Origin of the sequence: Curtobacterium sp. ODYSSEY 48 V2 (assembly GCF_023712625.1) — a bacterium.
Classification (GTDB): Bacteria; Actinomycetota; Actinomycetes; order Actinomycetales; family Microbacteriaceae; genus Curtobacterium.
Map to the genome: position 1 here is coordinate 228,498 of NZ_JAMAXX010000006.1, position 90,930 is coordinate 319,427.

Here is a 90,930-nt window from a genome sequence, read left to right on the forward strand (position 1 = left end):
GTGTGCCCGACGTACCCGGTGTCCCCGGTGCGGACGGCGCGCTCGAGTGCCTCGCGCACCGGCTCGGCGGGGACCGAGTCCATCTCGGCGACGAACATCGGCAGGACCTCGGGCGGGTACGCGGTGTACTTCTCGCTCGTGCGGGTGCGCTGCGCATCGAACACCGAGATCATGACGCTCATGCGGCCATCCTGACAGCGCCGGTCGCGGACGTCACGCGACCGACGTGCCGAGCAGCTCCTCGGACAGCTCCCACACGCGTCGGGCGTCCTCAGCACTGCGCAGTGGCTTCCACAGCGGCGTCCGTCCGGGCGCTCCGCCGACACCGCCGGCACCCGTCGGACCCACGAACCCGCCGTCCCGCACGGCCGGGTCGGTGGCTGCGACGAGCGCCGGCAACCCGGCGGTCCTCGGGGTCCCGACGAGCAGGCCCCGAGCGGACAACCAGCGGATCACCCGGACCTGCGGGGTGTCCCCGCTCCGGCCGAGCTCCGGGCGCGCGGCGAGCAGGCTCGTCGGCGCGACGCCCGGGTGCGCGAGGTTGCTCGTGATGCCCCATCCGCGGTCGGCGCTCCGTCGGGCGAGCTCGAGCCCGAACAGGCCGAACGCGATCTTCGACTGCCGGTACGCGCGCATCCCGTCGTAGCTCCGCTCCCAGTTCGGGTCCTCCCAGTGCACGGCGCCGCTGCGCGCGACGATGCTGGTCTGCGACGTGACGTGGCCGCGCGCCGCACGGAGCAGCGGCAGGAGTCCGCGGACGAGTGCGACGTGTCCGAGGTGGTTCGTGCCGAGCTGCAGCTCGAAGCCGTCGGCCGTGGTCTGCCGCTCGGGTGGGGTCATGACGCCGGCGTTGCCCACGAGCAGGTCGACCGGCTGACCGGCTGACCGCATCGACTCCGCGAACGCGTCCACCGAGGCGAGGGACGACAGGTCCATCGCGCCGAGCTGCACGTCGGCGTCCGGGTGCTCGCGGAGCACCCGGATGCGTGCGGCCTCGCCCTTGCTCGGGTTGCGCACGGGGAGCACGACCGTGGCGCCGGCGCCCGCGAGTGCCGTCGCGATGCGCAGGCCGATGCCGTCGCTCGCACCGGTGACGACGGCGCGGGTGCCGTCCAGTCGCGGCAGGGTGATGTCGATGGGTCGTGTCGGCACGGTGGTCTCCTCGGGATCGTCGCCCGTCGTCGGGCTGGTGCCAGCCTGCGTCGGCGGCCGGACCGCAACCAGGACCTGACGGACCGTGGCTGCGGAGGACGCGGACCGGCGAGGATGGGCCCGTGATCGATCGACCGGCGCTCGGCGCCTTCCTCCGCGGACGCCGGGAGGCCCTGCAACCGTCCGACGTCGGCCTCCCGCCGGGACAGCGGCGCCGGACCTCCGGGCTGCGCCGCGAGGAGGTCGCGGCGGTCTGCCACATGTCCCCGGACTACTACGCCCGGCTCGAACGGGGCACCGGTCCGCAGCCCTCCGAGCAGATGGTCGCCGCGATCGCGCAGGGGCTCCACCTGAGCCGGGCGGAACGCGACCACGTCTTCCGCCTCGCCGGGCACCGACCGCCGGACTCCGGCGCGGGCTCGGACCACGTGGGCCCGGGCATGATGCGTATCTTCGACCGCCTGGTGGACACCCCGGCCGAGGTCGTCACGGAACTCGGCGAGACGCTCCTGCAGACGCCGCTCGCCGCCGCACTGTTCGGGGACGCGAGCCAGCGGCAGGGGCCGTCGCGCTCGATCGGCTGGCGCTGGTTCACCGAACCGGGTGCGCGGGACCTCTTCCCGCCGGAGGACCGCGACACCACCGCGCGGCTGTACGTGTCGTCACTGCGTGAGGTCGCGACCCGGCGCGGTCCCGGGTCCCGGGCAGCGCGGCTCGCGGACGAGCTCCTGCAACGCTCCGACGAGTTCCGGACGCTGTGGGACCGGCAGGAGGTCGGCCTCGTCCCGGGGACCGTCAAGCGCTACGACCACCCGGAGGTCGGCCGACTCGAGCTGCACTGCCAGGTGCTCCTCGACCCGGAGCAGGCGCACGTGCTGCTCGTCTACACCGCCGTCCCCGGGACCGAGAGCCACGACCGACTCCGGCTGCTGTCCGTCGTCGCGGCCTGACACCGTCGCCGGATCGAGACCACCCGTCCGCGATCGATCGGTGACGATGGACGCATGCGTCGGGGGACGAGGGGACTCGCCACGGCATCGGCCGTGCTGGTGCTCGTGACGACCGGCTGCGCCGGCATCGGGCCGACGGCGTGCACGGCGATCGGTCGGACCGACACCGTCGCCGTCGAGGTCCCGGGTTCGGCGGACCCGGCGTCCGGCGTCGCGGGCATCGTCGTCTGCCAGGGCCCGGACTGCACGCCCGGGGTGCCGCCCGAACCAGCCGTGCCGACTGCCCCTGGGGAAGCCACACCGGGCGCGCCAACGGTCGGGACACTGCCGGACGGCACGGCGCCGACGGCAGTGCTCCCCATGGTCGAACGCGACGGGGACGTGTGGTCCGTGCCGACCTCGCCGGACACCGCGGGGCGCGGGCACGTGGCGGTCCTCGGCGCGGACGGCCGGGTGCTCGTCGAGCGCGGCGTCCACTTCACGTGGGTGCGGCACGGCGGGTCCGAGCAGTGCGGTGGGCCCTCGACCGCCGAGGTCGTCGTCCGGCTGCCCTGACCGCCGGCAACCGTGACCCACCCGACTCCCGAACTCGACCGGTAGAAGTGGGGGACCGCATCCGACGCACGAAGGAGTGCCCCATGCCGGACCGCCACGGACCGCTCGACCCGGAGTCGCTCCCGGAGCCGGTCGACGTCAGCGACAACACCGAGGCGCTGCGTGCCGTCCACGAGGTCGTCGCCGCCGGACCCTTCGACGCGACGTGGGCGTCCCTGGCGGCCTACGAGCCTCCACGCTGGTACGAGGACGCCAAGTTCGGGGTCTTCCTGCACTGGGGCGTGTACTCCGTCCCGGCGTTCGGCAACGAGTGGTACTCCCGCGAGATGTACCGGCAGGGTACCGACGCGTACGAGCACCACCTCGCGACGCACGGCGAGCACCGCGACTTCGGGTACAAGGACTTCATCCCGTCGTTCACGATGGAGCACTTCGACCCGGCCGCGTGGGCAGCGCTGTTCCGTCGTGCGGGGGCGCAGTTCGTCGTGCCCGTCGCCGAGCACCACGACGGGTTCGCGATGTACGACACGGACCGGTCCCGCTGGAGTGCCGCACGGATGGGGCCACGGCGCGACGTCTTCGGCGACCTCTCCCGAGCGGTCGACGAGGCCTGGATGGTCCGCGGTGCCTCGTCGCACCGTGCCGAGCACTGGTTCTTCATGAACGGCGGTGCCCGGTTCGACTCCGACGTGCTCGACCCGCGGTGGTCGGACTTCTACGGTCCCGCGCAGCGTGAGGAGACGGCTCCGAACGAGCGGTTCCTCGAGGACTGGCTCCTGCGCACCGTCGAGGTCATCGAGAAGTACCGGCCGCAGGTGCTCTGGTTCGACTGGTGGATCGAGCAACCGGCGTTCGCCCCGGTGCTGCAGACCCTCGCCGCGTACTACTACAACCGGGCGGCCGAGTGGGGACGCGAGGTCGTCATCAACTACAAGTGGGGAGCCTTCGCGCCCGGCACCGCGGTCTACGACATCGAGCGCGGAGCCGTGGCGGGCACCGAGCCGACCGTGTGGCAGAACGACACGTCGGTGTCACGGACCTCCTGGTGCTGGGTCGAGGGGCACGAGTACAAGAGCGTGCGCGAACTCGTCGCCGAGCTCGTCGACGTCGTCGCGAAGCGCGGGGTCCTGCTGCTCAACGTCGGCCCGAAGCCGGACGGCACGATCCCGGTCGAGGAGCAGCGCCTGCTCGAGGGCATCGGGCACTGGCTCGGCCTGCACGGCGAGGCGATCTACGGCACCCGGCCCTGGACCGTACCGTCCGAGGGACCGACCGCGGTGACCGCCGGGTCGTTCGTCGACGCTGCCGCTCCGGCGTACACGGCGGAGGACGTCCGGTACACCGTGCGGCACGACGTCACGGGCGACTCCCTCTACGCGGTCCTGCTCGCCCGGCCCGACGACGGCGTCGTACGACTGCGGTCGCTCGGGTCGGCGTCGGCGCTCCTCACCCGCACGATCAGCGATGTCGCGGTGCTCGGCTCCGGGACCGTCACGCGGTGGGACCGGACCCCGGACGCCCTCGAGGTGGAGGTCAGCGGCTCCACGACCGAGGACAGCGGACCCGTGCTGCGGATCCGCTTCGCGCCGGAGCAGGAGCAGCCCCGTCAGGACTTCCTGCACCAGTGACCGTCCGGCGGGAGCGCGCGGACGAGGTCACGCGCCGGCGGTGTCGGGGTGCATCCAGAACGGCGACCAGTGGTACCCGTCCGGGTCGTCGAACTGCCGCTGGTACATGAACGGGTACTCGTCGGTGTCCCCGATCCGCCCGCCGGCAGCGCGGGCCCGCTCGACCAGCTCGTCGACGGCCTGTCGGCTGTCGAGGTCGAACGAGAGCGTGACCTTCGACGGGGTGCCCGGTCCACCCACCAGGTCCTCCGTGCCGCCGACGCTCGCGTAGGCCTCGCGGCTGCTGAGCATCAGGTACTGGTCGGTCCCGAACACGACGCACGCGACGTCGTCCCGCGACATCCGCGGGTCGATGGTCCACCCGAGGGCCCTGTAGAACGCGGTGGCGCGCTCGACGCTCTCGACCGGGCAGGAGACGTAGAGCGCCATGCGGAGATGGTCCCGCCGCGCGCCGCCCGGGTCAAGACCTGGCGGGCACCAGCTCCCGGCCGGCGCCCCACACCCGGTGCACCTCGAGCGCGGGGGAGAGCGCCACGAGGTCCGCTGCGTACCCGGGCGCGACCCGGCCCAGCCGGTCCCCGAGCCCGAGCGCCGATGCCGGCACGCTCGTCAGCGCCGCGACCGCCTCGGGCAGCGACGCTCCAGCGGCCGACACGGCGAGCCGCAGCGCCGCGTCCTGCGTCAGCGTCGAGCCCGCGATCGTGTCCGTCCCGGCGACGCGCGCGACGCCGTCCACCACGTCCACCGTCAGCGACCCGAGCGCGTAGGAGCCGTCGGGCGACCCGGCCGCGGCCATCGCGTCGGTGATCAGTGCGACGCGCCCCGGCGCCGCACGGAGCAGCACGCGGGCGACGGCGGGGTGCACGTGCACACCGTCGAGGATGAGCTCGAGCGTCACGCGGTCGTCCTCGGTCGCCGCGGCGATCGGACCCGGCGCCCGGTGGTGCAACCCCGGCATTGCGTTGCACGCGTGGGTGAGCACGGTGGCACCGGCGTCGAAGGCCGCCCGGGCCTGGTCGTACGAGCAGACGGTGTGTCCGACGGCGACGGCGACCCCGGCGTCGACGAAGCGGCGGACGGCGTCCAGCGCTCCCGGCAGCTCGGGCGCGATCGTGACCTGCCGCAGGACCCCGGCACCCGCGTCGAGCAGGGCGTCCACGGCCGCCGGCGACGGATCGACCAGGTGGGCGGCGTTGTGGGCGCCCCGGTTGTCGGGGGAGAGGAACGGCCCCTCCAGGTGCGCGCCGAGCACGAGCGGGTCCGTCGCGGCGACGGTGCGGATGCGCTCGAGCGACGTCGCGAGCGCTGCCGAGGGGTTCGCGACGAGGGACAGGACCGAGCGGGTCGTCCCGTGCGCCCGGTGCACGGCGAGCGCCGCGTCGAAGGTGTCGTCCTCGTAGGCCGCGCCACCACCACCGTGCCCGTGCAGGTCGATGAACCCGGGCGTCAGGACGGCGTCGCCGAGGTCGACCACGTCCGGGGCGCTGGGCGCGTCGGCGCCGGACCCCACCGCTTCGATCACGTCGCCGGCGAGCAGGACCCACCCGTCGGCCGTGGAGCCGGCCTCGTCGACCAGGCGACCGGCTCGGACCAGCGTGCGCCGCGCCTCCAGACCGGACCCGGAGCCGGAGCCGGACCCGGAGCCGGACCCGGACCCTGACCCGGAGCCGAACCCGGACCCGGAGCCGAGGCCGGACACCGACGCAGGCCCGGAGCTCACGCCGTCTCCCGCCGGAACGCGACCACGCCGGAGAGCGCCGCGACCAGCACGAAGACCAACCCGACCACCGGGTGCCCGAGCGACACCCAGGCGCCGCCGGCCGCGATGACCAGCGCGGTCTCGACGACCACCTTGCCCACCACGTCGGTGTCGATCGGCGAGCGCGGCGAGCGGAAGAGGAACCAGACGACCGCGGCGAACAGCGGTGCCCCGACCATGAACAGCGCGCCGGGGAACGGGAACGGCCACGCGAGGTAGCCCCAGTACGCCAGTGACAGCAGCCCGAACGCGCACACCAGCACGCGCAGCACCGTCCAGCCGGAGACGGAGGCCCGGCGGCGTGCGGGTGCCGGATCGGTGGGCGGCGGGACGTCGCCCCAGTCGACGGGACTCTGCGGTGCGTTCGTCATGCGGTGCCTACCTGAAGATGATCGTGCGGGCGCCGTCGAGGAGGACGCGGTCCTCCGCGATCCAGCGCACCGCCTGCGTCAGCGTCCGGGACTCCTCGTCCTGGCCGATCGAGACCAGCTCGGCGGGCTCCTTCGTGTGGTCGACCCGGACGACGTTCTGCTCGATGATCGGGCCCTCGTCGAGGTCGCTCGTCACGAAGTGCGCCGTCGCACCGATGAGCTTGACGCCGCGCGCGTGCGCCTGCCGGTACGGGTTGGCGCCCTTGAAGCCGGGCAGGAACGAGTGGTGGATGTTGACGGCGCGGCCCTCGAGCGCGGCGCACAGCTCCGGCGACAGGATCTGCATGTAGCGGGCGAGGACGACGAGTTCGATGTCGTGCTCCTCGACGGCCTCGAGGATCCGCTGCTCCATCGCCCGCTTCGCGTCCGCGTCGGTGACCGGTCGGTGCTCGAACGGCACGGAGTAGAACGCCGCCAGCCCGGACAGGTCGGCGTGGTTCGACAGCACGAGGGGGACCTCGATCGGCAGCTGGCCGCCGCGCTGCCGGTAGAGCAGGTCGTTCAGGCAGTGCCCGGCCTTCGACACGAGCACCAGGGTGCGCATCGGACGCCCGACCACGTCGAGCTGGACCCGCATGCCGTAGCGCTCGACGACGGGTGCGAGGGCCTGCTCGAACGTCTCGCGGTCGACCGGCGCCATGACCTGCAGGCGCATGAAGAACGAGTTCGTGTCGGCGCTCGAGAACTGCTGCGACTCGGTGATGTTGCCGTTCGCCGCGACCACGGCTCCGGAGACGGCGTGCACGATCCCGGGCTGGTCGTCGCAGACGAGCGTGAGGGTCCAGTGCGTGGGGTTCGGGGCGGTCACGGAGATCAGGGTACCGGGGCGCTCCGGCGTTCCGGCGGTTCGGCCGGGAGGCCCGTGGCGCGTCCGACGTGCGGCCCACGTCGCCGACAGGCCGGGGCTGACCCCCGGGCGCCGCGTCCACAGGGGCTGGTCCTGTCGTGGGGGGCATCGGTACCCTGGAGAGGGGAGGGTGCGATGACGATCGACTCAGCGGTGCGGGTCCGCACCCAGGCCACGCGCGGCTTCGCCGTGCCCGCCAGCTTGGACGATCTCACGGGCCCGGCCGAGGGCTCGCTCCGGCTCCCCGACACGGTGTACTGGGGGCCCGACCCGGTCGTCGACCTGGCCCACTGGGACGATGTCGCGAAGGCGTACGAAGCAACCCTGCGTGAGGGCACGCTTGCTGACGTCCAGGCCCTGGTCAGTCCGGCGGTCCTCAGGCGATGGTGGTCGCGGCTCTTCCTGCCCGTCCGGATCCGACGTGCGTGGGAGAGCCGGTTCCCCGAACTCGTCTCGTGATCGCGAGCGAGGCGATGCAGCGACGCGTGGCGTCGATCGCCCTCGCCGCGACCGACGACTCCGGGTTCGCACTGGCAGGGTCGGGTGCCATCCGTGAGCACGGGTTCACGGCTCGCCCCACTGCTGATGTGGACCTCTTCACCGACCGACGGGACGCAGGTGGGTTCGAGCGCGCTCTCGGCGATGTCATCGCGCAGCTCGCCTCCGAGGGCTTCGTCGTCACCGTCGCCAGACGCTTCGAGCTCTTCGCCAGGCTGCGGGTCACGCTCGATGGTGAGGTGGTCGAGGTCGACCTGGGAGTCGACTGGCGCGCTCGGCAACCCGTCGTGCTCGCCCTCGGCCCGGTGCTCGACGAGTACGACGCGGTGTCGAACAAGGTTGCAGCCTTGTTCTCGCGTGCGGAAGCGCGAGACTACCTCGACGTCGACGCGATCCGCCGGAGCGGGAGGTTCTCGGACGCCGAGCTCCTCGACGGCGCAGCCGAACACGACGACGGCTTCGATCGACAGCTCTTCGCCGAGGCGCTCCGACAGGTGCGGAGGATCGGTTCGCGGCGTGTGCGTGAGTACGGCGTGACCCCCGCCGAGTTGGCGGGTGTCGAGCGGAGGCTGACCGACTGGGCCGACCAGATCGAAGCGGCGATCGGCGCCGAGCACTGACGCGCCACGTCAGCGCCGGTCCGCCCGCGCCAGCGCCCGGTCTGCGAGCGTCAGCACGCTGAGCAGCACGCCGACGCCGAGCATCACCCACGCGAGCACGTGCAGGTCCGGCGTGGTCGGGGCCTGGCCGAACACCCCGCCGATCAGCGAGGACGCCGCGATCGCGCCGATGTAGATGCTCGTGCGCGACAGTCCGGCGGCGGTACCGATGTACTCCGAGGGCACCACCTTGTACAGCGCCGCCTGGTTCGACACCGACGCCAGCGCCTGGGGCACCCCGAACAGCGCCGGCACGACGAGCAGCAGCACGAGCGGCGACCCGGCGTGCAGCAGGAGCAGGAGCCCGGCGCCGACCAGGGGGACGAGCGCCGCGACGACGAGCGGCCGGCGGACGGCGGTGCGTCGGGCGACCATGAACGACACCACCCCGGCGACGACGGCTGCCGGGAGCTGCAGGTACCCGGCGACGTCGCTCGGGTAGCCCGCGACGTCCTGCACCCACTGCGAGAACCCGTACGTCATCGTGTAGGCGAGCAGGTAGGTCAGGAACAGTCGCGCGTAGGTGCGGGACAGCGCGCCGTTCCGGACGAGCAGGCGGACGTCGACGAAGGGCTTCGTCGCGCGCAGTTCCCAGAGCACGAGCGCCACGAGCAGCACGACGGCGACCGCGAGCAGCCACCAGAGTCCGGCGCCGAGGTCGAGCAGGAACACCAGGAGCGCCGACACCGTGCCGGTCATGAGCACCATGCCGAGCGGGTCGAGCGCGGTCCGGACCGGCAGCTGCTCGGCGTCACGGGGTCGGAGCCGGTCGGACGGCAGCCACATCGCGGCGACGACGAGGCCGAACACGGCGAGCGGGACGTTCACCAGGAAGATCGCGTGCCAGCCGAACGCCGCGATCAGTGCGCCGCCGAGGGGCGGCCCGGCCGCAGCGGAGACCAGCGAGGTGATCGAGAGCGCCCCGAGCACGAGCGGCGGTGTCGGCTTCCCGATCCTGGCGGAGTGCTGCCGCAGGGTGGTGAGGGCGGCCGGGTACGCCGACGACGTCCCGATCCCGATCAGCACCCGTGCGGCGACCGCCCCGCCGAACCCGGTCAGCACCTCGGGCACGACGCCGGCGACGCCGACGATCACGAGTCCGGTGAGGAAGACCTTCTTCGGGCCGAACCGGTCGGCGAGCTTGCCCATCGTCGGCTGCGCGACCGCGCTCGCCAGGTAGAGCGCGGCGACGAGCCAGATCGCCTGCGAGGCACCGATGCCGAGGTCGCGGGAGATCGGCGCGAGGGCGACGGACACCATCGTCGTGTTGATCGGGTTGAGCAGCGGACCGACCAGGACGGGGACGAGGAGCTTCGGGCCGAAGCCGCTGCCGCCGGTGGTGCCGGCGTCGGGGACGGTCGGGACGGGGGAGGTCGACGTGGACGTGGTGGGCTTCTTCCTGGGGTCAGTCGTCGGTGAGCGGCGTGAGGATCACGAGGGCGCGCGCGACCGTCACCCGGTCCTCGTCGGGCAGCGCGGCGAGACGGTCCGCGAGCACCCGGGTCCGGGTGGTCCACGCGTCGGCGCGGGCTCGGGAGCCCGTCTCCGTGGCCCGGACGAGCGTGCGGCGGCCGTCCGTCGGGTCGGGTCGACGCTCGGCGAGCCCGAGGTCGACGAGGGCCTGCACGGTCGCGCCCATCGACTGCGGGCGGACCCCCTCGGCGCGCGCGAGGTCGGCGACGGTGCTCTCGCCGTGGCGCAGGAGCCGACCGAGCGCGGCGGTCTGGGACGCGGTGACCTCGTCGGCCTTCCCGGCGAGCAGCGTGCGGCGGATGCGACCGTGCAGGGTCAGCAGGTCGTCCGCGAGCGTGTCGATCGGTTCCACGGTGGAACAGTACGACTGAACAGGGCACCTTGCAAGGTTGCCTTCTGATCAGATGGTGCCGACCCCTCGTTGCTCGCCCGGATGCGCGACCACCGCGACCACCGCGACCAGCTGACGGGCCGGGGCGGACGAGGCGGAACGTGCGCCGCGCCTCCCGGCCGTCCCGTCAGCGGGTGGTGAGGGTCGTGACGAGGTGTTCCTGCACGTACCCGATCCAGTCGTAGACGTCGCGCAGGCCGAGGCCGGCGTCCCCGGAGGACGAGGCCTCCTCCGACGCGGCGTCGGTGATGCCGAGCCGCTCCGCGATCGTCAGCCGCAGGTCGGTGAGGCACCGCAGCCAGGCCTGCTCGTCCGGCGGGGTCATCGCGCCGTCCCGCGCACCGGTCAGCCAGTCGTGCACGACGTCGGCGTTCGCGGTCTTCTGGGTGAGCAGGTCCGCCTGCGTCCAACGGCGGAACTCGTCGCTCGCCTCGGTGTCCGACGGGTAGGCGTCCGGGAACATCCGCGCGGCGACGGGGTCGGACGCGAGGTCACCGCCGAGCACCTGTTGCAGCTGTTCGGTGAGCGACGTGAGGACGGCGCGCTCACCCTCGGACATCGCGAGGTGCACACCGTCCTGGCGCCGGCTGAAGGGGATCACGCGTCCGGTCCCGCCGCGCGGTCGACGGTGGCCTGCAGGCCGTAGCCGTGCATGGCCTCGACGTGGCGCTCCATGGCCTCGCGGGCGCCGGTCGCGACGATCGCCCGGCCGTCGTCGTGCACCTGGCGCATGAGTCGCTCGGCGCGGGCGTGCGAGAAGCCGAAGTAGCTCTGGAAGACGTAGGTGACGTAGGACATCAGGTTCACCGGGTCGTCCCAGACCACGGTGACCCACGGCACGTCGAGGCGCGCGGCGAGGTCGGTGCGCTCCTCGACGTCGGGGCTGATCAGCGTCATGCGTCGACGGGGATGCTCGGGTGCATGTCCCCAAGGGTGACACGAACGTGCGCGCTCGGTACGATCGACGGGTCGCGACTGGCGTTGGATGGGTCACCATCGGGGAGCGACACCTGACACGGAGCGCGGCCGTACGCCTGGGCCGCGCCCACCCGTCCACCTCGTCGCGTCCGCGCGGCGACTCAGACAACGAGGAGTCCCGTGTCCATCACCGATCTGACGCCTGCCACCGCGCAGTCCACGTTCAACGCCCCGCTCGCCGAGGTCGACCCCGAGATCGCCGCCGTGCTGCAGAACGAGCTCGGCCGCCAGCGCGACACCCTCGAGATGATCGCGTCCGAGAACTTCGTCCCGCGCGCCGTCCTCGAGTCACAGGGCTCCGTTCTGACGAACAAGTACGCCGAGGGCTACCCGGGCAAGCGCTACTACGGCGGCTGCGAGTTCGTCGACGTCGCCGAGCAGCTCGCCATCGACCGGGCGAAGGCCCTGTTCGGTGCCGCCTACGCGAACGTGCAGCCGCACTCCGGCGCGAGCGCGAACGCCGCGGTGCTGCACGCCATCGCCTCCGCCGGGGACACGATCCTCGGTCTCGAGCTCGCCCACGGCGGTCACCTGACGCACGGCATGAAGCTCAACTTCTCCGGCCGCATCTACAACGCGGTGTCCTACGGCGTCGACCCGGAGACGTTCGAGGTCGACTACGACGACATCCGTGCGAAGGCCATCGAGCACCAGCCGAAGGTCCTCATCGCCGGCTGGTCGGCGTACCCCCGCCAGCTCGACTTCGCGAAGTTCCGCGAGATCGCGGACGAGGTCGGCGCGACGCTCTGGGTGGACATGGCGCACTTCGCCGGGCTCGTCGCCGCGGGCCTGCACCCGTCGCCCCTGCCGCACGCCCACGTCGTGTCGTCGACGGTGCACAAGACGCTCGCCGGTCCCCGCTCGGGCATCATCCTGTCCAACGAGGAGTCGCTCTTCAAGAAGCTGAACTCCGCGGTGTTCCCGGGCCAGCAGGGCGGTCCGCTCATGCACGTGATCGCCGCGAAGGCCACCGCGTTCCTGCTCGCCGGCCAGCCGGAGTTCAAGGACCGCCAGGAGCGCACGCTGCGCGGTGCTCGTCTGCTGGCGGACCGGCTCACGCAGCCCGACGCGAAGGCCGCCGGCATCGACGTCCTCACCGGTGGCACCGACGTGCACCTGGTGCTCGTCGACCTCCGTGCGTCCGAGGTCGACGGCAAGCAGGCCGAGGACCTGCTGCACGAGGTCGGCATCACCGTGAACCGCAACTCCGTCCCCTTCGACCCGCGCCCGCCGATGGTCACCTCCGGTGTCCGCATCGGCACCCCGGCGCTGGCGACCCGCGGCTTCGGCGACGCCGAGTTCACCGAGGTGGCCGACATCATCGCGCTGACGCTCATGCCGAACCCGGACATCGCAGCGCTCTCGGCACGGGTGAAGGCCCTGACCGACGCGTTCCCCCTGTACGCGTGAGCGCCGCGCTCCCACGTGAGCGCTGGGCGGGGGAGGGCAGTGCCGTCCGTATCGACGGCACCGCCCTCGCCGCGCGCACGCTCGACGACCTGAAGGTCCGCATCGACCGCCTGCACGACCACGGGTTCCGGCCCGGGCTCGGCACGATCATGGTCGGCGCGAACCCGGGGTCGGTGTCGTACGTCGCCGGCAAGCACAAGGACTCGGCACAGATCGGGCTCGACTCGGTCCGCATCGACCTCCCGGAGACCGCTTCGGCTGCCGACATCCGCGCCGCGATCCTGCAGATGAACGACGACCCCCGGGTCACCGCGTTCATCGTGCAGCTCCCGCTGCCGCAGGGCATCGACCCGATCCCGATGCTCGAGCTGATGAACCCGGCGAAGGACGCCGACGGCCTGCACCCGACGAACCTCGGTGAGCTCGTGCTCGCCGTGCCCGGTGGCGCCGGCACGATCGACGCCCCGCTGCCGTGCACCCCGCGGGGCATCGTCGCGATGCTCGACGCCTACGACGTCCCGATCCGCGGGCAGCACGTGACGATCATCGGGCAGGGCCTGACGGTCGGTCGTCCGCTCGGCCTGCTGCTCACCCGGCTCGAGGCGACCGCCACCCTCACGCACTCGCTGACCGAGGACGTCGCCGCCGAGTGCCGTCGCGCCGACATCATCGTCGCCGCGGCCGGGGTCGCCGGGCTCGTGCAGCCGGACTGGGTCAAGCCGGGTGCCGCGGTCATCGACGTGGGCATCAGCCGCGTCGTCTCCCCGGAGACGGGCAAGGCGAAGCTGCGCGGCGACGTCGACCCCGCCGTGGCGTCCGTCGCCGGGTTCCTGTCGCCCACGCCGGGCGGGGTCGGGCCGATGACCCGCGCGATGCTCATGAAGAACGTCGTCGAGGCCGCCGAGCGCCACCTGCGGTAGCGCGAGCCCTGTCGACCGAGACTCGGCCAGGCGGACACTTCCGTCCCCTGTGCAGGACGAAAGTGTCCGCTCGGCCGAGTCTCGGTGTGCGGCTTCGGACGGGAGGCGCGGATCACCCCCGCCACGCGCCTCCCGCGGTGCTACGGTCACGCCATGGGGGACGAACGACAGCTGACCGAACCGGTGCTGCGCCCGCGGCCCGAGCCGTCGCAGCTCACGAAGGACGCCCGCTGGCTGGTCCTCATCGTGGTGCTCTGCATCCTGTTCCAGCAGCCCGGCTCGAGCTGGAGCACGACCTTCGTCCACGCCGGGCAGGAGTTCGACTTCCGGTCGTCGCCGGCGCTCGGGACGACGCTCCTGACCGTCGGCATCGCCCTCGTCGGGTTCGCCGTCGCGGTCGCCCGCCGAGGCGCGAACCGGTTCGACGAGCACACCGTGATGGGACTCACCCTCGCCGGCGTGCTCGGCGTCACCGTGGCGGTGTGGCTGCTCATGCCCGTGCAGACGGCGTGGGTGCAGTGGGCCGTCGAGCACGGTCGGACGCACCCGTTCGTGCTCGGGAACGTCGTCGAGACGACGCGGTACGCCGACTACGGAGGCTGACCGGCGGGCCGGCGGGCCTGCGGGCCGCTGACCGCTGACCGGCTGACCGGCGAGCCGCTTCTCGTTGTGCGGAAGCGCGAGGCGCCGCGCGAGGCGCCGCGCGCGGCGCGGCGCCTCGCGCTGCCGCGCGTCAGTCGCGCCGGGCGCCCTGCGCGGCGTGCACCGTGAACACGGTGGGCTCGCGGTACCCGGCCGAGGCGAAGGCGGACGTGACGGCGTCCGTGATCGCGCCACGGGCCTCCCGGTCGACCAGCGCGATCGCCGCACCGCCGAAGCCGCCACCGGTCATGCGTGCGCCGACAGCGCCGTGCGCCATCGCCGTCTCGACCGCCAGGTCGAGCTCGGGCACCGAGATCTCGAAGTCGTCGCGCATCGATGCGTGCGAGGCGACGAGCAGTTCGCCGATCGCGCGCGGACCCTGCTCGCGGAGCGTGCGCACCGTGTCGAGGACGCGCTGGTCCTCGGTCACGATGTGCCGGACCCGTCGGAAGGTCTCGTCGTCGAGGAGTTCCTGTGCGCGGGGCAGGTCCTCGACGGCGACGTCGCGGAGTGCCTCGACGCCCATGGCCGCAGCGCCGCGCTCGCACGAGTCGCGCCGGGCCTTGTAGCCGCCTGTCGCGTGGGCGTGCTCGACGCGGGTGTCGATGACGAGGACCTCGAGCCCGTTGGCCTCGAGCGCGAGGTCGACCACGGCGGTGTCGAGCGTGCGGCAGTCGAGGAAGACGACCGCGTCCTGCTCACCGAGCAACGAGGCGGACTGGTCCATGATGCCGGTCGGGGCGCCGACGGCGTGGTTCTCGGAGTACTGACCGACACGAGCGAGGGTCTTGCGGTCGAGGCCGAGGTCCCACAGGTCGGTGAACGCGAGCGCGACGCCGCACTCGATCGCGGCGCTCGACGACAGGCCCGCGCCGACCGGGACGTCCGACTCGATGAAGACGTCGAAGCCGGTCTTGTCGGACAGGTCGGCTCCGGCCTGCTCGCGGAGCGCCCAGGCGATGCCGAACACGTAGGCAGACCAGCCGTCCATGTTCTCCGGCGACAGCGCGTCGAGCGAGAGCTCGTGCACCGCGTCCGGCTCAAAGGCCGACGCGACCCGGATCAGCCGGTCGTCGCGCTGTGCGATCGACGCCACCGTCCGGCGGTCGATCGCGAACGGCAGCACGTAGCCGTCGTTGTAGTCGGTGTGCTCACCGATCAGGTTGACGCGGCCGGGCGCGGAGTACCGCACCGCCGGCTCGTACCCGTAGACCTGCTGGAACGTCATGCGCGTTCGATCCCTCCTCGGATGAACTCGGCCGCCTTCTCGGGCACGAGGTCCCCGATCCAGGCGCCCATGGCGGCCTCGCTGCCGGCCAGGAACTTGAGCTTGTCCGCCGCGCGACGCGGGGACGTGATCTGCAGCATGAGCCGCACGGTGTCCCGCGCGGTGTGCACCGGCGCCTGGTGCCACGCGGCGATGTACGGCGTCGGGGTGTCGTAGAGCGCGTCGAGCCCGCGGGTGAGCCGCAGGTGCATGTGCGCCAGCTCGTCCTTCTCGGCGTCGGTCAGGCCGGCGAAGTCGGGGACGTGCCGGTGCGGCAGCATGTGGATCTCGATCGGCCAGCGTGCTGCGAACGGCACGAAGGCGGTGAAGTGCTCGCCCTGCAGCACCACGCGCTCGGAGGCGCGCTCGTTCGCGAGGTGCTGCTCGAACAGGTCGGGACCGAAGCGCTCGATCGACGCGAGGAGCCGCTGCGTGCGGGGCGTGACGTACGGGTACGAGTAGATCTGCCCGTGCGGGTGGTGCAGCGTGACGCCGATCGCCTCGCCCCGGTTCTCGAACGGGAACACCTGCTGGATGCCGGGCATCGCCGACAGCGCCGCGGTGCGGTCCGCCCAGGCCTCGACCACGGTGCGGGCGCGCGACTCGCTGATGGAGGCGAACGAGCCGCTCGTCTCGGGGGAGAAGCACACGACCTCGCAGCGACCGACGCTCCGGAGCTGGCGGTTGAGCCCGACGTCGGACAGGGACTCGAGGGACTCCGGGCCGTCCTCGGCCTCGAGCAGGGGTCCGAACGAGGGCGAGCGGTTCTCGAACACCGCGACGTCGTAGCGGCTCGGGATCTCCGACGGGTTCGCGGCGGTCTGCGGCGCGAGCGGGTCCTGGTCGGCCGGCGGCAGGAACACGCGGTTCTGCCGGCTCGCCGCGATGGACACCCACTCGCCGGTCAGGACGTCCTGCCGCATCCGAGCCGTCTCCGGTCGGGGGTCGAGGACACGCTGGTCGATGCTGCGTTCGGCGGGCAGCTGCGTGTCGGCGTCGTCGAAGTAGATGAGCTCGCGGCCGTCGGCGAGCGTCGTCACGCGCTTGGTGATCACCGACCCACCCTACCGCGCTCGTGAAGCGTTGCGAAAGGCTCCGTAAGTGCGCGAAACTCGTGCCGTGGACGACGACCTCTCCTTCCTCGCCGGGTCGCTGCCCGCGCCGCTGCGGCAGGACCGCATCGTCTCCATCGTCGAGGGCGCGCCCGGTCTGGTCCGGACCGCCGCCCTCGCGGCGGCGCTGGGCACGAGCGAGGTGACCGTCCGCCAGGACCTCGCCCTGCTCGACCAGGAGGCCCGCATCCGGCGGGTGCGCGGCGGTGCGGTCCGCCTCGGGGTCGGTTCCACCGAGCGCCCCTTCGAGGAGACCGCCGTCGAGCACCAGGTGGCGAAGGCCGCGATCGGCCGCGCTGCGGCCGACCTGGTCCGGTCGGGTCAGTGCGTCGTGCTCGACGTCGGCACCACGCCCGCGGCGGTCGCGGAGGCCCTGGTGGCGCGGTCCGACCTGGTCGACGTCACCGTCGTCACGAACTCGCTCACCACCGCACTCGCGCTCGAGCGGGCGGTCCCGCGCTTCACCGTCGTCGTCACCGGTGGCACCCTCCGGCCGCTGCAGCACTCCCTCGTCGCGCCGTTCATGGGTGCCGTGCTGCCGATGATCGCCGCCGACCTGGTGTTCCTCGGGGGGACGGGACTCGACGTCGGGCACGGCCTGACGAACGTGAACCTGCCCGAGACCGAGGCGAAGCGGATGCTCGCCGCCGCGGCCCGGCGTACCGTCGTGGTGGCGGACGGCTCGAAGTTCGGCCGGGCCCACCTCGGTGTCGTCCGTCCGCTCGAGGACATCGACGTCGTCGTCACCGCCGGGGTCACGGCGGACGCGGTCGCTCCGATCCGGGCGGCCGGCGTCGAGGTGGTCGTGGCGGACGAGGACGGCCGTGCAGCACCAGACGGAAGGAAGTCGCAGCCATGACCGCAGCAGCACCCACCGGAGGGCAGTACCACCTCCGGCACGCAGGACCGGACGGGGTCGTCGAGGCCGTCGTCACCGAGGTCGCCGCGGGGATCCGGGAGCTCCGGGTCGCCGGGTTCGACCTGACCGAGCCGTTCCCGGTGACGTCGCTGCCGCCGGGCGCCGACGGCATCGTGCTCGTGCCGTGGCCGAACCGCGTCGCCGGTGCCGTCTGGGAGCTCGACGGGAAGCGGCAGCAGCTGGACGTCTCCGAGCCCAAGTACGGCAACGCCTCGCACGGGCTGCTGCGGTTCTCGCCGTACCGCGTGGTGTCGCAGACCGAGTCGTCGATCGAACAGCAGGCGACGATCCACCCGCAGCACGGCTGGCCGTTCACGCTCGAGACCCGCGTGCACCACGAGCTCGTCGACGACGGTGTCCGGGTGACCCACACCATCGTCAACCGCTCCGGCGTCCGCGCTCCGTTCGCGGTCGGCGCGCACCCGTACCTCCGTGCGGGCGACACCCCCGCCGAGGACCTCGTCGTCACGCTCGACGCCGCCACGGCGTTCACGGTCGACGAGCACAAGATCCCGGACGGCACGGTGTCCGTCGAGGGCACGCCCTACGACCTGCGGTCGGGACGTCGCGCCGGGGACGCCGACCTCGACACCGCGTACCGGGACGTCGCCGCCGACGAGCACGGCGTCCGGCGCACGACGCTGCACGGTCCGGAGGGCGACGGCGTCGAGCTCTGGCAGGACGAGTCGTTCCCGTACGTGCAGGTCTTCACGTCCCGCGAGTTCCCCCGCGGCGACGGCACCGGGCTCGCCGTGGCGGTGGAGCCGATGACCGCGCCCGCGAACGCCCTGAACTCCGGCGAGGGCCTGCGCTGGCTCGAGCCCGACGAGTCGTGGACCGGCACCTGGGGCATCCGCCGCGTCTGGTCCTGAGCGCCGCGGTCTCGCCTGGGACCGCTCTGCCGGATCCTGACCCGGACCCGGACCCGGACCCGGACCCGGCCGGACTCGGTCGTGGTTCCTGGTCGCGAGACATGCCGCTCAGGTCCTCGGCCAGCGGCACGTCGTGCGACCGGAACGATCTCGGGCGGCGCGTTGTGCGACCAGGACGGCGGGCACGAGACCTGCGAACGCGAGATGCATGCGCAGCACGTGAGCGACCACGAGACCTCCGGACACGACGAAGGCCGCCCCGTCCGGGGCGGCCTTCGTCGTACGTGCTTCCGGTGCGTCAGGCGCGGCGCATGCGCAGCGCCTCGACCGCGAGGGACTCCGTGCCGTAGCGCCCGATCTCCTGTGCCCAGGCCGGGTCGTCGCCGCGCAGGGCCGTGTACTCCTTGCCCTGCCGGCACACGTAGCCGAGGACGGCGGTGGCGGTGGCGACCTCGACGAAGTCGGTGCGGATGTGCCGCGTGGTGACGCGGGCGTTCCGGCGGAGGGTGTCGAGGAGGAGCTGGTTGCTCATCGTGGTGTTCGTCGCTGCGGCGAGCTCGACGATGCGGCGCGCGTCACCGGTGGTGCTGGCCTGCGTGGCGTCGATGGGCTCGGTCACGGTGTACCCCGTTCGTTCTCTGGTGCTGCGGTCCTGTTCGGTCCGTGGATCAGGACCGGGAACGACACTATCGGCGCTGTGCAGGCAAACCGCTGAACAGGGTCTGGACTGTGCACAAGACGCACCATGAACATCCTGTGACGGAGTTGTACCCCGGTAGGCGTCTCACGAAAGAGGAGGTGGGCCCCGTGGGGCTCGAACCCACGACCCTCGGATTAAAAGTCCGGTGCTCTACCAACTGAGCTAGAGGCCCTCACCCGCAAGGCTAGCGGGTGAGGGCCTCCAGACGAGAACCAGTGCTGTCGGTCAGCTGCGGCGCCCGGTGAGCGTCCGCAGGAGCCACATGACCACCGCGATGACGAGCAGCACGATGCCGACCCACAGCAGGAACTTGAGGCTCGCGGTGAAGCCACCGACGAACAGCAGGACGACCGCGATCACGGCCAGGATGACGAGCAGGGCGTTCATGGAGTCTCCTCTTCTCAACGTCCGGGAGGAGTGCCTCCCTGCCGGAGCACGGTACCCGTGCGCGCCCCGTTGCGTTCGTGGCGAACGGGGGACGTGGGCGTCGGCGGCCGCGCCTACACTCGCCGGGTGCCTCGCGATCACCACCGTCCCGTCCACTTCACCGACCAGGAGTTCGCCGCGATCCAGGGCGGCGAGGACCCGGCACTGGTGAACCGTGTCGCGCACGAGACGGCGAACGCGCTGCTCCACCGCGTGCGGCAGGACCCGGACCCGGCGGTGGTCGAGCGTCTCGTGACGTACACGGACGTGCACGGCATCGATGCGATCGCCGAGCTGTGGGCCCGCGTGGGCGCGCACACGCTCCCGGGGGCACTGTGGCGCATCTACCTGGTGCGGGTCGTCATCCGGCAGAACCCGGAGGAGATCGCGTACTTCTTCGAGCGGGGCACGGAGCGGATCGGCACGATCGACGAGGCCGTCGCGGGTGCCGAGCAGCCGACGGGTCCTGCGGAGATCCTGACCCTGGCGGACCACATCCTGCACGGCCTCTACACGGGGGACCTCGCGGTGGCGCTCGACCGCGGCGCGGCGTTCTGCCGGCTGACCGCGGCGGGCGCGACCTCGGTGGCGGACGACGCCGACCTGACCGCGGGGGACCGCGCGAGCGAGCTGACGCGTCGGGCGCTGCGCTTGACGGAGCTCGCGGCCGACCTGACCGAGGCGGCGGCGCTCTGGCGTCGCGACAGCCTGGACTGAGCGAGGGGCGGGGCGGATCGACGCCGCGCCTCCAGACCGGCTACCGCCCACGCCGGATCGCGCCCCCGCTCGGACGTCACACGCATGAGCACACGGGGCGACGTCCGGGCGAGGGCGGGGCGCAGCGACAGACCGCGACGGCGGACGGCGACGAGCAGGGCCTGCGACGGTGGACGGCCTGACCCGACCGCCCCCGGACATGCGAAGACCGGGCCGCAGAAGCGCCTCTCGGCGCGAGGCCGCTCGAAGCGGCGAATTTTGGAGCCCGGGGCTTGCTGCGGCCCGGCGAGATCGATCCTACGAGACACGTCCTGTGCACGTGGCCGTGTTCACTCTCGGTGGACACGTTGCGCGGTCGGGCGCGTCACGGACACACGCAGCCGCAGCGCACGCAGCCGCAGCGCACGCAGCCGCAGCGCACGCAGCCGCAGCGCACGCAGCCGCAGCGCACGCAGCCGCAGCGCGCGCAGCCGCAGCGCGCGCAGCCGCGCAGAGGTCCCGTGCGCACATCCGCACCCTGCACACCGGGCGGGCGGACGCGCAGCAGGCGACCAGCAGACACGAGCCGGACACAGTTCCTGCACCCGGGACGGGCACGTCGCCCAATCCGCTCGGGCGACGGTGCCGAACAGTTGGTGTGACGCTCCTCGCGGACGTCACAGCGAGGGCCCGCTCGACCCGGTCCGGTACCCGCCGGTCAATTCCCTGCGGGTCGTGCGGCCCTCGCCCAGACTCCACCGCCGCGAGGATCCTAACCACCCGAACCCGACCTGCGAAGTGATTGCACATGTCGGAACCGATGCCACCGAGAGGGGGGAAACCTGCAATGCTTGCGCTCGTGGAACACGACACCGAGGCCTGGAGCTCCGCCGAGCCCACCCCCGTGTCGCCTGACGATCTGCTCGCCCGCGTCGCCTCCGGCGACCAGGCAGCCTTCTCCGACCTCTACGACGCCCTGTCGGGTCGTGTGCTCGGTCTGGTGACGCGACTCCTGAAGGACCGCGCCCAGTCCGAGGAGGTCACGCAGGAGGTCTTCCTCGAGGTGTGGCAGCAGGCCACCCGCTTCGACCGTTCGCGCGGCACCGCCGCCAGCTGGGTCCTCACGATGGCCCACCGACGAGCGGTCGACCGGGTCCGGGCATCGCAGGCGTCGCACGACCGGGACACCAAGATCGGCATCCGCGACCTGGAGTCCGGTTTCGACCAGGTCTCCGAGTCGGTCGAGATCCGGATCGAGCACGAACGCGTCAGCCGCGCGCTCGCCAAGCTCACCGAGTTCCAACGCCAGGCGGTGCAGCTCGCGTACTACGGCGGCTACTCGCACAGCGAGATGGCCGAACGGCTCGGTGTCCCGATCGGCACCGTCAAGACCCGTCTCCGTGACGGGATGATCCGACTCCGAGACGAGATGGGGGTGACGTCATGACCGAACGCCACGACGACCCTGCCCTGCTCACCGGGTCGCACGCCCTGGACGCCCTCTCGGACGACGAGCGCGCGCTCCTCGAGCACGCTCTGACGACGTCGCCGGAACTGCAGGCCGAGACGGACTCGCTCCGCGAGACCGCGCTGCAGCTCGCGTACGCCGTCGAACCGATCGACCCTCCGGCGTCGCTCAAGGCGTCGCTGATGGCACAGATCGCACGGACCCCGCAGGCCGCGCCGACGGACCGCACGGCGCCGGTCGCCGGCCTGGAGGCTCCGCTCGCCTCCGCCGCGTCCCCCGCGCCCGTCGTCGGAGCAGCTCCCGCCCCGGCGCCGGTCGCCGAGACCGGGAACGTCATCGGTCTCGGAGCGGCTGACGCCGCCGGGTACGCCGACGGTGCGGCATCCGCGAAGGCCCGCCGCCGCTGGTTCCAGCGTCCGGCAGCCGCCCTGTCCGCCGCAGCCGCCGTCGCCGTGGTGTTCCTCGGTGTCGGGCTCGGCGTCGGCACGAACTTCGGCCAGACCGAGGGGACCAGCCCCGGGACCACGCAGGCCTCCGGCACGCTCGACTCGATCTACGCCGCGTCCGACTTCCAGCGCACGACCGCGAAGGTCCCCGGTGGGGGCTCCGCGACCGTGGTCTGGTCGCACGACGTGGGCAAGTCCGCGGTGATCCTCGACGGCGTCGAGCAGGCGCCGCAGGGCAAGACGTACGAGCTCTGGTACATCGGCTCCGAGGGTGGCGAGATCGTCCCCGCCGGTCTGGTCGACAGCGCCCGCAACGGCGTGCACACGGCGGTCCTCGACGGCAAGCTCACGCCGGGTGCGGCGATCGGCATGACGGTCGAGCCGGAGGGCGGTTCCGACCAGCCGACCTCGACGCCGCTCATGGCCGTCCCCACGACCCAGGCGTAGCACCCGCACGGACGAACGGCGGGCAGCGGATCATCCGCTGCCCGCCGTTCGTCCGTGCGGGGCAGTGGAGCGCACGACGGAGGCCCGGTGCCGTCCGTGGCGGACGTGCACCGGGCCTCCAGGCCGACCGTCAGGAGACGGACCGGGCGCCGATCACCCGAAGCGACCCGAGACGTAGTCCTCGGTCGCCTGCACCGACGGGTTCGAGAAGATCGTCGCGGTGTCGTCGAACTCGATGAGCTTGCCGGGCGCACCGGTCCCCGCGATGTTGAAGAACGCGGTCTTGTCGCTGACGCGCGACGCCTGCTGCATGTTGTGCGTGACGATCACGATCGTGAAGTCCTTCTTGAGCTCCTCGATCAGGTCCTCGATCGCGAGGGTCGAGATCGGGTCGAGCGCCGAGCAGGGCTCGTCCATGAGCAGGACGTCCGGCTGCACGGCGATCGCCCGGGCGATGCAGAGCCGCTGCTGCTGCCCACCGGACAGGCCCATGCCGGGCTTCTCGAGGCGGTCCTTGACCTCGTTCCACAGGTTCGCGCCCTGCAGCGAGCGCTCGACGACGTCGTCGGCCTCGGACTTCGAGACGCGCTTGTTGTTGAGCTTCACGCCGGCGAGCACGTTGTCGCGGATCGACATCGTGGGGAACGGGTTCGGACGCTGGAACACCATGCCGACCTGCCGGCGGACGAGCACGGGGTCGACGCCCTGGCCGTAGAGGTCGTCGCCGTCGATCTTGACGGAGCCCTCGACGTACGCGCCGGGGATGACCTCGTGCATGCGGTTCAGCGTGCGGAGGAAGGTGGACTTGCCGCAGCCCGACGGGCCGATGAAGGCGGTGACGGTGCGGGGCTCGATCGTCATGTCGACGCCCTCGACGGCCTTGAACTTCGAGTAGTAGACGTTGAGGCCGTCGACCTCGATGCGCTTGGACACGTGGTTTCCTCCGGGGTGGGTGGTCGTTGCCGCTCCGCTGACGCGGTGCGCGGGCGGGCCGTGCTGGCCGATGCTGTCGGCCGGAGCGCGGGCGCTCGGTGCTAGCGGGGGAGCTTGGGGGCGAAGAGTCGGGTGATGAAGCGGGCGAGCAGGTTGAGCACCATCACGATGAGGATGAGCACGAGTGCCGCGGTCCAGGCCCGGTCGACGAACGGCACCGGGTTGGCGCCCTGCTGCGAGTACTGCGTGTACGCGAACACCGGCAGCGTCATCATCGGGTCCTTGAACAGGTCGTAGTTCATGCTCGCGGTGAAGCCGGCCGTCACGAGCAGCGGCGCGGTCTCGCCGATGACGCGCGCGATCGACAGCATGACGCCCGTGGTGATGCCGGCGAGGCTCGTCGGCAGCACCACCTTGAGGATCGTCAGGTACTTCGGCACGCCGAGTGCGTAGGACGCCTCGCGGAGCTCCATCGGGACGATCTTCAGGACCTCCTCGGTGGAGCGGACGACCACGGGGATCATCAGCACGCTCAGGGCGATCGAGCCGACGAGACCGAAGCGGGCACCGGGGCCGAGGAACAGCGCGAACAGCGAGTAGGCGAAGAGACCGGCGACGATGGACGGGATGCCCGTCATGACGTCGACGAAGAAGGTGATGCCCTTCGCCAGGGCGCCCTTGCCGTACTCGACCAGGTAGATCGAGGTGAGCAGGCCGATCGGCACGGAGATCAGCGCGGCGAACAGCGTGATCTCGAGCGTGCCGACGAGGGCGTGCAGTGCGCCGCCGCCCTCGGAGATGACGCCGCGCATCGACGAGTTGAAGTACTCGGCGTCGAAGCGGGCCAGGCCGTCGGCCAGGACCGTCCAGAGCAGCGACACCAGCGGCAGCACCGCGATGACGAAGGCCGTGACCACCAGCGAGGTGATCAGCCGGTCGACCGCCTTGCGTCCGCCCTCGACGATGCGCGAGACGACGACGATGAGCACGTCGAACAGGACGGTGCCGAGGAACAGGGCGGCGACGACGTTGAAGTCCTTCACCGCACCGCCCGCGTTCAGCAGGGCGAAGACCGCGACCAGGGCGACCCAGGAGCCGACGAGGAGGAGCCACGGCACGGACTTGTGCAGCTTGCCGTTGGCGTAGACGTTGCCGGCGGTGCCGGTCTGACGGAGGGCGAGGGACATCGGGCGTGACCTCTCAGGAGACCCGCTTGCGCACGATGTAGCGCGCCAGCATGTTGATGACCAGGGTGATGACGAAGAGGATCAGGCCCGACGCGACCAGTGCGTTCAGGGCCGTGCCCGACGCCTCGGCGAACTGCAGGGCGATGTTCGCCGCGATCGTCGAGGGGTTGAGCGACGTCAGCATCTGGAAGGTGACGTTCGTCGAGACCGACAGCACGAGGGCGATCGCCATCGTCTCGCCGAGCGCACGACCGAGGCCGAGCATGATCGCCGAGACGATGCCGGACTTCGCGAACGGCAGGACGGACAGGCGGATCATCTCCCAGCGCGTGGCGCCGAGGGCGAGCGCGGCCTCCTCGTTGAGGGTCGGCGCCTGCAGGAAGATCTCGCGCATCACCGCGGTCATGATCGGGATGGCCATCACCGCGAGGACGATCGATGCGGTCAGGATCGTGCGGCCGGTACCGGACACCTGGCCGGAGAACAGCGGGAACCAGCCGAGGTACTCGTTGAGGAAGCCGTAGAACGGCTTGAGGAGCGGCGCGAGGACCACGATGCCCCAGAGGCCGTAGACGACCGACGGCACCGCGGCCAGCAGGTCGATGACGTACCCGAGCACCGGCGCGATGCGGCGCGGTGCGTAGTGCGAGATGAAGAGCGCGATGCCGAGGGAGAGCGGGACGGCGATCACGAGCGCGATGAGTGCCGAGTAGACGGTGCCGAAGACGAGCGGACCGACGTAGACCCAGAAGTTCGAGGAGTTGTTCGGCAGCTCACCGACCTTCGCCGAGAAGGCCGGGAGGCTCTGCCACACCAGGAAGGCGGCGACGAGCACGAGCACGAAGAGGATCAGGCTGCCGGCGACCACCGAGGCGGTCGAGAACACCCGGTCGCCGACGCGGACGACGGCCTTCGGCTTGGCGGGGGAGACGGTGGCCCCTGGCTGGGCCGGTGCGGTCGTCATGGGACTCCTGTCGGAGGGGAGGCCGGGCTCGTGGAGGAGCGACCGGGGGAGGCGACGGGGTGGTGCTGGTGAGGCCGGGCGTACCCGGTGGTGCTGGTGCTGCGTCCGGGCCGGACGGGCGAGAACCCGGACGCCGGTCAGGGTGGGTGGGACCGGCGTCCGGGTGCTCAGCGGGCCTTACTTGATGGAGGCGACGGCCTTCGCGGCCTTCTCCGACAGGTCGGAGGAGAGGGCGGCCGACTTGGCCTCCTTCGCGGCGGCCTCCTGCGCGTCCTGCGTGACGACGTAGTCGAGGTAGCCCTTCACGAGCGCACCCTTGTCGGCGTCCTTGTACTCCTGGCAGGCGATCGCGTAGGAGACGAGGACCAGCGGCCACGCACCCTCGGCGGTGTCCTTGCGGTTGATGTCGATCGCGAGGTCGTTCTCCTCACGGCCCGAGACCGTCTCGGAGTCCGCGACGACCTTGGCAGCACCCTCGGCCGAGATCTCGGTGGCCTTGTCGCCGACCATGAGCTTCGCCTTGTCGAGGTCACCGGCGCCCGAGTCGTCGATGTAGGTGATGGCGTTCGAGGCGCTGGCCATCGCCGAGGCGACGCCCGAGGTGCCCTTGGCCGAGTCGCCGACCTGGTAGGGGAAGGTCTGGCTGGGCTCTTCGGTCCAGACGTCCGACGCATTCGCCGAGACGTACTCGGAGAAGTTCTGCGTGGTGCCCGAGTCGTCCGAGCGGTGGATCACGGTGATGTTCGAGTCCGGCAGGTCGACGCCCTTGTTCAGGTCGGCGATCTCCGAGGCGTTCCACTTGGTGATCTTGCCCGAGAAGATGCCCGCGATGGTCTTCGCGTCGAGCGTCAGGTCGGAGACGCCGTCCACCTTGTAGGCGATGGCGATCGGGGAGATGTAGACCGGGATGTCGATGGCCTTGTCCGTGCACAGGTCGAACGAGCCCGAGAGCTCCTCGTCCTTCAGTGCAGCGTCGGAGCCGGCGAAGTCCGCGGCACCCGAGATGAAGTTCTTGCGACCGGCGCCGGAGCCGTCCGGCGAGTAGTTGACCGTCACGCCGGAGGCGACGTTCTGGAAGTTCGCAGCCCAGGTGGCCTCAGCGGTCTGCTGCGCCGACGAGCCGGAGCCGGTCAGCGTGCCCGAGAGCTTCGAGTAGTCGGTGCCCGAGCTCGAGGTCGGCGCTGCGGCGTCGCCGCTGCCGCTCTCGTTCGCCGCGCAGGAGGACAGCACGACGGCGCCGGCGATCGCGATCGCTGCGATCGAACCGATTCGCTTGATGTTCAACAGGGGTCCCTTCGGGAATGTCAGTGCAGGCGGGACCGCTGCTGGTCCCTCGGGCCGGTGCTGACCCGGGAGTGACTGTAGGGACGCGAGGTGACGGGGATGACGCTCCTCGGTGAACGGGAGGTGAACGAGGGGTTGTCCCGGCTCGGGTGCCGGACGACCGAGCCGTGGTGGGTGCAGGATCGGGTCACCGTGCGTGGGTGAGACCCATGCAGGTGCATCGGTTCACGCGGCGGCGGCGCGGGTCGGATCGCCGCGCCGAGCGCTGGTCCGAAGGGTCTTCGTCGTGGACTGTCCGGAGGCGCGGCTCACGACCGTCGCGGAGCCCGGCCTGGAGGCGCGGCTCACCACCGCCTCGGTTCTCGGCCTGGTGTTCACCGAGCGGACGGTCGTCTCCGCCCCGGTCGACTCAGGCCGGGACGGTGTTGCGGTGCGTCTCGACGGCGACGAGCTTCTCGCCCGCGATGTGGAGCACGGCGAAGTCCCCCACCGAGAGCATCGCGGCGCGGCGCAGGTCGAAGCGACGACGGTCGTCCGCGGTCGCGGAGGCGATGCGGGCGATGATGTCCGGCAGCACCGGACCGTGGGAGCAGAGCACCGCGGACTTGGCCTTCGCGATCCGCTTCTGCACGACGCCCTTGACGTCTGCGGCTCCGCGGTCGTGGGCGTCCTGGCTGATGTCCGTCGTGCTGGAGACACCGACCTTCGTGCGCGCGGAGAGCGGCTCGACGGTCGCGAGGCACCGCGCCGCCGTACTGCTGACGATCTTCTTCGGACCGAACGCCGCGACGGGTGCTGCGACGGCCTTGGCCTGGGACCGTCCGACCGGCAGCAGCGGGCGGGTGGCGTCGGGGCCGTCCCAGTCCGAACCGGGCACGGTCTTCGCGTGCCGGAGGGCGATCAGCGCGAAGGTCCGGTGCTCACCGGCGGCGACGCGGTCGGCGAACCGGTCGAGGATCGCCACGTCGCGCTCGTACGTGAGCCGTGCCCGTGCCTGGTCGACGGTCACCCACTCGATCGCGGCGACCTCGTCGTTCGGACGGAACTTGCCCGCGCGGTCGTACTCCTTCGAGCCGACGCGGGCGGCCCAGTAGTGCACGACCTTGTCGCGACCGCTCGGGAGCACGTACTCCGCCGTGCCGAGCGGCGCCCCGAGGTGCACGCGGTAGCCGGTCTCCTCGTCGATCTCCCGGACGGCGGTCGTCGGGATGCTCTCGCCGGGGTCGACCTTGCCCTTGGGCAGGGAGACGTCCTGGTGGTGGTCCCGGTGGACGAGGAGCACCAGCGGTACTCCGTCCCGTTCACGCCAGACGACCGCGCCCGCCGCGACGACGGGCCCCGTGGGGCCGCCGCTCACCGAGCCGAACGCTTCCGGGCCGAGATCTTCCGCATGAGCACATTCTGCACGTCGTCGAGCGGGCGGCCGTCCGGGTCGGTGGAGCGGCGCGTCCACTCGCCGTCGGACTCGAGGTGCCACGAGCTCGTCGTCTCCGCCATCGCCAGGTCGAACATCTCCTCGACCTCGGCCACGTGTGCCGGGTCGGTGAGCCGGACCAGGGCCTCGACGCGACGGTCGAGGTTGCGGTGCATCATGTCCGCCGAGCCGATGAACACCAGCGGGTCGCCGTCGTTGTGAAACGTGAAGGCCCGCGAGTGCTCGAGGTACCGGCCGACGACGCTCCGGACACGGATCGTCTCGCTGACGCCTTCGATGCCCGGCTTCAGCGAGCAGATGCCGCGCACCCACACGTCGACGGGCACACCGGCCTGGCTCGCCAGGTAGAGGGCGTCGATGATCTGCTCGTCGACCATCGAGTTGACCTTGATCCGGATGCCGGACGGCTTGCCGGCGCGGGCGTTCGCGGCTTCGGTCTGGATGCGCTTCACGAGCCCCTTGCGCAGGTGCAGCGGCGCGACGAGCAGGCGCTTGAACTTCTTCTCGATCGCGTAGCCCGACAGCTCGTTGAACAGGCGGGTGAGGTCCTTGCCCACTGTGTCGTCCGCGGTGAACAGCCCCATGTCCTCGTAGATGCGGGACGTCTTCGGGTTGTAGTTGCCGGTGCCGATGTGGCTGTAGTGCTTGAGCGTGCCGCCCTCCTGCCGGATGACGAGCACGAGCTTCGAGTGCGTCTTCAGTCCGACCAGGCCGTAGACGACGTGCACGCCGGCCTTCTCGAGCTTGCGCGCCCAGGTGATGTTGTTCTGCTCGTCGAACCGTGCCTTGATCTCGACCAGGGCCAGGACCTGCTTGCCCGCGGCGGCGGCGTCGATCAGGGCCTCGACGATCGGGCTGTCGCCGGAGGTGCGGTAGAGCGTCTGCTTGATCGCCAGGACGTTCGGGTCGGCGGCCGCCTGCTCGAGGAACGCCTGCACGCTCGTCGCGAAGGACTCGTACGGGTGGTGCACGAGGACGTCGCGCGAGGCGATGGCGCGGAACAGGTCGGGCTTCGTGTTCGGCTCGCCGGGCTGGAACTGCACCGGCGTCGTGGGGACGTGGCGCGGGTAGTGGAGGTCCGGGCGGGCGATCTTCGCGATCTCGAACAGCCCGCCGAGGTCGAGCGGCGACGGCAGGCGGTAGACCTCCTGCTCGGTGATGTCGAGCTCGCGCACGAGCAGGTCGAGGGTCACCGGGTCCATGTCCTCGGTGATCTCCAAGCGGATCGGCGGACCGAAGCGCCGCCGGAGCAGCTCGCGCTCGAGCGCCTGGATGAGGTTCTCGGCCTCGTCCTCCTCGATCTCGACGTCCTCGTTGCGGGTGACGCGGAAGACGTGGTGCTCGAGGACCTCCATCCCCGGGAACAGGTCGTCGAGGTGGTTCGCGATGAGGTCCTCGAGCGGGATGAAGCGCATGCGCCCGGATCCGTCGTCGGGCAGCGCGATGAAGCGGGAGAAGTTCTGCGGCACCTTGAGGCGCGCGAACTCCTGCCGCTGGGACTTGGGGTTGCGGACCCGGACGGCGAGGTTCAGCGACAGCCCCGAGATGTAGGGGAAGGGGTGTGCCGGGTCGACCGCGAGCGGCATGAGCACCGGGAAGATCCGCTCGTTGAAGTACTCACGCATGCGCAGGCGGTCGGCCTCGTCGAGGTCGGACCAGTGCTCGACGTGGATGCCCGCGGCGTCCAGGTCGGGCTTCAACGACTCGATGAAGGCGGCGGCGTGCCGGTCCTGCAGCTCGTGGGCCTTCGCCGCGATGTCGCGCAGCACGTCGCTCGGTGCTCGCCCGACGTTGGTCGGGACAGCGATCCCGGTGTCGATGCGACGCTTGAGGCCCGCGACGCGCACCATGAAGAACTCGTCGAGGTTGGACGCGAAGATCGCCAGGAAGTTGGCGCGCTCGAGGAGTGGCTGCGTGCGGTCCTCACCCAGCTCGAGCACGCGCTGGTTGAAGCGGAGCCAGCTCAGCTCGCGGTCGAAGTAGCGGTCCGAGGGCAGCGACTCGTGCTCGATCTCGACGACCTCGTCGAAGTCGTCGAGGTCGGGAGCGACGGATTCGCCGTCGAGCTGCGGTTCGGTGTCCATGCCGACATCCTGCCACCAGCCCCCGCTGCCCGGAGGAGCACAGGTGGCCGCTGTGGAAACCGAGCGTGAACGACCCGCCTGTGCAGGGGCGTCTGCCTGCCGCGCCGGGCGCACCCCTCGAAGTGGGGGAGGAAACGTCACGATATACGGACGGTGACATTGCCGGGCTTCGCGGGTATGGTGGGCGGCGTTCAGGCCTCCGGGGGGATTCCACTGCGCGGGGGTGCAGGTACGAAGAGAATGAGGTTGACCATGTCGCGTGTCCTTTCCACCGAGCAGGCGAAGTCCGCCATCCGACAGATCCAGTCCATCGTGAACGGCGGCTTCACGGACCAGATCTCGCAGCTCGACGCCCAAGGGCGCATCCTGTCCGACTCGAACGTGTGGGACGGCCCGCTCGCCTCGACGTTCCGGGGGTCGACCTGGCCCGAGACCAAGGCTGCCCTCGACAAGGCGAAGACCGAGCTCGAGCAGCTCCGCACGCAGCTCGACAAGATCTCGCAGGACATCTTCACCGCGGGTGGCGGCGCGTAAGCACCCACCCCACGCCCGGTCCGCCGTCTCGGTGGGCCGGGCGTTCGCGGTCGGGGGGCCGACCGCACCACGAGAACGACCAGAACGAGCTGCGACACATCCGGGGGATGCACCATGGCCGACCTGCACGGCAACGAGCCCGTCGAGTTCGACAACGCGACGGCTGATGCGCTGATCCACGCGCTGAACGGTTCTGCTGAGTCCATCGACGGACAGAGCGGGAGCCGCACGTCCTACGTGACCACCGCGGCGCAGGAGTTCCGCGGGCACTTCTCCGACCTGTTCGCGAGCAACTCGGACAAGGCGCACAACGACGGCAGGACCATCGCCGACAACCTGCGGACCGTCGCGACATGGGTGCAGCAGATGAAGGAGGCGGCCGAGCGCGAGAACGCACGCCGCAAGAAGGCCCGCGACTGGTACGAGGAGCACGAGGACCGGAACTTCATCGAGTGGCTCGGCGACAGGTTGCACGGTGCACCCCAGCCGCCGGAGGTCCACCACGAGGCAGCTCCGACGTTCCGTCCCGCAGGCGGCCCGAGCACCGCGCGCGACACACCGACCCCCGGCTCGGGCGGTGGTGGCGGCGGTGGTACCTCGTCAGCGCGCCCGGCTGATCTCCGTGCGTTCGCTACCGGCACGCGTTCTCTCGACCAGGCGCTCGAAGGGAAGCCGGCGCAGCTGCGGGGCAAGCTCGCCGAGTTCGCCGCGCGTTGCTCGTGGGGTCACATCGACGCGGGCGGACTGGTGAACGCGTTCGACAAGTGGCTGCAGGCGAACAGCCAGGACGCCACCTGGGCCGACACCGTCGCGGATGCCTTCACCGCGGCCGGCGGCGAGGGCAACGTCTCGACGGTCGCGGACTCCGCGCTCGCCGCGGCGCTCGCAGCCGCCGGGGTCTCCGAGACCCGCCAGGACCTGCAGTTCGAGCCGCCGTCGGCGTACGGCGCCCAGCCCACGACGGGCTTCTCCATGGACCCGGTCAACACCACGACCGGCAACTTCCTCGAACCGGAGCTCGACCTCGGGTTCAGCGGCGCCTCGGCCTCGCTCGAGGTCACCCGCATGTACAACTCGCTCGACGAGCACGTCGGGATCTTCGGCCCGGGCTGGTCCTCGGTCCTCGAGACGCGCCTGCTCCTCGACGACGAGGGTGCGACGTTCGTCGGCGCCGACGGCCGTCAGATCCGCTTCCCGCGTTCCGGCGAGGGCTGGGACCGCGGGGTCGGCGAGAACCGCTGGCTCGCCGCAGAGGGCGACCTGCTCGTCGTGCGCGACAACGCCGGGGTCCGGATCGACTTCACCCCGTCCGGTCTCTGGACCGGGCAGCGCGGCGGAATCGGAACGGCGGTCCGGGTCGTCCGCGACGCCGACGACCTCGTCGTCCGCCTCGAGCACGAACGCGGCCGCTGGGTCGAGATCGAGCACGTGGACGGGCGCGTCGCGGTCCTCCGGGCGTCCGACAGCCGGCGGGTCGAGTACGGCTACGACGACCACGGGCGGCTCGTCAGCGTGACCGACCCCGTCGGTACCCGCCGCTACGGATGGAACGACGACGACCTCATCGTCACCGTGACATCGGCTGCCGGGGTCGTCGAGGTCGACAACACCTACGACGACCAGCGCCGCGTGGTCGAACAGGTCAGCCCGCAAGGCCGAGCGGTGCGCTTCGCCTACCTGCCCGGTCGCGTCACGGTCGTGTCCGACCACGACGGCTCGCGCGCGAACTCCTACATCGCCGACGCCAAGGGTCGGCTCGTCGGGGTCATCGACTCCGACGACCGACGGCAGTCGATGAGCTACGACCGACACGGCAACCTGGTGTCGACCACTGAGCGTGACGGCTCCGTCACCGTGCACGCCTACGACGACCGCGGTCGGAAGACCCGGACGGTGACCCCCTCCGGCGGTGACGTCACCTACGGCTACGACGACCAGGACCGGGTGACCACCGTCGTCACCGAGGCCGGTGCGGTCGTGTCCTACGAGTACCGCGGCGACGACCGCGACCCGTCCGTCATCGTCGATCCGGTCGGCGGCCGCACCGAGCTCACGTGGACGGACGGGGTCCTCACCCACGTGGTCGACCCGACCGGGGTCGTCCTCGACCTCGCGCACGACGAGTTCGGCGAGCTGGTGGCGACCACGAACGCGGTCGGGGACACCGCCCGGATCGAGCGTGACGCGGCCGGTCGTCCGGTCGCCGCGGTCAGCCCGTCCGGCGCCCGGACCGAGTACCGCTGGGACGCCGCGGGGCTCCTCGTCGAGCGCCGCGACGCCGACGGAGCGGTCTGGCGGTACGAGCACACGGCCGGTGGGCGCGTCGCATCGATCACCGATCCACTCGGTGCCCGCACCACCTTCGAGTACGCGGCGAGCGGCGAGCTGGCGACCACCGTCGACCCCCTGGGTCGGCGGGTAACGCGGACGTTCGACGACCAGGGGAACGTCGCCGCGCTCGCCCTGCCGGGTGACGCGGTCTGGACGTTCGCGCACGACGGGTTGTCGCGCCTCCAGGCCGTCACCGACCCGACGGGCGCGACGTGGCGGCGCGAGTACGACGTCAACGGCGGCCTCGCCGCGACCGTCGACCCGACCGGCGTCCGGCAGGAGGTCGCACGGGACGTCGCGACCGGCGTCGCGACCCTGCGTGATGCGTTCTCCGCGACCACTGTCCGCTTCGATGAGTTCGGGCGACCCGTCGAGCAGACGAGTGACGAGACCGGTTCCGAGCTGGTGACGTACGACGCAGCTGGTCGGCCCGTCGAACTCGTCGACGGCGAAGGCGGCCTGACGCGCATCGAGCGCGACCTGGGCGGGCGGGTGACGGCGATCGTCAGTCCGTCCGGCGCCCGCTCGACCTACGAGTACGACGCTTGCGGGCGCCTGTCCGCGGCCGCGGACGCAACGGGGGCGCGGACGACACTCACGTACGACGCGGACTCCCGCGTCGTCGCCCGCACGTTGCCCACCGGCGAGGTCGAGGAGACCACCTACGACGCGGTCGGCCGCGTGGTCGTGCGGACTACGGCGGGATCCGGTACGAGCCGGTACCGCTACGAACGGGCCGGGAGGCTCGTCTCCAGCCACGACGCACGCTTCGGTCACCGACGGTTCCGCTACGACGCTGCAGGGCAGCTCGTCGAGGCCGTCGACGGGCTCGGGGGCGCCACCCGCTTCGCCTACGACGAGCGGGGCCGGCTCACCGAGGTCACGGACCCCGCCGGCGGTGTCACGCGGCGCCGGTACGACGGAGCAGACCGCGTGGTCGCGGTCGTCGACCCGCTCGGCCGTGAGACGACGGCGCGGTACGACGCGGCCGGTCGCCAGGTGGAGCAGACCGACCCTGAGGGGCGCACCACCAGCTGGACCTTCGACGCTGCCGGCCGCTCGACGAAGGTCCTGGTCGACGGTCAGCTGGTGAGCGAGACCCGACGCGACGCCGTCGACCGCACCGTCGTCGTCACCGACCACACCCGTGGAGCGGGTCGGACGGTCGACCACGAGCTCGAGTACGACCGCCGCGGGCTCCTCGTTCGACGGAGCCGCGGTGGGCGTTCCGTGCGGTGGGAGTACGACGCCGACGGCAACCGGACGGCGCGAACCGATGCCACGGGTACACGGACCGAGTGGCGCCGTGATGCAGCGGGCCGCGCCGTCGCCGTCGAGCGACAGGGGCTCGCCGCGGCGACCTTCGCCTACGACGCAGCCGGGCGGATCGTCCAGGCGTCCACCGGCGACGTCGTCCAGTCGTGGTCGTACGAGCGCGGCGCCCTGGTCGCCCACACGACGACGACGCCCGAGGGTGCGACCGTCACCAGCATCGAGCGCGACGCCCATGGCCGGATCGTCGCGCTCGACGGGCCGGACAGTCGTGTCGAGTACGCGTACGACGACGCCGGGCAGCTCGTCCGCGCGGGCGACTCCGCGTGGGAGTACAGCGACGGCGGGCGGCTGCTCCGCGAGGTCGTCAACGATGCCGAGACGACCTTCGAGTACGACGCGGCCGGGCAGCTCGTCGCGTCCGTCCGGAGCGGGGAGCGGACGGAGTACCTGTACGACGGACTCGGTCGACGGGTACGTCGCACCAACGCCGACGGGTCGACCGCCGAGTACGCGTGGTCCGATCTGGGTTCCCTGACCGCCATCGTGTCGCGCGATCGCTCGTACGGCGAGACCGGCCGGTTCGAGATGTGGACCGACGTGCTCGGCGAGCTCGCTGAGGTCGGCGGAGCCGAGGTGTGGTGGGACTCTGCTGCGCCGCTGCCCGCAATGGTGACGATCGGCGGGGAGAGCGTGCTCGACCTGCCGGGCGGCGCGATCGCCGTGGGTGATGCCTGGTCGATCGCAGGCTGGCGGAGCGCTCGTTCCACGGACGCTTCGGACCCATGGGCGGTGCTCGCTTCGGTCAAGGGGCCGGCCCTGCCCACTGGTGTCGCGCTCACCGCTGCCGGAGGGCTGTCGATCGCCGGGCTGGAGTGGCTCGGGGCGCGCGTGTACGACCCCGTGGCGCGAGGCTTCCTGTCGACGGACCCGCTGGAGCCCGTGCTCGGTGCGGCGTGGGCGGGTAATCCGTACTCGTACGCCGGGAACGACCCGATGCACGCGATCGACCCCCTGGGGCTCCGACCGGCGACGGATGAGGACCTTGCGGCGTACCGGGATGCGAACCAGGGCGTCATCGGCGCAGTCCGGAACTGGGCTGACGAGAACTCCGAGCTGATCTCGAACATTGCCATCGGTGTCGGCGTCGTCCTGGCGGTCGGCGCTATGTTCACCCCTCTGGGACCCGTTGTTGCACTCGCTGTCGCAGCAGGATCTGGAGCAGCGTTGGCCGGAGGATTCTCCATCAAGAAGAACCGAGGACCGGACGGGCGCGTCGACTGGGGCAAGGTCGGTCAGGACACACTCGTCGGCGCAGCGGCCGGTGCCGCCGGTGGCGGCGCGGCGATAGGTCTCGCGAAGGCCGCGCCGGCCGCTTCGCTCGCGCTCGGGTCAGGTGCCAGGGGTGTGGCGTCTCAAGCGTTCTCGTCCGCAGGCCGTGGCGCGATTGCGTCTGGAACCTCAGGCGCTGTCAACAACGTCGGGGACTACTACTTCAACGACGAGATCAAGGACAAGAACCCGCTCGGGTACGCAACGGCAGCCGCGACAGGGTTCGGCACCGGAGCAGCGTCCAGCATCGCTACGGGACGTCTCTCAGGATCATTCGTCAACAGTTTCGGGATCACGTCCACGGTCGGAAGGGAGATAGCAGGCAACGCCGTCTCGAGCGGTGTCGGCGTCGTGTCGTCCGAGGTGAACGAAGCGATCCGGCCTGGCGGCGACCCCTCGCTCGGAAACATCATCCAGACCTTCACGACCGGCGCAGCGCAGGGTGGTGACGGCCCGACGGTCGGGGTCCATCGGAGATGGTGAGAGCCGGAAGGTACGGTGTTCGCATGACCGGGAAGTCGACTACTGCGGCGAGGAAGAAGCGTCCTGTCGTCGGGATCGCCATCGTATTGCTGCTGTTCGTCGTTCCAGGGCTGCTCTTCTTTGTGATACCCGTCGGGATCACGGCGTACGACGACTCGCATCGGATGCCGATCACGTGCACCGTCCGTAGCGCCGTCACCGGAACGGAATCGAGCGGCTCGTTCAAGGGGGGCGGTGCGTCGGGGCCTCAGGTCGTTGTCGTGACCGAGCAGTGTGGCAAGATCCTGCTCCAAGACGGCATCAATTCCTCGAACGCGGATGCCGTCGCGAAGGAACTGTCAGATGCCGACCTCGTGCGTTTCAATGTCGGCGATGCGGCATACCGACTTCGCGCCCAACTTGCACTTTTTGGCGTGTCACCGACTGCCTACAGGTTCGACGTCCTCAACGGCAGCTGATGCGCGCGGGAGCGCATGACGGACCGTGACGAACACGCGGAGCCGACCCAGACGTGACGGTGGCGGCGTCCGGCAGCCTCGGGGTGCTGATCGCTTGCGGAGTGCTCGTCGTTGTCGGCACTCTGATCCCTCTCCTCTTTGCTGGTAGGGCTGCTTCCAAGGTGCTCGCGTACGTGCTGATAGGGCCTCTTGTGGCCATAGCCGTGGCGGCTGGAGGGGGCGCCGCGTTGGCCGGGGGCATGTCGATCCAGTCGAACAAGGGCAAGGACGGCAGAGTCGACTGGGGGCGCGGTGGGAGTTGACACACTCATCGGCGGGGCAGCCGGTGCTCTTGGAGGCGCCACGTCATTCGGACTGTCGAAGGCAGTACCTGCGATGGCTCGATCGAGCGTCAACATTCTCGCTCGAGCGGGCAGCTCGCGAGTTTCGGGCAGGCGGGTCAATCGGGAATCTCGAGTGCTGTCCAAGGAGCGGGATCGAACGCCGCAGACTACGGAGTCAACACTGGCTGGAGCGGTGACGCTGGGGGATACTTTGCTGCGGCTGGGACCGGAGCCGCAACGGGGGCGGGGTTCAGTGCTACCTCAAGCGTTCTCTCGCCGAAACTTGGTTCGGCAATGATCCAAAAAATGGACCTTGCGAAGTACTTCTCCTCGAACGCGGGACTTCACATCGCTTCGTCGGGGCTCAGCGCGGGCACGCAAACCGCCAATGCTTTGGCTACGAACGCCTTCGACTCAGTTGCTGGAGGGCTCAGCAGCATCGTCAATGAGCCAATCCGGCCCGGAGGGGACACCTCGGGGGACAATATCGGCCGGTCGTTCGTCAGTGAATTCATCGGTGGGGCCGAGGGTCCTGACGTGCACTCGCGAACGGGGCGGCACGTAGGATGAGGCCGGATCGATGGCCGCCCTTGGGTCGAAGGAACAAGAATTGGTTGAGCCTCAAAGGAAGTTGAGGGCTCAGGTAGCCCGCAACCGCGTCGTCGGCGTACTGATGCTGCTGGTGTTCATCATTCTCCCGATCGTGACCTTCGTGTTCGGTCCTTCGATAATGAGTAGATATGACCAGCGCCATATGATCATGATTACCTGCTATGTCGCGGCTGCTAAAGGCGAGATTATGTCATCTCGTTCGACGAAAGGTGCAGGAGGATCGCAGGCGCAGGTCTCGTTCGACACGCGGTGTGGCAACCTTCTTTACCAGGATGGCGTGACGCGTCAGAACATGAGATCGATCGCTGCCTCCGTGTCCCCGGGAACGCCGTACCGCTTCCATGTCGGAGAAGGTTCGTTCAAGCTTCGGGCGGTGCTCAGTCTTTTGAAGGTCGCACCCGTGGTGCAGGACTACAGCAAGGCGGATTGATCCTCATCATCTCAGCCCGAGGAGGCTTTGAAGGTGGACCGAGCGCCTCAGCCGAGATGGCGTGTGACTCTCGGCGTCACAATGAGTCAATTGAGTGAAGACCTGATATTCGAATATGGTGGAGGCGGGAGGAGCGGCGTCCGAATGACTGGGAGGTGGCCTGTCGCGGCGAGGGAGAAGCGTCCGGTCATGGGGATCACCATAGTATTGCTGCTGTTCGGAGCGACTCGGCCAAGGGTGACGCAGTCCGTGTAGCGAGGTGGACCCGTGACACACAGTAGGCTGGCGCCTGGAGCTGCGCCGGCGTCGAAGGGAATCAGCCGTCAGGGGCCGAACCATCTTTGCGGTAGCGATCGCGCTCATCCTGGCCGTGGTGGCATTCTTTTTCTTCGGACGAGGATGGATTGCGTCCTACGACAAAGAGCATCCTGTCGCTCTCGACTGCAGGATCTCGAGCGCGAAGGCCTCAGCAGTTTCGACGCACTCGGGTCGAGGTATTGGGTCCTTCACTGATCAGGTCGAAATTCAAACCTCGAATTGTGGTCACCTGGTCCTCCGGGACGGGATCACGAGTGAGAACAGTGACGAGATTGCCGCGAAATTCCAGGTGGGCAATACGTACCGGATTACGCTGGGCGAAGGTTCTTTGATTCTGCGACCGCTGTTATCGATTCTCGGGACGGTCCCCGAGGTTCGAGGGTACAAGCGGATGTAAGGTCCTACCCTGGGTCGTCGAGAACCTGGACATCTAAGGAGTCTGGTCGACCGGGAGGTGGGACGACGGTACTCCAGACATCGAAATTTCCGAGCGCTTTGTTGCCCTCGTTGAGGACGCGCGGAGGCTGAATAGTGCGCTCGAGGCGAGATATTAAGAGCGTTCGGAACGTGCTTAGCAACGGGTATTGGGTCCTTCGCCGATCAGGTTGACATTCAGACCGCGCGAATTGTGATCACCTCGTCCTTCGGGACGGGATCACGAGTGAGAACAGTGACGAAGTTGCCGCGAGATTTCGCTTGGGCAAATCGCAGGTTGGCGGAGCGCTCGTTCCAAGGGCCCTTCGGACCCGATACTGGTCGCAGGTGCCGTGATCGGAGGACCTATGAGCACGAATGACGAGGAGGTGTCCCGGCTTTGCGAAGAGGTCAGCGGTTACCTGCGTGGAGCACGCCATGACGAGGCCGCTCGCTGGTATGAACAACAGGCGCGGGCGCTCAGGAACGACGTGGGGACTGAACGAGCAGCGCTGATCCGGGCAATACACGAGTCGGTCTCGGCTGGGGCTGGAGGTCCACTTGGTGTCGTGTTGACCGATGGCGGAGGGAAGGCTGATGACGAGGCGACAACCAGGTACAAGGGCGCTCTTGATCGTCTGTTCCGCTTGACTACGCAGTCGCGCTGGCGTGATTGGTTGCGAACCTGGACGGGATGACGGCGAGCGATCATCGAGGAGAACCCATTCGTCTACGGCGCGCCCGTCACCTCCTCCGTACGTATCCAGGATCGGTGCCGACGATCACACAGTCGACATCTGGCGGGTCAACGACGTGCTGACGGAAGTGGCTCGTCAATGTGACCGACGCGCAGTTGCGGTACCGCTTCCGCCGACCCGGATTCTCTCGCGGCGACACGCTGTTGAGCAGAGCAGGTTTGACAGGCCTCGGAAGGACCTCGGCGAGCTTTGATCGCGAGGGCCGACTCGTCGTCTTCATGGCAGCAGCCCCGGTCCTACCCGCGGTTGTGGCCTCCTTCGTGACAGAGGAACTGCTGACATGGGCCTGGGCGGCTTGCGTAGGCGATGCGACTCGGTGCGGTGGCGCTGCCGCGATTGACCGTGAGGGACCGGGGGCAGGGTCGGAACCCCAGCCTGATACGTTGGATGCAGGCGCCGGTAGTGCTGGCGCCTGACATCGAGTACCGCGCACAGGGGGCGCCGGCGCTCGAGGGGGCGTGAGAAGCCGGCCGCGTGTCGGCCGGAGCACGGAACTTCGGGGACGTCCGGCGCGCGAGTGCTGACCGCGAAGGACCATCATGACGACGCCGAACAACGGGCAGCCCGGCGACTGGCAGCCGAACAACGGGCAGCCGGACCAGCATGCGCCCGGCTTCCAGCAGCCGAACCAGCAGCAGGCGCCCGGCTTCCAGCAGCCGGGCCAGCAGGCACCCGGGTACCAGCAGCAGCCCTACGCCGGCGCGAGCGGGAGCGTTCCCCCCTGGCAGCCGCCGACCCCGGAGAAGAAGGGGAAGAACGTCGCACTCCGGATCCTCATCCCGGTCGTCGCCGTCATCGCCGCGGTGGGTGCGTCGCTGGGTGTCCGCGCGTTCTTCAACGCCACCGCCGAGCCCTCGCCGTCGGCCCTCGCGACCGAGGCGGCGAAGCAGGTCAACGAGAACTACACCTTCCCGCTCGAGCTCGACGAGGTGACCCGCTGGGACGGCGTGACGGCCGACGGCGCGCAGCTCGAGTACGCCTACACGATCGACTCCTCGGTCGATCCGGCGAGCCTGACCGCGGCGGACCTCAAGTCGTCGGTCGTGTCGAACGTCTGCCAGAAGAAGGAGTCGCGCGACCTGCTGTCGAAGGCGATCGTGATGCGCTACTCGTACGTCTTCGACGGCACGGACCGCACGATCGACTTCTCGGTCACCAGCGCCGACTGCTGACCCCGGGCGGAGGCTGAGGAGGGGTGACTCCTGCACGCCGGGTCTTCCATGCGCTTCTCGCGGCGGTGGCGCTGACCAGCAGCGGGCTCATCGAGCTCGGGCACTTCGGCGTCCCGGGCTGCGCGTTCGCCGTCGTCACCGTCCTCGGACTCGGCTACGGTGCGGCGCTCGTGCGCGTCGGCGCAGCGGGTTGCCTCGTACCGACGGTGCTGTTCCTCGGGAGCTTCGTCGTGCTCGGCGTCCTCGTGGACCACGTGTCGGGCTGGGGGCCGCTGCAGTACGGGTGGCTGCCCGCGGTGCTCGCCGGGGCGCTCCTCGCTCGGGTGCTGTTCCCGGACGTCGGGGCGAGGCGGCGCAAGGAGACGGCGGGCCGCGGGCTGCGCACAGCGGGTGGGCAGTGGCTGCGTGAGCTCGGCCCGTTCATGCTGTGCACGGGTGCGTTCTGCGCCGCCGCGCTGGGGGCGATCCTGCACAGCGAGGGCGACGAGGCACTGCGCTACGACGACGCTCTCCGACGGACCGGTGTGATCGTCACCGGCGAGGTCGTGCACGTCGAGCGTGTGCACGTCACCGGGTACAAGGGGCGAGGACACAGCGAGTACACGCCGGTGACGCGACAACGGTACGAGGGCGTGGAGTACGAGACGATGCTCGACGAGTACACGGTGTCGAGCGATCCAGACTTCTATTGGGTCGGACAGCGCCTGCAGATCATGGTCGACCCGGACGATCCGACGACCGCCGGCGTCCGGTCCGAGGAGCTGCACGGGATGTTCGCGCGGAACGTCGACGACGGTCGCAACTACGCATTCACCGCGCTGCCGCTGCTGGCTGTGGGCGCACCGCTCCTCGCGGTGCAGACGGTCGAGGGCATCATCCGGAGGATCCGCACCAGGCACAGGCGGCGGTGGGCGAGAGCCAGGCGACAGGTGCTCGCCGCTCGACGGCGCGCTCGCCGTCTGGCCGCCGGTGTCGCGTCAGCCCACCGCGCTGGATCGTTCCCGCCACGCACCCCGACCGAGTGACCGCGCGACCGTCACCTGAGCAGCACGCGACAGCAGGAGGCGATCGCCCCGACGGAGCGGCCGTCCGTCGGACCGGCACCGCGCCTCCAGGCCGGGTCGTGCGGGATCAGCCGCCGGCGGTCAGCGCGGGAGCCCGCTCACCCACGCGCGGAACGTGACGGCATCGCTGTCACGGAGGACGACTGCCGGTGCGTCCTGCGCGTCGTACAGGAGCGCGAGGCTCTCCGGCGGCAGACCGGCCAACTGCCGACCCCCGAGCGACGTCGGGGCGACGAGCGCCGGGCTGGCGAGGAACGCGAGGGGCTGCGAGTCGGATTCGACGACCCCTGTCCTGCCGTCGATGAGAGCGCGGACCTCTCCGGGGTGCAGCGCGACGACGTCGCCACCGACGAACAGTCGGATCACCGGACGCAGGGGACCGCCGGGACCGAGCGGGGCGGTGGTCCAGTCGGCGCTGCACGCGATACCGCGCCAGGGTGGGATGGGGACGCCGTTCGGTCGGAGCGCTGCTTGGGCCGTCGCGCGGGGACGGACGACGCGCTCCTGCAGGTACGCCTCGAGCTCTGCGTAGCCGCGGGCCAGGCCCATGACGGAGAAGAGGCGCTTCCCGGTCGCGTCACGTGCCTGCAGGCCGCCGTACTGGTTCGCGATCGGCAACACCGCCGCAATCTCGGCCAGGTCGACGCGACGCTCCTGGTGGAGGCCCTGGCGGACCAGCAGGTGGTCCTCCATCGCGAGCACCCGAGTCCGGCGCATCGAGCGGGAGAGCACGATGCCTCCGATGCCGGCCAGCAGGAGGACGATCGCCATGACGACGAGGCTGGGTTCGACACCGGTCGAGATCGTCGTGGCGGCGCCGAGCGCCAGCAGGGCTCCGACCACCAGGAAGAGGATGGCGACCACGCGGATGAGCACCCACTGGAAGGTCCGCAGGCGCACGGTGACGAGCGCACCGCCCTCGTTCGGCAGCGGCTCCCCACGCTCGCGCCGCCGTCGGTCGCTGTGCTTGGTCGCCGCCGTCACGGATCTCGTGATGACGAACGCCGCCACCATCGCGATCCCCGCGGACGTGATCGTGACCCACATGTGTCGTCCCCCTCGTGCTGCGGCCCCTGGACCGAGTGGCCGACCGCCACGTTCGGGACGGTCGACCACTCGATCATGCATCCCCGACCACCGGATGGTGTTCGGTGATCCCCCCAGGGTGCGTTGTGCAGAGTATCAATTCCAGCAGGCCCCGCAAGTTCGCATGTCGCCGTGCTGTGGCTCGAACGGGGGTGGTCTCCTCCTGTGGAGGACGGAACCTCACGGTATTTCAGCGGCTAGGATCGACCACGCAGTCGATTCTTGAGGGGGACGATCGTGATGTTGACGCGCGCCGGGGGAACCGGGAACCGGCAGGGGAGCCGCATCGCGGGAGTGGTGGCCGTCACGGGCGCACTCGCGCTGGTGCTCGCCGGGTGCACCGCCGACCAGGACCAGGTGACGGATCCGTCACGCGTGCTGCAGACGGTGGACACGACGCTCACGACGAACGGCGCCGTGAACGCGATCTCGGACACGACGATCTCGGTCGCCGGAGAGCGCTCGTCCTCGAAGACCGTCGACCACGACGTGCAGGACGCGGCGGGGGACCTGCCGCTCCGGATCACCACGCAGTACACGACCGACAAGCGCTCCGGGACCGACCTCGCCGACCTCGACGGGTACTCGGGTCGCGTCGAGATCGACGTCACCGTCGAGAACCTCACGGTCCGGTCGCAGAACCTGTCGTACGACGTCGCAGGGGCCTCCCGTTCCACGCCGGCGCTGGTCGGCGCACCGTTCAGCGTCGCCGCGTCGACCGTCCTCGACGGGGTCGCACCGGACCGCATCGTGACCGAGTCCGTCGACGGCGGCGCGTCCACCGACGGCGTCGTGAGCACCAACGCCTCCGGTGACGCAGTCGTGCAGTGGGGCCGGCTGCTGGCGCCGCCGACGTCGGGAGCGAGCAGCACGCTGCACCTCGTCGCCGACGTCCGTGACTTCTCGACGCCCGCCATCGACGTCGCGGCGCAGCCCGGGCTGACGACCGACCTGTCGACCAGCGGCGTGATGAACGGGGCGTTCGGGTCCGAGACGGACTCCGAGCTCGCCCTGCAGCGTCGCACGATCGACCTCATCGCGCAGGTCAACGAGGTCCTCGCCCGTGCCGGCGGGACCATCACCGAGGTCCGCACGAACCTCGAGTCGACGTCCGAGACCCTCGGTGTGCGGACGGCGGAGCGGCTGCAGGAGAGCAGCGCGTCGCTCGCGAGCACGATGCAGTCGCTGTCGGGTGAGCTCGGTTCGCTGAACGGTGACCTCGGCTCGACCGTGCAGGCGACGCAGTCGACGGTGCTGCAGCAGCTGCAGCAGACGACGGGCAGCCTCGACGCGCTGCTCGGGGACACGTCGGCGACGGTACCGAAGGCGGTGCTCGACGGTGAGGGATGCAACGCGGTCCCGCAGACCGGTGCAGCGGGCTCGAGCGTCTACGGGAACCTGCTGCGCGTGTCCGCGCAGCTCGAGGGCTACGCCGACGCGAGCGAGGCGTGCAAGCAGCAGGCGACGAGCGACCTGGCAGCATCGATCGGTCCGGCTGAACCGACGGACGCTACGTGCCCTGCAGAGTCGACTTCGTTCACGTGCGTACTCTTCCTGTCCTCGAAGGACATCACCGCCAGCGCCGTCCGACTCGCGGACACCGGAAAGGCGCTCGCAGATTCGCTCCAGACAGACAAGGCAGATGCTGCCGTCGCCAAGGTCGCAGCGCTGCAGAAAGCGCTCGCGGGCCTCGCTTCCCAGGCTGGTTCCGCATCGGGGTCGCTGAACGGTTCTCTTGGCGAACTCGACAAGAGCATCGGGGCCGTCGAGCAGAGCATCGGTGTCCTCGGCGACGACGTCGATGCGGTGCACGTGAAGGCTGCCGCAGCTCGGGACGTCATCGGAGTTACGGAGGACTCGTTCCCCTCGAGGTCGATGCAGGCGCAGAACGCGGCACTCGCTGATGCCATCTGTGCGCTGGTCACGAAGCGAGAGGACGAGGACGGCCCCGACCTCGACCTCGACCTCGACCTCCCGATCATCGACGGCCCGACTTCTGGTCTCACCGAGGAGCAGGCGGACGATCTTCGGGCGTACTTGACGGCAACCCCCTGTGATGAGTCCGAGGACGGCCCGGGGCCGCAGAAGCCACCGGCCCCCTTCTCCGCGCCCATGGACCAGCGCCTCGCCGAGCAGGCGGCAGCATGGGGCGAGATCGAGCAGTCCACCGACGTGTCCAACCCCGACAGTGCATTCGGTCGAGCCTTCGTCGAACTGCGGAACCGCATCGCCGCAGTGCGCTCGGCTGTGGAGGCCGTTCGACGGGCTGGATCCGACGACGCCGGCGCCGCGGCTCAGCTCGACCAGTTGAAGACCAACATTGAAGCCGCAGTCGCACAGTCGGACGCTGTCGGCGCCGACCTCGGCGCGCTCAAGGAACAGCAGGACAAGGTCAAGGACGAGCTCCGCAAGACGGCGGACGACCAACAGAAGGGCGTCGAATCGAGTGTCCGGGCGCTGCTCGACGAGCGTGTGACGGATGTGTCGAAGTCGGCGTCGTCGAACGCGTCAGAAGTCCGCGACGCGTTCGACAAGTCCATCGCCGGGCTCCGGTCCACGGCTGACGACGTGACGAAGCAGTCGAAGGGCACCATCGACGAGCAGAAGGGCTCGCTGCAGGAGCAGAGCAGCAGCCTCGCCTCGTCCGTGGACGAGCAGACCGCGGCGAGCCTCCAGCGCATCGACGCGAGCACCAGCGCCTCGGTCCGCGACGTCGAGGGCGCCAGCACGCTGCTCACCGGCGACCTCAACCGCGTGATGCTCGACCTCGGCGACCGCGCGGTCAACGGCTCCGGCATCCTCGGCGCGATGGCCACGAGCGCGGCGAAGTCCGACTCCGCCGACTACCAGCTCGCCCTCGCCTCGCAGAACGCCTCGGGATACGCCAACGTCCGTGCCGAGGACGTCGCGGGCATCCTCCTGCAGCAGCAGCAGTTCCGCGCCTCGCTCGACCGCGCGGCGAAGCTCCCCGCCTTCCGTCTCGACGTTCCGTCCAGCGCGACGTCGACGACGCTCTACGCCTTCCGGATCGGAGCCGAGCGATGAGCCACGTGCAGGACCACTCGACCGAGGCGGCCGCAGCGGAGCCCGCGGAGACCGCAGCGCCCGACGCCGCCCGGACCCGGAAGCGCCGCCGCACCGCGATCATCGTCGCGGTGGCCGTCCTCGTGGTCGCCGCCGTCGTCACCGCGCTGCTCGCGGTGCGTGTCTCGGCCTCGACCCCGGCCGAGGCGGTCTCCGCGACGGCACCGGTGCCGATCAGTGTCGCCCACGTCCCCGACGGCACGAAGATCGGCGTCGTGGTCACCCTCGGTGACGGCGAGGGTGCACAGTGGGACGACGCCGCGCAGGGTGCCCTGGTGGCGCAGCGTCGCCTGGAGCTCGGCGGCACGGACGTGCAACTCGTGACGAAGAACGACGGCGGATCGACCGACGGCGCACGGAAGGCTGTCGAGGCCCTCGCGTCCGACGGCGTCTCGGGCATCGTCGTGGCCACGTCCGGCGACCACGTCGGTGGTGCGTTCACCGCGGCGGCCGACGCCGGCATCCCGGTCGTCGCACCGTACGCGGCCGGCGCGGACGACGCCTGGTCGACCGCGCCGTCGACGGAGTCCGTCGCGACGGCGCTGCAGGACGCGCTCGGCGACGCCGCGTCGCCGCTGCTCGTCGACCTGGGTGGCGGAGCGCCGTCCGGTGTTCGGTTCGCCCACGTCCTCGACGCGACGAGCGCGCCCGACCTCGGCGCTCTCGCCACCACCGTCGCGCAGCGCACCGGCGCGGCGGCGGGCTCCACCGACGCCACGACGGCCGACGACCAGGCTGCAGCCGAGCAGGCCGGAGCCGAGCAGGACGGGGACGAGCAGGTGGCACCCGACTCCGACGCCGTGGTCGTCAGCGGTCCGGCCGGACGACAGGGAGCGCTCGTCGCCGCCCTCCAGGAGGCCAACGTCACCGCTCCGGTCGTCCTGACCCCCGAGGCCACCAGCCCCGCCTTCGCGGCTGCGCTCGCCCAGGCGGGCGGCAGCCTCAGCGGCGCCTTCCGCACCGTCGGGGTCGAGACCGACGACGCCCGTGCCCTGTCCTCGGACGCCGAGGGCCGCGCCATGTCGGCGTTCCTCGGCGGCGTGCGGGTCCTCGCCGACGACGCGGACGCGAAGAACCTCACCGGCGACCGGTCGTTCGCCTCGGTGGCGACCGTGGCCGACGCCCGCAGCCACGACGCCGTCGTGGCGCTCGTGACGGCCGTCGGGACGGCCCGGAGCACGGACGCCGCCGCGGTGTCGGACGCGTTGGCCCGGCTCGACCTCGGGGCCGGAGACGGCCTCGCAGGCCCGGCACTCGACTTCGGCTCGCGACAGGCCCTCGGCGATCCCGCCGGCGTGCTCGCCGCCTCCGCGCAGGACCTCGGGCTCCGCCCCGCCGCTGCGACCGAGGACGACGGGGCCACGCCCGCGCTCGTCTGGTTCTCCGACTCGACCGACTGACCCCGTCCCACCTGCACCACCCGCACCGCCGCACCACGCCCAGGGAGGACCGCCCATGCGCCTGCTGATCGAGCTCGACGACCGCCGCGAGACGATCGAGGCCGACGGGTGGGCGGAGTCCTCCACGCTGGGGGACCTCGTCGCGGCGTCGCTCGGCACCCCGCTCGACCCCGGCACACCCCTGGCGGTCGACGGTCACCGGACGAGCTCCGACACCCCGTTGCGCGACCTGGTGCTCCTCGAAGGGTCCCGGGTCGCCCGCACCACCGAGGAGCCACCGCGCGCCGTCGACGGGTGGAGCGTGACCCTGGCGGGCGGCCTCGGGGCGGGCGTCGTCGTCCCGGTGCCGCGCAGCCGTCGGCTCGTCGTCGGACGCGCTCCGCAGGCGGACGTCGTGCTCCCCACCGAGAGCGCGTCCTGGGAGCACTGCACCGTGGAGCGCGAGGACGACGGTGTCCGGGTGCGCGACTCCGGGTCGACGAACGGCACGGTCATCGCGGGGGAGCGCATCGACGACGAGGGCGTCCTGCTGACCGGGACCACGAGCGTCATCGTGGGCGGCGCGGTCCTGCTGCTCCGTCCGGAGCTGCCGGAGACGACCGTGCCGGCAGCGGGCACGTTGCCCAACCTCACGCCGGCCGCCACGGCGCCGTTCAACCGACCGCCCCGGCCGGGACGGCTCACCGACACCGAGCCGGTCTCCCCGCCGACGCGCAGGGACGTCGCCCCGGCGTCGAAGTTCAGCTGGATCACGGTGGCGGCTCCGCTCGTGCTCGCCGGGGCGATGGTGCTCCTGCTCGGGGACGCCCGCTTCGCACTGTTCGCGCTGCTCAGCCCCGTGACCGCGATCGGCATGTGGTTCGAGCAGAAGCACCGCCGGGCGAAGAACCTGAAGGAGGAGGAGACGCGCTTCACCGAGGCGGTCGAGGCCTTCCGCGGCGAGATCGCCGCGGCCGCGGCCGTCGAGGCGGCCCGCCGGCAGGACCTCGTGCCCGACCCGGCGACCGTCGTGCGTCGAGCGCTCGTCCCCACCACCGACCTGTGGCAGCGTCGGTCGGACGACGACGACTTCCTCAGCCTGCACGCCGGCACCGGTGACGCGCCGTGGCGTCCCGAGGTCGACCAGCGGGCGGCGTCGTCGAAGCTCGAGGACGAGGCGAAGGCCGCGATCGCGGACAGCCGGCTCACGGCGGCGCCGGTCGTCGCCGACCTGTCGGACGCCGGCGTCGTCGGCATCGTCGGTGACCGCGACGGTGCGCTCGCCCTGGCCCGCAGCCTGCTGGCGCAGGCGACCGTGCACTGCGGACCCGCGGACCTGACGGTCGGGGTGTTCTGCGACGCGGGCCGCGAGGACGACTGGTCCTGGGCCTCCTGGCTGCCGCACACGCGCGTCGCGGGCAGCAGCACCGGCGCCCGGTGGATGTCGGCGCAGCGCGACCAGAGCGCCGCCGTCCTGCGCGGGCTGCAGGAGTCGCTCGACGAGCTGCCCACGCCGAACCTGCTCGTCGTCGTGGACTCCGACGTCCTCACCGAGGGCCGCGACGCTCCGGCGCGCAGCCTGCTCGGCCAGGGCCGCGCGGTCCCCGGTGTGTCGCTGCGCCCGGGGGAGCGACGCCAGCGGGTGAGCGGCATCGTCATCGCGACGAACGAGCAGCAGCTGCCCGCCGCCTGCACGTCCATCGTCACGGTCGGTGCGGACGCGGCTGCGACGGTCTACCGCCCCGAGGACCGCACGCGGGTCGAGGACGTCGTGCTCGCCGGCCTCACCCCGGACACGGCGGAGCGCGCCGCCCGCGCCGTCGCCCACTTCGACGACCCGGAGCTCACGGTCCCCGGCGCATCGCTGCCGTCGCTCGTCCGCCTGCCCGAACTCCTCGCGCGGAGCGCCGCGGCCCCTGGCGGCACCGCTCGCGCCGCGGCCCCTGGCGCGGGCCACGGGACCGCCGCCGTCGACACGACCACCGCCGAGGGCATCCGGACCCTCTGGCAGACCAGCACCGGTACCTCGACCCCGGTCGGTTCCTCGGAGTCCGGCGTCCTCGAGATCGACCTGGTGCGCGACGGCCCCCACGGCCTGGTCGGTGGGACCACGGGTTCCGGCAAGAGCGAGTTCCTCCGCTCGTTCGTCGCCGGCCTCGCGGCCCGGAACGACCCCACCCGGCTCAACTTCCTCCTCGTCGACTTCAAGGGCGGCGCCGCCTTCGCCGCCTGCGAGCGGCTGCCGCACACCATCGGCACGATCAGCAACCTCGACGAGCAGCTGGCAGACCGAGCCATCCGCGCGCTCGAGGCCGAGCTCGAGCGTCGTCAGCGGGTCTTCGCGACGGCCGGCGCCGACATCGACAACCTCGACGCCTACCTGGCGACACGGCCGACCGAGCCGATGCCGCGCCTGCTCTTCGTCGTCGACGAGTTCGCCATGCTCGCGAAGGAGTTCCCGGACGTCCTGACCTCGCTCGTCGCGATCGCTGCGGTCGGCCGGACGCTCGGCGTGCACATGGTGCTGGCCACCCAGCGGCCGGCCGGCGTCGTGAGCGAGGACATCCTCGCGAACACGAACCTCCGGGTGGCGCTCCGCGTGCAGAGCCGCGAGGACTCGACGAACGTCATCGGCGTGCCCGCCGCGGCGGGCATCGGCCGCCAGCAGACCGGCCGCGCCTACGTGAAGCTCGGGCAGGACGACATCACCCCGGTGCAGACCGCCCTGGTCACCGGCCGCGCGCGCGACGAACGGGTCGAGCAGCCGGTCTCCGTCCGCCCGACCGACGTGTTCGGCGTCCCGGCACCGGCGCCCGCACCCGGGCCGAGTGCGTCGGACGACACCGACCTCGACGTCCTCATCGAGGCGATCCGCGCCGCGAACGACGCCGCCGGGTACGCGGCACCCCGCCCCATCTGGCCCGAGGCGCTGGGAGCCCGGGTCGACCTGGCAGACGTCCCGGAACCGTCCGACGGTGCCCGCCGCTTCGTGCCCGTCGCGCTCGCCGACGACCCCGACCACCAGCGCCAGGTCGCCGGCGGCTGGGACCTCGACGAGGGCAACCTCGTCCTGATGGGCATCCCGGGCAGCGGCACGAGCACCGCCCTGTCCGCCCTGGCCCTGCGTCTCGCGCGGACGACGAGCCCCGACGACCTCGACCTCCTCGTCCTGGACATGGGACCGGGGGACCTGGCACCGCTCGCGCAGCTGCCGCACACGACGGCCTACGTCGGGTCCGGCGCCGGGGCGGGCGAGCTGCAGGCCCGCTTCCTCCGACACCTGCGCGCCGACCTCGAACGCCGTCGTGCGAGCCCCGGCGGACGTCGAGCCGTCGTCCTCATCGATGGCCTCGCCGCACTCCGCGACGAGTACCAGGACTTCGAGGGCCAGCAGCTCCTCGACGCCCTGTACCGCGTCTACGCCGAGGGGCCGGCGCTGGGGATCTCCTTCGCCGTCTCCACGACGCGGGCGAAGGCCGTCCCGTCCGCCATGGACGAGGTCACGACCCAGAAGTGGATGTTCCGCCTGGCCGACCCGTACGACTACGCGTCCATCGGGGTCCGTCCGAAGGACGTCCCGCCGCCCGTGCCGGGTCGGTACATCGACTCGACGACGAAGCTGCAGAGCCACGTCGCGACGCCGTCGGTGCCCCTCGCCGGAGCCGTCGCCGAGGTCGCCGCGGCGTGGCCGGACGCCGCGGCGAAGACGAGCGCCGTCGGACGTCTGCCCGATGCGGTCCGGGTGCAGGACCTCCGGACCCCGGCCCGCTTCGACACGGAGCCGTGGCGCCTGCCGGTCGGCATCGCGGAGGACGACCTCGGCACCGCGGCGCTCGAGGTCTACGACGGCGAGCACGTGCTCGTCGCCGGCCCGGCGCGCTCCGGCAAGTCGACGGTGCTCCTCGCCCTCGCCGACCTGGCACGGTCCGCCGAGGGTGTCCGCCCCGCCGTGTGGGCGGTCTGCGACCGCCGGTCTCCGCTCGCCGACGGCGTGTTCGACCGCCTCGCGGTCGGTGCGGACGAGGTCCCCGCCCTGCTGGCCGGCCTCCGCCTGGAGCGGGGCCCGGTCCTGCTGCTCGTCGACGACGCCGAACGCTTCGACGACGCCGACCAGTCGATCGCCTCGCTGCTGTCCTCCGAACGGCCGGGCCTGTGCGTGGTCGCGGCCGGCCGGTCCGCCGACCTCCGATCGCTCTACAGCCACTGGACGCGATCGGTCCGGAAGTCCCGCTGCGGCGTGCTGCTGCAGCCCGACGTCGACTACGACGGCGAACTGCTCGGTGTCACGCTGCCGAGACGGGCCCCCGTCGCGCTGACCGTCGGCCGCGGCTACGCCGCATCGGGCGGTGCGGTCCGGCTCGTCCAGACCGCCGCTGCCGGCGCCTGACCAACGCGACCACCACCGGACGGGAGGCACATCGCACCGCCGCCACGTGCCTCCCGTCCGGCGGGTCTGCGGACGGGAGGCGCGGCGCACCGCCAGCACGCACCTCCCGTCCGGCGGGTCCGCGACCGGGAGTCGCGGTGCACGCCCGCCGCGCGCCTCCCGGCGTGACCCACGTCACGTCCCGCGACGGCGGACGCCGGTCAGTCGCGGGTGGTGATGCCGAAGGGCGAGCTCTCGAGGTCCGTGAAGTTGCCCACCGTCGCGCGGACGGTGCAGGACGGCGCGACGGACAGTGCGGTCACGACGAGGCCGTCCGAGGACACGGCCAGCGCACCCGAGCACCCGTCGGCGAAGCGCACCCCGGCCTCCCCGCCGGCGACGTCGGTGAGCATCTCCGACGGCTTCCCGGTCGAGGGGCTGCGGTAGAGGGGGTTCAGTTCGTCGGCACCGCTCGGCCACACCGGTACGAGCGTCACGGGCAGCGTGGTCTGGCTGACCGTGCGGTCGGGCGTGCGGACCTCGACGCCCTGCAGTCGCTGCACGGGGTACGAGGTCCCGGTCACGGCCTGGTCGGTGACGGCCGTCGTGGTCGCGCTGCCCGCCGCGTCGAGCCACTCCTGGAGCCCGGCCTGGTCGGGCACGTCGGACAGCCGCACGGTCGCCTGCACGGTCAGGTCCTCGCCCGCCGGGACCACCACGTCGGAGAGCGTCCAGCCGCAGCGGACGTCGACGCCGGTCAGCGACGGTTGGTTCCGGGCACCGCTCACCTCGTCGCCGGTCCACGTCACCGCGGGACACTCGGACCGCGCTCCGACCCCGGGCACCACCTCGAGCAGCGGGCCGCGGAGCGTCGCGGACTGGGCGGCGTACGTGATCGACAGGTCCACCGTGCCGGCCTGCGGGTCGACGGTCGCCTTGCGGGTCGTCGAGAGTCCGGTGGGCAGCGGACGGTCCTGCTGGTAGGCGCTCGCGGCCTGCGCCGTGCGGGCCGCACTCGGGGTGTCCTTGCCGCCCAGGGCGCCGGGGAGCCAGACGACCCCGCCGACGACGAGTGCGGCGACGAGCACCACGCCGAGGGCACCGAGCCCGAGCATGCGGTTCGTGAGCCAGTCCGGGCGCTGCCACCGGCCGCGCGCCGGGGCCTCGGGTTCGCGAGCGGCGGCGACCGGAGGGCGTGCGAGCGGCCGGAAGACCGTCTGCGAGCCCGCCTGCCCGAGTTCGGGCACCGGTCCGGCGTCCTCCGCAGCAGGTGACGGGCCGGAGCCGTCGGCTGGGGGACCGTCGGGCGCGGTACCGCCGCCGGGCCGGAGTCCGCGCACCACGGTGGCGGGCCGCTCGACCTCGGCGAAGGACTCCGGCTCGGCAGCCGGGGCCAACGCCGGGGCGTCGGCCAGCTGTCGGGCGAGGCGGCGCAGGGTGGCCGCGGCGTCGGCGGCCGCGGGCCGTGCGGCCGGGTCCTTGGCGAGCATCGTCGACACCGCCGTCCACAGCGACGCGGGGACGTCGAGCTGCGGCGGGTCCGAGGTGACGTGGCGGTAGGCGACGGCGAAGTCGGTGCCCGGTCCGGCGAAGGGGGTGCGTCCGGCGAGCAGTTCGTAGAGCATCACCCCGGCGCCGTACACGTCGGCCGCGGGGCCCGAGCGCCCCTGGCTGATCGACTCGGGGGCCATGTACTGCGGCGTGCCGAGCAGCCCGGTCGTGGTGCGCTGCCGGTCGGCCATGACGGACGCGATCCCGAAGTCCGACACCCGGACGTCGCCCGTGGCGCCGGGTGCCCACGGGGACGCGAGCAGCACGTTGTCGGGCTTGACGTCGCGATGGGTGACGTCCTGCCCGTGCGCGGCGGCGAGGGCGTCGAGCGTCTCGGCGGTGATCGTCAGGGCGTCCCGGGGCGGCAGCGTCCCGGCGTCGGTGAGCAGGTCGCGGGCGGAGCCCCCACCGACCAGGTCCATGACGATCGCGAGTCGGTCGCCCTCGACGACGAGGTCGCGCACCCGGACGATCGACGGGTGCTGCAGGCCGAGCAGCACGGTGCGTTCGCGGACGAACCGCTCGACGACGGCCGGGTCGGCGGCGAGCTCGGCGCGCAGCAGCTTGGCGGCGACGTGCTCCCCGGTCGCGGTGTGCTCGGCGCGCCAGACCTCGCCGGTCGCGCCGGTGCCGAGCAGGTCGACCAGTCGGTACGACGCACCGAGCGGTTCGCCGCGGCCGTACTGCGCCCGACCCTGCTCCGTCACGTTGCCCCCGACTGCCCCCGGTCGACCCCTCGTCGACCTCGCGTCATGTTACCGGCCGGACCCTGCGGCGTACTGCACGTCGATCGCGTGCTGCGTGAAGCCGGACCGGCGGTAGAGCGCCAGCGCGGGCTCGTTGTCGCCCTCGACGTAGAGCGCAGACGCGGTCAGTCCACGACCGGCCAGCCGGGCCGAGCCCGCGCGCATCAGGACCCCGCCGAGCCGACGCCCCTGCAGGTCCGGCCGGACCGCGACCGCGTAGAACTCGCCGACGCCGTCCTCGACCTTGAGCCAGCACGATCCCGCGAGCGCGCCGGAGTCGTCGCGCAGGAGCAGTAGGTCGTCGCCGGAGAACCACGGCTCGGCCTCGCGGGCGCGCAGGTCCTCGAGCGTCATCCGGCCCTGCTCGGGGTGGTGCGCGAAGGCCGCGGCGTTGAGGGTCAGCCAGGCGTCCTCGTCCTCGGGGTCGCCCGGGCGGAAGGCGTCGAGCCGGTACCCGTCGGGGACATCGGCCCCGGTGGGTTCGTCCGAAACCGTCGCCCGGAGCTGCAGCAGGGTCCGTACCGGAGTCCAGCCGTACCGGTCGGCGAGGGCACGGGCGGCCGGGTGGTCCCCGTGCGCCCACGCGAGGCGCGGAACGCCCGAGGCCGCCGTCGCGCCCCCGGCGCCCGGGGTGAGCACCTGCGCGACGAGTGCCGACCCGACACCCTGGCCACGGGCCTCCGGGGCGACGACGAGTTCCAGCTCGCCGTCCCGGACCACGGCGACCCCGCGTTCGTCCCCGACCACCGCGGCACGGCCGGCGCGCACGTCGACCAGGGTCTGGTCGGAGAACGGCGGGGCCTCTCCCGCGGCGGCCGCGGCGGCGGCGAGCATCTCGACGACGGCGAGCACTACTGGGCCGCCAGCCGGTCGGCCTCGTCGTCGTGCACGTTGAAGCGGTAGCCGACGTTGCGGACCGTGCCGATCAGTGACTCGAGGTCGCCGAGCTTGGCGCGGAGCCGTCGCACGTGCACGTCGACCGTGCGGGTGCCGCCGAAGTAGTCGTAGCCCCAGACCTCGCTCAGGAGCTGCTCGCGGGTGAAGACGCGCGAGGGGTGGGAGGCGAAGAAGCGCAGGAGCTCGAACTCCTTGAAGGTGAGGTCGAGCGGCCGGCCCCGCACCTTCGCCGAGTAGCTCGCCTCGTCGATGACGACCCCGGAGGCCTGGATCTTCGAGCCCGACGGGTTCTTGGCGGCGCGTCCCGTGGTGAGGCGGATGCGCGCGTCGACCTCGGCGGGCCCGGCGCTCTCGAGCACGACGTCGTCGACGTTCCACTCGCTGTTCACCGCGGTGAGCCCGCCCTCGGTCACGACGAGGATGACCGGCGTCGTCGAGCCGCTCGTCGCGAGGATCTTGCACAGCGCCTTGGCGCTCACGAGGTCGAGGCGGGCGTCCACGAACATCAGGTCGCTCTGCGGGGCGTTGACCAGCTGGGCGGCCTCGGCCGGGACGTGGCGGATCCGGTGGCTCAGCAGACCGAGACTCGGCAGGACGTCGCCGGGCGCGGCTGAGGTGAGTACCAGGAGCTGGGCCACAGGACCTCCAGAACGAGGGGACGTCGTGGAGCCATCCTAGTGATGTGTCGGAAGGGGCCCGCCGACCGGCCGGTCGGTCGGGCGTCCCGGTCGGCGAGGCCCTGTCATGATGGAGCGCGTGACCGAGCCCGTCCCACCCCTCGACCAGCGCCGCCTGCGGCTCACCTCCGTGCTGCCGGTCTGGGTCCTCGCCGTGGTCGGTGCGGTGCTCGTGCTGGCCCTGACGCAGAAGGACTCGTTCGCCTGGCTCCTGCTCGTCTTCGTGCTCTGCGTGCTCGTGTGCTTCGTGCTGCAGCTCATCACCGCGACCAAGGACGGGCTGGTCGAGCGGATCAGCATCGCGTCCTCCGGCGCCTTCGTCGTCGTGCTCGTCACGGCCGTGGTGCTGCTGGCGCGCTGAGCCGCGCGACCTGCGACCGCGCGGCACGCCCCCTGGCGCCGTCAGGCGTCCCGCGTAGACTCGCGGCATGGATTCGCTGCTTGCGCTCGAGCTGTTCTACGTGGGCCTCCTCGGCCTGGCGTCGCTCGCGATCGCGTTCATCTCGGTCGTCGTCGTCGTGAAGCTGTTCAAGGGCCAGCGTTGATCGAACTGCCCGAGGGTCTGGCGCCCGAACTCGTCCCGCTGTCCTGGCTCGTCGGTGTCTGGGAGGGCACGGGCGTCGTCGAGTACCCCGTGGGCGACGAGGACGAGCCCCGCAAGTACGAGTTCGGCCAGCGCGTGAGCTTCAGCCACGACGGCCTGCCGTACCTCAACTACTCCTCGACGACGTGGCTGCTCGACGACGACCACACGCCCCTCGCCGCCGAGATGGGCTACTGGCGCATCGACCGGCCGAACGAGCCCGGTGACCGCGGTCCCGCGATGCTCATGGGCGACGGTCCCGCGCCGTTCAGCACGGTGGAGAGCGTCGAGGCGCTCCGGAACACGACCGACGGCTTCGACGTCGAGGCCGCGATCATCCACCCGACCGGGGTCAACGAGCTCTACGTCGGCCGCGTCAGGAAGGGCCGGATCGACCTGGCCACCGACGCCGTGATGCGCTCGCCGAACGCGAAGGACTACTCGGCCGCGACCCGCCTGTACGGGTTGGTCGAGGGCAAGCTCTTCTGGGCGTGGGACATCGCTGCGCTCGGGCAGCAGCTCACCTCGCACGCCTCGGGGCAGCTCGCGAAGGTCGACTGATGTCCGCCTTCAGCGGGCGCGACGGTTTCGTCGCGACCGAGGCCGGTCCCGCCGCCCACTTCGGCAACCCCGTCGGTGAGCAGCGGGCGCTCGCCTCCGGTCGCGCGGTCGTCGAGCTCGGCCTCGGGGTCGTCACGGTCAGTGGTCCGGACCGCCTGTCCTGGCTCAACTCGATCACCTCGCAGCTGCTCACCGGGCTCGAGCCCGGCGTCAGCACCGAGACGCTCGTCCTCGACCAGTCCGGCCGCGTCGAGCACGCCGCACGGGTGGTCGACGACGGCGAGATCACCTGGCTCCTCACCGAGCCCGCGGACGCCGCACCGCTCGCGGCCTGGCTCGACTCGATGCGCTTCATGCTCCGCGTCGAGGTCACCGACCGGTCGGCCGACCTCGTCACGCTCGGCCGCTTCGCGGGTTCGGCAGCGCCCGACGGCGTGGTCGTCGAGTGGGTCGACCCGTGGTCGTCGGTCACGCCCGGCGGATGGGGCTACGCCGCCCCGGAGGCCCATCCCGCCTCCGACTGGACCCTCCGCATCGACGTGGTCACCCCGGACGCCGCGGCTGCGCTGGCAGCGTCGGACACGCCGGTCGCGGGGCTGCTCGCGTTCGAGGCCCTGCGCATCGTCGCGTGGCGGCCCTCGCTCGCGGACGTCGACGAGCGGACGATCCCGCACGAGCTCGACTGGCTCCGCTCCGCCGTGCACCTGTCGAAGGGTTGCTACCGCGGGCAGGAGACCGTCGCCAAGGTGCACAACCTCGGGCACCCGCCGCGCCGCGTGGTGATGCTGCACCTGGACGGCTCGGACGGCGTGCTGCCCGCGCCGGGCACCGCGGTCGAGCTCGACGGCAAGGACGTCGGGCGGCTCACCGCGTCGGCGCTCCACCACGAGCTCGGGCCGGTCGGGCTCGCGGTCGTGAAGCGCTCGCTCGACCCCGCCGTGACGCTGACCCTGACCGTGGACGACGTCCTGGTCACGGCCGCGCAGGAGACGATCGTCCCGCCGGAGGCCGGCGCGACGGCGAACGTCCCGCGCCTGCCCCGGCTCGGAGCCGTGCGCCGCTCGTAGTCGTCGTCGGACGCGGTCCGGCGAGACTCGGCCCCGCGGACGTGTTCGCGCCCGCACGACCGTGGACGTGTCCGCCTGGGCGAGTCTCGTGGCGCGGCGGCCGCTCAGGCGGGAGCGACGGCCGACCAGGGGACGCTGAGCTCGCCGAGGCGCCACCGGGAGACCCCGTGCAGCACGGGCCAGCCCCGGTCGCGCACGCCCTGCACCGTCGCGATCCACCGCTGGCGGGGGCCGTACGTGCCGAGCGGAGCGGCGACCGCCCACGCACGATCGAGGTCGAGCAGGAACGCGTGCACCCGCTCCCCGGGGACGTTGCGGTGGATCAGGGCCTTCGGCAGTCGCTCCGCCACGATGCTCGGCAGCTCGAGGTCGGCGACGCGCAGGGACACCGTGAACGTGTGCGGCTCGTGCTCGTCGAGCGTGACCCAGGACGCCACGCGGCCGACCTCGTTGCAGGTGCCCTCGACGAGTGTCCCGCCGGGCTGCAGGCGGTCCTGCATGATCCGCCACGAGTCGACGACGGCGGATTCGTCGTACTGCCGCAGGACGTTGAACGCCCGGATCACGGCGGGACGGCGGCCACCGGGCGTCGGCGTCTCGAAGCCGCCGAGCCGGAACGTCACCCCGTCACGGGTGCCCGCGTTCGCCAGCGCCACGCGTGACGGCTCGATCTCGATGCCGGTGACCTCGACGTCGGGTCGGACCCGGGCCAGCCGGTCGCGGAGCTCCAGGGTCGTCGTCGGTCGAGCGCCGTACCCGACGTCGGCCACGAGCGGGTCGTCCGTCCGGCGCAGGACGGGGAGCGCGGCGATCCAGCGGTCGACACGACGGAGCCGGTTGTACCCGGTGGTCCCGCGCGTGACGTTCCCGATGGGCATGGACCCCAGGGTACCGAGGCGCACCCGCTCGGTAGACTCGGACGCATGACCTCCACGCTCGTCCTGCTGCGTCACGGCAACAGTGACTGGAACCAGAAGAACCTGTTCACCGGTTGGGTCGACGTCCGGCTCTCCGAGCTCGGCGAGAAGGAGGCGAAGCGTGCCGGCACCCTCATCGCCGAGTCGGGCATCGTCCCCGACGTCCTCTACACGTCGCTGCTGACCCGCGCGATCCAGACCGCCGACATCGCCCTGCTCGAGGCCGACCTGGCCTGGCTGCCGGTGAAGCGCGACTGGCGCCTCAACGAGCGCCACTACGGAGACCTGCAGGGCAAGGACAAGGCCCAGACGCTCGAGCAGTACGGCGAGCAGCAGTTCATGGAGTGGCGTCGCTCGTTCGACGTGCCGCCGCCCCCCATCGCGGACGACGCCGAGTGGTCGCAGGCCGGGGACCGCCGCTACGCCGACCTCGGCGACCAGCTGCCCCGCACCGAGTCGCTGAAGCTCGTCATCGACCGGCTGCTGCCGTACTGGGAGTCCGACATCACGAAGGACCTGGGCGAGGGGAAGACCGTCCTGGTCACCGCGCACGGCAACTCGCTCCGCGCCCTCGTGAAGCACCTCGACGGCATCTCCGACGACGACATCGCGGGCCTCAACATCCCGACGGGCATCCCCCTCGTGTACGAGCTCGACGACGACTTCCGTCCGACGAAGCCCTCGTACTACCTCGACCCGGAGGCCGCCGCTGCCGGTGCCGCCGCGGTCGCCGCGCAGGGCGCCAAGAAGTAGCACCAGCACGACGAACGCCCCGCCGGACACCGGCGGGGCGTTCGTGCACCTCGGGCGGGCCTCAGACGAAGTGGTCGGCGATCTCCTGCACGAGCGCCCCGACGTCGTAGGGGCGACCGGTGTCGACCCGCACGACGGGGACGCCCGGCAGCCCGATCGGTGCGGCCGCGTCGCCGTGCTCGTCCCAGAAGGCCAGGATCTCCGCCAGGTCCCCGTGCACCTCGTGCCGGACGGGCAGTGTGCCGGGCTCGTACCGGTCGCGCAGCCGGTCCGCGGCGGTGACCCGGTCGACCTGGCAGAACACCTCGACGGCGCGCGGTGAGCCGGCGGAGGCGAGTCCGGCCTCCAGACGGTCGCGGTCACGGGACGGCAGCCAGACGGCGTCGAGGACGACCCCGTTCTCGACGGCCTGCGCCATCGACCACATCGTGTCCATCGCGATGCCGCCGAGCTCGCGCGAGCCGATCATCGGACCGACCACGTCGGCCAGGGGTTCCTTGATGCGGTCCTTCGACAGGAAGGGACAGCCGAGCACCTCGGCCAGGGCGGCGCCCACCGTGCTCTTGCCCGAACCGGGCATCCCGTTGACGACGATCGCGACCTGAGCCATGCCACGATCCTGGCAGAACCCGTCAGGCGGGGGAGGCCGTCACCGACGCGGCGCCGGTCCAGTCGCCGGTCGCCAGGTACTCGACCTTCTTGGCGATCGACACCGCGTGGTCCGCGAAGCGCTCGTGGTAGCGCGAGGCCAGGGTCGCGTCGACCGTGTCGATCGGGTTCCCCTTCCAGGTCTCGCCGAGCACGAAGTCGAACACGCTCGCGTGCAGCTCGTCGACGGCGTCGTCCTCGTCGCGGATCTCCGCGGCCAGGGCGATGTCCTCGGTCGCGAGCAGGCGCGTGAGCTTCTGGGCCATCTGCACGTCGTGCGCGCCCATCTGCTTGAAGGTGCCGCGCAGGCCCTTCGGCACGACCTTCTCGGGGAAGCGCTGGCGGGCGAGCTGCGCGATGTGCTCGGCCATGTCGCCCATGCGCTCGAGCGACGAGCTGACGCGCAGCGCGGTCACGACGACGCGGAGGTCACGGGCGACCGGCGCCTGCCGCGCGAGGATGTCGATCGCGATCTCGTCGAGGCTGTTCGCCGCGTGGTCGATCATGGCGTCGTCGGCGATCACCTCCTCGGCGAGGGCGACGTCGGACTCGCTGAACGCCTGCGTCGCACGGGTGATGGCGGACTCGACGAGTCCGGCGATCTCGGTCAGACGCTCCTGGACGTCCTGGAGCTCCTGCTGGAAGACTTCGCGCATGGGGGATGTGCCTCTCTGATGCGTACCGGACGAGTGTCGTCAGCCCAGGTGAACGAACGGTGACCTGCGGCTGAACACCTCACGATCCGGGGCCTCGACTGAGCGGAAGCGGGGTGAACGGCGTCGGAACCCCGCGTGACGATCCCTACACTGGCGGCATGGACAACGCGTGGCTCGTGCCACTGTCGATGCTCCTCGGCGGGGTCTTCGGCGCAGGGGTCGTGGTGCTGGTCATCACGGCGGAGCGCACGGCCCGGGCAGCCGACGTCGCGGAACGGACGCTGCCCGACGGCGTCGCCGCGGTCATCGCCACGATGCACAACCCGGCCGTGGTCGTCGACCCCTCGAACACGGTCGTCGCCGCGTCGCCGCAGGCACTGACCGTCGGGCTCGTCGTGCGGCGGAAGCTCGTGCACGCCGAGCTCGTCGCCCTGGTGGACCAGGTGCGCAGGAGCGGGGAGATGGGGTCGGAGGACCTCGAGCTGCCCCGCGGGCGCAGCGGGGAACTGGTCGGCTACCTGAGCTTCCGGGCGGCGCAGCTCGGCAACCGCTACGTGCTCGTCACGGCCGACGACCTGACCGAGAGCCGCCGCATCGACGAGGTCCGACGCGACTTCGTGGCGAACATCTCGCACGAGCTGAAGACCCCCATCGGGGCGATCGGCCTGCTCGCCGAGACCCTCGTCGTCGCCGCCGACGACCCGGACCACGTGAAGCGGTTCGCCGGGCAGCTCATCACCGAGTCCGAGCGGCTCGGGGCCCTGACGAAGGACATCATCGAGCTGTCGCGGCTGCAGTCGGTCGACACCCTCGAGAACAGCGAGGAGACGTCGGTCGACAAGATCGTGCAGGCGGCGGTCGACGCGAACGAGGTCGTCGCCCGCGCCCGGGAGATCGAGATCGTGCGGGCCAAGCGGTCGAAGCTGCGGGTCATGGGCGACCCGGGGCTGCTGCAGGTCGCGGTGTCGAACCTCATCGCCAACGCGGTCAAGTACTCCCCGGACCACACCCGTGTGGGCGTCGGCGTCCGCTCGACCAAGGGCTTCGTCGAGATCGCGGTGACCGACCAGGGCGTCGGCATCCCGGAGGCCGACCTCGACCGCGTGTTCGAGCGCTTCTACCGCGTCGACCCCGCACGGTCGCGGGCCACCGGCGGCACCGGTCTCGGGCTCGCCATCGTCAAGCACGTCGTCGGCAACCACGGCGGCGACGTCCGCGTCTGGTCGCAGCCCGGCAAGGGCTCGACCTTCACGATCCGCCTGCCCGAGGCGGATCCCGAACTCACCACCGCACTCGAAGAGCAACTGGAAGAGCAGTCATCGTGACCAAGATCCTCATCGTCGACGACGAGCCGGCCCTGAGCGAGCCCCTGGAGTTCCTCCTGCAGCGCGAGGGGTACGAGACCGCCGTCGCCGCGGACGGCGTGACCGCGCTGTCGAAGTTCGACACCGAGAACCCCGACCTGATCCTGCTCGACCTCATGCTGCCCGGACTGAGCGGCACCGAGGTCTGCCGGCAGGTCCGGACGCGCTCGAACGTGCCGATCATCATGCTCACCGCGAAGGACTCCGAGGTGGACATCGTCGTCGGGCTCGAGCTCGGCGCCGACGACTACGTGACGAAGCCCTACTCGACCCGGGAGCTCCTGGCCCGGCTCCGGGCGGTGCTGCGTCGGCGCACCGAGGACGACCCGGGCGACAGCGGCATCCTGCAGGTCGGCGGGATCCGGATGGACGTCGAGCGGCACACCGTGACGGTCGACGGGGCGGAGACGCCGATGCCCCTCAAGGAGTTCGAGCTGCTCGAACTCCTGCTCCGGAACGCCGGACGCGTGCTCACCCGCGGGCAGCTCATCGACCGCGTGTGGGGGTCGGACTACTTCGGGGACACGAAGACGCTCGACGTGCACATCAAGCGCATCCGGTCGAAGATCGAGCGCGTGCCGAGCGCCCCGGAGGTCCTGGTGACGGTGCGCGGTCTGGGGTACCGGATCGAGGGCTGACCGGCGACGCACGGGAGGCCCGGTGCCGGTTCTCGGAACCGGCACCGGGCCTCCGGTGCGTTGCGTCAGGTCGTCGCGCCCGTCCGGCGCGCGGCGGTCAGTTCGTGCCGCTGTCGCCCTCGGACGAGTCGGTCTGCGAGTCGCCCGACTGGGTGCCCGGAGCCGTGGCGTCGCCGGTGGGCTCGGAGCCGCTCTCCGACGGCGAGGTCTCCGTGCTCGACGGGGTGGCCGACGGGGACGTCGTCGGGGCGAGGGTCTGGTACTCCTCGAGGGCGCTGGTGAGCACCGGGACGTTGGCCGAGACACCCTCGGCGCCCGAGTACGAGAAGTACGTCTTGACGAGCGAGCCGGGGACGGCGTCGGCGCCCGAGAAGACGAGCTCCGGCTGGCCGGCGGAGCGCGTGCCCTGCGTCTCGGCGCCGGACTGGACGCTGGACTCGGCCTCGCTCGAGGGGCCGGCCGGGACGGCGGGATCGACGTGCGAGTTCGCCGGGATCTCGACCGTCTGGGTCACGCCGCCGACCTCGACGCTCATGGTGACGTCCTTCGACCCCGTGTTGATGAAGCTCCCGACGAAGCGCGCGTCCTCGCCGCCGTCGGAGATGAGCAGCGCGTTCCGGATGTCGATCGAGCCGGTGCTGACGTTCACGCCGTCGGTGATCTGCTTGATCTCCTTGGTGTGCGCGGGCGACATGAACTCGCAGCCGGTGGCGCCGAGCGCGATGGATGCCGCAACGGCGACGGACACGAGTACCCGAGCTCGCAAGAGATTCCTCCGGAAGATCACGATGTGGACCAGGCGGTCCGCGCCCATCCTACCGATCGTCGGGGGTGCGGGCCGCCCAGGCCCCTTACCCGAAAGGTCCTTGTGGTAAACTGGGGGTCCTGGGAACGGAGCCTGATACATGCAATTCGAGGTCGGCGAGACCGTCGTCTACCCCCACCACGGGGCGGCAACCATCTCTGAAGTCAAGACGCGCGTCATCAAGGGCGAGGAAAAGGTCTACCTGAAGCTGCGTGTCACGCAGGGTGACCTGACGATCGAGGTGCCGGCGGACAACGTCGACCTGGTCGGCGTCCGTGACGTCATCGGCAAGGAAGGCCTCGACAAGGTCTTCGAGGTCCTGCGGGCGCCCTTCACGGAAGAGCCCACGAACTGGTCGCGCCGGTACAAGGCGAACCTGGAGAAGCTGGCGTCCGGTGACGTCATCAAGGTCTCCGAGGTCGTGCGCGACCTCTGGCGCCGCGACCAGGACCGCGGGCTCTCCGCGGGTGAGAAGCGGATGCTGGCCAAGGCCCGGCAGATCCTGATCTCCGAGCTCGCCCTGGCCGAGAAGACCGACGAGGACAAGGCATCGACCGTCCTCGACGAGGTCCTCGCCTCGTAGCGCGGACCGCCGCTGGACGACACGACGACGACCGCCCTGCTCCCCGATCGGGTGAGCAGGGCGGTCGTCGTCGTCGCAGCCGGGTCCGGCACGCGGTTGGGCATCGGGGACGCGAAGGCGTTCGTCCCGGTCGCGGGCGAGCCGATGCTCACCCGCGCCCTGCGCACCGTGCTCACCCTGGCCGAGCCGACCGTCCTCGTGGTCGTGGCACCCGCAGCCCGGCTCGACGAGTGCCGCGCCCTGGTCGCGGCGACCGCCGGACACGCGGTCGACCTCACCGTGGTCGTCGCGGGCGGTGCTGACCGCCACGCCTCGGTCCAGGCGGGCCTCGACGCCCTGCCGCACGGCATCGAGTGGGTCGGTGTCCACGACGCCGCCCGCTGCCTGACGCCGGCGGCGCAGTTCGACGCCGTGTTCGACCGTGCACGCGCGACCGGTGACGGCGTCGTCCCGGCCCTGCCCGTCACGGACACCGTCAAGCGTGTCGACGCGGACGTCGTGGTCGAGACCGTCGACCGGTCGGCGCTCGTCGGGGTGCAGACGCCGCAGGTCTTCCCGCTCGCCGCACTCCGGGCCGCCTACGCGGGCGCCGAGCGCTCCGAGACCGACGACGCGGGTGTGTTCCGGGCGGCCGGGGGAACGGTCCGCACGGTGCCGGGTGACGCCGACGCGTTCAAGATCACCACGCGGTGGGACCTGGCACGGGCCGAGGCGCTCGTGGCCTCCCGCACCGGTGCGGCAGCCGCGGCGCCCGACGTCCGCGTGGGCCTCGGGGTCGACGTGCACGCCTTCGACGCCGCGTCGCCGTGCCGGGTCGGGCTGCTCGACTTCCCCGGCGAACCGGGGCTCTCCGGGCACAGCGACGGCGACGCGGTCGCCCACGCGGTCTGCGACGCACTGCTGTCGGCGGGCGGCCTCGGTGACATCGGCGGGCGCTTCGGCACCTCCGACCCGCGCTACGCCGGGGCCACCGGTGACGTCTTCGTCCGCGGGGCCGTCGAGCTCCTGCGCTCGGCCGGTCTCGCGCCGACCTCGGTCACGGTCCAGGTGATCGGGAACCGTCCCCGCATCGGTGCCCGACGCGACGAGATGCAGTCCGCCCTGGCCGCGGTCGTCGGTGCTCCCGTCGCGGTCTCCGGCACGACGACGGACGGCCTCGGCCTGACCGGGCGCGGTGAGGGGCTCGCGGCGATCGCGACCGCCGTCGTCCGGCCGCGCTGACCGCTCCCGACCTCCTCCGTCACCCGGCGCGTCCGACGTCCTAGGCTTGGGGCGTGACCGTTCGCCTGTACGACTCCCGCGCCGCAGCCGTCGTCGACCTCGTCCCGCTGGTCGACGGACAGGTGAGCATGTACGTGTGCGGGCCGACGGTGCAGTCGTCGCCGCACATCGGGCACCTGCGCTCGGCACTGGTCTACGACGTGTGGCGCCGGTGGCTGACGTACCGCGGGTACCGGGTGACCCTCGTGCGGAACGTCACCGACATCGACGACAAGGTGCTCGACCTGGCCGCGGGCACCGACGAGCAGTGGTTCGCCCGGGCGTACCGCGTCGAGCGGGAGTTCACCGCCGCGTACGACGCCCTCGGGATCCTCGCCCCGACGTACGAGCCGCGGGCGACCGCGAGTGTGCCGCAGATGCACGAGATCATCGAGCGGCTGATCGAGCGCGGGCACGCGTACGCCGCCGCCGACGGCACGGGCGACGTGTACTTCGACACCGGCAGCTGGGAGTCCTACGGCGCCCTGACGCGCCAGCGGCGCGAGGACATGGTCGAGGCCCCCGACGCCGACCCCCGCGGCAAGCGCGACCCGCGGGACTTCGCGCTGTGGAAGGGCGCCAAGCCGGGCGAGCCGACGACGGCGACCTGGGACTCCCCGTGGGGGCCGGGCCGCCCGGGCTGGCACATCGAGTGCTCGGCGATGTCGCGGCGCTACCTCGGCCCGGCGTTCGACATCCACGGCGGCGGCCTCGACCTGCGCTTCCCGCACCACGAGAACGAGCTCGCGCAGTCGACCGCGGCCGGCGACCCGTTCGCGTCGTACTGGCTGCACAACGGCCTGGTGACGGTCGAGGGGCAGAAGATGTCGAAGTCCCTCGGGAACTCGATCTTCGCCGCCGACTTCCTCGCGTCCGCCCGTCCGGCCGTGGTCCGGTACTTCCTCGGCGCGGCGCACTACCGGTCCTCGATCGACCACCACGACGGCTCGCTGGCCGAGGCCGAGGCCGCCTACGACCGGATCGAGGGGTTCCTGGCCCGCGCGGAACCCCGGCTCGAGGGGGTCCCGCTCCGCGACGCCCCGGCCGTGCCCGACGCGTTCGCGGCAGCGATGGACGACGACCTCGCGGTGCCGCAGGCGCTGGCCGTGCTGCACGAGACGGTCCGTTCCGGGAACGCCGCGCTCGACGCCGACGATGTGGAAGCGCTCGGGGTCGCGTACCATCAGGTGGCCGCCATGGTCGAGGTCCTCGGCATCGACCCGCGAGCGGCCCACTGGTCCGGTGGTGCGCAGGACGTCTCGGCCGCACCGCTCGCCGCGCTCGTCGACCGCCTCGTGCAGGAGCGCGCCGACGCCCGTGCGGCACGCGACTTCGCCACGGCGGACCGGGTGCGGGACGACCTCGCAGCCGCGGGGATCATCATCGAGGACACCGCAGCAGGAACACGCTGGAGCATCGCCTGACAACGGCCGTGCCGGACAGGAGAGAGCAATGAAGAACGTCTCGGGGAGCAAGAAGGGTCGGCCCGGCGCCGTCCGCTCCGGCCGCAAGGGCAACAAGCAGGTCGGCTCCGGCGGCCAGGGCGCGCAGGCGCTCGAGGGGCGCAAGCCCACGCCGAAGGCCGAGGACCGGCCGTACCACCCCGCCGGCAAGCGCAAGGCGGCGAAGGACCGGCTCGACGCTGCCCGCGGCCGTCACGGTGCGTCGAGCTCGCCGCAGCAGCGCACCGGTCGGCCGCCGCAGCGCAAGAGCGACGACTCCGAGCTCGTGACCGGGCGCAACTCCGTGCTCGAGGCCCTGCGCACGAAGACCCCGTCGACGACGCTGTACATCGCCGCCCGCATCGAGGTCGACGACCGCGTCAAGGAGATCCTGGCGCTCGCCAACCACCGCGGCGTCCCGATCATGGAGATCATGCGGCCGGAGCTCGACCGCATCACGGGCCACGACAGCGTGCACCAGGGTGTCGCGCTGAAGGTCCCGGCGTACGAGTACGCCGTCGCCGAGGACCTCGCCGAGCGCGCGTTCTCCCGCGACCAGGTCCCGCTCATGGTCGCCCTCGACGGCATCACCGACCCGCGGAACCTCGGCGCGATCATCCGCTCGACCGCGGCCTTCGGTGGCCACGGCGTCATCGTGCCGCAGCGCCGCTCGGTCGGCGTCACGGCGTCGGCGTGGAAGACGAGTGCCGGTGCCGCTGCGCGCACACCCGTCGCGATGGCACCGAACCTGACGCAGACGCTCAAGTCGCTGAAGTCGATGGGGCTCTTCGTGCTCGGTCTCGACGGCGACGGGGACGTCGAGCTCGACGCTCTCGAGCTCGCCGACCGGCCGATCGTGATCGTCGTCGGGTCCGAGGGCAAGGGGCTGTCCCGCCTGGTCACCGAGACCTGCGACGCGATCGTCTCGATCCCGATCTCCAGCGCCACCGAGTCGCTCAACGCGGGCATCGCCGCGAGCGTCACCCTGTGGGAGGTCGCTCGGCGCCGTCGCGCCGAGTAGGCGCGCGCTGCGCGGTGGCGCAGCACGCAGCCACCCGACCACCTGGAGGCCCGGCTACACCGTCGCGCGCCAGTCCTCGACGTCGTCCTCGTCTGCCGTGTCGTCCTCGACGACGGGGATCGGCAGCGTCATGGACGACGTCGGCGGGTTGATGAGCAGCCGCTCGTCGCGGCGGTGCCGCAGCACGTCGTTGATGTACGCCGTCGTGGCCTCGGGCAGGGAGACCGAACGCTCTTCCTCCTGGGACATGAACCAGCGGTGCTCGAGCAGCTCGTGGAAGACCTCGGCGGGCTCCAGACGTCCGCGCAGGTCACGCGGGATCGAGCGGATCACCGGCTCGAACACCCGGGACACCCACTCGTGCGCCACCATCTCCTCGTCGAGCTGGTCCCGCCCGTTCCGCGCCCGGTAGGCGTCGAGGTCGTTGAGCAGCCGCCGCGCCTGGTTCTCGCCGGCGTCGAGCCCGGTCAGCCGGAGCAGACGCCTCTGGTGGTGTCCGGCGTCGACGACCTTCGGCTGGATCCGCACCTGCGAGCCGCCCTCGGTGGTGTGGATCGAGAGCTCCTCGATGTCGAACCCGAGGGCGTTCAGGCGCTCGACCCGGTCGTTGATGCGCCAGCGCTCCTTGACGTCGAACTGCTCGGTGCCGGTCAGCTCCTTCCAGAGCGTCCGGTACTGCGCGACGATCCGGTTCGACACGTCCACGGGGTCGGCGTTCTCGTCGAGGCGCCCGCCGGCCTCGAGGTCGAGGAGCTCACCGGCGATGTTGACCCGGGCCACCTCGAGGTCGTTCTCGCGCTGTCCGTTGGAGAGGCCGCCCGGGTAGAGCTTCCCGGTCTCGGCGTCCACGAGGTACGCGGCGAAGGCACCAGCGTCGCGGCGGAACAGGGTGTTCGACAGTGAGACGTCGCCCCAGTAGAAGCCGATGACGTGCAGGCGCACGAGCAGCAGCGCGAGGGCGTCGACGAGGCGCGTGGCGGTCTCCGGTCGCAGGGTCTGCGAGTACAGCGCGCGGTACGGCAGCGAGAAGCGCAGGTGTCGGGTCACGAGCACCGGGTGCAGCGGCTCGCCGTCGGTGTCGGCTCGGTTCGTGATCACCGCGACCGGGTCGACGCACGGCACGTCCATGCGCTGCAGCGTGCGGAGCATCTCGTACTCGGCCCGCGCGACCTCCTCCCCGGTCTCCTTGACGGCCGCGACGTACCCGCTCAGGTGCACGAAGCGCACGAGGTGCCGCGAGATGCCCTTCGGCAGGGCGACGATGACGTCGTCGGGCCAGTCCTCGAGCGGCAGGTCCCACGGCAGGTCGAGCAGGCCGGGGTCGACGGTGGCGGCGGTGATGGCGAGGGAGTCGGGCACGGTTGGCTCCTGGAGGGCGCGGTACCGGACGTCGGGCTCGTGGCGGCGGCACCACGCGCACGGCGTCCGGTGGGTGGAACAGCGGGAGCCCGCGCCCGCCCTGGTGAGGCGGGCGCGGGCTCCCGGGGGAACTGCGCAGACTACGCGCTGACGACTGCCTTGTCGTCGAGGCGCTCGCCCGACTCGGTGTCGAAGGCGTGCACGTGGCCCTGCTTCGGCGTGATGACGATCGTGTCGCCGATCGACGGGTGCGAACGCCCGTCGACGCGGGCGACGATGTCCGTGCGCTGGCCGTTCACGTCGGCGTGGCCGTAGAGGTAGCCGTCAGCGCCGAGCTCCTCGACGACGTCGACCGTCACCGGCAGGCCCTCGCCCGAGGTCGACACGACGACGTCCTCGGGGCGGATGCCGACGGTGATGTTGCCGGAGCGCGCGTTCGACAGGGTGTCGCGGTCGAGCGGGTGGTTCAGCGTGCCGAACTTGATGCCGCCCTCGATGACGTCGGCCGGCAGCAGGTTCATGGCCGGCGAACCGATGAAGCCCGCGACGAACACGTTGTTCGGCTTCTCGTACAGGTCGCGCGGGGAGCCGACCTGCTGCAGGATGCCGTCCTTGAGCACCGCGATGCGGTCGCCCATGGTCAGGGCCTCGGTCTGGTCGTGCGTGACGTAGACCGTGGTGACGCCGAGGCGACGCTGCAGCGACGCGATCTGGGTGCGGGTCTGCACGCGGAGCTTGGCGTCGAGGTTCGACAGCGGCTCGTCCATGAGGAACACCTGCGGCTGACGGACGATCGCGCGGCCCATCGCGACGCGCTGACGCTGACCACCCGAGAGCGCCTTCGGCTTGCGGCCGAGGTACTGCTCGAGGTCGAGGAGCTTCGCGGCCTCCTGCACGCGGGTGGCGCGCTCCTCCTTCCCGACACCGGCGATCTTGAGCGCGAAGCCCATGTTCTCGGCGACGGTCATGTGCGGGTACAGCGCGTAGTTCTGGAACACCATCGCGATGTCGCGGTCCTTCGGCGGGACGTCGGTGACGTCGCGCTCGCCGATGCGGATGGCGCCGGAGTTGACCTCTTCGAGGCCGGCGAGCATGCGCAGGGAGGTGGACTTGCCGCAGCCCGAGGGGCCGACGAGGACGAGGAACTCGCCGTCGGCGACGTCCAGGTCGAGGGAGTCGACCGCGGGGCGGGTGCCTCCGGGGTAGAGACGGGTTGCCTTGTCGTAGGTGACGGACGCCATGAGCGTTCGATCCTTCCTTCACCGGCAGGTACGTGCCGGACGATCCGTTGTGAAGCGGTTGCCCGTGGGGGCCCCGGATGGTCGTCGTCGACCATCGGTGCTCATACAACACGAGTTCCCCCGCCAGCGCCAGTGTCCGGTCCGACCTGGTTGGCTGGTCCCAGGAAGGACCACTACGATCGGCGGGTCCGTCCGGCGTACGGGGGAAGGCGAGGCCGTGCGGACGTCAGGAGCAACGTGAGGACCAACGACGCATGACCAACCGCCCCGAGGGTGACGCACGCGCCGCGCGCAACGAACGACGAGAGGCCGCACGGCAGCGGGCCCAGCGAGCACGGACCCAGCAGAAGCGCCGGCAGCGCGGCACACGCCTGGGACTGCAGATCGGGCTCGGGGTCGTGCTCCTCGCCGCGGTGGCGGTCGTCACGCTGGTGCTGGTCGACTCGGTGAAGCCCGCCGGCCCCGGACCGTCCACGATGTCGCAGGGCGGCATCACCATCGGCGAGGGCCTGCGCCCGGTCGGGGCGTCCTCGTCGTCCCCGACGCCCGACGCGACCGACGCGTCCGACCCGGTGCGGATCACCATGTACGTCGACTACCTCTGCGACACCTGCGCGCAGTTCGAGGACGCCAACAGCGAGTACATCGCGAGCCTGGTCGACTCCGGCGCCGCGACGGTCGACATCCACCCGGTCGCCGTGCTGACGAACCGGTCGCAGGGCACGAAGTACTCGCTGCGCGCCGCGAACGCCGCGGCCTGCGTCGCGGACCGGTCGCCCGACCAGTTCTACGCCGTGAACCAGGCGCTCTTCGCGCGGCAGCCCGACCAGGGCACCTCCGGCCTCACCGACGCGCAGCTCGAGCGGCTCGTCACCGGGGTCGACGGCGTGCAGGACGCGGCTGCGATCCGCGACTGCATCCAGGACCAGACCTACGCCAAGTGGGTCGACGAGCGCACGGCCGACGTGACCGGCGGCGACATCCCCGGTTCGTCGCTCGACGAGTTCCCCGGGCCGCCCCTGGTGCTCGTGAACGGCAAGCAGTACGAGCTCACCGCGCCGATCACCAACGACGACTTCCGCACCTTCGTGGTGTCGGCGGCCGGGGCGTCGGACGCGACGCCGTCGCCCACCGCGACCCCGACCCCCTCCGCGAGCGCGTCCGCCGGCTGACGTCGCGACCGGTCGGCAGACCGACGGACGGGAGGCTCCCCACCGGATCGGTGGGGAGCCTCCCGTGCGTCCGGGGGCGGCTCGTGACCCGAGCGTGCGTCCGCGGCCCGCGGATCAGAGCTGGGAGCCCGGCACGCTGAACGTGTCGCAGGCGGTGGCCCCGCGCTCGTAGCCCCGCGTGAACCACGCCTGGCGCTGGGCGCTGGACCCGTGCGTGAACGAGTCGGGGTCGACGCGACCCGTGGCCCGTTCCTGGATGCTGTCGTCGCCGACGGCGCTCGCGGCGGACAGCGCGTCGGCGATCTGCGCCCGGGTGACGGGTTCGAAGAACGTCTCGCCGTTCGCGTCGCGGGTGGTCGCGGCCGAGCCCACCCAGGAGCCCGCGTAGCAGTCCGCCTGCAGTTCGACGCGGACACTCCCCGAGGACGCGCCGGTGCCGGAGCGGTCGGTGTCGGCGAAGGTGCCCTCGAGCTGCTGCACGTGGTGGCCCCACTCGTGCGCGACGACGTACATCTGGGCGAGCGGACCGCCGGACGAGCCGTACCGGGACTGCAGGTCGTCGTAGAACGCCGTGTCGAGGAATATCGAGCGGTCCGGCGGGCAGTAGAACGGGCCGGTCGCCGCCGAGGCCTGGCCGCAACCGGTGTCCGTCGACCCGTCGAAGAGCACGAAGCCCGGCGTCGTGTACGAGATCCCGAGGTCGGCGGCCTCGCTCGTCCAGTAGGCGTCGAGCGACTCGGCCGCGCCCTCCATGCGGCACTCGACCCGCTGGTTCGCGTCGCGGCCGGTGCGGCACTCCTCGGCGGGCTGCACCGTCTCGTCCTGCTGCTGGATCTGGGTGGTGCCACTACCGTCGCCGACGATGCCGCTCAGGTCGACCCCGGTGAACTGCGCGATGAGGAACACCACGATCGCCGCGACACCGACGCCGCCACCACCGATCGCCGCCGTCCGCCCGCGGCGCTTCACCTTCCCGCCGCTGAGCTGCGAGTCCTCGTTGAACGTCATGCCGCCGACCGTACCCGCAGCCGGCCCGCGTAGCGTCCGGTGCGTCGGCACCGCCGACACCTGTCGTACAACAGCACGATCCACCCGGAAGGAAGCAGCACCATGGCCACTCCGATCAGCACCGTCATGAGCCCCGCCCGCTACGTGCAGGGCAAGGACGCGATCACCCGCGTCGGGGAGTTCGTCGCGCCGATCGGGAAGCGTCCGCTGCTCGTCGCCGACGACGTGGTGTGGGGCATCGTCGAGGACGCCGTCCGCACGAGCTTCGACGCCGCCGGGCTGCCGGTCGAGCGGGTCGGCTTCGGACGCTTCGCCACCCCGCAGGCGATCGACGACCTCACCGCGAAGATCCGCGAGACGGACTCCGACGTGGTCGTCGGCCTCGGCGGCGGGTCCGCGATCGACGCCGCGAAGGCCTCCGGGCACCTCGCCGGGATCCGCTGGGCGAGCGTGCCGACCGCCGCCAGCACCGACGCCCCGACCTCCGCGCTCGCGGTCGTCTACTCGGAGGAGGGGGAGTTCGTCGAGTACCGCTTCTTCCCGCACAACCCGGACCTCGTGCTCATCGACACGAAGCTCGTCGCGAACGCCCCCGTGCAGTTCCTCGTCGCGGGCATCGGCGACGCCCTCGCGACCTGGGTCGAGGCCCGTGCCGCGAAGCGCGCGAACGCCGACACCATGGCCGGCGGGCTGCAGACCGAGACCGGTGTCGCGCTCGCGGAGCTGTCGTGGGAGCTCCTGCACGACAACGCGCTCCAGGCGATCGAGTCCGTGAAGGCGAAGGTCGTCACGCCCGCGCTCGAGAAGGTCGTAGAGGCGAACACCCTGCTCTCCGGGCTCGGCTTCGAGTCCGGTGGCCTCGCCGCGGCGCACGCGATCCACAACGGCCTGACCGCGGCCCCGCAGGCGCACGGCCTCGCGCACGGGCAGAAGGTCAACGTCGGGACGATCGCGCAGCTCGTGCTCGAGGGGGCGCCCGCCGACGAGATCGAGGACTTCGTCGTCTTCACGACGAGGGTCGGACTGCCGAACACCCTGACCGAGATCGGGCTGACCGTCGACGACCGGGACGTGCTCCGGGCCGTCGCCGAGGCCGCCACCGTGGAGAGCGAGACGATCCACAACATGCCGTTCCCCGTGACCGCCGAGGCCGTGGTCGACGCGCTCGTGGCGATCGAGGGCATCTCGCGCAGCATCCGTGCCGCCCACGGACTGCCGGAGCCGGAACTGTACCGCGCCCACTGAGCGTGGCCGGAGGGGGTGCGAGCAGCATGGCGGCATGGCCGACCTCGATGAACAGCACCCCCTCTTCCTCCTCGCGATGGACCAGCGGTCCTCGCTCCTGGAGCACACCTACGGCGACGAGTCCGGCGAGCCCGCGGACGAGGCCGACGCCCAGCGCGTCCGTGCCGGCAAGCAGCTCGTGTACCGCGGTGTGCTCACCGCGCTCGCCGCAGGGGCCTCCCGTGCACGCACCGGCGTGCTCGTCGACGAGCGCTACGGCGACGACGTCGCCCGGCTCGTCCGCGAGGCCGGGCTGCAGCTCGCGATGCCGATCGAGCGGTCCGGCCGCGACTGGTTCGAGCTCGAATACGGCGACGACTGGCTCGCGCACGTGGACTCGTTCGACCCCGACTTCGTGAAGGTCCTGGTCCGCGACAACCCCGCGTTCGACGCCGGTGACCGGCAGGCGCAGGCCGAGCGGCTCGCCGAGGTCTCCCGCGCCCTGCACGACGCCGACCGCGCGTTCCTGGTCGAGCTCCTCGTCCCGGGCACCGACGACCAGCAGGCGCAGGCGGACGACTACGACCGCGACGTCCGCCCGGGACTCGTCGTCGAGACCATCGGGTACCTGCAGGAGCACGGGGTCGAGCCGGACGTGTGGAAGCTCGAGGGCCTCGACCGCACCGAGGACGCCGAGCGCGTCGTCGCCGCCGTGCGCGCCGGAGGTCGGGACCACGTGCAGTGCATCGTGCTGGGCCGCGACGCCCCCGAGGACCAGCTCGACCGGTGGCTGCGCGTCGCAGCGCCCGTCGACGGCTTCGTCGGCTTCGCCATCGGGCGGAGCAACTGGGAGGACGCGCTCGACGACGTCGTGCAGCAGGGGCTCGACCACGAGGCGGCCGAGCAGGTGATCGCCGCCAACTACCGGCACTTCGTCGACACGTGGCTCGAGGCGCGTCCCGATGTCGTCGACGGGGTGGACGCCGGCGCGGCCTGATCCCGTTCCCGCCGACGCCGGGTCGGTGTCGGGCGCGGACCGGCGTCAGGTGCGGACGAGCGGCTCCATCGTCGCCAGGTCCGCTCCGATGCCGACGTCGACGAGCTCGATCCGCCCGGCGAGCGTCGCCCCGGGGCCGGTGAGCAGGCCCGCCTTGACCCCGCCGAAGGTCACGGTGACGTCGGCGTGGAGCACGTGGTCGTCGGCCACCGCGCCGGTGTCGACGTCGATGCCGCTCGGCACGTCGACGGCGACGACGAAGGGGGCGCGCTGGTCGCGGGCGAGCTCGCGGATCGCGTCGACGACCTGCCGAGCGGGGGAGCGCAAGGGGGTGCCGCCGCCGGCACCGATGCCGAGGATGCCGTCGAGCACGAGGTCGGCTCCCGCGGCGGCCTCGGCGGCGACCGCCGCCAGGCGCTCGGCGTCCGGGGTCGCGGCGGCCCGCAGGACGTCGGCCGCACCGGCGTCGTCAGGGTCCGTCGGGCCGTCCGGGGCCCACGCCGCCGGTTCCGGAGCGACGCGCCAGCGGCGGTCCGGCCGTGCCGGTGGGGCGAGGCGCGACCCGGCGTCCAGCGCCGCTGCCAGGCCCGCCTCGTGGACACGTGCGCCGACGCGCAGCACCGTCACGTGCCTCCCGTCCGACGCCAGGTGCGCGCCCGCGAACAGGGCGTCACCGCCGTTGTCGCCGCTGCCCACCAGCAGCAGGACCGACCCCGGGCCGTCCTGCGGGCGGACCGCCGGGTCGTCGAGCAGCTCGCCGACGATGCGGGCCAGCCCCGCCGCCGCGCGCTGCATGAGGGGTTCGCCCGCCTCGAGGTGCGGCCGCTCCGCCGCCCGGACCTGATCGCCGCCGTAGCCGTCCATGGCCACCACCATGCCCCGGTAGCCTGGTCGCGCCATGTCACTCGTCCCCGAAGCGCCCCGTCCCCGTGCCGTGATGTCCCCGGACGGCCTGAAGCTCGCGACGTACGACTTCGGCGAGCCGGACGCCCCCGTCGTGGTGGCCGTGCACGGCTTCGCCTCCGGCGCCGTCCTGAACTGGCACGCCTCGGGGTGGACCCGTGACCTCGTCCGAGCGGGGTACCGCGTCGTCGCGCTCGACCAGCGCGGGCACGGTGGTTCGTCGAAGCCGCACGACCCGTCCGCGTACTCGATGGACCTGCTCGTCGCCGACGTCACCACGGTCGTCGACACCTACCTGCTCGACGACGTCGCGTTCCTCGGGTACTCGCTCGGCGCCCGTGTCGGCTGGCACACCGCCGAGCAGATCCCGGACCGGATCTCGCGGGCCGTCCTCGGCGGGATCCCGGACGCCGACCCGATGCGCCGCGTGGCGGTCGACCAGGCGAAGGCGTACATCGCCGACGGCACCCCGGTCGAGGACCGGGTGACGAACGGGTACCTGCAGATGGCGGCGAACGTCGAGGGGAACGACCTCCGCGCGCTCGTCGCGATGGTCGAGGGGATGCGGAACAGCGTCGAGCCGACGCCGGAGAACGCCCCCGCGCAGCCGATCCTGATGGCGGCGGGCAGCGAGGACGGGATCCGGGACAGCGCCGTGCGGTTGGCCGAGGCGGCGCCGGACGCGTCGTTCTTCGAGATCCCGCGTCGGAACCACTTCAACGCCCCCACGTCGCGCGACTTCCGTGAGCGTGCGATCGCCTTCCTGTCCGAGGGACGCTGAGGGGGCGGTGGGCACCCCTGACGGGTACTGGCAGGTCCCCGCTGGCGGAGGAGACCGGGCGTAGCGTCCCGGCCATGGACTACAGACTCCTCGGCAACAGCGGGACATCGGTGTCGACGCTGACCCTCGGCACCATGACGTTCGGCAGTGAGGCCGACGAACCCACCTCCCACCAGATCCTCGACACGTTCGTCGCAGCGGGCGGCACGCTCGTCGACACCGCGGACGTGTACTCCGGCAACGAGTCCGAGCGCATCATCGGCCGGTGGCTCGCCGCCCACCCGACCGAGGCGCAGCAGGTCGTCCTCGCGACGAAGGGCCGGTTCCCCCAGGGTGACGGCCCGAACGACCTCGGCCTGTCCCGCCGTCACCTGCGCGTCGCGCTCGACGCCTCGCTCGAGCGGCTCGGTGTGGAGCACATCGACCTCTACCAGATGCACGCGTGGGACGCCCTGACGCCGATCGAGGAGACCCTGCGCTTCCTCGACGACGCCGTGTCCGCCGGCAAGATCGGCACCTACGGGTTCTCGAACTACCTCGGCTACCAGGTGACGAAGGCCGTGTACGAGGCGAAGGCCCACGGCTGGGCACCGCCGGTGACGCTGCAGCCGCAGTACAACCTGCTCGTGCGGGACATCGAGCACGAGGTCGTGCCCGCGTGCCTGGACGCCGGCATCGGTCTGCTCCCGTGGTCGCCCCTGGCCGGCGGCTGGCTCTCCGGGAAGTACCAGCGCGACGAGGCTCCGACGGGCTCGACACGTCTCGGCGAGAACCCGCAGCGCGGCATGGAGGCGTGGGAGGCCCGCAACGGCGACGAGCGCACGTGGAAGGTGCTCGACGCGGTCTCCGCGGTCGCCGACGCGCACGGTGCCTCGAAGTCGCAGGTCGCCCTCGCCTGGCTGCTCGCGCGGCCCGCGGTGACGAGCGTCGTCCTCGGCGCCCGGACGGTCTCGCAGCTCGAGGACAACCTCGGCGCGGCCGACCTCGTGCTCACCGACGACGAGCTGCAGGCCCTGACGGACGCGAGTGCCCCGCGGGTCGACGACTACCCCTACGGCACCGCCGGCGTCGCCCAGCGCGAGCGCCGCATCACGGGCGGACGCTGACCGCGGTCGGACACTGATCGCGGTCGGACGCGGAGCACGGCCGTGCGCGTCGGGCATCCGCCCGGCGCGCACACAGCGGGGACGCAGTCCGACCGGCCGGTTCCTGCACATCCGTGCGGGTTCGCGTGGATCGGACCGCAACCGTGGACACGTCACCGGGTGCGGTGACACCATCGAGGGACGACCGGCTGGTTACCGCGTCGAGCGCTCGGAACGCCTCCTGATCCGCGTTCCGCGCGCCGGAGGGCCCGGGACGTCCATCGTCCGGGCCCTCCGTGCTCCCGCCGGAGGGCGGCGGCTCCCGCCGTAGGATCGTCCGGTGCCCAGTCGACGCCACGCCCTCGTGCTCCAGGACCGCCGAGCGGTACGGATCGTCGCCCTCGTCCTGCTCGCACTGGCGGCCGCCTACCAGTGCTTCTGGCGGATCGCGGACGAGAACATCGGCGGCGACGAGTCCACCTACGTCCGCGCCGGCTTCGCGTACGTGCACGGCGCGTTCGACCAGAACCGCGAGCACCCGCCGACGGCGAAGTACCTGTTCGGGCTCGCGCAGCTCGTCGGGGGCGAAGGGGCCACCGCGCCCCGGGTCCTCGTGAGTGCCCTCGTCGTCCTCGGCGCCGCCGTCATGTTCGTGTGGCTCCGCGCCGAGGTCGGCTTCTGGGCGGGGTGGACCGCCGCGGCGCTCTGGACGCTGACGCCCCGGGGTGGATCCGGTGCGCGGCTCGACCGTGTCGCGCTCCTCGACCCGGTGATGGTGTTCTTCGCCCTGGCCGCGCTCTTCGCCGTGTGGACCTGGACACGGACCGGCCGGTGGTGGTGGCTCCCGCTGTCCGCGGTGCTCATGGCCGCCTCGGTGACGTCGAAGGCGTCGACGCTCGTGCTGGTGCCCGTGTTCCTGCTCGCCCCGCTGCTGTTCCGGCAGTGGCGTCGGCTCGTCGTCGGCGGCGTCGTCTGGGCCGTGGTCTTCACGGTGACGGTCGTCGCGCTGTACGCCCCGATGGGCATACGGTCGGCGGTGCTCTACATGCTGGCCTTCCAGGAGGGGCAGAACGAGAACGGCCACCTCGCCGTGATCGCCGGGCAGACCCACCAGTTCGCACCGTGGTGGGGGAACTGGTGGTTCCTGGCGCAGGGCGTCGGCCTGCCGGTGCTCGTCGTCCTGGCCGCCGGGGTGCTGCTCGCGGTCGTCGTCCGTCCGGACCGGCTGGTGGTGTTCCTCGCCGCACCGCTCCTGCTGCTCGTCGCGTTCTACACGGTGGCGGCGAAGATCGCGCTGCCGACCTACTACAGCGCGTGGACGCCCTGGATCGTCCTGCTCGCCGCGGTCGGACTCGGTCGGCTCGCGGTGCTCCGCCCCCGGCCGCTGACCGGCGCGCTCGCCGCACTCCTCGTCGTCGTCGCACTCGTCGGCAGCATCCCGACCGCGCGGGCGGTCTGGCAGACACGCCCCGAGGGGGTCGCGCGCCTCCTGCCGCTGCTGCGGAGCGAGGGCATCCGGGACGGCCGCATCTTCTTCGGCGCGATCACCCCCAGCGACTACGACCAGTACGTCGGTGCGCGCGGCGTGCGCGACGTCGACGATGCACCGTTCGAGGCGATCGTGGTGGGCCGCGACCAGCGCTTCCCGCTGCCGCAGGAGGTCACGGACCTGCTGCGCGACGAGCGGTCGTCGTTCGAGCGGGTGCGCCTGGACCGCATCGTCGTCTGGATCCCGGACGGCGAGATCGAACGGGACGCGGACGGCGAGCTCGACGTGCGGTGACGGCTCCGCCTCGGGCCGCACGAGGAGCCGTGATCTGGGGCCGGCAGCGGGACTCGAACCCGCAACCCCCGTATTACAAGTACGGTGCGCTACCAATTGCGCCATGCCGGCTGACGCGCCCATCCTACCGGCGGACGCGTCGGGGTCTCATTCGCCCTGCTCGGAGAAGTTCAGCGACAGCGAGTTCATGCAGTAGCGGTCACCCGTCGGGGTGCCGAAGCCGTCGGGGAACACGTGCCCGAGGTGCGAGCCGCAGTTCGCGCAGCGGACCTCGGTGCGGACCATGCCGAGGGACTTGTCCTCGATGAGCTGGACCGCCTCGGGGCGGACCGACTCGTAGAACGACGGCCAGCCGCAACCGGAGTCGAACTTCGTGCCGCTCTGGAACAGCTCCGCGCCGCACGCCGCACAGGTGTACGTGCCGGCGCGCTCCTCGTCGAGCAGCTCACCCGTCCACGGGCGCTCGGTCCCGGCCTGCCGGAGCACGGCGTACTGGTCCGGGGAGAGCTCCTCGCGCCACTGGGCGTCCGACTTGTCGACGTTGTACGCCATTGCTTCCTCCTGCTTCCGGTCGGGGCTCGATGGTGATGCCCGACCCCTTCAGTAAACTCGCGACGATGTCCGAGCATTCCGTCCGCCACGCCCGCTGGACCCGCCTGACGACGGACGAACTGTACGGCATCGTGCGGCTGCGGAACCGCGTCTTCGCCCTCGAGCAGCGGGTCACCGCCGACGACTTCGACGGCCGTGACCGCGAGCCCGACACCGAGCACTGGTGGTTCGGAGCCGACGACGATCCGGTCGGGTACCTCCGCCTCGTCCGGCCCGCCCCGGACGAGGACCACCCCGCTGCCAGCGAGCCGCCGGCCTGGGTGATCGGCCGGGTCGCCACCCACCCCGACCACCGGGGGCAGGGGATCGCCGGACGGCTGGTCGCGGGGGTGCTCGAGGCGCACGGTCACGAGCCGTTCGTCCTGCACGCCCAGGAGTACGTCGCGAGCCTCTACGAACGCCACGGCTTCGTCCGGTTCGGTGTGCCCTACGACGAGGCCGGCATCCGTCACGTCGGCATGCACCGCCCGTGACCGGCACGCGCGAGCGGTACGCCACCTACGCGGCGCGCATCGCTCCGGCCTCGCCGTCGTACGCGGCCTGGGCACGCTCGGTCGACGACGACCTGGTCGCGCTCCTCGACGCGGTCCCCGAGCAGCAGCGGCAACCGGAGCTGGTCTTCGCCGTCGCACGTCGGCTGGGTGCCGACCCGTCGGACCCCGGAGCGCTCCGTGCGCTCGGCCGGGAGGCCCGTGCCGCGTTCGTCACGGCGCTCGCCGCCGCCACTGTGCAGGCCAACGACCCGCGGCGGCTCGGTCCCGTCGTCCCGCTGTTCGCGGCGCTCGCCGCGGCGGACCCGCGGCCGCTCGGCCTCGTCGACGCCGGGGCCGCCGCCGGGCTCTGCTCGATCCCGGACCGGGTGACGCTCGACCACCGGACCGGGGACGGCACGGTCCGGGTGCACACCGCCGTCGCCGAGCCGTCGGTGCACCTGACGGTCGACGCCAGCGGCGCGGTCCCCGAGCCGGCCGGCACCCCGATCCGGATCGGCGCGCGGGTCGCCCTCGACCCGAACCCGATCGACCTCGCCGAGCCCGGTGCGTTCGACCGGCTGGTCGAGGCCGTCCCGCCCGAGGCGACGGACCGCACCGCCCTGATGCGCGAGGCGGCGCGCGCGACGCTCGCCGTGCCTCCCGTCCGGATCCGTGGCACGCTGCCCGGCGACCTCGACCGTGCACTGGACGCGTTGCCGGACGGCGTCCGTCCCGTGGTGCTCACCACCGGGACCCTCGTCTACGTGCCGGGCGCCGACCGCCAGCGCGTGGTCGACCGGCTGGCGGAGCGTGGCGTGCACTGGGTCGCGGTCGAACGGACGGGCATCCTGCGCGGGGTGGCCGCGACGCTGCCCGACGACGTCGACCCGGCGGACCCGGACGCCTTCGCCACGGTGTCGCTCGACGGTGTGGCGACGGCGGTCTGCGACCCGTTCGGCGTCCGGGTGCGGTGGTTCCGGCGGCCCGCAGCCTGAACCGGGCTTCGCGACAGTCCAGCCGCGTGCCAGGGTCGGACCGCCGGGCACCCCTACGATGTGCGAGACCCGTGACCGAACCGTGACCGGAAGTGCCGTGACCGCCCTCCCCACCGACGAGCTCAGCGAGCTCGACCAGCGCGTGCTCGCGTTCGAGCACGACCGGGCGCGGCACGACCGCACGAAGGAGGCGGAGATCCGGGTCGAGTTCGACATGTCGCCGGCGCGCTACTACCAGGTGCTCAACCGCGTGATCGACCTGCCCGCCGCGCTCGCGCTCGACCCCCAGCTGGTCGGTCGGCTGCAGCGGCTCCGGCACGCACGCACCCGAGCACGAGCGGCGCGCGCGTTCGTCGCCCCCGCGCCCGATCCCCGTGAAGAGGAACGATGACCGAGAGATTCCCGCGAGACCGGTTCGACGACGTTACCGACGGCCCCCGGGTCGGAGCGCACCGCGGTGCCCGTCGTCGTGGACGCGGGTGGATCGCGTTCGCCTGGGGCGCCCTCGCGACCGGTGTGCTCGTGCTCGTCGGTGTCCTCGTGCTCGCGCTGCTGAACGGTAGCTACTCGTTCCCGGGGTCGACCTCGTCGCCGCGCCCCTCGTCGAGCTCCTCGGCGTCGGCCGCGCCGTCGGAGACGCCCTCGGAGTCGCCGTCGGCGCCCGCGTCCGAGGAGCCGAGCGCTGCGGAGCCCTCGGCGCAGGGCTCGACGAGCGTCGTCGTGCTGAACGGCACGACGACGACCGGTCTGGCCGCCCGCGCCAGCAGCGCACTGACCACAGCGGGCTGGCAGGTCGCCTCGACGGGTGACGCCGGGACGACGGGGACGACGACCTCGGTCGTGTACTACCAGCAGCCCGAGCAGCAGGCCGTGGCACAGGGTGTGGCGAAGGCGCTCGGCATCGCGACGGTGGAGCAGTCGGCGGCGTTCCCGAACGCCGACGTCAGCGTCGTGCTCGGCGCCGACTACGGCGGCTGACGCGCGCTGTGTGACGGAGGTGTTTCGGGCACGTTGATTTCTGACGCGATCGGCGTGCAAGAACGTCACACCTCTTGCCTTGCCGCCGTTGTTGCACGAGAGTCATCGCCAGACGGCGATGGCGTCGTCCGCAACTGCAGCACCAGGGAGCAAGAGATCATGGCCAACGGAACCGTGAAGTGGTTCAACGCCGAGAAGGGCTTCGGCTTCATCACCGTGGATGGAGGGGGCCAGGACGTGTTCGTGCACTACTCGGCGATCGACATGTCGGGGTACAAGGTCCTCGAGGAGGGCCAGGCGGTGACGTTCGACGTCGGCACCGGGTCGAAGGGCCCACAGGCAGAGGCGGTCCGTCCCGCCTGAGCCCAGGACCACTCGACGAACGCGCCGTCCCCTCGGGGGCGGCGCGTTCGTCGTGCACGGCGCTCCGCCCGCCGAGCAGCCACCACCCGGGCCTGAGCGTGCCGGGTCCCGGCCGCAACGTGTCCTGGGAAGTCGAGCCGCGCCTCCCGACTGTGTTGCACTCACACCCGGCGAGTGCCAGAATCGGCGTTGGCACTCGCTTGCGCTGAGTGCCAGCACGACCCCCACGCACGACGTCCGGGAGGGACGAGAAACTCACATGGCTAAGATCATTGCTTTCGACGAGGAGGCCCGTCGTGGCCTCGAGCGCGGCCTGAACACCCTGGCCGACGCCGTGAAGGTGACGCTCGGCCCGCGCGGCCGCAACGTCGTCCTCGAGAAGAAGTGGGGCGCCCCCACGATCACGAACGACGGTGTCTCCATCGCCAAGGAGATCGAGCTCGACGACCCGTACGAGAAGATCGGCGCGGAGCTCGTCAAGGAGGTCGCCAAGAAGACCGACGACGTCGCCGGTGACGGTACGACCACCGCGACCGTGCTCGCCCAGGCGCTCGTCCGCGAGGGCCTCCGCAACGTCGCGGCCGGTGCCGACCCCGTGTCGCTCAAGCGCGGCATCGAGAAGGCCGTCGCCGCCGTCTCCGACCAGCTCCTCGCCAACGCGAAGGACATCGAGACCAAGGACCAGATCGCCGCGACCGCGTCGATCTCGGCCGCCGACCCCACCATCGGCGAGCTCATCGCCGAGGCGATCGACAAGGTCGGCAAGGAGGGCGTCGTCACCGTCGAGGAGTCGAACACCTTCGGCACCGAGCTCGAGCTGACCGAGGGCATGCGCTTCGACAAGGGCTACCTGTCGCAGTACTTCGTCACGGACCCGGAGCGCCAGGAGGCCGTCTTCGAGGACCCGTACATCCTCATCGTCAACTCGAAGATCTCCAACATCAAGGACCTGCTCCCGGTCGTCGACAAGGTGATCCAGGCGGGCAAGCAGCTCCTCATCATCGCCGAGGACGTCGACGGCGAAGCCCTCGCGACCCTCGTCGTGAACAAGATCCGTGGCATCTTCAAGTCCGTCGCCGTCAAGGCCCCGGGCTTCGGCGACCGTCGCAAGGCCATGCTGCAGGACATCGCGATCCTGACCGGCGGCCAGGTCATCTCGGAAGAGGTCGGCCTCAAGCTCGAGAACGCGACCCTCGACCTGCTGGGCAAGGCCCGCAAGGTGATCATCACCAAGGACGAGACCACGATCATCGAGGGTGCCGGCGACGACGAGCAGATCGCGGGCCGCGTCCGTCAGATCCGCTCCGAGATCGAGGCGACCGACTCCGACTACGACCGCGAGAAGCTCCAGGAGCGCCTCGCGAAGCTCGCCGGTGGCGTGGCCGTCATCAAGGCGGGTGCCGCGACCGAGGTCGAGCTCAAGGAGCGCAAGCACCGCATCGAGGACGCCGTCCGCAACGCGAAGGCCGCCGTCGAGGAGGGCATCGTCGCCGGTGGTGGCGTCGCGCTCATCCAGGCGTCCGTCGCGCTCGACACGCTCTCGCTCGAGGGTGACGAGGCGACCGGTGCGAACATCGTCCGCGTCGCCATCGACGCGCCGCTCAAGCAGATCGCGCTGAACGCCGGTCTCGAGCCGGGCGTCGTCGCCGCCAAGGTCCGCGAGCTCGAGTCGGGTCACGGCCTCAACGCCGCGACCGGCGAGTACGTCGACCTCGTCGCCGCGGGCATCATCGACCCGGCCAAGGTCACGCGCTCGGCGCTGCAGAACGCCGCGTCGATCGCCGGTCTGTTCCTCACGACCGAGGCCGTCGTCGCCGACAAGCCGGAGAAGAACCCGGCCATGCCGGCCGGCGACCCCACGGGTGGCATGGACTTCTAGTCCCGGTAGCCGGAAGGGCCCCGCACGCAGCGCGTGCGGGGCCCTTCCGCGTGCGGGCGCCGCGGCCCTGGCTCGGTTTCGGTCGCAAGACTTGCCGCTCAGGTTCGGCTGCGACGGCAGGTCGTGCGCCCGCAACGACCGCGCGCGGCATGCCGTGCTACCAGGACGCAGGTGCTTCTCCCGCACGGGAGGCTCGGCTGCGGTCGTTCTCCACAGGTGCGCCCGCCTCTGGCTCGGGTGGTGCCGTGCGCCTCCAGGCTACGAGCATGACCACTCCGCGCGCACTGCCCAACGGCCTCGCGGAACGGGCCTTCACCGTCGCACGAGCTCGTCGGTACGGCGAGGGTACGAGCCGCATGCGCCGCGCTGATCTCCGGCGTCCCGTCCACGGCGTCCGCGTGCCTCGTGACCGCGACGCGAGCCTGGTCGACTGCATCGCCCTGGTGCTCCGCCCCGACCAGCGGTTCAGCCACACGACCGCAGTCAGGGTGTGGGGAGCGCCGGTGCCGAGGGAACACCGCGAAGGGTCGCGGGTACACGTGGCGACCATCGGCGGAGGGAGCCTCATGCGGCGTCCGGGTGTCACGGCCCATCGTGTGGCCGACGACGACACCGTCGAGCAGGACGGCCTCCCGGTCAGCACGCCGGCCCGCGCCTGGGCCGAGTGCGCGACCCTCTTCGACTTCCGAGCGCTCGTCGTCCTCGGCGACCACCTCGTCGGACGGGCGAGACTCGCCACGATCGAGGATCTCGCGCGTGCGCTCCGTCCCCGCGGGCACGGGGTCGTTCTCGCGCGGGCTGCACTCGAGGCCGTGCGTCCGGGGAGCGAGTCACCCATGGAGACGCTGATCCGCCTCGACGTCGTTGATGCAGGCTTCCCGGAGCCCGAGCTCAACCACGAGGTGTTCGATGAGCGCGGTACGTTCCTCGGACGGGTGGACATGTGCTGGCCACAGCTCCGTATCGCGCTCGAGTACGACGGCGACCATCACCGCGAGCGCGACGTCTTCCGACACGATCAACGCCGAGGGAACGGGTTCGCTGTCAACGGGTGGATCGTGGTGCACGCGACGGCTGCCGACGCGGCTCGACCTGCGGTGCTGTTCGAGCGACTCCGTCAAGCGTTCGCCGCCCGTTCCTGAGCCGGTCCGGCAGCTCTGATGTCGCTCGCTCCCACAGGTCCGCGCCGTGCTCCGGTCGCACGACATGCCGCGTCGGCCGGAGTTGAGCGGCAAGCCGTGCGACCGCGAGCGCGACGTCTTCCGACACGATCAGCGCCGAGGCAACGGGTTCGCTGTCAACGGGTGGATCGTGGTGCACGCGACGGCTGCCGACGCGGCTCGACCTGCGGTGCTGTTCGAGCGACTCCGTCAAGCGTTCGCCGCCCGTTCCTGAGCCGGTCCGGCAGCTCTGATGTCGCTCGCTCCCACAGGTCCGCGCCGTGCTCCGGTCGCACGACCTGCCGCCTGCGACCGTTCGAGTCGCACGACCTGCCGCCTGCGACCGTTCGAGTCGCACGACATGCCGCGTCGGCCGGAGTTGAGCGGCAAGCCGTGCGACCAGAACGGGGACGGACGGCGGGCCGCCGGGCGGCGACGGCCGGGGCCGGCGCGTCAGGCGGCCGGGGACTTCGGGGTGGGGGTGTAGTCGCGGGGGAGCAGGGGGAGCCAGACGCGGAAGGTCGCGCCGCCGCCCTCGGTGTCGAACACCTCGACGGAGCCGTTGTGCGCGTGCACGATGCCCGACACGATCGCGAGACCGAGGCCCGAGCCGCCGGTGTCCCGCGCGCGCGAGGTGTCCGCCCGCCAGAAGCGCTGGAAGATCTTCTCGCGCAGCTGCGGCGGGATGCCCTCGCCGTGGTCGATGACGTCGATGTGGGCCATGCCGAGGTCGTCGTCCACGCCGATGCCGATCTCGATCGGGTCGTCGTGCGCGGTGAAGCGCATGGCGTTGCCCATCAGGTTGGTCACGACCTGGCGGATCTTGTTCTCCTCGGCCAGGACGATCGGCGGACGGGCCGGCAGCACGACGGTCGGCAGGGGCGTGGTCTCGTCGGTCGGTACGCCGCCCTCGACGCCCATGGCCCGGTTGCGGCGGGCTCGGAGGCGCGCGATCGTCTGCCGCGAGAACGCGATCGGCCCGGTCGAGTTCGCCGACGGCGGGGAGACGGGCGTCTCGCCGGTGTCGACCTGCCCGAACGCACCCGGGCGGACGGCCTGCGGCACGCTGACGCCCGTCACGGCGTCCTCGACGAGGACCTGGATCTCGCGGTCGGGGTTCGACGCCATGGTGTCGAGTGCCGAGTCGCGCGCGATGGCGACGAGGTCGACCGGGCCGAGCTCGAGCGGCTTCGACTCGTCGATGCGGGCGAGCTGGAGCAGGTCCTGCACGAGCAGGCCCATCCGCTGCGCTTCCTTCTCGATGCGGTCCATCGCCTGGGCGACGTCCTCCTCCTTGCGGAGCGCCCCCATCCGGTAGAGCTCGGCGTAGCCGCGGAGCGACACCAGCGGCGTGCGGAGCTCGTGGGAGGCGTCACCGACGAAGCGGCGCATCTGGTCGATCGTCCGCTCGCGGTCCTCGAACGCGGAGTCGATCCGCTCGAGCATCGCGTTGAGGGAGCGGTTGAGGCGACCGACCTCGGTGTTCGGTGTGTCGGCCTCGAGTCGCTGGTTGAAGTCACCGGCGGCGAACCGGGCGGCCGTGTCCTCCACGTCGCGCAGCGGGTCGAACGTGGCCGTCACGAGGAGTCGGGTCAGCATCGCGCCGAGCAGGATCACCGAGATGCCGAAGCCCAGGAAGATGATCGTGAAGCGGCCGATGGTCTTGTCGGTGTCGGCGCTCGACACGGCGACGAGCACGTACCCGGTCTCCGAGGTACCGCTCGACTGGTTCTGCAGCGACGCCGGGATGATCTGCGCGCGCCACTCGTGGTCGTGCTGGCTGTCGTACAGCGAGAACCGCTGCGAGCTCTGCGCCGCGGCGGAGAAGTCGAGCGAGCGGATGTCCGGTCGGCTCGAGGCGCGGGTCTGGCAGATCTTGTCGCCGCGGGAGTCGTAGGCCGCGACGTAGGCGCTCGGCGACAGGACGATCGACAGCGTGCAGTACTGCTGGCCGTCGCTGATGTTCTGGCCCTCGAGCTGCTCGGACGTCTGCTTGACCGTGTTGTCGAGCTGCTGCATGAGGTACGTCGAGAGCACCGTCATGGTGCCGAGCCCGGCGACGAGCAGCCCGAGCGCGACGAGCAGCACCGTGATGCCGGTGATCTTGGTGCGGAGGGAGATCCCGTCCCACCAGTGGCTCATTCGCGTGTGCATGCTGCCCCAACGATAAGCGGCGACCGCCCGGTGAAACCGGACGGTCGCCGTGTGCCCGGCGTCAGGACGCCTTGGACGCCTTCAGCATGTAGCCGAACCCGCGCTTCGTCTGGATGATCGGCTCGGTCGAGTACTGGTCGAGCTTGCGGCGGAGGTACGAGATGTACGACTCGACGATGCCCGCGTCGCCGTTGAAGTCGTACTCCCACACGTGGTCGAGGATCTGCGCCTTCGACAGCACGCGGTTCGGGTTGAGCATCAGGTAGCGCAGGAGCTTGAACTCGGTCGGGGACAGCTCGATCTGCGCGTCGCCGATCGTGACCTCGTGCGTGTCCTGGTCCATCGTGAGCTCGCCGGCGCGGATGATCGCGTCCTCTTCGTCGTTCATGGTGCGACGGAGGATCGCCTTGATGCGCGCGACGATCTCGTCGAGCGAGAACGGCTTGGTGACGTAGTCGTCGCCCCCGACGGTGAGCCCGGTGATCTTGTCCTCGGTGTCGTCCTTCGCGGTGAGGAAGAGGATCGGCGACGTGTACCCGGACGAGCGGAGGCGCTTGGTGACGCCGAAGCCGTTCATGTCCGGGAGCATCACGTCGAGGATGATCAGGTCGGGCTCCTCCTCGAGCACGGCGGAGATCGCCTGGGCCCCGTTGCCGACCGCACGGACGGCGAACCCGGCGAAGCGCAACGAGGTCGTGAGGAGGTCGCGGATGTTCGGCTCGTCGTCGACGATCAGGATCTTGGGGCCATCGGTCATGGTCCCATCCTCTGACCGTTCCCTAGAGGTTTCCTGGGAGCGGGTCGTGTGGTGGCTACGCGGCCGCCAGCACCTGGTCGGCGTCGAGGATCGTGTACGCGTACCCCTGCTCGGCGAGGAAGCGCTGCCGGTTCTGCGCGAAGTCCTGGTCGACCGTGTCCCGCGTCACGAGCGTGTAGAACGACGCCGGCAGGCCGTCCTTGTTCGGGCGGAGCAACCGGCCGAGACGCTGCGCTTCCTCCTGTCGGGAGCCGAACGACCCGGACACCTGGATGGCCACGGTGGCGTCGGGGAGGTCCACCGAGAAGTTCGCGACCTTCGACACCACGAGCACGTCGATCGAGCCCTCGCGGAACGCCTGGAACAGCCGCTCTCGCTCGTCGACCGGTGTCGACCCGGTGATCTCGGCGGCGTCGAGTGACGCGGCGAGGTCGTCGAGCTGGTCGATGTACTGCCCGATCACCAGGATCTGCTCGCCGTGGTGCTTCTCGATGAGCTCGCGCACCACCGGGGTCTTCGCCGGCGAGGTCGCCGCCATGCGGTAGCGCTCGTCGTCACCCGACGCCGCGTACTCCAGGCGGTCCTGGTGGGGGAGGTCGATCCGCACCTCGTAGCAGGCCGCCGGGGAGATGTAGCCCTGCGCTTCGATCTCCTTCCACGGGGCGTCGTAGCGCTTCGGCCCGATGAGCGAGAACACGTCGCTCTCGCGGCCGTCCTCGCGCACCAGGGTGGCCGTGAGCCCGAGCCGCCGCCGTGCCTGCAGGTCGGCGGTGAGCTTGAACACCGGCGCGGGGAGCAGGTGGACCTCGTCGTAGACGATCAGGCCCCAGTCGAGGGCGTCGAGGAGCGACAGGTGCGTGTACTCGCCCTTCCGCCGAGCGGTCAGGATCTGGTACGTCGCGATCGTGACGGGACGGATTTCCTTCGTGGTACCGGAGTACTCGCCGATGTCCTCGGGGGACAGGGTCGTCCGGCGCAGGAGTTCGTCACGCCACTGCCGGGCGGACACGGTGTTCGTCACGAGGATGAGCGTCGTCGCCTTCACGGTCGCCATCGCCCCGGCGCCGACGAGCGTCTTGCCGGCACCACACGGCAGCACGACCACGCCGGAGCCCTGCGCGAAGAAGGTGTCGACGGCCTGCTCCTGGTACGGCCGCATGTGCCAGGACGCCGTGTCGAGGTCGATCGGGTGCGGCTGCCCCGGTGTGTAGCCCGCGAGGTCCTCCGCCGGCCACCCGAGCTTGACGAGTTCCTGCTTGACCTGCCCGCGTGCCCAGGGCTGCAGCTCGATCTCCGAGGGGGAGCGCTGGTCGCCGAGCAGGGGCTTGATGCGCTTCGACCGGGTGACCTCGGCCAGGACCGACGGGTCCTCGGCGGTGAGGAGCAGGAGCGGCTGGCGCTCGAGCTCCTCGCTCGGGGAGTTCGCGATCGCCGGGGCGTCCTCGCGCTCCTCGCGCCGGATGACGAGCCGCCCGTACCGCGAGACGGTGTCGCGGATGTCGACCGTGACGCTCTGCGGGACCGGGAACTTCGCGAACCGCTCGAGCGTGCCGATCATCGACTCGGCGTCGTGCCCGGCCGCGCGGGCGTTCCAGAGCCCGAGGCGCGTGATCCGGTAGGTGTGCACGTGCTCCGGGGCACGTTCGAGCTCGGCGAAGGCCGCGAGCTCGTGCCGGGCGTCCTCGGCCTGGGGGTGGGCGACCTCGAGGAGCACGGTGCGGTCACTCTGCACGATCAGCGGTCCGTTCATGACGGATCAGCCTAGGGCGTGTTGATCAAGAGGTTCCGCTCCTCGGTGGGTGAGTCTTGAACGGTGACGCGACAGGAGATCTCTGACGAGGTGTGGGCCGTGATGGAGCCGTTGATGCCGACGGTGACCGGTCGGTCG

General features: G+C 71.4%; 81 protein-coding genes, 2 tRNA genes and 1 riboswitch (1 of these 84 cut by a window edge). Of the genes, 45 read left to right on the forward strand and 38 right to left on the reverse strand.

The features are described from left to right. Together M3666_RS11235 and M3666_RS11240 are read right to left on the reverse strand one after the other, a co-directional pair. A protein-coding gene (locus M3666_RS11235; protein WP_251155238.1) for a MalY/PatB family protein crosses the window boundary here: on the reverse strand, positions 1 to 182 show its 5' end (the start). It extends 988 nt beyond the left edge of the window; only the first 182 of its 1,170 coding nucleotides appear in the window; its start codon is at positions 180 to 182; its stop codon lies off the left edge, out of view. Between the two features lie 31 nt (positions 183 to 213). Then, positions 214 to 1,152, reverse strand: a complete 939-nt coding sequence (locus tag M3666_RS11240) for an SDR family oxidoreductase (RefSeq protein ID WP_251155239.1) — start codon at positions 1,150 to 1,152, stop codon at positions 214 to 216. Between the two features lie 122 nt (positions 1,153 to 1,274). Between M3666_RS11240 and M3666_RS11245 the strand changes: the two genes are divergently transcribed. The 3 genes from M3666_RS11245 to M3666_RS11255 all read left to right on the forward strand — a co-directional run bounded on the left by M3666_RS11245 (position 1,275) and on the right by M3666_RS11255 (position 4,285). Then, positions 1,275 to 2,102, forward strand: a complete 828-nt coding sequence (locus tag M3666_RS11245; protein ID WP_251155240.1) for a helix-turn-helix transcriptional regulator — start codon at positions 1,275 to 1,277, stop codon at positions 2,100 to 2,102. 54 nt (positions 2,103 to 2,156) lie between these two features. After that, positions 2,157 to 2,657 (forward strand): hypothetical protein, encoded by a 501-nt coding sequence (locus tag M3666_RS11250; protein WP_251155241.1) that lies wholly within the window; start codon positions 2,157 to 2,159, stop codon positions 2,655 to 2,657. Positions 2,658 to 2,740: 83 nt separating this feature from the next. After that, positions 2,741 to 4,285, forward strand: coding sequence for an alpha-L-fucosidase (locus tag M3666_RS11255; protein ID WP_251155242.1), 1,545 nt, complete (start codon positions 2,741 to 2,743; stop codon positions 4,283 to 4,285). A 27-nt stretch (positions 4,286 to 4,312) separates the two neighbouring features. Here the strand turns inward: M3666_RS11255 and M3666_RS11260 are convergent, their stop codons facing one another. The 4 genes from M3666_RS11260 to purU form a co-directional block, all read right to left on the reverse strand. Then, entirely contained in the window at positions 4,313 to 4,714 is a 402-nt protein-coding gene (locus tag M3666_RS11260) for a VOC family protein (RefSeq protein ID WP_251155243.1), read from the reverse strand. Between the two features lie 31 nt (positions 4,715 to 4,745). Continuing rightward, complete coding sequence (gene nagA / locus M3666_RS11265; RefSeq protein WP_374109585.1) at positions 4,746 to 5,897, reverse strand: N-acetylglucosamine-6-phosphate deacetylase; 1,152 nt, start codon at positions 5,895 to 5,897, stop codon at positions 4,746 to 4,748. 104 nt (positions 5,898 to 6,001) lie between these two features. Beyond that, positions 6,002 to 6,415 carry a YrdB family protein gene (locus M3666_RS11270; RefSeq protein WP_251155244.1) on the reverse strand — a complete coding sequence of 138 codons (414 nt, stop codon included), beginning with the start codon at positions 6,413 to 6,415 and terminating at the stop codon, positions 6,002 to 6,004. 7 nt (positions 6,416 to 6,422) lie between these two features. After that, complete coding sequence (gene purU / locus M3666_RS11275; protein ID WP_066656765.1) at positions 6,423 to 7,283, reverse strand: formyltetrahydrofolate deformylase; 861 nt, start codon at positions 7,281 to 7,283, stop codon at positions 6,423 to 6,425. A gap of 174 nt (positions 7,284 to 7,457) precedes the next feature. Between purU and M3666_RS11280 the strand changes: the two genes are divergently transcribed. After that, positions 7,458 to 7,781 (forward strand): hypothetical protein, encoded by a 324-nt coding sequence (locus M3666_RS11280; RefSeq protein ID WP_066656763.1) that lies wholly within the window; start codon positions 7,458 to 7,460, stop codon positions 7,779 to 7,781. 26 nt (positions 7,782 to 7,807) lie between these two features. Continuing rightward, positions 7,808 to 8,440 (forward strand): nucleotidyl transferase AbiEii/AbiGii toxin family protein, encoded by a 633-nt coding sequence (locus M3666_RS11285; RefSeq protein WP_251155245.1) that lies wholly within the window; start codon positions 7,808 to 7,810, stop codon positions 8,438 to 8,440. 9 nt (positions 8,441 to 8,449) lie between these two features. Here M3666_RS11285 and M3666_RS11290 read toward each other — a convergent pair whose 3' ends face one another. The 4 genes from M3666_RS11290 to clpS form a co-directional block, all read right to left on the reverse strand. Beyond that, complete coding sequence (locus tag M3666_RS11290; RefSeq protein WP_308301853.1) at positions 8,450 to 9,775, reverse strand: MFS transporter; 1,326 nt, start codon at positions 9,773 to 9,775, stop codon at positions 8,450 to 8,452. Positions 9,776 to 9,884: 109 nt separating this feature from the next. After that, positions 9,885 to 10,304 carry a MarR family winged helix-turn-helix transcriptional regulator gene (locus M3666_RS11295; protein ID WP_251155247.1) on the reverse strand — a complete coding sequence of 140 codons (420 nt, stop codon included), beginning with the start codon at positions 10,302 to 10,304 and terminating at the stop codon, positions 9,885 to 9,887. Positions 10,305 to 10,470: 166 nt separating this feature from the next. Continuing rightward, complete coding sequence (locus M3666_RS11300) at positions 10,471 to 10,944, reverse strand: DUF2017 family protein (RefSeq protein ID WP_066656760.1); 474 nt, start codon at positions 10,942 to 10,944, stop codon at positions 10,471 to 10,473. Further along, positions 10,941 to 11,240, reverse strand: coding sequence for an ATP-dependent Clp protease adapter ClpS (clpS, locus tag M3666_RS11305; protein WP_066656757.1), 300 nt, complete (start codon positions 11,238 to 11,240; stop codon positions 10,941 to 10,943). The genes M3666_RS11300 and clpS overlap by 4 nt, the downstream gene beginning before the upstream one ends. A gap of 64 nt (positions 11,241 to 11,304) precedes the next feature. Further along, a riboswitch (ZMP/ZTP riboswitch) is annotated at positions 11,305 to 11,390 on the forward strand. A 51-nt stretch (positions 11,391 to 11,441) separates the two neighbouring features. Here clpS and glyA point away from each other — a divergent pair. The 3 genes from glyA to M3666_RS11320 all read left to right on the forward strand — a co-directional run bounded on the left by glyA (position 11,442) and on the right by M3666_RS11320 (position 14,254). Continuing rightward, positions 11,442 to 12,731 carry a serine hydroxymethyltransferase gene (gene glyA / locus M3666_RS11310; protein WP_374109584.1) on the forward strand — a complete coding sequence of 430 codons (1,290 nt, stop codon included), beginning with the start codon at positions 11,442 to 11,444 and terminating at the stop codon, positions 12,729 to 12,731. After that, positions 12,728 to 13,651: a tetrahydrofolate dehydrogenase/cyclohydrolase catalytic domain-containing protein gene (locus M3666_RS11315; RefSeq protein WP_251155248.1), complete on the forward strand. Its 924-nt coding sequence runs from the start codon at positions 12,728 to 12,730 to the stop codon at positions 13,649 to 13,651. Before glyA ends, M3666_RS11315 begins: the two co-directional genes overlap by 4 nt. Positions 13,652 to 13,804: 153 nt before the next feature. After that, entirely contained in the window at positions 13,805 to 14,254 is a 450-nt protein-coding gene (locus M3666_RS11320; RefSeq protein ID WP_251155249.1) for a hypothetical protein, read from the forward strand. Between the two features lie 130 nt (positions 14,255 to 14,384). Here the strand turns inward: M3666_RS11320 and galK are convergent, their stop codons facing one another. After that, complete coding sequence (gene galK / locus M3666_RS11325) at positions 14,385 to 15,521, reverse strand: galactokinase (RefSeq protein WP_251155250.1); 1,137 nt, start codon at positions 15,519 to 15,521, stop codon at positions 14,385 to 14,387. Continuing rightward, on the reverse strand, positions 15,518 to 16,615 hold the full coding sequence (gene galT, locus M3666_RS11330; RefSeq protein ID WP_251155251.1) for a galactose-1-phosphate uridylyltransferase: 1,098 nt from the start codon (positions 16,613 to 16,615) through the stop codon (positions 15,518 to 15,520). Before galT ends, galK begins: the two co-directional genes overlap by 4 nt. A gap of 64 nt (positions 16,616 to 16,679) precedes the next feature. Between galT and M3666_RS11335 the strand changes: the two genes are divergently transcribed. Continuing rightward, positions 16,680 to 17,531: a DeoR/GlpR family DNA-binding transcription regulator gene (locus tag M3666_RS11335; RefSeq protein WP_066656748.1), complete on the forward strand. Its 852-nt coding sequence runs from the start codon at positions 16,680 to 16,682 to the stop codon at positions 17,529 to 17,531. Then, positions 17,528 to 18,463, forward strand: a complete 936-nt coding sequence (locus tag M3666_RS11340; protein WP_251155252.1) for an aldose 1-epimerase family protein — start codon at positions 17,528 to 17,530, stop codon at positions 18,461 to 18,463. Before M3666_RS11335 ends, M3666_RS11340 begins: the two co-directional genes overlap by 4 nt. A gap of 298 nt (positions 18,464 to 18,761) precedes the next feature. On the opposite strand, the gene M3666_RS11345 is transcribed toward M3666_RS11340, so the two are convergent. The 3 genes from M3666_RS11345 to M3666_RS11355 form a co-directional block, all read right to left on the reverse strand. Continuing rightward, entirely contained in the window at positions 18,762 to 19,082 is a 321-nt protein-coding gene (locus tag M3666_RS11345) for a hypothetical protein (RefSeq protein ID WP_066656746.1), read from the reverse strand. Positions 19,083 to 19,262: 180 nt separating this feature from the next. Beyond that, positions 19,263 to 19,335, reverse strand: a tRNA-Lys gene (locus tag M3666_RS11350). Positions 19,336 to 19,388: 53 nt separating this feature from the next. Next, positions 19,389 to 19,550 carry a DUF2207 domain-containing protein gene (locus tag M3666_RS11355; protein WP_139197360.1) on the reverse strand — a complete coding sequence of 54 codons (162 nt, stop codon included), beginning with the start codon at positions 19,548 to 19,550 and terminating at the stop codon, positions 19,389 to 19,391. Positions 19,551 to 19,676: 126 nt separating this feature from the next. On the opposite strand from M3666_RS11355, the gene M3666_RS11360 reads away from it, so the two are divergent. The 3 genes from M3666_RS11360 to M3666_RS11370 all read left to right on the forward strand — a co-directional run bounded on the left by M3666_RS11360 (position 19,677) and on the right by M3666_RS11370 (position 22,646). Beyond that, on the forward strand, positions 19,677 to 20,306 hold the full coding sequence (locus M3666_RS11360) for a DNA-directed RNA polymerase subunit beta (protein ID WP_066658739.1): 630 nt from the start codon (positions 19,677 to 19,679) through the stop codon (positions 20,304 to 20,306). Between the two features lie 826 nt (positions 20,307 to 21,132). Beyond that, complete coding sequence (gene sigK / locus M3666_RS11365; protein WP_251155253.1) at positions 21,133 to 21,732, forward strand: ECF RNA polymerase sigma factor SigK; 600 nt, start codon at positions 21,133 to 21,135, stop codon at positions 21,730 to 21,732. Further along, positions 21,729 to 22,646: an anti-sigma factor domain-containing protein gene (locus tag M3666_RS11370; protein WP_066656742.1), complete on the forward strand. Its 918-nt coding sequence runs from the start codon at positions 21,729 to 21,731 to the stop codon at positions 22,644 to 22,646. Before sigK ends, M3666_RS11370 begins: the two co-directional genes overlap by 4 nt. Positions 22,647 to 22,799: 153 nt before the next feature. Here M3666_RS11370 and pstB read toward each other — a convergent pair whose 3' ends face one another. The 6 genes from pstB to M3666_RS11400 form a co-directional block, all read right to left on the reverse strand. Further along, positions 22,800 to 23,579 (reverse strand): phosphate ABC transporter ATP-binding protein PstB, encoded by a 780-nt coding sequence (pstB, locus tag M3666_RS11375; RefSeq protein WP_066656740.1) that lies wholly within the window; start codon positions 23,577 to 23,579, stop codon positions 22,800 to 22,802. 101 nt (positions 23,580 to 23,680) lie between these two features. Then, on the reverse strand, positions 23,681 to 24,766 hold the full coding sequence (pstA, locus tag M3666_RS11380; RefSeq protein ID WP_251155254.1) for a phosphate ABC transporter permease PstA: 1,086 nt from the start codon (positions 24,764 to 24,766) through the stop codon (positions 23,681 to 23,683). Positions 24,767 to 24,779: 13 nt separating this feature from the next. Next, positions 24,780 to 25,730 (reverse strand): phosphate ABC transporter permease subunit PstC, encoded by a 951-nt coding sequence (gene pstC, locus M3666_RS11385; protein ID WP_251155255.1) that lies wholly within the window; start codon positions 25,728 to 25,730, stop codon positions 24,780 to 24,782. Between the two features lie 177 nt (positions 25,731 to 25,907). Further along, complete coding sequence (locus M3666_RS11390; protein WP_251155256.1) at positions 25,908 to 27,014, reverse strand: phosphate ABC transporter substrate-binding protein PstS; 1,107 nt, start codon at positions 27,012 to 27,014, stop codon at positions 25,908 to 25,910. A gap of 409 nt (positions 27,015 to 27,423) precedes the next feature. Continuing rightward, a complete protein-coding gene (locus M3666_RS11395) occupies positions 27,424 to 28,371 on the reverse strand; it encodes an NUDIX domain-containing protein (protein WP_066656734.1) in 948 nt (315 codons plus the stop codon). Continuing rightward, entirely contained in the window at positions 28,368 to 30,533 is a 2,166-nt protein-coding gene (locus M3666_RS11400) for an RNA degradosome polyphosphate kinase (RefSeq protein ID WP_251155257.1), read from the reverse strand. The genes M3666_RS11395 and M3666_RS11400 overlap by 4 nt, the downstream gene beginning before the upstream one ends. Positions 30,534 to 30,785: 252 nt before the next feature. Between M3666_RS11400 and M3666_RS11405 the strand changes: the two genes are divergently transcribed. The 6 genes from M3666_RS11405 (at position 30,786) to M3666_RS17100 (ending at position 41,995) form a co-directional block, all read left to right on the forward strand. Then, complete coding sequence (locus M3666_RS11405) at positions 30,786 to 31,067, forward strand: hypothetical protein (RefSeq protein WP_058740961.1); 282 nt, start codon at positions 30,786 to 30,788, stop codon at positions 31,065 to 31,067. A 114-nt stretch (positions 31,068 to 31,181) separates the two neighbouring features. Next, entirely contained in the window at positions 31,182 to 36,485 is a 5,304-nt protein-coding gene (locus M3666_RS11410) for a DUF6531 domain-containing protein (RefSeq protein ID WP_251155258.1), read from the forward strand. A 23-nt stretch (positions 36,486 to 36,508) separates the two neighbouring features. Further along, positions 36,509 to 36,943, forward strand: a complete 435-nt coding sequence (locus M3666_RS11415; protein ID WP_209685398.1) for a hypothetical protein — start codon at positions 36,509 to 36,511, stop codon at positions 36,941 to 36,943. A 903-nt stretch (positions 36,944 to 37,846) separates the two neighbouring features. After that, positions 37,847 to 38,308 (forward strand): hypothetical protein, encoded by a 462-nt coding sequence (locus M3666_RS11420; protein WP_209685399.1) that lies wholly within the window; start codon positions 37,847 to 37,849, stop codon positions 38,306 to 38,308. 2,029 nt (positions 38,309 to 40,337) lie between these two features. After that, positions 40,338 to 40,970, forward strand: coding sequence for a hypothetical protein (locus tag M3666_RS11425; RefSeq protein WP_251155259.1), 633 nt, complete (start codon positions 40,338 to 40,340; stop codon positions 40,968 to 40,970). Between the two features lie 23 nt (positions 40,971 to 40,993). Further along, entirely contained in the window at positions 40,994 to 41,995 is a 1,002-nt protein-coding gene (locus tag M3666_RS17100) for a DUF3592 domain-containing protein (protein WP_251155260.1), read from the forward strand. A 120-nt stretch (positions 41,996 to 42,115) separates the two neighbouring features. Here the strand turns inward: M3666_RS17100 and M3666_RS11435 are convergent, their stop codons facing one another. Next, positions 42,116 to 43,081 (reverse strand): hypothetical protein, encoded by a 966-nt coding sequence (locus M3666_RS11435; protein WP_251155261.1) that lies wholly within the window; start codon positions 43,079 to 43,081, stop codon positions 42,116 to 42,118. A 276-nt stretch (positions 43,082 to 43,357) separates the two neighbouring features. On the opposite strand from M3666_RS11435, the gene M3666_RS11440 reads away from it, so the two are divergent. The 3 genes from M3666_RS11440 to M3666_RS11450 are packed head-to-tail and all read left to right on the forward strand — an operon-like array spanning position 43,358 to position 51,970. Next, positions 43,358 to 46,165 (forward strand): hypothetical protein, encoded by a 2,808-nt coding sequence (locus tag M3666_RS11440; RefSeq protein WP_251155262.1) that lies wholly within the window; start codon positions 43,358 to 43,360, stop codon positions 46,163 to 46,165. Then, the gene (locus tag M3666_RS11445) at positions 46,162 to 47,604 is read left to right on the forward strand and encodes a hypothetical protein (protein ID WP_251155263.1); all 1,443 of its coding nucleotides are present in this window, start codon (positions 46,162 to 46,164) and stop codon (positions 47,602 to 47,604) included. The genes M3666_RS11440 and M3666_RS11445 overlap by 4 nt, the downstream gene beginning before the upstream one ends. 55 nt (positions 47,605 to 47,659) lie before the next feature. Further along, positions 47,660 to 51,970 (forward strand): FtsK/SpoIIIE domain-containing protein, encoded by a 4,311-nt coding sequence (locus M3666_RS11450; RefSeq protein WP_251155264.1) that lies wholly within the window; start codon positions 47,660 to 47,662, stop codon positions 51,968 to 51,970. A 200-nt stretch (positions 51,971 to 52,170) separates the two neighbouring features. Here M3666_RS11450 and M3666_RS11455 read toward each other — a convergent pair whose 3' ends face one another. The 3 genes from M3666_RS11455 to M3666_RS11465 are packed head-to-tail and all read right to left on the reverse strand — an operon-like array spanning position 52,171 to position 55,781. Beyond that, the gene (locus M3666_RS11455) at positions 52,171 to 54,207 is read right to left on the reverse strand and encodes a serine/threonine-protein kinase (protein WP_251155265.1); all 2,037 of its coding nucleotides are present in this window, start codon (positions 54,205 to 54,207) and stop codon (positions 52,171 to 52,173) included. 48 nt (positions 54,208 to 54,255) lie between these two features. Then, the gene (gene mshD, locus M3666_RS11460; RefSeq protein ID WP_251155266.1) at positions 54,256 to 55,098 is read right to left on the reverse strand and encodes a mycothiol synthase; all 843 of its coding nucleotides are present in this window, start codon (positions 55,096 to 55,098) and stop codon (positions 54,256 to 54,258) included. Further along, positions 55,098 to 55,781 carry a response regulator transcription factor gene (locus M3666_RS11465; RefSeq protein WP_066656694.1) on the reverse strand — a complete coding sequence of 228 codons (684 nt, stop codon included), beginning with the start codon at positions 55,779 to 55,781 and terminating at the stop codon, positions 55,098 to 55,100. Before M3666_RS11465 ends, mshD begins: the two co-directional genes overlap by 1 nt. Positions 55,782 to 55,899: 118 nt before the next feature. Between M3666_RS11465 and M3666_RS11470 the strand changes: the two genes are divergently transcribed. The 3 genes from M3666_RS11470 (at position 55,900) to M3666_RS11480 (ending at position 58,031) form a co-directional block, all read left to right on the forward strand. Beyond that, positions 55,900 to 56,181, forward strand: a complete 282-nt coding sequence (locus tag M3666_RS11470) for a hypothetical protein (protein WP_251155267.1) — start codon at positions 55,900 to 55,902, stop codon at positions 56,179 to 56,181. Between the two features lie 180 nt (positions 56,182 to 56,361). Continuing rightward, positions 56,362 to 56,964, forward strand: a complete 603-nt coding sequence (locus M3666_RS11475; RefSeq protein ID WP_066656691.1) for an FABP family protein — start codon at positions 56,362 to 56,364, stop codon at positions 56,962 to 56,964. Beyond that, on the forward strand, positions 56,964 to 58,031 hold the full coding sequence (locus tag M3666_RS11480) for a folate-binding protein YgfZ (protein WP_251155268.1): 1,068 nt from the start codon (positions 56,964 to 56,966) through the stop codon (positions 58,029 to 58,031). Before M3666_RS11475 ends, M3666_RS11480 begins: the two co-directional genes overlap by 1 nt. Before the next feature lie 104 nt (positions 58,032 to 58,135). On the opposite strand, the gene M3666_RS11485 is transcribed toward M3666_RS11480, so the two are convergent. Then, positions 58,136 to 58,909 (reverse strand): class I SAM-dependent methyltransferase, encoded by a 774-nt coding sequence (locus tag M3666_RS11485; RefSeq protein WP_251155269.1) that lies wholly within the window; start codon positions 58,907 to 58,909, stop codon positions 58,136 to 58,138. A 45-nt stretch (positions 58,910 to 58,954) separates the two neighbouring features. On the opposite strand from M3666_RS11485, the gene M3666_RS11490 reads away from it, so the two are divergent. After that, positions 58,955 to 59,701 (forward strand): phosphoglyceromutase, encoded by a 747-nt coding sequence (locus M3666_RS11490; RefSeq protein ID WP_066656688.1) that lies wholly within the window; start codon positions 58,955 to 58,957, stop codon positions 59,699 to 59,701. Between the two features lie 61 nt (positions 59,702 to 59,762). Here the strand turns inward: M3666_RS11490 and M3666_RS11495 are convergent, their stop codons facing one another. Continuing rightward, positions 59,763 to 60,311, reverse strand: coding sequence for an AAA family ATPase (locus tag M3666_RS11495; protein WP_251155270.1), 549 nt, complete (start codon positions 60,309 to 60,311; stop codon positions 59,763 to 59,765). A 22-nt stretch (positions 60,312 to 60,333) separates the two neighbouring features. After that, on the reverse strand, positions 60,334 to 61,005 hold the full coding sequence (gene phoU / locus M3666_RS11500; RefSeq protein ID WP_066656682.1) for a phosphate signaling complex protein PhoU: 672 nt from the start codon (positions 61,003 to 61,005) through the stop codon (positions 60,334 to 60,336). Positions 61,006 to 61,163: 158 nt separating this feature from the next. Between phoU and M3666_RS11505 the strand changes: the two genes are divergently transcribed. Next, entirely contained in the window at positions 61,164 to 62,330 is a 1,167-nt protein-coding gene (locus M3666_RS11505) for a cell wall metabolism sensor histidine kinase WalK (RefSeq protein ID WP_066656668.1), read from the forward strand. Then, positions 62,327 to 63,007, forward strand: a complete 681-nt coding sequence (locus M3666_RS11510; RefSeq protein WP_066656662.1) for a response regulator transcription factor — start codon at positions 62,327 to 62,329, stop codon at positions 63,005 to 63,007. The genes M3666_RS11505 and M3666_RS11510 overlap by 4 nt, the downstream gene beginning before the upstream one ends. 97 nt (positions 63,008 to 63,104) lie before the next feature. Here M3666_RS11510 and M3666_RS11515 read toward each other — a convergent pair whose 3' ends face one another. After that, positions 63,105 to 63,755 carry a hypothetical protein gene (locus tag M3666_RS11515; RefSeq protein WP_066656653.1) on the reverse strand — a complete coding sequence of 217 codons (651 nt, stop codon included), beginning with the start codon at positions 63,753 to 63,755 and terminating at the stop codon, positions 63,105 to 63,107. Between the two features lie 157 nt (positions 63,756 to 63,912). Here M3666_RS11515 and M3666_RS11520 point away from each other — a divergent pair, with 157 nt between their 5' ends. From M3666_RS11520 to rlmB, 4 genes are read left to right on the forward strand one after another with little or no spacing between them, the layout of a single operon-like run. After that, positions 63,913 to 64,395: a CarD family transcriptional regulator gene (locus M3666_RS11520; protein WP_017888066.1), complete on the forward strand. Its 483-nt coding sequence runs from the start codon at positions 63,913 to 63,915 to the stop codon at positions 64,393 to 64,395. 51 nt (positions 64,396 to 64,446) lie between these two features. After that, positions 64,447 to 65,616 carry a 2-C-methyl-D-erythritol 4-phosphate cytidylyltransferase gene (gene ispD / locus M3666_RS11525; protein WP_251155271.1) on the forward strand — a complete coding sequence of 390 codons (1,170 nt, stop codon included), beginning with the start codon at positions 64,447 to 64,449 and terminating at the stop codon, positions 65,614 to 65,616. 53 nt (positions 65,617 to 65,669) lie between these two features. Continuing rightward, entirely contained in the window at positions 65,670 to 67,079 is a 1,410-nt protein-coding gene (gene cysS / locus M3666_RS11530) for a cysteine--tRNA ligase (RefSeq protein WP_251155272.1), read from the forward strand. Positions 67,080 to 67,107: 28 nt separating this feature from the next. Further along, on the forward strand, positions 67,108 to 68,118 hold the full coding sequence (gene rlmB / locus M3666_RS11535; RefSeq protein WP_066656632.1) for a 23S rRNA (guanosine(2251)-2'-O)-methyltransferase RlmB: 1,011 nt from the start codon (positions 67,108 to 67,110) through the stop codon (positions 68,116 to 68,118). A 54-nt stretch (positions 68,119 to 68,172) separates the two neighbouring features. Here the strand turns inward: rlmB and M3666_RS11540 are convergent, their stop codons facing one another. Together M3666_RS11540 and M3666_RS11545 are read right to left on the reverse strand one after the other, a co-directional pair. Continuing rightward, positions 68,173 to 69,477, reverse strand: coding sequence for a DUF4032 domain-containing protein (locus M3666_RS11540; protein WP_066656629.1), 1,305 nt, complete (start codon positions 69,475 to 69,477; stop codon positions 68,173 to 68,175). A gap of 140 nt (positions 69,478 to 69,617) precedes the next feature. Beyond that, positions 69,618 to 70,718 carry an ABC transporter ATP-binding protein gene (locus M3666_RS11545; RefSeq protein ID WP_066656626.1) on the reverse strand — a complete coding sequence of 367 codons (1,101 nt, stop codon included), beginning with the start codon at positions 70,716 to 70,718 and terminating at the stop codon, positions 69,618 to 69,620. Between the two features lie 254 nt (positions 70,719 to 70,972). Between M3666_RS11545 and M3666_RS11550 the strand changes: the two genes are divergently transcribed. Next, positions 70,973 to 71,890: a thioredoxin domain-containing protein gene (locus M3666_RS11550; RefSeq protein ID WP_066656620.1), complete on the forward strand. Its 918-nt coding sequence runs from the start codon at positions 70,973 to 70,975 to the stop codon at positions 71,888 to 71,890. Positions 71,891 to 72,004: 114 nt separating this feature from the next. Here the strand turns inward: M3666_RS11550 and M3666_RS11555 are convergent, their stop codons facing one another. After that, complete coding sequence (locus tag M3666_RS11555) at positions 72,005 to 72,898, reverse strand: neutral zinc metallopeptidase (RefSeq protein WP_209685426.1); 894 nt, start codon at positions 72,896 to 72,898, stop codon at positions 72,005 to 72,007. A 102-nt stretch (positions 72,899 to 73,000) separates the two neighbouring features. Here M3666_RS11555 and M3666_RS11560 point away from each other — a divergent pair, with 102 nt between their 5' ends. Next, positions 73,001 to 74,143, forward strand: a complete 1,143-nt coding sequence (locus M3666_RS11560) for a glycerol dehydrogenase (protein ID WP_209685428.1) — start codon at positions 73,001 to 73,003, stop codon at positions 74,141 to 74,143. Between the two features lie 34 nt (positions 74,144 to 74,177). Further along, positions 74,178 to 75,119 carry a 2-deoxy-5-keto-D-gluconate 6-phosphate aldolase domain-containing protein gene (locus M3666_RS11565; protein WP_251155273.1) on the forward strand — a complete coding sequence of 314 codons (942 nt, stop codon included), beginning with the start codon at positions 74,178 to 74,180 and terminating at the stop codon, positions 75,117 to 75,119. A 45-nt stretch (positions 75,120 to 75,164) separates the two neighbouring features. Here M3666_RS11565 and M3666_RS11570 read toward each other — a convergent pair whose 3' ends face one another. Then, the gene (locus tag M3666_RS11570) at positions 75,165 to 76,019 is read right to left on the reverse strand and encodes an NAD(P)H-hydrate epimerase (protein WP_209685431.1); all 855 of its coding nucleotides are present in this window, start codon (positions 76,017 to 76,019) and stop codon (positions 75,165 to 75,167) included. On the opposite strand from M3666_RS11570, the gene M3666_RS11575 reads away from it, so the two are divergent. The 3 genes from M3666_RS11575 (at position 76,018) to M3666_RS11585 (ending at position 79,671) form a co-directional block, all read left to right on the forward strand. Further along, entirely contained in the window at positions 76,018 to 76,803 is a 786-nt protein-coding gene (locus M3666_RS11575) for an alpha/beta fold hydrolase (protein WP_251155274.1), read from the forward strand. The two genes, M3666_RS11570 and M3666_RS11575, sit on opposite strands and share 2 nt — an antisense overlap. 74 nt (positions 76,804 to 76,877) lie before the next feature. Continuing rightward, on the forward strand, positions 76,878 to 77,909 hold the full coding sequence (locus tag M3666_RS11580) for an aldo/keto reductase (RefSeq protein WP_251155275.1): 1,032 nt from the start codon (positions 76,878 to 76,880) through the stop codon (positions 77,907 to 77,909). Positions 77,910 to 78,228: 319 nt separating this feature from the next. Continuing rightward, complete coding sequence (locus M3666_RS11585; RefSeq protein WP_209685434.1) at positions 78,229 to 79,671, forward strand: glycosyltransferase family 39 protein; 1,443 nt, start codon at positions 78,229 to 78,231, stop codon at positions 79,669 to 79,671. Between the two features lie 35 nt (positions 79,672 to 79,706). On the opposite strand, the gene M3666_RS11590 is transcribed toward M3666_RS11585, so the two are convergent. Beyond that, positions 79,707 to 79,782 (reverse strand) — tRNA-Thr (locus tag M3666_RS11590). 36 nt (positions 79,783 to 79,818) lie between these two features. Continuing rightward, positions 79,819 to 80,223 carry a peptide-methionine (R)-S-oxide reductase MsrB gene (gene msrB, locus M3666_RS11595; RefSeq protein WP_066656573.1) on the reverse strand — a complete coding sequence of 135 codons (405 nt, stop codon included), beginning with the start codon at positions 80,221 to 80,223 and terminating at the stop codon, positions 79,819 to 79,821. 65 nt (positions 80,224 to 80,288) lie between these two features. Here msrB and M3666_RS11600 point away from each other — a divergent pair, with 65 nt between their 5' ends. From M3666_RS11600 to M3666_RS11630, 7 genes are all read left to right on the forward strand, one after another. Further along, positions 80,289 to 80,756, forward strand: a complete 468-nt coding sequence (locus M3666_RS11600; protein ID WP_251155276.1) for a GNAT family N-acetyltransferase — start codon at positions 80,289 to 80,291, stop codon at positions 80,754 to 80,756. Continuing rightward, a complete protein-coding gene (locus tag M3666_RS11605) occupies positions 80,753 to 81,751 on the forward strand; it encodes a DUF2332 family protein (protein WP_209685438.1) in 999 nt (332 codons plus the stop codon). The genes M3666_RS11600 and M3666_RS11605 overlap by 4 nt, the downstream gene beginning before the upstream one ends. 97 nt (positions 81,752 to 81,848) lie before the next feature. Next, positions 81,849 to 82,142, forward strand: coding sequence for a DUF3263 domain-containing protein (locus M3666_RS11610; protein WP_235426381.1), 294 nt, complete (start codon positions 81,849 to 81,851; stop codon positions 82,140 to 82,142). Next, entirely contained in the window at positions 82,139 to 82,729 is a 591-nt protein-coding gene (locus tag M3666_RS11615; protein WP_209685439.1) for a LytR C-terminal domain-containing protein, read from the forward strand. Before M3666_RS11610 ends, M3666_RS11615 begins: the two co-directional genes overlap by 4 nt. 159 nt (positions 82,730 to 82,888) lie before the next feature. After that, positions 82,889 to 83,092, forward strand: coding sequence for a cold-shock protein (locus tag M3666_RS11620; RefSeq protein ID WP_066656547.1), 204 nt, complete (start codon positions 82,889 to 82,891; stop codon positions 83,090 to 83,092). A gap of 259 nt (positions 83,093 to 83,351) precedes the next feature. Continuing rightward, a complete protein-coding gene (groL, locus tag M3666_RS11625; RefSeq protein WP_066656544.1) occupies positions 83,352 to 84,971 on the forward strand; it encodes a chaperonin GroEL in 1,620 nt (539 codons plus the stop codon). Between the two features lie 266 nt (positions 84,972 to 85,237). After that, positions 85,238 to 86,113, forward strand: a complete 876-nt coding sequence (locus M3666_RS11630) for a hypothetical protein (protein WP_209685441.1) — start codon at positions 85,238 to 85,240, stop codon at positions 86,111 to 86,113. 471 nt (positions 86,114 to 86,584) lie between these two features. Here the strand turns inward: M3666_RS11630 and M3666_RS11635 are convergent, their stop codons facing one another. The 3 genes from M3666_RS11635 to M3666_RS11645 form a co-directional block, all read right to left on the reverse strand. Then, complete coding sequence (locus M3666_RS11635; protein WP_251155277.1) at positions 86,585 to 88,285, reverse strand: cell wall metabolism sensor histidine kinase WalK; 1,701 nt, start codon at positions 88,283 to 88,285, stop codon at positions 86,585 to 86,587. 61 nt (positions 88,286 to 88,346) lie between these two features. After that, the gene (locus M3666_RS11640) at positions 88,347 to 89,042 is read right to left on the reverse strand and encodes a response regulator transcription factor (RefSeq protein WP_056120555.1); all 696 of its coding nucleotides are present in this window, start codon (positions 89,040 to 89,042) and stop codon (positions 88,347 to 88,349) included. Positions 89,043 to 89,097: 55 nt separating this feature from the next. Beyond that, entirely contained in the window at positions 89,098 to 90,792 is a 1,695-nt protein-coding gene (locus tag M3666_RS11645; RefSeq protein WP_066656535.1) for a DNA repair helicase XPB, read from the reverse strand. Positions 90,793 to 90,930: the final 138 nt, after the last annotated feature.

Excerpts from the sequence above, each read along its gene's own strand:
- M3666_RS11250 (WP_251155241.1), top strand. The coding sequence starts at position 2,157 with ATGCGTCGGGGGACGAGGGGACTCGCCACGGCATCGGCCGTGCTGGTG.
- M3666_RS11255 (WP_251155242.1), top strand. The coding sequence starts at position 2,741 with ATGCCGGACCGCCACGGACCGCTCGACCCGGAGTCGCTCCCGGAGCCG.
- M3666_RS11260 (WP_251155243.1), bottom strand. The coding sequence starts at position 4,714 with ATGGCGCTCTACGTCTCCTGCCCGGTCGAGAGCGTCGAGCGCGCCACC.
- M3666_RS11270 (WP_251155244.1), bottom strand. The coding sequence starts at position 6,415 with ATGACGAACGCACCGCAGAGTCCCGTCGACTGGGGCGACGTCCCGCCG.
- M3666_RS11280 (WP_066656763.1), top strand. The coding sequence starts at position 7,458 with ATGACGATCGACTCAGCGGTGCGGGTCCGCACCCAGGCCACGCGCGGC.
- clpS (WP_066656757.1), bottom strand. The coding sequence starts at position 11,240 with ATGACGCTGATCAGCCCCGACGTCGAGGAGCGCACCGACCTCGCCGCG.
- M3666_RS11320 (WP_251155249.1), top strand. The coding sequence starts at position 13,805 with ATGGGGGACGAACGACAGCTGACCGAACCGGTGCTGCGCCCGCGGCCC.
- galK (WP_251155250.1), bottom strand. The coding sequence starts at position 15,521 with ATGACGTTCCAGCAGGTCTACGGGTACGAGCCGGCGGTGCGGTACTCC.
- M3666_RS11340 (WP_251155252.1), top strand. The coding sequence starts at position 17,528 with ATGACCGCAGCAGCACCCACCGGAGGGCAGTACCACCTCCGGCACGCA.
- M3666_RS11355 (WP_139197360.1), bottom strand. The coding sequence starts at position 19,550 with ATGAACGCCCTGCTCGTCATCCTGGCCGTGATCGCGGTCGTCCTGCTG.
- sigK (WP_251155253.1), top strand. The coding sequence starts at position 21,133 with ATGCTTGCGCTCGTGGAACACGACACCGAGGCCTGGAGCTCCGCCGAG.
- M3666_RS11370 (WP_066656742.1), top strand. The coding sequence starts at position 21,729 with ATGACCGAACGCCACGACGACCCTGCCCTGCTCACCGGGTCGCACGCC.
- pstA (WP_251155254.1), bottom strand. The coding sequence starts at position 24,766 with ATGTCCCTCGCCCTCCGTCAGACCGGCACCGCCGGCAACGTCTACGCC.
- pstC (WP_251155255.1), bottom strand. The coding sequence starts at position 25,730 with ATGACGACCGCACCGGCCCAGCCAGGGGCCACCGTCTCCCCCGCCAAG.
- M3666_RS11400 (WP_251155257.1), bottom strand. The coding sequence starts at position 30,533 with ATGGACACCGAACCGCAGCTCGACGGCGAATCCGTCGCTCCCGACCTC.
- M3666_RS11405 (WP_058740961.1), top strand. The coding sequence starts at position 30,786 with ATGTCGCGTGTCCTTTCCACCGAGCAGGCGAAGTCCGCCATCCGACAG.
- M3666_RS11410 (WP_251155258.1), top strand. The coding sequence starts at position 31,182 with ATGGCCGACCTGCACGGCAACGAGCCCGTCGAGTTCGACAACGCGACG.
- M3666_RS11415 (WP_209685398.1), top strand. The coding sequence starts at position 36,509 with ATGACCGGGAAGTCGACTACTGCGGCGAGGAAGAAGCGTCCTGTCGTC.
- M3666_RS11420 (WP_209685399.1), top strand. The coding sequence starts at position 37,847 with ATGGCCGCCCTTGGGTCGAAGGAACAAGAATTGGTTGAGCCTCAAAGG.
- M3666_RS11425 (WP_251155259.1), top strand. The coding sequence starts at position 40,338 with ATGACGACGCCGAACAACGGGCAGCCCGGCGACTGGCAGCCGAACAAC.
- M3666_RS11435 (WP_251155261.1), bottom strand. The coding sequence starts at position 43,081 with ATGTGGGTCACGATCACGTCCGCGGGGATCGCGATGGTGGCGGCGTTC.
- M3666_RS11445 (WP_251155263.1), top strand. The coding sequence starts at position 46,162 with ATGAGCCACGTGCAGGACCACTCGACCGAGGCGGCCGCAGCGGAGCCC.
- M3666_RS11450 (WP_251155264.1), top strand. The coding sequence starts at position 47,660 with ATGCGCCTGCTGATCGAGCTCGACGACCGCCGCGAGACGATCGAGGCC.
- M3666_RS11480 (WP_251155268.1), top strand. The coding sequence starts at position 56,964 with ATGTCCGCCTTCAGCGGGCGCGACGGTTTCGTCGCGACCGAGGCCGGT.
- M3666_RS11485 (WP_251155269.1), bottom strand. The coding sequence starts at position 58,909 with ATGCCCATCGGGAACGTCACGCGCGGGACCACCGGGTACAACCGGCTC.
- M3666_RS11490 (WP_066656688.1), top strand. The coding sequence starts at position 58,955 with ATGACCTCCACGCTCGTCCTGCTGCGTCACGGCAACAGTGACTGGAAC.
- M3666_RS11495 (WP_251155270.1), bottom strand. The coding sequence starts at position 60,311 with ATGGCTCAGGTCGCGATCGTCGTCAACGGGATGCCCGGTTCGGGCAAG.
- phoU (WP_066656682.1), bottom strand. The coding sequence starts at position 61,005 with ATGCGCGAAGTCTTCCAGCAGGAGCTCCAGGACGTCCAGGAGCGTCTG.
- M3666_RS11505 (WP_066656668.1), top strand. The coding sequence starts at position 61,164 with ATGGACAACGCGTGGCTCGTGCCACTGTCGATGCTCCTCGGCGGGGTC.
- M3666_RS11520 (WP_017888066.1), top strand. The coding sequence starts at position 63,913 with ATGCAATTCGAGGTCGGCGAGACCGTCGTCTACCCCCACCACGGGGCG.
- rlmB (WP_066656632.1), top strand. The coding sequence starts at position 67,108 with ATGAAGAACGTCTCGGGGAGCAAGAAGGGTCGGCCCGGCGCCGTCCGC.
- M3666_RS11545 (WP_066656626.1), bottom strand. The coding sequence starts at position 70,718 with ATGGCGTCCGTCACCTACGACAAGGCAACCCGTCTCTACCCCGGAGGC.
- M3666_RS11550 (WP_066656620.1), top strand. The coding sequence starts at position 70,973 with ATGACCAACCGCCCCGAGGGTGACGCACGCGCCGCGCGCAACGAACGA.
- M3666_RS11555 (WP_209685426.1), bottom strand. The coding sequence starts at position 72,898 with ATGACGTTCAACGAGGACTCGCAGCTCAGCGGCGGGAAGGTGAAGCGC.
- M3666_RS11560 (WP_209685428.1), top strand. The coding sequence starts at position 73,001 with ATGGCCACTCCGATCAGCACCGTCATGAGCCCCGCCCGCTACGTGCAG.
- M3666_RS11565 (WP_251155273.1), top strand. The coding sequence starts at position 74,178 with ATGGCCGACCTCGATGAACAGCACCCCCTCTTCCTCCTCGCGATGGAC.
- M3666_RS11575 (WP_251155274.1), top strand. The coding sequence starts at position 76,018 with ATGTCACTCGTCCCCGAAGCGCCCCGTCCCCGTGCCGTGATGTCCCCG.
- M3666_RS11570 (WP_209685431.1), bottom strand. The coding sequence starts at position 76,019 with ATGGCGCGACCAGGCTACCGGGGCATGGTGGTGGCCATGGACGGCTAC.
- M3666_RS11580 (WP_251155275.1), top strand. The coding sequence starts at position 76,878 with ATGGACTACAGACTCCTCGGCAACAGCGGGACATCGGTGTCGACGCTG.
- msrB (WP_066656573.1), bottom strand. The coding sequence starts at position 80,223 with ATGGCGTACAACGTCGACAAGTCGGACGCCCAGTGGCGCGAGGAGCTC.
- M3666_RS11600 (WP_251155276.1), top strand. The coding sequence starts at position 80,289 with ATGTCCGAGCATTCCGTCCGCCACGCCCGCTGGACCCGCCTGACGACG.
- M3666_RS11615 (WP_209685439.1), top strand. The coding sequence starts at position 82,139 with ATGACCGAGAGATTCCCGCGAGACCGGTTCGACGACGTTACCGACGGC.
- M3666_RS11620 (WP_066656547.1), top strand. The coding sequence starts at position 82,889 with ATGGCCAACGGAACCGTGAAGTGGTTCAACGCCGAGAAGGGCTTCGGC.
- groL (WP_066656544.1), top strand. The coding sequence starts at position 83,352 with ATGGCTAAGATCATTGCTTTCGACGAGGAGGCCCGTCGTGGCCTCGAG.
- M3666_RS11630 (WP_209685441.1), top strand. The coding sequence starts at position 85,238 with ATGACCACTCCGCGCGCACTGCCCAACGGCCTCGCGGAACGGGCCTTC.
- M3666_RS11635 (WP_251155277.1), bottom strand. The coding sequence starts at position 88,285 with ATGCACACGCGAATGAGCCACTGGTGGGACGGGATCTCCCTCCGCACC.
- M3666_RS11640 (WP_056120555.1), bottom strand. The coding sequence starts at position 89,042 with ATGACCGATGGCCCCAAGATCCTGATCGTCGACGACGAGCCGAACATC.
- M3666_RS11645 (WP_066656535.1), bottom strand. The coding sequence starts at position 90,792 with ATGAACGGACCGCTGATCGTGCAGAGTGACCGCACCGTGCTCCTCGAG.